Below are 115343 nucleotides of genomic sequence, written 5' to 3' on the forward strand. Positions count from 1 at the left end.
GGGCAAGAGTGGGCCCGGCACTCGGTATGCGGACAGCGGACTGGAACGAACACGGGAGCCTCCACGCGACGCGGGGAGACTCCCTGTAGAAAGAACCGTGCCGGGAGCGAGAAAACTCAGGAAGTCGTCAGCAACGCCTGATCGGACCCCTTGCGGAGCCTCCCGAAGACCGGCGTCCGGTCGGACCTGAACAGGAGTCCATCCTTCCCGTCTCCATCCGGACGGCCATCCGCACGCTTGTCGGGCATTTTCCAAAAGAGTATAGACTGCGCCCCGATGTCCGGGACCCGCCTCGAAGCGTTCAGCGACGGCGTGATCGCGATCCTGATCACGATCATGGTGCTCGAGCTGAAGGTCCCGCACGGGACCGACGGGCAGGCGCTGCGTCCTCTGATCCCGGTGTTCCTGACCTACGTCCTCAGCTTCATCTTCCTGGGGATCTATTGGAACAACCATCACCACATGCTGCAGGCGACCGGGCGCGTCAACGGCGCCATCCTCTGGGCCAACCTTCACCTCTTGTTCTGGCTGTCGCTGATCCCGTTCGGGACGGGCTGGATGGGAGAGAACCACGCGGCGCCCCTCCCCACCGCGCTCTACGGTGTCCTGCTTCTGATGGCCGCCATCGCCTACACCATCCTGCAAACGACCATCATCGCCCAGCAGGGCCCGGACTCGAAGCTGCACGAAGCGGTGGGCGGCGACCTCAAGGGGAAGATCTCGATCGTGTTGTACGTGACGGCGATCCCCTTGGCCTTCGTCAAGTCCTGGATCGCCATCGGGCTCTACGTCGTCGTCGTTCTCATGTGGCTCGTGCCGGACCGGCGGATCGAGTCCAGGATCAATCGCTGATTCAGCGGGCGCGGCGCGCGCCGGCTTCCCGCCTGGCGGGCTTCGGAAGATCCGGGTAGAAGCGGGCCAGCACCTCCTCCTCCACCGCATCTCCCTCGAGCGCCGGGGAAAAGAGGTGGCCCTGGCCCAGCGTGCAGCGGAGCCTGCGGAGCTCCTTGAGCTGCCCGTCGGTCTCGATCCCTTCCGCGATGACCTCGTGCCCGAGTGCCTTCGCCAGACCGACGATCGTGGCCACGATCTGGCGCGCCTTCTCGGTCTCTTCCATCCGGGCGACGAAGACCTGGTCGATCTTCAGCAGATCCACCGGAAGACTCTGGAGCGCGGCCAGCGACGAATAGCCGGTCCCGAAGTCGTCGATGGCCACCTTGAAGCCGCGCCTCTTCAATCGAAGGAGCATCTTGGTCACCTGGTTGGGGTGCTCGATGAGGGTGTTCTCGGTGATCTCGAAATGCAGAAGCGTCGGGTCCAGGCCGGCCTCCTCCACCAGCGTCGCGATCTCCTCCTCGAGATCCGCGCTGTAGATCTGCCGGAGCGACAGGTTCATCGCCAGAGTCAGGGCCCGGAACCGCGGGTCGAGATCGTGCCAGTGCCGCAGACGCCGGCACGCCTCGGTGAAGATCCAGTTCCCGAGCGGCAGGATGAGACCGGTCTCCTCGGCCAGGGGGATGAATTTCGTCGGCGGGATCAGCCCTCTCTCGGGATGCCGCCATCGCAGCAGGGCCTCGAATCCCCGCAGCGTGCCGTTCTCCAGGTCGATGATCGGCTGGTAGACGACGTGGAACTCGTCCCGTTCCAGGGCCTGGTGGAGGTCGGTCTCGAGCCTGAGCTGCTCCTGCGCGCGCGCCAGCATCTTCTCGTCGAAGATCTCGCAGCGCGCGCGGCCGTGGGCCTTGGCCCGGTACATCGCCGTATCGGCGTCCCTGAGCAGGTCCTCGGGCCGCTCGTATTTGCCCGGTCCCAGGACGATTCCCGTGCTCAGCGTCACGTACAGCTCGCGCCCCTCGATCTTCACGGGCTTCCGGAACTCCTCCTCGATCTCCCGCACCGCCTGCGTCGCCTCGCGCAGCGACTGGATCTCCTGGAGGAGCACGGTGAACTCGTCGCCGCCCATCCGGGCGATCGTCCAGTCCCGGCTGCGGTGGCCGTACCGGCCAAGCACCTCCTCTTCGTCGTCTCCCGCGGAGCCGAACACACGCTCGATGCAGGCGCGGAAGCGACCCGCGACCTCCTGCAGGACCCGGTCGCCGATCAGGTGGCCCAGGCTGTCGTTGATGTTCTTGAAGCGGTCGATGTCCACGAAGATGATCGCCAGGCTCTCGTCCCTGCGGCGCTTGCGGGCCCGGCCGAAGGAATGCGCCAGACGATCGAAGAACAGCGTGCGGTTCGGGAGATCCGTCAGAGGATCGTGGAGCGCCAGGTGCATCAGCTGCTCCTCCATCTTCTTCCGTTCGTCCACGTCGGTCTGCGAGCCCGCGAAGCGGTGAGGCTTCCCGCTCGTCTCGTCGCGGACTGCGATGCCCCGCGACAGCATCCAGCGGTAGGAGCCGTCGGCGTGGCGGAGCCGGTACTCGGCCGCGAGATGCGCCGTGCCGCCGGCGAGGTGGCTCTTGATCCGCGCCTCGAGGCCGGGGCGATCCTCGGGATGGACGCGATCGAGCCACGCCTCGGGAGTGTCCATGACCCCGGCGTCATCGTGGCCGAGTGCCGCCTTCCAGCGCGGGGAGTAGTAGATCGTGTTCGCGACCAGATCCCAGTCCCACAGCCCGTCATTCGATCCGCGGGCCGCGAGCTCGTAGCGCTCCTGGCTGCGCCGCAGAGCCTCTGTCCGCGCCGACACAATCTCCTCGAGATGGTTCGAATGGTACCTGAGCCTGTCGTGCAGGCGGCCCGCCAGCGCCCCAACGGCCGCCAGGATCGGGGCGAACCCGTCGGTGAAGAAGTGGACCGGCGTGACGCGGTGGAGCCCCTCGACCATCCTGAGTGTGAGCCCATGAGGCAGGTTCTTGTAGAGGGCGTAGTAATCGACCAGGTAGCCGACCACGGTCAGGCTCAGCCCGAAGGTGAAGCCCAGCCCGCAGTACACGACCATCCTGGAGCGCAGGAAGGGGCCGGTGGACGCCAGCCCGGACCACAAACGCGACTCAGACGGCCTTGGAGTCGACATCCGCCCTGCGGACCTTGGCCGCACGGACCGCGACCGGCCGGCCGCCCGGTCGCGCGAGCGACGCGAGCCGTCGTCCCCGCTCGGCCGCCAGCCACCCCAGAACTCCCGTCGCGACGACGAGCGCGCCCATGAGCACGAGGGACGCCGGGCCGGCGGCCGAGAGGGGGCCCAGGATCTTTTCCTGCGCGGGAAGATCGTCGACCGCCTTCGCAAGGGCCTCGATTCTTGCCTTCTGGTCCTGCGCCAGACCGGCGGCGTGCAGGACCTCGTTGTAGCGGTGGTAGCGTTCGAGGTTCGCGCGCAGCACCTCCCGCTCGGAGGCCGTCGCGTAGCTGCGGCGCCGCAGCGCCTCCATTTCGCCGTCCAGGAACCGAGGGAAGAGATCGGCCACGTTCACGGGTCGCTGGGCGGCCGCGTGGGTCTTGGAAGAGGCGTCATCCGTCACCACGGCGGCGAGGACACCCAGAACCGCCTCGTTGTGCTCGTGCGACTTCTTCACGTCCGCATCGAGCTGGTCCCGCTCCGCCACGATCTGCATGAGGTCGCGCTTCAGCTGACGAAAGCGGACCAGGACCGACTCGAGCTCGGGGTCCCCGGCGAGAAGACCGAGAATATCGTCGCCGGCCGTGTCGGCCATCCGCTTCAGCACGTCGATCTCGAGGAGCCGCTCGGTCCTTTCGTAGCTCTCCGTGTGGGTCAGGAACGCCCGCTCCTCCGAATCGGCAAGCAAGGCTCCGATGAGTTGATCCCGTTCCGCGCGCAGACGCTGGATGACCGACGTGGCCCACTCCGTGTAGTCGCGCACGGTCGAAATGTCCTTCTTGATGTCAGGGGGCTGCAGGTCCTGGAGGGCCTTGACGGTGAAGTCGTCGAGCTTGTGGGTGACCGCCTGCAGCCGGCTCAGCCTGGCCTGGAGCGGCGGCAGGAGCTCCTTGGTGAACACCCCCTCGGGATCCCAGTCCGGCCGCTTCTCGATCAGCGTCCGCAGCCGTGAGACCGCCGAGCCCGCAGCACGCAGCTCGCCGTCCGCCAGGCACCCGCGGGCCCTTTCGTACAGCTCGTGAGGATCCGCCTCGACCTGCGACGCGCCCCGCACGCAGGTGACCCCGAGAACGAGCGCGCCCGCGAGAACAGCCGTCCTACGGACAATCATCCCGGGCTTCCCCTCTGGACGTGATGAAGACCGGGTTCGCACCCGCGCGATCGAGGCGGAGACAGGACGAGCGGGCGGAACCGTACCGGGACAGCCGGACGTCCTTCATCGGTTCCTGACCCGCCTCCCGGACCACGGGGATCGGCCGGTACGAGGCCGTGGTCGTGCCGGGCTGCGGGGTGATCTCCCAGAGGGCGCGAAAGGCATCGGCCACGACGTAGAGCCGGCCATAGTTCATCATCAGCTGGACGGTCGCGGACGTCCTCGCCCCGGGCAGGACCCCTTCCGCCTTCAGGATCGGCGACAGGTCGATCCGGCCGACCAGGGGCGGACGCTCCGCAAGCACAACCGTCCCGTCCGCCTCGAGAGTGAGCGGAATCCGCAGGGAATGCTGCTCGAGCGTGAGGGTCGGCTCGACGGACTGGGTCGCGCAGGAGGAGCCCGCGGCCGCCAGGAGGAGAAGCAGCGCTGTCTGCGGCACAAATCGCCTGCCACGCACGGTTCGAATCCTCACGCCTGCGAACAATCGTCGCCAGGTATCGCCACGAAGCGCCCCCGGCGGCGTCGCCCGCGGGCGGCGCACGGATCCAATCTAGGTAATTGCGGGAGTGTTGCAAGCGCCGGCGGGCGGATTACGGATCGGTAACAGGCGCCGGACCACAGGTATGATCCCCTGGTGCCCATTGCCATCCACGACGCCATCATCATCGGGGCCGGGGTGTCCGGACTGGCGGCCGCCCGCCGGCTGCAGAAGGCCGGACGCCGGGTGCTGGTGCTCGAGGGGCGCGATCGGATCGGCGGCCGCGCCTTCACCGACACGACCACCTTTCGCCGCCCGTTCGACCACGGCTGCCACTGGCTGCACTCACCGGAGGAAAATCCCTTCACGCGGTTCGCCGACGCAAGCGGGTTCGTGTACGCCCGCGAGGCGGCGCACGGAGGCATCTACGTTGACGGCGCAAGACTGTCGCCGGGCGACGAGCAGGCGGCCGTGGAGTTTCGCGAGCGCACCTTCGCCGCCGTCCGGCGCGCCGGCCGCGCCGGGGCCGATCCGCCGGTGTCGGAGCATATCGACCGGACTCACCAGGCCGCCGCCTACGCCGCGCACTGCTTCACCGCCAAGATGGGGATCGAGCCGCGTCTTGCGTCCACCCGCGACTTCGCCAACTACCGCTGGATCGGGGAGGACCGTCCGGTCCGGGATGGGTTCGGGGCGCTGGTTTACGCCCAGTTCGCCGATGTGCCGGTGACCCTGGGGGCCCGCGTGCGGCGAATCGACCTGACCGGGGCACGGCCGCGGATCGAGTCCGATGCCGGCCTCTGCGAGGCGTCCCAGGTTCTCGTCACCGTCTCGACCGGTGTGCTGCGGGCCGAGGCGATCGACTTCACGCCGCGCCTCCCCGACTGGAAGCTGCGGGCGATCGAAGCGCTCCCGATGGCCCGGGCGCTGAAGATCGGGCTCGAGTTCACGGCCGACGTCACCGGTCTCACCGGCCCGGCGTTCCTGACGTCGATGAGGCGGCACGGCCGCGACGCCATGGACGTCGAGATCTGGCCGACCGGCTGGGACGGAGTCACCTGCTACCTGGACGGCGACCTGGCGCTCCGCCTCGAGGAAGCCGGGGGCCGCGCCGCCGAAGACTTCGCCCTCGATACTCTCGCCGGAATTTTCGGCACGTCGATCCGCCGCTCGCTCCGCACCAGCGCCCGCACCGGCTGGAACCAGGACGACCTCACGCACGGGACCTACTCTGCGCCGCTCCCCGGCCACGCCGATGCCCGCGGTGCCCTCGGCCGTCCGATCGACGACCGCCTGTTCTTCGCCGGCGAGGCCATCCCGATCGCCTGGGCCGGAGACGCGCACGGCGCCTGGCAGAGCGGCCTCGACGCCGCCGAGGCTATGCTGGGCCGGTCGCCGGAGGGGAAGGTATAATTCCGTACATGTCGATCCTGAAATTTCTCGGGTACGATCCGGGCCGGACGGCCGCGGCGCATGAATCGGCCGAGACCGAGACCGTAAGAAAAATCGTCGCGGCCCTCGACCGCCTCGAGCCCGACCGGGCCCGCCACATCGCCATCTTCGCCTACATCCTCAGCCGCGTGGCCCGAGCCGATCTGGTGATCAGCGAGGCCGAGACCCGGGCCATGGAATCGATTGTCGAGGAGGCGGGCGAGCTCACCCCCGAGCAGGCCATCCTGGTGGTGCAGATGGCCAAGACGCAGGCGATCCTGTTCGGCGGCACCGAGAACTACATCGTGACGCGGGAGTTCAACAGGCTGGCCACCCGGGAGGAGAAACTGGCCCTCCTGCGCTGCCTGTTCGCCGTCTCGGCGTCCGACGATTCGATCTCGGTCATGGAAGACAACGAGATCCGCCGCATCGCCGACGAGCTCCGCCTGACCCACGAGGACTTCATCGAGGTCCGATCGGAGTTTCGCGACCGCCTCTCGGTGCTCAGGAAGCCGCCGGAGGGCGGCGCCCAGGGTTGAGACCTGCGGTACTCCATTGCGTACGTACGCGCCCGCGTATATCATACGTACATGGCGAAATTGACCCTGAACGTTGACGCAGCCGTCGTGGCCCGCGCCAAGCGCTATGCGGCCCGGCAAGGGACCTCCGTGTCACGCCTGGTCGAAAAGATCCTCTCCCTTGTAGTCATGAGGATCGCAAAGGACGACGAAGAACTTCCCCCGGTTTTGGCTCGTCTTCGGGCCGAATTGAAAGACTCGAAGCCCGACCCCACCGACTATCGAAGGTACCTGGAGCGGAAATACCGTTGAAGCGCACCCTCGTGGACGTCAACGTTCTGCTCGATGCCGTCCTCGAGCGGGCGCCTCATGCGGAAGTCGCGACGAAGATCTGGACGGCCGTCGAAACCCGACAGGTGACGGGTCTCGTGCCCGGCCACGGCGTCACGACTCTCTTCTATCTGTTTTCGCGCGCCCGGGGGGCCGACTCCGCCCGGCGCGCCGTCGCGCATCTGCTCTCGGTCTTCGGCGTGGCGGCCGTCGGGCAGGCGACCCTTCAGCGCGCCCTGACGCTCGGCTGGACGGACTTCGAGGACGCAGTCTGCGCAGCCGCCGCCGAGGCAGCCGGCTGCGACTTCATCGTGACCCGCGATCCCGCCCGCTTCGCGGCCTCGCCGGTTCAGACAGTCGACCCGGCGACGGCCCTCGCCCTGCTCGAGCGGAAGGGCGGGGCGGGCAGACTTTCAGAGCGCCGCGGAGCCCCTTATGTCAAGGGACCCCGGACACCCTCCGGGCGGTCGCGGCGGAAGCGGCCACGCCGCGCAATCGTGAACGCCTGATCCTGGAAGATCCTCAGCCGTTTCGCGTCTATCCCGGTGTGGACGTTCCGCCGGTCTGCGCCACCGGCACCGGGAATCCGCGCTTGCGCATCAGGGCCGCGATTCCAGGATCGCGGCCGCGGAACTTGCGGTAGTCCTCGGCGGGATCGATGGTGTTCCCCGTCGAGAAGACGTTGTCGAGCAGGCGCTTCGCGACCGTCTTGTCGTACGGTCCGCCGGCCTCCACGAACGCCTCCCAGGCGTCGGCCGAGAGGGTGTCGGACCAGAGATAGCTGTAGTAGCCGGCGGAATAGCTGTCGCTCGAGAAGATATGGGCGAACTGCGTCGTCCGATGCCGCATCACGATCTCTTTAGGCATGCCGAGCGCTGCGAGCGTCTCGCGCTCGAAGACCTGCGGATCGATCGTCTTGTCCGCCGTGGCCGCGAGGTGCAGCTTCATGTCGACGAGGGCGCCGGCGAGGTACTCCACCGTGATGAACCCCTGGTTGAACTTCGAGGCCCGATCGATCTTGTCCACCAGCTCCTTCGGCATCGGCTTGCCGGTCTGGTAGTTCAGGGCGAAGCGGTTGAGGATCTCGGGGACCGGCACCCAGTGCTCGAGAAGCTGCGACGGGAACTCGACGTAGTCGCGCGCGACGTTCGTGCCGGCGAGGGACGGGTAGTTCACGGATGACAGGAGCCCGTGCAGCGCGTGCCCGAATTCATGGAACATCGTCAGCGCGTCGTCCCAGCTGATCAGCACCGGCTCCCCCGGCTTCCCTTTGACGAAGTTCGCGTTGTTCGACACGATCGTCGTCACGACACCGTCGTACTTCGACTGGTTGCGGTATGCGTTCATCCAGGCCCCCGAATTCTTGCCGGGGCGCGCGTACGGGTCGAAGTACCACAGCCCGACGTGCTTCCCGGCCGCGTCGGTGACTTCCCACACGCGGATGTCCGGATGCACGACGGGAACGCCCGTGGCCGGTTTGAACTGCAGTCCGAACAGCTGGCCGGCGTTCCAGAAGATCGCCTCGCGCATCTTCTCGAGCTGCAGGTAGGGCGTGACGGCGTTCTGGTCGAGGTCGTACTTGGCCTTGCGGACCTTCTCGGCGTAGTACCGGTAATCCCACGGCTCGATGGTGACCTTGGGGCCGCCCTTGGCCGCCTCCGCGTCCGCCACCCCCTGCATGTCGGCGACCTCCTCGTGCACGCGGGCGACGGCCGGCTTCCAGACCGCCTCCATCAGCTCCATGGCGCGCTCGGGGGTCTTGGCCATCGTATCCTCGAGCCGCCAGTGGGCGTGCGTCTTGTAGCCGAGGAGATTCGCCCGCTCGGCGCGCAGCTTCAGGATCTCGGAGATCGTCGCGTTGTTGTCCTTCGCGTCGCCGTTGTTGCATCGGGCGTAGTAGGTGCGCCACACCTTTTCGCGCAGGTCGCGCCGGTCGGAGTACGTCAGGAACGGCTCCATGCTCGAGCGCGTGTTCAGGATCGCCCACTGTCCCTTGTGCCCGCGCGCCTCGGCGGCTTGCGCGGCCCCCGTGCGCACCCCGTCCGGCAGCCCCGCGAGGTCCGATTCCTTCTCGAGGTAGAGGACGTAGTCCTTCTCGTCGGCGAGGAGATTCTGGGAGAACTTCGTGAACAGGCTGGCGAGTCTCTGGTTGATCTCCGCCACGCGCTGCCGGGCGGCGCCTTCGAGGCGCGCGCCGGCGCGGACGAAGGTCGTGTAGTCGAGCCAGACCAGCCGCTTCTGCTCCGGCGTCAGCCCGCTCGCCTCCCGCGCGTCGTAGACGGCGGCGATGCGCGAGAACAGCTCCTTGTTCTGGACGATCTGATCGTTGAAGGCCGCGATCTTCGGCGCCATCTCCGTCTCGACCTTCTGGAAGTCGTCCGTGCTCATCGTCGAGCTGAAGACGCGGTAGATCGCCGTGGCCCGGTCGTACGGCTTTCCCGCCCGCTCGAAGGCGGCGATGGTGTTGTCGAAATCGGGCTTCGCCGGATTCTTCGCGATCGCGTCGATCTCTTTCAGGTTCTCGGCCATCGCGGTTTCAAGGGCGGGCTTGAAATCCGCGACCTTGGCTTTGTCGAACGGCGGCACGCCGCCGTACGACCCGGTCCATTTCTCGAGCAGCAGGTTCCCGGTTTTCACGGGAGTGGCGGCAAGCACGATGGCGGCGGCGACCAGAAGCAGACCGGTCCTCGACATGGGCGGAGCTCCTTTCAACGAGTGAGGCCAGGGATTTTATTACGGATCGGGCTCCGGGTCGCGAGAACTTGACACTCCGGAGGCCCATCCCACGAGCGGCCTCACCGCAGGATGATCACGGAGACGCATCGGATAAACCCCGCCCTGGCGATCAGGAGTCTCACCACCTCGATCCAGTGGACTGCCTGATTGCTGCCCTGCGCGTACCGGAGCATTTTGGCGCCGAGCATTCGGGAAACGGTTCAATATCAGGAGGAGACTCAGCATGAAACGTCCGGCCCTCGTCGTCATCGCGCTGTGCGCTATCGCGGTCGTCGCCCTCCCCATCACCCTGGCCGACGTGGCCTCCCCGCAGGGATACATCGTCGTGCTGAAGCCCGGCGCGAATGCCGCCGCGGTCGCCGCCGAGCACGCCGTGCGGCTCGGTCTCCAGGTCGGCTTCGTCTACACGCAGGCGCTGCAAGGCTACTCCGCCCTCGTGCCCGCGGCCGCCCTCGACGCCCTGCGCAACGACGCGCGCGTGGCCTACGTCGAGCGAGACCAGCCGGTCCACGCTCTCACCACCCAGACCGGTGCGACCTGGGGTATCGACCGAACCGATCAGCGTGCGCTGCCGCTCTCCGGCACCTACACGTACACGGCCACCGGAGCGGGCGTGTCCGCCTACGTGATCGACACTGGGATCCGGAAGACCCACACCGAGTTCGGCGGGCGCGCCGTGCACGGCTTCGACGCGGTCACCATGGGGCTGAGCTCCGACGACTGCAACGGACACGGCACGCACGTTTCCGGGACGATCGGCGGGGCGACCTACGGAATAGCGAAAGGCGTCCGGCTCGTCGCCGTGCGCGTGCTGAACTGCGCCGGCATCGGGCTCAACTCGGGCGTGATCGCAGGTATCGACTGGGTCACCGGCGACCACGTCGCGGGCGCGCCCGCGGTCGCGAACATGAGCCTCGGCGGCGGCCAGTCGGCGGCGCTCGACCAGGCCGTCCGCAACTCGATCGCCGACGGCGTCGTCTACTCCGTCGCCGCCGGGAACGACAACGCCGACGCCTGCGGGGGCTCCCCGGCCGACGTGGCGGAGGCGATCACCGTGGGCGCGACCGATTCGGCCGACGGCAGGGCGAGCTTCTCGGACTTCGGCTCGTGCGTCGACTGGTTCGCCCCCGGCGTGAACATCACGTCGGCCTGGTGGCTGACCGACACATCGACGAACACGATCAGCGGCACGTCGATGGCAACACCGCATGTCACCGGCGTGGCCGCCCTGTACCTGCAGGGCAACCCGACCGCGACGGCGCAGCAGGTCCGCGACGCGCTCTTCAACCTGACGACGAAGAACATCGTCACGAACGGCCAGAGCGCCAATAATCATCTCCTGTTCACGAACTTCTAGCGAGACCTGACCCCGGTTGTGCGCGGCGCGATGCGAACCGATCTATCCTTGAACCGTGTTCACGGTTCGCCCCCTTCCTCCCCGACGACGCCGGCTGATCGCCGCCGTGGCGGCCGCGCTGGCGCTGGGCCTCGGAGCGCTGGCGGCCCGGCCGCTGCTCGCCCGCGCCGTCCGCGGGCGGATCGAGGCCGAGGCCGCGCGGCGCGGGCTCGTGGCCCGGATCGACAGCGTGCGCGTCGGCCTCTGGCCTCCGCTCCTGCTGACCGGCGTCGCTCTCGAGCAGACGGAGCGCTGGCGCCTGAGCGCCGACACGGTCGAGGGCTGGTGGCCCGGGCGGACGCGCCTCACCGTGGGTCACGCCGTTCTGCACGGGCCTGCGGGGCTGACGGTCGCCGCGGAGTCGACCACCTGGGACGTCGTCGGCCTCGGTCGTGACGGCTTGCGTGTCGCGCTGCGGCGGCCGCAGGCCGGGCTGGTCCTGAGCCGGATCGTCGGCCCCGGCGGCAGCACCTGGGCGCTCGAGGCCCGCGACCTGCCGCTGGGCCGGCTCCTCGACGTGCGACGGTTCGACCAACCCCTGCTCGACGGCGGGACGATCCGCGGTTCGCTGACCTTGAGGACCTCGGCCGGCGTCGAATCCTTCGACCTGGACATGGCCGCACGCTCCGCCCGCCTGCCCGCGCTCAAGGGGGACGGGTCGGAGCAGCAGGAGCTCGGCGAGCCCACGGAGGTGGCCGTGCGGGGGACCGGCTCCTGGACACGGGCGGAGGGTTTTCTCGACGTCCCGAGCTGGCGCGCGACGATCGCCGGGGCGGCCGTCTCGGGCACCCTCGCAGTTCGCGATCTCGACACCGACCCGAGCGTGGACCTGACGCTCGATGTGGAGCGCCTGGACTTCGCGCGCCTGTTGCGCACCTCGGGTCTCGAGGCGCCGCAGAGGCTCGGCCCCGCGGCCGCCGCCGGGCTCGGCGACGACCTCGGCTCGGCCTCGCTCGCCGTCCGCTCGCAGGGCCGCCTCTCGGACCCGATGTCCTTCGTGGTGAAGCAGCGGCTCGACTTCACACCGCCGCGGCGGCTGCCTGCCGCGATTGAGCGGCTCCGGGGAGACTTCGTGCTCGAGGCCGGACTGGGCCCGGGCCCAGTCCATTCGATCGACGTCTCCCCCGCGTCCCCCGACTTCATCCCGCTCGCCGCGGTGCCGCCGCTCTTCCTGCGCACGCTCCTTCTGGGGGAAGATGCGGGCTTCTACACGCATCCCGGCATCGACTTCAGGGAGGTCCCCGCGGCGCTCCTGACCAACTGGGCCCGCGGCGGCGCCGCGCGCGGCGCTTCGACGATCACGCAGCAGCTCGCCAAGAACCTGTTCCTGTCCCCCGAGAAGAGCTTCGGGCGCAAGCTGCAGGAGCTGTCGCTCACGCTGCTTCTCGAGTCGGCCCTCGGCAAGGACCGCATCCTCGAGGTCTACCTCAACGTCATCGAATGGGGCCCGGGACTCTTCGGTCTGCGGCCCGCCGCCCGCACCTACTTCGGCCGTGAGCCCCGGGATTTGACGCCGGCCCAGATGGCGTTCCTGGTTTCGCTGATCCCCGGGCCCGTGAAGTACCAGAGCTCCTTCGCCCACGGCACGCCCGGGCCCGGCCTCCGCCTGCTCGTGGACAACCTGCTCGCGAAGCTCCGCTCCGAGGACGCCCTGGACGAGGAGGAATACCGGCAGGCCCTGGACGAGCCGATCCTCGTCCTGGGCCGCGAGCCGCGCACTCCGGGCGCCGGATAACGCGCTCGGCTTCCGCCAGTCTCAGTTCACCGCTACCGCCTGCCCGGAACACTTGCTGTGAATGCCGTCGGATCCGAGGACCTCGGCAGAGCCGGATCATCGCTCAAGCGGCTGCTCTCGTTCGAGCCGTCCCCGTCGGCATCGAAGGAAACCGTGGCCTGGTTCGACACCGTCTTCCCGGCCGCCAGACCGACCTTCAGCGCCGCCCGGATCGTGACCGTGATCGACGCCCCGGCGTCGAGCGAGCCGTTCCAGGTCACGGTATTCGTCTGCTGCGTCGCGAGGGCAGTCCCCCCCGTCGCGGTCGCCGAGACCAGCTGCAGCTCCGCCGGGAGCACGTCGGTGAGCTCCGCGCCCGGATTGTCGGGCTGCTGTGCCGTGCCGGTATTCATCACGAGGATGGTGTAGGTGACGAGACCTCCGACGCGCGCCGGTGGCGTGACCGACTTCGTCGCCGAGAGCGACGCGGCCGGGACGGCCGCGTTGAGCACGTTCACCGACTCGAAGTTCGCATGCTGGATCGGTCGGGATCCCGCGATCTCGATCGTTCCCGATCCGGTGGTCACGACGGCCCCTTGCGCGTCCACCGTCAAGGTGTCGGCGGTCGCCTGGTTGCCGCCGTCGAGCGACTGCGTCGTCGACGGAAGGCCGACGGTATCGACGTGGTCGTCCCCCCCCAACATCAGGAGATGCAACGTCTCGACCGCATCGACCGGCGTGGAGATCGCCGCAATGTCGCGCGTCAGGAGGAAGCCGGCCGGCGTGCCGGAGATGCCGAATCTTTCGTTCACGTTCGAGCCGTTGAACAGCAGCGTGTCGTCTCCGCCGCCACCGTCGATCGTGTCGCTGCCATCCCCTGGGTTCCAGTCGAAGGTGTCGTCCCCTCCCGATCCGTTCATCACGTCGCTTCCGCGGCCGCCGTGGATGACGTCCGGCCCCGCCCCGCCGGTGAGAACATCGTCGCCGAACTCGCCGTTGATGGTCATGGCGACCCCCGGGTTCAGCTGGGCGGAGGCGTCGACGGTATCGTTCTCGTTCCCGAGGGTGATCGCGAGACCGGTGAGATCCGCCACCCCGGTGAGGTCCTCTACGACGACGTTGTCCGTTCCGGCCAGGGTGTCCAGGGTGACGGTCTCGAGTCCGGCGAGGTCCATGACGATGGCGGCGACGTCGCGCAGCATCCGCACCCGGGGACCGTTCCCCTCGAACGTGATCTTCTCGTTCGCCCCCGATCCGTTGAACACGAGATTGTCGAGTCCGGCGCCCCCTTCGATCGTGTCGTTGCCGTCCCCGGGATTCCACGTGAACGTGTCGTTTCCGCCCGAGCCGGCGAGCACGTCGTCACCGCGCCGGCCGAAGATGATGTCCGGCCCCGCCCCTCCGGTGATCCGGTCGGCGGCGAATCCGCCATGGATCGTCAGACCGATCGCGGGGTTGGCCTGCGTCGAGGCGTCGACCGTGTCGCCGGTGTTACCCAGCTGGATCGTGACTCCCGTGAGATCCGCCACCCCGGTGAGGTCCTCGACCGTGAGGTTGTTCAGGCCGTCGTGCGTGTCGAGCGCGATGGTCTCGATGGTGCCGATATCCATCGTGATGGCGGCGACGTCGCGCTGCAGCACGACGCGCGTGCCGCTCGCACCCAGAGTGAAGTTCTCGTTCGCGTTCGACCCGTTGAACAGCAGGGCGTCCGTGCCCGGCCCCCCTTCGATCGTGTCGCTGCCGTCGCCCGGATTCCAAATCAACGCATCGTCGCCGTCCGAGCCGGCGACCACGTCGTGGCCCGGCCCGCCGGCGAGGGTGTCGTTGCCACCGCCGCCATCGATCGTGTCGTCGCCGCCGAGACCGTTGAGCGTGTCGTCGCCCTCACCGCCGAGGATCGTGTCCCCTTGGGGGCTGCCCTTAAGCACGTCGTTTCCTGCGCCACCGTCGAACGCCAGCACGACGGCGGGATTCAGCTGCGTCGAAGCGTCGGCTGTGTCATCCCCGTCGCCGAGCGACACACCGATCACCGCAAGGTCGGTGACGCCTGTGAGATCCGTGATCGTCACGTCATCGACCCCCCCGAGGCTGCTGATGCCGATCCGCTCGGTGGTGCCGAGATCCATCGTGATGGCGGCGACGTCACGGAAGAGGCGGACGCGCGTGCCGTTCGCATCGACCGTGATGTGCTCCGAAACGTTCGAGCCGTTGAACGTCAGCGTGTCGATGCCCGCCCCGCCTTCGAACACATCGCTGCCGTCCCCGGGATTCCAGGTCAGGACATCGTCGCCGTCGGACCCGAACACGATGTCATTCCCCCGGCCCGCGCTGATCGTATCGTCGCCGTCGCCGCCGACGATCGTGTCCTCGAGCGGAGTCCCGATCAGCACGTCGTTGCCCGCGCCGCCGTCGATCACCTGGGACGCGATCGCCGTGAAATTCAGGCTGCTGACTTCACGCAGATCGATCGTGTTGTCGAACGGTCCCGTGGCGGACACGGAGAGGCTCGTCACCGAATTGCAGGGAGTCGCCGTCGTGGTCGGCACGCTGTCGACCACGACCACGACGTTGCCGGACGAACAACCGACCGATACGGCTTCGCCGGCCGTGATCGACACCTGAAAATCAGGCGCTTCAGTGATCGTGACCGCCGCGTGCGACGACGCGACCGTGGCCGCGAACGCAAGGACCGACACCACCACGGCAATGCTGTATCGGGCAGAGCCCCGCCCTCGACCGGAATACGCCGTCATCGGATCATCCTTCCATAAGCCGCGCGCACGCGGGTCAACGTAACGTCCTGGAATGTAGAGTGGCCTTGGGCTTTCAGGGGGTAACCCCAGGAGTCCCACAGTCGCCGGCCGCGGGGAGACGCGGCAGACCGTCGCTCGATTGACCGTAGTCGAGCGCGCCGGCGGGACGGGTCAGGATCGCGATCGCTTTTCCAGGGGCCGGCTCCGGCGTGTCGATCGTCGTGAACGCGACATCACCGCCGACGATGAGACACTCCACCTCGCCGAGATTGACGCGGTCCGCCTCCAGCCTCACGCCGGCCGGGTCGAAGGCGATCGCGTCGCCCGGGATCACCGGCCACTGCGCGCCGACGGGAGAGCAGACCCCGGGCCACAGGAGCAGCTCCTCGAACCCGCCCCGGGTGTCGAGGCAGGCCGGGAGCCCTCCACCGTAGTGGCGCCAGACCCCGTCGTCGGTGGCGGCGTAGACCACGCCGAGGCGCGCGTCGTCGGCCTCCACCCGGTAGACGGTCCGCGGCGCGAGGAGCGTCCCGGTGATCTCCTGCCAGGTCGCGCCGAAGTCGCGGCTGACGAAGGCGTACGCCGTGCCGCCGTTCGGCGAGCCGGCGGCGTAGGCGCGGGACGGGTTGGCGGCGTCCCAATCCAGGAAGAAGCGGGCCGGGGCGGCGAGCACCTCGCTGAAAGAGTCGCCGTTGTCGGTCGTGCGCAGGACGAACCCCTCGTGCCCGGTGATCGCCAGGCCATGCACGAGCGGGTGGGCCGAGACGTCCGACGTCTGGTTGTCGCCGATCAGCCCCGAGTCCCACACGGTCTTCCAGGTCGCCCCACCGTCGCGGGACTGCAGCGTGAAGCCGCTGAAGAACGCCGTCTCGCCTCCCGACCAGACTGTGCGCAGGTCGGTCGGGGCGATCTCCAGGCAGTCGTCGCCCTCGTCGGCGGGGAGGAGTCTCCACGTCATTCCGAGATCGTCGGACTTCCAGATGCCGCCGCCCGCTGCGAATACGGCGGGGCCCCCCGGGACACCCTGGACGGCATAGACGTACGGCGGGAATCCACCCGGGAACCCGCCGTCGATCGGCGTCCAGGTGGCCCCGCCGTTGAGGTTCTGATACAGCCTGTGGAAGCCGCCGGATCCGTCGCAGGCGGCGAAGCGCACCTGCGGCCGCCGCGGATCGATCCAGATCCAGGTGACCGTGGCGCCGTCGAGCCCCGCCGGCCGCCAGCCGTTGCCGGTCGCGGACAGATCCAGGCAGAAGATCCCGCGCCCCTGGGTCCCCGCGCACAGAACGGATGGCGCGGCCGCCAGCGAGCGCACCAGCACGCCGTGCAGGCCGAACGGCTTCCATTCCCAGGTGAACGTGGCGGGCGCCTGCGCGCGCGCGGCGCCGGCCGCGCAGCCTACCGCGAAGAGGACTGAGGCTACCCGCATTGCTTGCCGCATGTCGCGTCCCTATTTCTTCGGCGGCCTCATCGCCGCGCGCAGCTTGTCGGCGAGCGAGCCGAAACTTCCGGGCTGCGCCTGCTCCTGCTGCTCGGCGTACTCGCGGACCTCGCGCTTCTCTCCCGCCTCGAGGACCGCCTTGCGACTGAGCTGGATCCGCCGCCCGGCCGGGTCCACCTCGAGCACGATCACCTCGACGTCGCTCCCCAGAGGAAAGGCCTTCTTGATGTCGCCCCCCCTGTCAACCCCGGTCTCCGAGACGTGGATGAGACCGGTCCGCCCGGGCGCCAGGAAAACGAACACGCCGTAAGTCTCGAGCCGCTCCACCTTACCCGTGAGGCGGGCCCCGGCCACGATCTCCACCCGGGCCTGGGGCTGCGGGGCCTCGGATCCCGCCGCGGCACTCCCCGTCGCGCCCTCGGCCCTCACGGTACCGGCCTCCAGCACCGCGACGCCGATCCTCTTCTTTTCCAGATCGATGTTCAGGATCTCGATCGCCACGGCGGCGCCGGGCGTAGCGGCGGCCTTCCATCCGTCCCTCTTCCCCGTGGGCGCGAACGCCGACACGTGGGCCAGGGCCTCGATCCCCGGCTCCAGCTCCACGAAGGCGCCGAAGTCGGCGACCCGGGTGACCTTCGCCATCAGCGCCTGGCCCACTCTGTACTTCTCGGCCACCGTCGACCAGGGATCGGCCTGCAGCTGCTTCAGACCGAGCGAGATTTTTCCGTCGCCGTCCCCCACGCGCAGGACTTTGACCGTGATCGTGTCGCCAGGTTGGACCACGTCCAGTGGATTCCCCACCCGCGACCAGCCCATCTCCGACACATGCAGGAGCCCCTGGACCCCGCCGCCGAGGTCGACGAACGCGCCATATGCCATCACCGACGCGACGCGGCCGGACAGGACCGCTCCGGGGACCACAGCCTTGCGGACCTCCTCGGCCTTCTCGGCCTCCTCTTCCTGCAGGAAGGCGCGCCGGGAGACGACCAGCTCCTTGCCATCCTCTTTGCATTCGATGATCCGGAACGTGTAGCCCTGCCCGACGTGGACCGAAGGATCGGCGGTGAACCGGGTGTCGATCTGCGAGATCGGACAGAAGGCGCGCTGCCCGCCGACCCGGACCTCGTATCCCCCCTTGATCGCCTTCTCGACGCGCCCCTCCACCGGGATCCCGGCCCGGAAGGCCTCGCTCAGGCGCTGCCGCGTGACGGCTCCCCGGGCGAGCTTGTGGGAGAGCTTCAGCCCGCCGACCGTCGAGACGACGACGGCCTGGACCTTGTCCCCGACCTTCACCTGGACGTCGCTGTCCGGATCCGCCAGCTCCGCGAGGTCGATGGTCGCCTCCCCCTTCCCGCCGACGTCGACGAACGCGACCTCCCCTCCGATCGCCACGATGGTCCCCTCGACCGTCTCCCCCTCCCGGTGGAACTTCGGCGCGGACGCCTCCTCCAGCATCCGTGCGAAATCCTCCTGTTCCTCGGAATCGGAGCGCGGGCGGTCGGCCATCTGCAATCCTCTTCTGATAGTGTGCATCTTATCAGCCCGACGCCCAGGGGGGCCAGGAAGGGCGTGCCGGTTGAACGCGGCGTTGTGGAGCAATTCAGCGCGACTTCCCTTCGGTCTCCTGGCGTTCCAGCTTGATCCTCGAGCACTGGGTCGCGACCGCGGCCCTGATCAAGGCACCAAGGTCGTCCTTTCGCCCATATTTTGGCGCGTGCATGCTGATGACCCTCGAGGGAATCAAGAATTCGACCAGCGCTCTTTTCGCTTTCCCCTCGTCACCGGGATTGAAACCTCCGAAGGTCGTCCCGCCGAAATACTTGACCAATGAGAAGCAGGGGATATCCGTGAGTCCATCTCCGACGTAGATCAAGTTCTTGAATGGCACTCGCCGCTTGGATTGCGGAACGTCCCGGTTGACGAGGTAAGGATTCCTCCTGGTCCTGCTCGGGGCGAGTCCTTTGTTGATCTCGAACTTGAGGACACCGCTCTCTTCATCGCCGGCCAGCTCACACCCGTAGACTCCGGAGAATTCCCGGCGAATGAAGCGGTGCCCCTGAATGATTTCCCGCAATCCTCCCGAGATCACGAAGAATTCAATCTCGATGTTCTTGACCTTCTTGACGCTCGCGCGCAGATCAGAGAGAAGGTCGGGCAGCCCGGGGTACAGGGTAAGAGTTGCCCCGAACGCCCGGAGGTCGGCATTGGTAAGAGCGCCCAGCGGCCGGCCGGGCCCGATGTTATTGAGCAGCAGCTTCAGGTAGGCCAGGGCGGGGTCGTAGCCTTGGGCGATCAGGGCCTTCGTGTCTTTCTTCCAGAATTTGCGGGTGTTGACGCCATGCCTCTCCAGGAGGGCGGTCGTGGAGTCGGGGGTGAGGGTGTCGTCGAAGTCGAAGACAAGCGCCAACGTCGAGGCAAAGCCGTTCAATGGCGGCCCCAGGAAACAGCCTCGAGTCAGAGCTGCCGGGCATCAGGGCCCGGAGAAGCGAGGCCGAGGGTTCAGCGATCCCTGTCGACGCGGGAGCCAGGCTCCTTCGAGCCGTTCCGCGGCACTTCTCTGCGCACCTCGTCAGATTTCACAACGAGGTCAAGAAGAGACTTGGTGACGGATTCCCACTGGCGCGGAGTCAGGGGCTTCGGATCTCTGGCAAGGTGCTGTGCGGACTTCAAGTCTGACCCTCCTCAAGTTGCCGGTATACTCCTCGACCGTCATCAACGTGTCAAGCCTTGCGGCGGCTCCCGTGCGACTCTTCACGCAGCCTCCGCTTCACACGGTAGGCAGGCATTTCCTCCCGCAGCACGCGACGCAACGTGTCCTCTAGAGGGTTGTATTCGGAGCTCACGTGCGCCCTGAGTGTCCGATTGATGAGAGTCTGGTAATTCCCGCCGCCGGCCTTGTGGACCTGGGATTTGAACCACGCCAGAACGTCATCGTCCAGTCGGATGGTGATCCGGGTCTTGCCCGCCGGGGCCTTGACTACCGGAGCGCGCCGTCCCCGACTGAAGTCGTATGACTTTCGCATCGTCCTCCCCTCATTTTGCCGCCCCGCTCGGGTCGCCCCGCGAGCGCGAGCCCTTCGGATTCTGACGTCCCGTCGTGTTCAGGTAATGATATGCACAAATGTACATATAGTCAACCCGAGCACTTCATCGACTCTGCCGAGCGCATCCTCTGCTCGAAGGCCGTGAGGGGTCCTCTTCAGCAACTCTTAACAAGCCGATCCCTATTAAATCTTCGGTGGTTCGTTTGAATAAGGGTTCTCGCCCATAAGGAGGAGATCCCTACCCCGCCCCGATCCCATGTTATGATTTCTACGTTATTTGCTCCCCGCTCGACACGCCGAAAGGCCTCGCTCGGGGTTATTTTTTTGGGGCAGGTCCTCTGCCCTCTGAACCCGCCCACCCGCGCGCCGTTGTGTTCATCGGCGGAGTTGAAGCCGTCCACGAAGGCAGCGACACGAATAGCGGCCAAGAGGTTCCTAGTGGGGGCGAGAACGTGGGCGGGGTGAAGCCTGGGGCCCGGCCGCGACAGAGGCATGGACACCTCCTCTGCGGCGAAATTCACGGATTGGATGGAAATGTACGACCGGACTTTGCGTCCGGTCAACCGGAAATTTTCAGGGATCCGCGGAGAATGGGGCCCCGGTCTCATCCGGCGCAACCGCACCGCCGACGCCACGCGTCGACAGCGTACGTGGCGTATCTTGACGTATCCTGCACCCCCAGGTTCTCACACGAACAGCCGCCGCGAGCGGCAGGAGGGTCTCATGACGAGCCGCTGGCACCTCTGTTACTTCATATTGATACTGATCCTCCTTTCTCAGGTGCCCTCGCGCGGCGCCACGCCGCCTGTCGTCGGAGGAACCGATCCGATCGCTGCGCGCACCGCGGTCGCGGACGGGGTGAAGCTGCGGTATCTCACGGCCGGGCACGGTCCCGCCGTCCTGCTGCTGCACGGCTACGCCGAAACCTCGCACATGTGGCGGCCGTTGATCCCGCGGCTCGCGGCGGGCTTCACCATCATCGCCCCCGACCTGCCGGGCATCGGCGGCTCCGACATCCCCGCGGACGGTCTCGACATGACGCGCGCGGCGGCCCGCGTGCACGCGCTCGTCAAAGGCCTGGGCGTCGACAAGGCGGTCGTGGTGGGGCACGACATCGGGCTGATGGTCGCCTACGCCTACGCCGCCCAGTTCCCGGCTGAGGTGGAGAGACTCGTGCTGATGGACGCGTTCCTGCCCGGTGTCGAGGGCTGGGAAGCCATTTACAACAATCCGGCCATCTGGCATTTCCGGTTCAACGGGCCGACGCCCGAGGCGCTCGTCAAGGGGCGCGAGCGGATCTACTTCGAGCATTTCTGGAACGACTTCGCGGCCGACAAGTCGCGGTCCATCCCCGAGGCCGATCGCCAGGAATACGCCACCGCCTACGGCCGCCCGGGGCGGATGCGGGCGGGGTGGGCGTATTTCGTCTCCTTTCAGCAGGCCGCACGGGACTTCGCGCAATTCTCGCGGACGAAGCTGACTATGCCGGTCCTTTCGATCGGCGGAGACAAGGCGAACGGCGACGCCCTGGCCCAGCAAGTGAAGCTCGTCGCGACGGATGCGTCGTCCGTGGTCCTGGCCAACACCGGACACTGGGTCATGGAAGAAAATCCGCGAGAGACCACCGACGCGCTGCTGCGCTTCCTTGGCTCGGCGCCGGCATCGACGGCGGCGTCCCAGGCCCTGCCGCAGATGCGGCTGACGCCCGACGAAGTCCGCGCGAACCAGACCGGCCCGGGCCAGATCGGCAGCTCGTTTCTCCCGGGCGTCAGCACCAAGGTCCTCTCCGGCGATCCGTCGCGGCCCGGCTTCTACACGATCGTCCTGTCCGTGCCCGCCCACACGACGATCCCGGCGCATTCGCATCGTGACGATCGGGTGGCGACAGTCGTGTCAGGCACCTGGCAGTTTGGATACGGCGACCGTTTCGCTGAGCAGGCGCTGAAGAGTCTGCCGCCCGGCAGCGTCTACTCGGAGCCGGGCGGCGCGAATCATTTCGCCCGGACCGGGACCGAGCCGGTCCTGGTCGAGATCTCCGGCGTGGGCCCGACCGACACACACTATGTCGATCCCGCGGATGCTCCGAAGCCGCCGGGAGGCCGATGATCCAGTGATCGCGCCTAATCCATCCGCAATCGCCGACCAAGCTACCACAAAGGACTTCCCTCGACCGGTCTTCGGGTATCCTCTACGTACAACTCAACCAAGGGTGCTCGTTTCACATGCTCCTGACCCTGACGACCACGCATCGGCCGGCGACCGATCTCGGTTATCTGCTGGCCAAGAATCCGGCGCGCTGCCAGACGTTCGAGATGGCGTTCGGGGAGGCGCACGTCTTCTATCCGGCGGCCGAGGCCGATCGCTGCACGGCGGCACTGCTGCTCGATCTCGATCCGGTCGGACTGGTCCGCGGGAGAGCGCGCGGCCCGGGCGGCGAGGCTGGAGCGCTCGCGCAGTACGTCAACGATCGCCCCTACGTCGCGTCGTCCTTTCTGAGCGTCGCCATCGCGCGCATCCTCGGGTCGGCACTGCGCGGAGAGAGCAAGGGACGGCAGGATCTCGCCGACACGCCCATCCCGCTCGAGGCCGCGCTGTCGGCTGTCCCCTGCCGCGGCGGCGAGGCGCTCCTGACGCGGCTGTTCGAGCCGCTCGGCTACGCCATCGACGCGCGGCGCCTGGCTCTCGACGTGCGCTTCCCCGAATGGGGTGAGAGCCCGTACTTCGCGCTGCGCATCGCGGCGACGACCCGTCTGCGCGATCTGCTGACGCACCTGTACGTCATGCTCCCCGTGCTCGACGACGAGAAGCACTACTGGGTGGGAGACGACGAGGTCGACAAGCTGCTGAAACGCGGCGAGGAGTGGCTGCCGCGTCATCCCGAGCGCGAGCTGATCGTCCGGCGATATCTCAGGCATCAGCGGCGTCTGGTGCGGGACACGCTCGCACGCCTGGTCTCCGACGAGGACCCCGACCCGCAGCGCACCGAGGAGGAGCGCGGCCGCGATGAGGCCGCGCTCGAGGCGCCGCTCAACCTGAACGATCAGCGCATAGGCGCCGTCGTGGCCGCCCTGCGCCAGGCCGGAGCGCGGCGCGTCATCGACGTTGGCTGCGGCGAGGGGCGTCTCGTCCAGGAGCTGCTGCGCGATCGCGCCTTCGAGAAGATCGCAGGGATGGACGTCTCGTGGCGCGCCCTCGAGATGGCGCGCGATCGGCTCGACCTCGATCGCCTGCCCCCCGCCGTGCACGAGCGGGTCGAGCTCTTCCAGGGTGCCCTCACCTACCGCGATCGGCGCCTCGCCGGCTACGACGCGGCCTGCGTCGTCGAGGTCATCGAGCACCTCGACCCCGCCCGTCTGCCCCCCTTCGAGCGTTCGGTGTTCGAGTTCGCGCGCCCGGGCACTGTCGTCGTCACGACCCCGAACGCGGAATACAACGTACGCTTCGCGAACCTCGCCGCCGGCAAGTTCCGCCACCGCGATCACCGCTTCGAGTGGACGCGCGCCGAGCTCCAGGCGTGGGCGCAGGCGGTCGCCGCCCGCTTCCGCTACACCGTCCGCTTCCTCCCGGTCGGGCCGGACGATGCGGAGGTCGGCTCCCCGACGCAGATGGCCCTTTTCACGGTGGCCTCGTCGGGCGCCGCTCCCCGGAGCGCCCCAGCATGAAGCTCGAGCTCCCTGCGCTGTCCCTCGTCGCTCTCGTCGGCCCCTCGGGCTGCGGTAAGTCGACGTTCGCCGCGCGGCACTTCAAGCCGACCGAGGTCCTGTCGTCCGACTTCTGCCGCGGCCTGGCCTCCGACGACGAGAACGACCAGGCCGCGACCAAGGATGCCTTCGAGATTCTCTACTTCATCGCCCGCAAGCGTCTCGCCGCGGGCCGCCTAGTCGTCGTGGACGCCACGAACGTGAGGGCCGAAGACCGCAAGCGCCTCATCGACCTGGCGCGCGAGTACCACGTCGTGCCGGTCGCCATCGTCTTCGACGTGCCCGAGGCCGTCTGCCACGAGCGCAACGCCACGCGTCCCAACCGTGACTTCGGCCGCCACGTCGTCCGCCAGCAGGCCCAGAGCCTCCGCCGCTCGCTGCGCAACCTCGGGCGCGAGGGGTTCCGCCGCGTGACGATCCTGAAGACGCAGGAGGAGATCGACGCGCTGACCATCGAGCGCGTGCCGTTGTGGGTCGACCGCCGTAGCGACAGCGGTCCGTTCGACATCATCGGGGACGTGCACGGCTGCCACGACGAGCTCGTCGATCTGCTGACGCGGCTCGGCTACGTCATCGAGGAGGGCGGTCAGGTCGCGCGTCATCCCGAAGGGCGCAAGGCGGTCTTCCTCGGCGACCTGGTCGACCGAGGCCCCGGCGTCCCCTCGGTGCTGCGTCTGGCAATGGGAAGCGTGGGTGCGGGGACGGCCCTGTGCGTGCCGGGGAACCACGACATCAAGCTGATGCGCAAGCTGCGCGGCCGCGACGTCCGCATCACGCATGGTCTCGCCGAGTCGCTCGAGCAGCTCGAGCGCGAGCCGCAGGAGTTCCGCGGCCAGGTCGCCGAGTTCCTCGACGGCCTCATCAGCCACTACGTCCTCGACGGCGGCCGTCTGGTCGTCGCCCACGCCGGCCTCAAGGAAGACCTGCAGGGGCGCGCCTCCGGCAAGGTCCGCGACTTCGCGCTGTTCGGCGAGACCAGCGGCGAGACCGACGAGTTCGGCCTCCCCGTGCGCTACAACTGGGCGGCGGACTACCGCGGCGCCGCGACAGTCGTGTACGGCCACACTCCCGTCCCCGAGCCGGTCTGGCTCAACCGCACGATCTGCATCGACACCGGCTGCGTCTACGGCGGCCGCCTCACCGCGCTGCGCTGGCCGGAGAAGGAGCTGGTGCACGTCGAGGCGCGCCGGATGTACTACGAGCCCTCGAAACCGATCGTGCCGATGGGCACCGGGATGGTGCAGGGCGCGCCGGCCGGCGAGGCGGCTTCTGCCGAACGGCGCCCCTACGACGACCTCCTCGACATCGACGACGTGACCGGCAAGCGCGTCGTCACGACGCGCATCCAGCACACCGTCACCATCCGCGAGGAGAACGCCATCGCGGCGCTCGAGGTGATGAGCCGCTTCGCGATCGATCCGCACTGGCTCATCTACCTGCCACCCACCATGGCGCCGCCCGACACCTGCAAGACCGGCGACCTCCTCGAGCACCCGCGCGAGGTCTTCTCGTGGTTCCGCCACCAGGGCGTGCCGCGCGTCATCTGCGAGGAGAAGCACATGGGCTCGCGCGCGGTCCTCGTCGTCTGCCGCGACGCCGCGACCGCCCGGCGTCGCTTCGGCGTGGCCTCCGGCGACGGCGCCATCTACACGCGCACCGGCCGCCCCTTCTTCCCCGACCCCGCGCAGGAGGGCGAGGTCCTCGACCGAGTGCGCGCCGCGATGCAGAAAGCCGATCTCTGGACCCGTCTCGCGACCGACTGGATCTGCCTCGACGCCGAGATCATGCCGTGGTCCGCCAAGGCGCAGGAGCTCCTGCGCCGCCAGTACGCCCCCGCCGGCGCCTCCGCCCGCGCCTCGCTGCGCGACGCCTTCGAGGCGCTGCGGACGACCGCCGCTCGCCCAGTCGACGCCGACGCCGCCCCCGTCCGAGACCTGCTCGCCCGCTACGAGACCCGCCGCGAGGCCGTAGAGCGCTACATCGAAGCCTACGGCCGCTATTGCTGGCCCGTCACGCGCGTCGCCGATCTCAAGATAGCCCCCTTCCACGTCCTGGCGGGCGAGCGCCGCGTCTACACCGACCAGGACCACCCCTGGCACCTGGAGACCCTCTCCGACCTGTGCCGCGCCGACGAGGGCGGTCTGCTCCAGCCCACCGCGCAGCTCGTCGTCGACCTGACCGACACCGCGAGCGAGCAGGCAGGCACGACCTGGTGGGAAGAGATGACTGCGCGCGGCGGCGAAGGGATGGTCGTCAAGCCGCTCACGTGGCTCACGCGCGGCCGCCGCGGCCTCGTCCAGCCCGCCATCAAATGCCGCGGCCCCGAGTACCTGCGCATCATCTATGGACCCGAGTACACGCTCCCCGAGCACCTCGAGCGCCTCCGCGCCCGCGGCCTGTCGCACAAGCGCTCACTCGCGCTGCGCGAGTTCGCGCTCGGGCTCGAGGCGCTGAATCGGTTCGCCGAGGGTGAGCCGCTGTACCGCGTTCATGAGTGCGTGTTCGGCGTGCTGGCGCTGGAGAGCGAGCCGGTGGATCCGAGGCTGTAGAAGGAGGATCAGAGCGGCTCGGTCATTCCGCGACCCCCCGATCCGGCCTATACTTACCACTCAATCCCATGTCCGCGAATCTTCTGTGGCTGTGCATCCTCGTCGTCATGGCGGGCGCTTTGCTGTTGCGCCGGCGCTACCTGTCTGCCCGCACAGCCCCCGGCCCCGCCGCCAAGGACGCCGCGCCCCCCGACCGGCCGTCCGCCGCCGGCCCGCGGCCGCCGCTGTCGGTGTCGCTGCACAGGCTGGCCTCTGAGCTGACGAGTTTCTACGACGATTCCGCCCAGCCGACCGATCTGCTCACCAACCCCGACTTCGCCCGCGGGGTCGCGCTGTTCACCCGGGAAGAGGCGCCGGTGGACCTGGTGCTGTCCTACGTGACCGGCGACAACTCGGTGATCTCCTGCATGGCGTCGGCGGCACTGAGCGAGAGACACGAAGCGGGGGATGTCGCGGATCGAATCGTCGACGCTGTCGGCGGCATCGGAGGATGGCCGCTCTACTTCGCGCTCCGGTATCTCGAAGGGGCCGTCCCCGCGGGCGAGCCGCTGGTGGGGCGCGTCCTCTCCAAGGCGGGCGAGAGCTGGAACCACCGCGTCGCGCAGCAGATCCTGAAGGACTTCGTGGCACGCCGGACGGCCGCGGGGGAAAGAGCCGCGTTCGGCGCCCACCTGCAAGGGCTGTCGCGCGGGTCCCTCAAGGCGCTGGAGGAGATCCTGAAAAGGCTAGGGCCGGAGGCCGCCCCGCTGCGCGTCGAGTACGAAGACTTCCGGAAGGAGTGGATCGACGTCGACTACCTGGCGGCCGTCGGGACGCTGTGGAGCGCCGACGCCGCCGAGCGCGCTTCGATCATCGAGCACGACGCGCTGCAGGCGGCGGTCGCCCTCCTCGAAGCGTCCTATCTCGCCGAGCGCCCGCGCTCGACCCTCCTGGTCGGCGAGCCGGGTGTCGGCAAGACCGCCATCGCGCGCGCCCTCGCGGCCCGTCTGGGGCGCACCGGCTGGATCGTCTTCCAGGCCGGCGCGGCCGAGCTGCTCGCGGGGCAGATCTACATCGGCGAGTTCGAGAAGCGCATGCAGGAGGTCCTGCGCCACCTGTCCCGGCCGCGGCGCGTGCTGTGGGTCATCCCCGACTTCCCCGCCCTGGCGCTCGCCGGCCGCCACAGTTACAGCCAGGTGGGGGCGCTCGATCTCGTCCTGCCGCTGATCGAGCGCGGGGAGATCACAGTCCTCGGCGAGTGCGAGCCGGCCGCGTACGATCGGCTGGTGCGCGAGAAGCCGCGCTGCACGACCGCCCTGACCGCCCTGCGCATCCAGCCGACATCGCAAGCCGAAACGCTCAGGCTGGCGCGCCGGTGGATGCACAAGCACGCGGGCGCCGGCGACGCGGACGAGGCGGCCGCCCGCGACACCGAAGCGGTCATCCAGGAGGCGGCGCAGCTCGCGCTGCAGTTCCTCGGACACAAGGGGATGCCCGGCAGCCTCCTCGAACTGCTGCGGGTCACGCACGAGCGGCTGACGGCGGGCGCTCCCGCCGGAACCGGTGCTGCGGCCGGCCCCCACGCCCCGATCGCCGTCGACGATCTGATCGTCACGCTGTCCCAGATGACCGGCCTCCCGGTACACATGCTGGACGACCGCGAGGCGCTCGATCTGACCGCGCTGCGGGCGCTATTCGCGGAGCGGGTCAAGGGACAGCCGGAGGCGGTCGACTGCCTGGTGGATCGGGTCGCGATGATCAAGGCGGGGGTGACTGATCCGACGCGCCCCTCGGGTGTGTTCCTGTTCGCCGGCCCGACCGGCACCGGCAAGACCGAGATCGCCAAGACGCTCGCCGAGTTCCTGTTCGGATCCCCCGAGCGGATGATCCGCCTGGACATGAGCGAATTCCAGGCGATCGACAGCCTCGATCGTATCCTCGGCACCATGGAGGAGGGGCGGGGGGATTCGCTCGCCGACCAGGTGCGCCGCCAGCCGTTCTCCGTCGTGCTGCTGGACGAGTTCGAGAAGGCGCACGAGCGCGTCTGGGACATCTTCCTGCAGGTGTTCGACGACGGCCGCCTCACCGACCGGCGCGGCCGGACCGCGGACGTGCGGCACGCCATCATCATCCTGACCTCGAACCTCGGCGGCGCCATCCCGAGCGGCCTCAGCCTCGGATTCTCGGAAGAGCACGGAGGGTTCCGCGCCGGAGTCGTCACCCGCACAATCGCGAAATCCTTCCGCAAGGAGTTCCTCAACCGCATCGACCGCGTGGTCGTCTTTCGGCCGCTCAGCCGCGAGGTGATGCGGCAGATCCTGCAGCGCGAGATGTCGGCCGCCCTGCAGCGCCGCGGCCTGCGCTCGCGCGCCTGGGCGGTGGAGTGGGACGAGAGCACCATCGAATTCCTGCTGACGAAGGGATTCACGGAGGACCTGGGCGCCCGCCCGCTGAAGCGGGCGATCGAGCGCTATCTGCTGGCGCCCCTGGCGACCTCCATCGTGAACCGCGAGGTCCCCGCCGGCGACCAGTTCCTGCTCCTCACCGGCCGCGACGATCGTCTCGACCTCGAATTCATCGACCCCGACGCGCCGCAGGCGGCCGGCGACGTGGTCGTCCCCCTGCCGGCGATCGCGTCCGATGCGCCCGCGCCGCCCGGCTCCGCCCGGACCGGCGCCGATCTCGGAGGGATCGCCCTGCAGCCCGGCGGCCGCCCCGAGGAGGCGGATTTCCTCCGGACGCGGCTCGCCCTCCTCTGCGCCCGCGTCGAGAGCGACGGCTGGAAGCAGGACAAGGCGAAGGCACTCGAAGAGACCGGCCGGCCCGACTTCTGGTCCTCGCCCGGACGATTCGAGATCCTCGGACGCTACGAATACCGCGACCGCATCGAGTCCGGCGTGCAGCGGGCCGGCTCCCTCCTCGGCCGGCTCGCCGGACGCCCCGGCGATCCGCGCAGCCGCTATCCGCGCCACCTGGTCGGCGCCCTGGCCCACAGCCTCTATCTTCTTGAGACCGCCTGCGCCGACGTCGAAGGACAGCGCCCGCGCGAGGCGTTCCTCCTCGTCGAGGCGAAGACCAGCCGCGGCGCTCCCCACCCCGAGACGGACCGCTTCGCCTCGGAGCTCGCGGCGATGTACCGCTCCTGGGCCGCCAAGCGCCGGATGCGCGTGCAGGTGCTCGAGGAGAGGGCCCCCGACGGCCAGCCCTATCGATTCCTCATGGCGGTCAGCGGCTTCGGCGCCTTCTCGATCCTCGCCCCGGAGGACGGCCTGCACGTCCTCGAGCAGCCCGAGGACCGCCCGCATCAGTTCGAGCGCTGCCGCGTCCAGGTCAGCGTCGTCCCCCAGCCGCTCGAACCCGCAGGCGACGCCCCCCGCGCGCTCCGCTCCCAGGCCGAGCGGTCCCTCGAGCAGCACGCCACCCGCAACCTGCGCGTCGTCCGCAGCTACCGCCGTGACCCATCTCCGCTGGTGCGCGACGGCATCCGCCACTACCGCACTGGGCGGATCGATCTCGTGCTGGGCGGGGACTTCGACCTGCTGGGTGGTCGGGCGGGGGCGGAGGAGATGAGCGAGACTACCCTGCCTTCCTGAACACCCCGTAGCGCACCGCGTGCTGATGACCACGCTGCAGATTCTGGCGGCGGAGACTGCTGGGGTGGAGCGTCTCGTTTTCCACACCGGCGGACCAGGAGGCGAGGAAGATTTGAAAGCCGCCATAGACCTGGTCAACGGCAGGCTGGCGACCTCGCGCGCCATCGAAACGCGCAGGCTGATCGGCCAGATCGCCGGGCTGGGCCTGACATGGGGGGTCAGCGACGGAAACTGACCGTCCTCCGAATCGGCGAAAGCCCAGCGCTCTGGAACTCCCTAATCAACGTCACCTGCCGGGCGATTCCTATGGATCTGAACGTTTTGCATCTTCCATTGAATCGCGGGATGGGCGGCAATCCTCGCGGCCTGCTCCGGATTGGCGGGAAAGAGAATCTCGGGTCGCAGCTCTCCCCGCTGGATGGCCTCGACATAATCCCTTTCGCTCGCTTCGAGACTCAGAAGAGGCCCGACGACGGCCCAAACCCTCTCGACGAGTTCGTGGGCGGACGGGACCGCGACAGCGACCAATGGGCGGAGCGACCGTGCGATCTGTGATACGCCCCTCGATCCTCTCGCGGCCGTAGAGCGTCAGCGAACGTTCGAGAACCGCCGAAAGGGCGATGAACAACGCCCGGAACTCCGGCGTCCGCGTGGTCTCAGCCACTCCGCCCGGCAAGTACGCCACGTCCCATAGATCCCGGGGCGCGAAGCGGTCCAGAAGAGCGAGCACCTTGCCGACGACGAGCTCCGTCTGCCCGACGACACGAGCATGCGGTCGATCCAATTCCCCGGGCTGCCAGACAGAGCGGGTCTCCGTGACGGCCAGCGGAAGCCTGAACAGATAATTCATATCCAGCTCGATCCTGTCGTCCTGGCCGAGAACGGATCGGTACGTCAGAAAAAACTTCCTGCCGGCGAAGGAGTCCGCCGACTGCTGTACGCGGTACCCGAGACGCCGCGCGAGATCGGCTGCAGCGCGCTCCACCCGCGGTCGATCCGCGAGCATTCGCTCCCGCTCCAAGTGCGCGATGTAGTTGAAGTCGAGATCGACGGACAGCCTCTGCGGCGGACCAAAGCAGAGGTTCAGGGCGGTACCCCCCTTGAGGGCAAGCGCCTCTCCCAGGAGGGGGTGGCGAGATACGTCGGCGGCCACTTCCCCGAGCCGGACGACCTTCTCGAGCGGGATGATCTGGAATCCGGTCTCGGCGGCGCAGCGCTCCAGATACTCGAGGCTAGGGTTCATCGGCCTCGCCCGGCCGATCAAGAATCGCCGGCAGGATGAGGTTCCACCGCGGCGCCAGCCTGCCCCCTCGACGGCCCCGCTCCAGGTATTGCGGGGAACGTGGACGGTGCCGCTCGATGCGCTCGAGCACGCGATCGGGCACGTGGAAGGATTTTCGGAAGCGCTCCAGGAACCAACCACTCGCTGACCAAAGATTCGCCAGTTTGTAGCGGCGCAGGACCTCCTCGAGCAGATCGAGATCGAGCGTCGGGAAGGCGCTTGCGGAACGCACCAGCTCCTCGAGTCCCCCGGCCAGGGCCGGCCGCCGGAACCCTTCGACCAGCGTCCGCTCCGGACCGGTGGTCACGAGCAGGCGACCCCGCCGCTCGACCCTGCGCGTCGCCAGGTGACGGCCATCCCCGGCCCTCAAGAGCTCGGGGTCATCGAGGAAGCGGATCGTGCTTCCGCCCAGTACCAGCGAACGGCGACGTTTGCGCGTGTAGAGCGTGCACTCCCTCCATGCCGAGTGCGCGACGCCCACGAGCTCGAGGGCGCTATGGTGCGAGAAGACAGCGTCCGACCGGGCGGCCGCCGCCACCATGAAGGGGTCGGGCATAAACCGCCCGGCACGCGTCCCTGAGGGCACGACCGCGTACAGACCGCGGGCCACGAGTTTGACGTGCCCGGATTCGAGGTGGTGCTTCAGCCGCTGCACGGCTCCCGACCGTCCGCGCGGAGGCGCGAGGGCGCTGGCGGCCTCGTCGAGGGAGAAGACCGGGTGGGTGGCAAAGAAGTCGTGGGTTTTCACTTTGCGCTCCGTGTGTCGCCGGGGGACAATCTTCCCCATATCGACTCGGAACGTCAAGTCGTCTTCGACTCGAGACCAATGGATGTCGGCCACACGAATAGAGGCCAAAGGATTCCTTGCGGGGGCGGCAAAGGGGGCAGGATGAACAGAGAAGGATCTACGTCAGGATACGCGCGCGAAGCAAGGGGTTCTTGGGGCTGTCGACAGATAGCGCACAACTCCGCAAGCCGAACGGCAGTATGATTTCGCCCAACCACACCAAGAGGACCCGTGCGCGAAGACGCCCCTCCGCCCGATAAGTCAGCCGAAGCCGGCTACGGCTGGCAGTCAGACCTGCCCACGTTCTACGGCGAGCAGTCACGGGTCGTCCGTGGGCGGCTGAAGGACTTCATCCCCGACGCCGGCACCGAGCAGATCCGCGCCTGGGACGCGTCGATCCCCTGGCTGCAGCGCGAGTGCCGCGAGCTCGTCGACGCCTACGCCCCGGCCAACACCTACACCGCGATCCTCGAATACGAGCTGCCGCGCGAGTCGCGCCGGCCGGACGTCATCATCCTGGAGAACGGCGTCGTGGTCGTCCTCGAGCTGAAGGGGAAGGACACCCCGTCGCAGGCGGACATCGACCAGGTCTTCTGCTATGCCCGCGACCTGCGCAGCTATCACGCCGAATGCGCCGACCGCCCCGTGCACGCCGTCCTCGTGCCGACCCGCGCCGACCGCACTCCCCGCACGCTCGACGGTGTACACGTCGTCGGCCCGGAGGGAGTCGACCGCCTCCCTCCTCGAATGCACCAAGGTTCCGGCCTCGAGTCCCCTCACGCCCGAAGCGTTCCTCCGCCGGGATGCCTACGCTCCCCTCCCCAGCCTGGTGCGCGCGGCGCGCGACCTGTTCGCCCGGGAGCCCCTGCCGAGAATCAAGCGGGCGCGCGCGGCGACCGAGCCTGCCGTCGACCGGGTCACCGAGATTGCGCACCGGGCGGCGGCCACGTCAACGCGGCACCTGGTGCTGCTGACCGGCGTCCCCGGAGCTGGCAAGACCCTCGTCAGTCTCTAGCACATAATCGAGGGCGATTCCCGCTTGTTTTCCTTTGCCTGGGGAGCGCAGACTTGGGGTCACGCTCGCATGAGGATGCGGCACAGTTGCCCCAGCACAGAAAGGCAGCGATGAAGCAACGCGCGCTCGGAATGGCCCTGATCATTACTTGGTGCATGACCTTGCCGCTCCGTGCCGACAGCGTCACGGAGAGGAGCCTGACGCTGCAATTTGTACCTCAGGAAAGCACCGGCTCCAGCGCGCCGACGCTTGCGGGCGGCATGGCAAACCGCGCCGTCGCCGTGACGTTCGAGGACGTACGCCCACCGTCCGAGGCCGCGGCGGTCGGAGAGGGAACCGATGATCACGACCATCTGTTCCCGTGGCATTCCACGAACTCGGTGATGGAATTCGCGACCGAAGTGTTCCATCGCACCTCTGTCGCCTGGGGTATTCAGGAAAGCGCAGGAGCAGACCTGACCCTCGCGTTACGGATCACGCGTTTCTTCGTGACGGAGAAAGACCAGGCGGTTGGCTCGACCTACGCGGCGGAGGTTCGGATTGGGTTCGCGCTGAAAGACCGCGCTGGGGCTGTGCTGGCCGATGGTGCCAGCGCAGGCAGCGCCCGGCGGTATGGGCGAAAGCGCAGCGGCGAGAATTGCAACGAAGTGCTAAGTGATGCCATCAAAGAAGCGTACGCCAACCTGTTCGACAATCCGAATCTCCAGGCCGCGTGGTCTGGCAAGCGCCCGACGTCGACGAGTCGATCGAACGACGCGGCGCCACCGGCCGCCGGCACGGCATGGTTCGTCGGTCATCGCTGGCTCGTGACGGCCAATCACGTGGTCGAGGGGCACAGCTCGTTGTCGATTGTCCTCGAGGGTGGGACGCAGTTGCCGGTGCGCGCGATCACACGGGATGCCGCGAACGACGTCGCGATCCTCGAGCTTGACGCCGATCCACCGACGACCACCGGGTGCCTCGTGCTTTCTTCCGGGGGACTGATGATGGGGCAGTCAGTCTTCACGGTCGGCTTTCCCCATCCGGACATCATGGGCACGGGGCCAAAGCTCACCACCGGGGAGATCAGCGCGGAACAGGGGCTCATGGACGATCCGCGCCTTTACCAGATCTCTGTTCCGGTGCAGATGGGGAATAGCGGCGGCCCCCTTCTGGGCACGCGTGGCGATGTGGCTGGATTGATTGTCGGCAAGCTGAGTCCACTCGTCATGTTGCGTACGACCGGCGACCTGCCCGAGAATGTCAACTATGCCCTGAAAGCCGACTATATCCGGCCGCTGCTTCGAGGTCTGTCGTTGTGCCAGTCCCCTCGACCCCAACCAGCGCAAGGCGAGACCGATCTGAGCGCAGTCGCCGGCCGCGTCCGTCACGCCGTGGTGATCGTCATTGCGAACTAGAAGACTCCGGGGCCTCCTCTCCGAATTTTCGCGACCGTATCACACCGGCGGGCGTTAGCCGGCCCTCCTGAACATCCCGTGCCTCTCTTCGACGAACTCGAGGTTCGGTCACATCGCGGGGTCGCGTGGCCGCAGAAGGCGCGCGTCGTGAAACCCTTACAGGCCGTACTTGAGCATAGGCCCATCCGGCTCCGGGAGAACGTCTAGACGCAGCCCCACGGTCGGGTCCGGCCGCACGCCGAGGATGTGGCGGTCGAACGCCGCGTGGTGCAGCTTGGACAGCGCCAGTCCGTTCGGCACAACCGGCCGTCTTCGGGGGTATCATAGGCGGCAATCCACGCCCTATCCGGATTTTCGTAGCCGGACCGTGACCAGGGCGGTTGAGCCCGTGAGCCACATCTTCAGCAGGCCTTTCGGACTTAGCAATTGGGTGTTTATCATGCTCGCCGCAGAAGCAGCAAGGTGACCGCCGCCACCAGGATCAGCCCAGGGCAGGTCCTCACCGGCCCGCTCTTCAATGAGCCGATGCGGGTGGAGACCGTCCAGGGCAATGGTCCAGAAAGCTGGGTGGTCGGGCTGGTTGGTGCGCAGTCGGAGCGCTACCGGAAGGTGACGCTGACCACCGCTGAACTCGCGCGCCTCACGATTCTCGACCCTCGTCACTCCTTCAACGGCGATGGGCGCCTTCTCCGTCTCGGTCTCCAGGCCTACGCCCTCGGCATTGCCTACGAGTTCGATCCGTACTTTGGGCTCTCGATTTCCCGCGTGGATCCCCTCCCCCACCAGCTCGAGGCGGTTTACGACTACCTACTCAAACTCGCGCGGGTGCGGTTTCTCCTGGCCGACGACGCCGGAGCGGGCAAGACGATCATGGCGGGCCTGCTCATCCGCGAGCTCGAGCTGCGGGGCCTCGCCGAACGCGTTCTGATCGTCTGCCCGGCCAACCTCGCATTCCAGTGGCAGCGCGAGCTGAAAGAGAAATTTGATACCAAGTTTCTCGTGACCAAAGGACAAGATATCCGCGAGCAGTTCGGGGTCAATCAATGGCTGGAGCGGAACCGGGTCATCACTTCGCTCGATCTGGCGAAGCGCCAGGACATCCTGCCCGGGCTGCGCCAAGTGCACTGGGATCTCGTCATCGTGGATGAGGCGCACCGGATGTCAGCGGCGGACGAAACGCACAAGAGCCTTCGATACAAGCTGGGGGAGCTCTTGCGGGACACCTCGGACCATATGCTTTTGCTCACGGCAACCCCACACAAGGGTGACCCGCTGAACTTCAGCCTGTTTCTGCAGCTCCTCGATGCCGACGCATACGCCGACGTGAAGTCGATCCGCGCGGCTATGGACCGGCGTCGGGCGCCCTTCTACCTGCGACGCACCAAGGAGGCGATGGTCTACTTCCCGGAGCGCCGACCAGACGGCACCTGGGCCGCCGAGAAGATCTTCACCAAGCGCATCCCGCACACGGTGGACTTCCACATCGACGGGGCGGAGTTCGAGCTCTACCGCGAAGTGACGCGGTTTGTGAAGCGCGAGAGCGCGCGCGCCGCGGCCGAGGGTGAAGACCCGCGCGCCCGCGCGATCGGCTTCCTGATGTCCCTCTACCAGCGACGCCTCGCATCTAGCACGTACGCCATGCGGCGTTCGCTGGAGAAACGGGCCCTGCGCCTCCAGGAGGGGCTCAAGCGCGCCCAGGACCTGGCCCGGCTGGCGCCGCCTGACATTCCCGGTCCGGAAGAGATCGAAGAAATGGAGGAGAGCGAGCGCGAGCGGCTCGAGACTTTGCTCGAAGCCATCACGCTGGCGGGAAGCGCCGAACTGGTGCGAGACGAGGTGGAGGAACTGCGGCGCCTGGCGACCCAGGCCCAGGCCGTCGAGAACGCAGGAGCCGAGGCCAAGCTCTCGGAGCTCAAGGGTCTCCTTCGGAAGGAAGGGTTCTTCGACCATCCGGACCAGCGCCTGCTCCTCTTCACCGAGTTCAAGGACACGCTGGACTACCTCGTGACGCGGCTCAAGTCATGGGGCTTCCGCGTCGGCTTCATCCACGGCGGCATGAAGTCGGGCTCCCGCGATGATCCGGGCACGCGCCTCCATGCCGAGCAGCAGTTCCGGGAAGGCGAGATCCAGGTCCTGGTCGCCACCGAGGCCGCGGGCGAAGGGATCAACCTCCAGGTTTGCAACATCCTCTTCAACTACGACATCCCCTGGAACCCGAACCGCCTCGAACAGCGGATGGGCCGCATCCACCGCTACGGCCAGCGCAAGGACTGCCTGATCTTCAACTTCGTGGCCACCAACACGATCGAGGGGCGCGTCTTGCAGCGGCTGCTGGAGAAGCTCCAGGAGATCCGAGACGCCTTGGAAGACGATGCCGTCTTCAACGTCGTGGGGGAGGTCCTGCCGGCGGCTCATGTCGAGCGCGTGCTGCGCGACTACTACGCCGGGCTGCTCGGAGACGCCGACCTCGAGGAGCGCCTTCTCCATAACGTCGACGAGGGACAGTTCCGCGCCATCTGCCAGAACGCCCTGGAAGGGCTGGCGAGCAAGAAGCTCAACCTCGAGATGCTGATCGAGCGGCGCGCGCGGGCGCAGGAGCGCCGCGTCGTTCCGGAGACCATCGCGCGCTTCCTCCGCGAGGCAGCCGAGTTCGTGCCGCTCACCCTCAAGACCATCCCAAGCCTGTCGCACACCTTTGAGCCGGCGCGCACGCCTTCGGTCCTTCGTCGCTACGAGAAGGACCCGGACTGGAAGCTCCCGGCTCTCGCGGACCGCTATCCGCGCTGCTCCACCGACAGGGAGACGGCGGAAACGGAGAAACTGGAATGGGTCACACCCGGCCATCCGTTGTTCGAATCGATCCGGCGGCATACCCACGCCCAGGCGCTCGATGTCCTCGGCAAGGGCGCGACCTTCCACTCCCTCCAGCACGAGCACCCGGCGCGCATCGACTTCTACCGGGCGCGAGTGGTGGATGGACTCGGGCAGGTCATCCACGAGCGACTCTTCGCCGTGGAGATCTCCGAGGATGGCGAGCCTCGACTTCAGGAGCCTGGCCTGCTCGGCAACTTCGCGCCTGCGGATCCGCCGGCCGAGATGCCCGCGGTCGCAGCTCTTCCGGAGCCAACGGCGTGGCTCCACGAGAACGCGCTCGCCCCGTTCCTCGAAGAGACTCGCAAGGATCGCCTGGCCGAGGTCGAGCGGGTCAGCTCGCACGTGGAGCTCTCGCTCACCGAGCTGCTTCAGCGAGCGGACGAGGAGATCGGGCGCGCGGCGGCCGACGTGGAGCAGAAACTCGCCGGCGCAGAGGGACGGCTCGCGCAGGCGGAGACGCGCCACGCGGAGCTGCTCGCCCGCCGCGAGCGCCGCAGGACCGACCTCGACCGCCAGCGGGCGCTCACGCTCCAGGCGGTGGAGCGGCTCGCGAGCGTCCTCGCGCTGCCGCACCCCGAGCGCGAGGCGCCAGAGGTGCGGCGTCTCAAACCGAACTTCGAGACCGAAGCCGTCGCTATGCGCGTGGTGATGGAGCACGAGCGGGCGCAGGGTAGGCAGGTCTACGACGTCTCAGAGAAGAACCTGGGCTATGACGTCACGAGCCTCGACCTTGCCTCTGGCGAGCTGCGGCTGATCGAAGTGAAGGGGCTCGGCGCTGCGAGCGGCACGATCCTGCTCACCCCCAACGAGCGCCGCGTCGCAGAGGATCGGCCCGACTGCTACTGGCTTTACGTCGTCACCAACTGCGACGATGCACCGCGGCTCCAGGAGCCGATCCGCGACCCCGCGAGACTCGACTGGCACGAGGTGACGAAGGTCGCGCACTACTACCTGAGCGTGGACGCAATGAAGAGGCCGATGCTGGTGCGCGAAAGCACACCACCCTATGGTGGCACCTCGTGACCCGCGAGCACTCTTCCGACCTCATCGTTGGCGGCTAGAACCTCGACGTCTACCTCGCGGGACGCAGAGTTAGGAGCGCCGCAGATGCGCATATCTCAGATTGAGATACGAAACTTCAGGGGCATCCGGCACGGGCGTATTACGTTGCCCGCTCATGCCGTCCTCCTGGGCGCGAACAACTCGGGCAAGACCACAATCGTCGAATCGCTCGCCCTCCTCTTCGGCCGGGAACGCATGGTCCGGCCGGTGTCCGACTGGGACTTCTATGGCGGGGCACCTAAACCGGACTCGCGGTTTCATATCATCGCAACCATAACCGGCTTCCCATCTGACGATGCCAAGATGTTACCGGGGTGGTTCGTTGGGGAACACGCTGCCCGGCCAGTATGGTGGCACGATGATATGGAAGCTGTTTCCTTTGAGTCAGACCCTCCCGACGGCGCGCGACTCGCCGCTCAGGTGGCTCTGACCGGGCGGTATGACGACGAGACGTGCGAGTTCGAGCTGGCCAGGTATTTCTATGACGGGGAGTGCGATCCGTTCACCGATGGCTACAATCCAGTATCCGCCCAGGTCGTGCGAGACGTCGGCTTGTTTCTTCTCTCCAGCAACCGGGAATGGGACAGGCTCCTGTCCTTCGGTTCCTCCACGTTGCTGAAGGTTCTCCGAGAATACGACGCGCTCCCTGGTAAGGCCCTGGAGGAATTGAAGGCGCAACTCCGAACAGGTGTCGTGAAGATCGAGGAGGCGTCACCGCTTTGTGACATTCTTGATGCCTCCGCACGGGAACTTCAGTCGTTCCTTCTCATCCAGCCAACCGGCAAGCTGGTCTACAGGCCGACGTCTTTGGATGCCGTTTCGGTCCTACAAAGCCTCGTGGCCCACGTGTCGGAATCGGACGACCTGCTCGTGCCTGTTTCGCGGCAAGGCGCAGGCATGATCTCACTCCAGGCGTTTCTCTTGCTTCTGGCTTTTGCGGAACAGCGAAGGACGAAAGACAGGAACTTCATCCTCGCAGCGGAGGAGCCGGAGCTTCACCTGCATCCGTCTTTACACCAACGGTTGGTGCATCGAATTCGGGCCTCCAGCGTTCAGTCCATCGTTACCACGCAGTCCCCGCATGTTGCGGCAGGCTATCAGCCCTCCGAGGTCATCTTCGTTAAGAACCTGCGCGGTGAATTGACGGCCGCGCCGGTCAGGAAGGAAGCGATACGGGATATTGGCAGCAAAAGCGTAAGGAAGCTCTACCTGGCCCACCGCGGCGCCTTCTATGAAGCACTAATGGGCGGGGTGATCCTCGTACCCGAGGGGATGTACGACTTTGAATGGCTCAGCCTTTGGCAGCGGCTTGCCCAGTCCTCGCCGGATTCTGCGATGTTCTTCCGCCTCAGGCCTATCACGATCCTGCCGACTAGCGACGCTGCACTTGTGGAGAGCTTCAAGGAGCTCAGCAAGTTCAGGCTAGATGCGATCCCGGTTGTTGACGGGGATACAGCCGGTACCGGATATCTGAACCAGTTGATCTCCGCGACCCCTTCGCCGTTAAAGCTCGTTCGTTACGGCGACGGCGCAGCCACGGAGTGTCTCGCGGCTTGGATTCTTGAACCAGCGCTCGCTGCACCAGGAAGCGCCCTGGGCACACTCCTGCCCAGTCCCGCCAACCGGACCTTGCGCGGTTTGCAGGACGCCCTTGTCGACGCCACTACCAAAAAGGACCGCGAGCTTCGGGAGAATCTGGTGTGGGAATCGCTTCCCACTCTGGGATGCTGCAACAGGGCGGGCGAGTTCTTCCATGATCTTGCCGCGATAGCCTTCGGAGAACAGCCGAAGAACTCCGGGTGGACCATTGATACAAAGCCGAGCGGGACCAAGGTCTTCGCCGCCAGCCATATCAGGAGGGCCTGACATGGGGCAAGTGGCGGTCGTTATCGGCCAGGCGGGGACGGGGAAGACCACATGGCTCATGGGCAGGGCCAAGGAGTTGGCGCCAGGGCTTGTCGCTGCTGAGCACCAGCGAATGCTCGTCATTACTTACATGCACGGTGCCAGGCGCAGGCTGGAGCACAAGCTCAAGGACGCCGGCCGGACGATCCCCTACTCAATTGCAACCATTGACGGGTTCGCGTTGTCCATCGTCAACCGCTGGCGAACTGCCCTGGGACACACGACACCAGTCGCAGCGGTGCCGGGGGATGTGGACTTCGCCGACGGTGTGCTCGGCATCGAGGCCGATTTCGGAAGAGTTGTCGGCAGCGCGGCTCGGCTGCTTCAGAGCCAGACCGTCGGCGGGATCATCGGCGCAACCTACCCCCTTATCCTCATAGACGAGTTCCAGGACTGCCACGGACCACGACTGGAGTTCGTCGCCGCCTTGTCAAAGCAAGGCTCTGTTCTGCTCGCTGCGGACGAGTTCCAACTCCTTGACTCCACGGTTCCGGGCTGCCCGGCGGTCGAATGGGCAAGGACGCAGACAGCCACCGGGGTGGGGACCATCGAGGAACTCACGACCTGCCATCGGACCTCGGTTACGGGCATCTTGGCCGCCGCGCGATGCCTTCGGGACAACACCCCCGCAACCGGACGGACTATTCCCGTCGTGTGTTGTCTCAATCATGGACCTGCGGCGTGGAAGATCATCGAGCGGTTGGTGTGTTGCGCACCCTCTGACCGGTGGACGGGAACGTGCGCATTGATCTGTCCGAGCCACGATCCCGTGTTGGAAAAGGTCCTGGAATCCTGCACAACCCAGCTTCGGAAGAAGAACCTCGCCCCGATCCGGTGGCAAGTAGAGCGCTCCGCTGAGGAAGAGCAAGGTCGTACTGCCACCAGTCTCGGACTGGCGACGGCCACGCCTGACTCGGATGGCAGTTGGCAAACGCCTTCTGGGCCGCTTGATGGGGTTGCCACGAACGTCCTGAATCGCGTTCAGCGTTTTGCGCGGCTCCGAGGCATCGACGTCATCCCGCACAGGCTCGTGGCTCGGCACGTGGATATGACCGTTCACCAGCAACGGGCCTACTGGTCGCCCTCATCGAGCAGAACGGTGACCACGGTACATGGCGCAAAGAACCGGGAGTTCGACAACGTCTTCGTCTTGTGGCCCTACAAGGTTCCCTCGGACGTCGCTCAGCGAAGACGTCTGCTCTACAATGCGGTCACTCGCAGTAGACGAAATTGCATGGTGTTGGTCCATGGCGACGAGAATAGGGCCCGCACTGACCCCGTGCTGGCTCTGCTCGGGCTACCTGAACCTGCCTTCAAGCCAAATCGCACGTTGAGGGAACGAACGACGATGAGGACTGGAAGATAGATGATCGCCAAGGACTGCAAGCGCCTGGCGGAGGTGGACTTCCCGATCGCCGAGGTGTCGCGGCACGCAGCGCGGGAGAAGTCGATCCGGCACGGGCATCCGAGCACGCTGCACCTGTGGTGGGCGCGGCGGCCGCTCGCATCGAGCCGGGCTGTGCTGCTCGCGCTACTGTGGCCGGACCCGTGTGATCCGCTGTGCCCGACGGAGTTCAAGGCGAAGGCGCGGAAGCTCTTGCCACAGGTGGGCGGCTGCAATCCGGGCACCACGGACCAGGATCTGCGCAAGGCGCTGCTCAAGTTCATCGCAGACTTCGCGAACTGGGATAACGCGGCGCAACGCACCTATCTCGAGGTGAGCCGGGCGCTGGTGAAGGCGGCGCACGGCGAGGAGCCGCCGCTGGTCGTGGACCCATTCGCGGGGGGCGGCTCGATCCCGCTCGAGGCGCTGCGGCTCGGGTGCGAGGCGTTCGCGAGCGACCTGAACCCCGTCGCCTGCCTGATCCTCAAGGTGATGCTCGAGGACATCCCGCGCCACGGCCCGAAGCTCGCGGAGGATCTGCGCCGCTCCGGGGCGGAGATCAAGCGGCAGGCGGAGAAGGATCTGGCCGACCTCTATCCGAAGGACCCGGACAGCGCGACGCCGATCGCCTACCTTTGGGCGCGGACCGTGCGCTGCGAGTCGCCGCACTGCGGTGCGGAGATCCCACTCGCGCGTTCGCTCTGGCTCTGCAAGAAGGCGAATCGCAGGCGGGCGCTCAAGCATCGCGTCGTTCGGCCCGCGGGCGAGCCGCCGCGCGTCGAGTTCGAGGTCTTCGAGCCGAAGGCGGAGAAAGACGTGCTCGGCGGCACGGTGACGCGGGCGAAGGCCACTTGCCTTGCCTGCGGTGCGGTGCTCCCGCCCGAGCGCGTGAGGGCGCAGCTCGCGGCGGAGCGTGGCGGCGCCGATGTAATCTTCGACGCGAAGAGCCGGCGTACGGGCGGGGCGCGGATGCTGACTGTCGTCACGCTCAAGGCCGACGAGCAGGGCCGGCACTACCGTCTGCCCGCCGAGCGCGACTACGGGGCCGTCCGGAAGGCGCAAGAGCGCCTCGCGGCGATCCTTGGTGAGTGGGAGCGTGGTGGGAAGGAGGGCCTCTGTCCGGTGCCGAATGAGCCGCTGCCGCCGATCGGGACGTTGGGCTTTCGCGTGCAGCGGTACGGCATGCTCCAGTGGGGGGATCTTTTCACGGCGCGGCAGAAGGTGGCGCTCGTGACGCTGGCGCTGCGGATGGCCCGAGAGGACGGAGACGTTGTTGAGGCAATGGCGTCTTCTCTTTCGAGACTTGCGGACAAGAACGCATCGCTCGCCGTGTGGAATCGGATCGGCGAGAAGATTGAGCACGTCTTCGGGCGTCAGGCGCTCCCAATCGTCTGGGACTTCGCAGAGGTGCCGATATTCTCGAGCTCCACCGGTAATTTCGGCAGCGGTGTCGATCTAGTCCGAAAGGTGTTAGAGGTTTGGCCTGGCTCTCTTGCGGGGCAAGTTCAACTCGCTGACGCTACCGATCACCCACTCCCCGACCAGACCGCAACCGTCTGGTTCACCGACCCGCCCTATTACGATGCGGTCCCGTACGCCGACCTCTCGGACTTCTTCCTCGTCTGGCTGAAGCGCGCGCTACCGGGACGAGCAGTCTTGCGGGATCCGTTCGATCCGGCGAACCCACTTTCGCCCAAACGGCGCGAGGCCGTGCAGGACGAGACGAAACGAGACAACGGTCGGCCGAAGGACCGCGCGTGGTTCGAGGAGACGATGGCCCGTGCCTTCGCCGAGGGCCGACGGGTACTGCGAGAGGACGGCGTGGGCTCCGTGGTTTTTGCCCACAAGACGACAGAAGGCTGGGAAGCTCTCCTCTCCGGGATGATTCGGGGCGGCTGGACGATTACCGGCTCGTGGCCCATCGCCACGGAGCGCCCCGGGCGACTGCGCGCACAGGAGTCTGCCGCCCTCGCCACCAGCGTCCACCTCATCTGCCGCCCCCGCCCCGTGGATGCCGGCGTCGGTGACTGGGCCGACGTGCTGCGCAAACTGCCGACCCGCGTCGCCGACTGGATGGAACGCCTTCAGGGCGAAGGGGTCCGCGGCGCCGACCTCGTCTTCGCCTGCATCGGGCCGGCGCTCGAGATCTTCAGCCGCTATACGAGGGTCGAGACCGCCGACGGTCGCGAGGTGGCACTCGCCGAGTACCTGGAGAAGGTCTGGGAGGTCGTTGGCCGTAGCGCCCTCGCACAAGTGCTCGGCACCGCCGAGGCCAAGACCCGCAACGGCGCCGCCGGAGCCGTCGAGGAGGACGCGCGGCTCACGGCGCTCTTCCTGTGGACGCTCCAGAGCACGGATGGCGAGACGGCGGACGACGCAAACGACGAGGGCGAGGACGAGGAACCGTCCGACGAACACGACGAAGAAGAGGGCTCCTCCGGCGGCAAGGCCAAGGGCTTCACGCTTGTCTTCGACGTCGTGCGCCGCTTCGCGCAGCCACTCGGCATCGAGCTCCCCAAGTGGGAAGGCCGGGTTATCGAGACGAAGAAGGGCGTCGTGCGCCTGCTGCCGATCGCCGAGCGGGCGAAGCAGCTCTTCGGCGAGGACGGCGCGCAGGCCGTTGCTGCGCGGCTCGAGCAAGAGTCGACGACGCCCAACCCGCTCCAGGGGATGCTGTTCCCTGACATCCAGGCCGGTGCGGCTCCCACGATCCGCGGGCGTGGCCGAGGCCGCGGGAAGGGAGCTGGCGTCGACGTGTCGGACGAGAGCCTGGCCGCCGCCCGCGAGGCCACGACCCTCGACCGTGTCCATGCAGCGATGCTCCTCCAGGCCGGCGGCCGCACCAACGCACTGCGCGCCTTGCTCAAGGCCGAGCAGGAGCGCGGTCCCGATTTCCTACGCCTGGCGAACGCGCTCTCGGCTCTCTACCCGAAGGGCAGCGAAGAGAAGCGTTTGCTCGATGCTATGCTGCTGGTGGTGCCGAGGTGAATGATGAACACGACCATCAAGACTCTGATCGTTAAACGATTCCGCAGCCTCCCCTCGGCCCGGATCGATCTCGACAACCCGACCTTTCTGGTCGGGAGGAACGGCTCGGGCAAGAGCAATCTTGTGGATGTGTTCGCCTTTCTCTCCGAGGCTATGTCCCTCCCTTTGCGGGCGGTCTTCGATCGGCGCGGCGGCATCGCCGCCGTCCGGAACAAGACCTCTGGCAAGAGCTTTCCGCCAAATCTCGGGCTGGCGGTGGTTTTCGGGGCGCTCGATGGAACTGCCACAACGGGACGGTACGCGTTCGAAGTCAAGGCTCTTCCGGATTATGGGTTCGAGGTAGACCGCGAGCAGTGCCTGATCCACTCTCGAGATGGGGGGCGGGAGTGGTTCGAGCGTCAGGGCAAGAAGTTCTCGTCGAGCGCGGAGGGACTTCGCCCTCGCATAGACCCGTCAGCCCTTGCTCTACCGGTCGTCGGGGGTCACGCTGGTTTTGCCCCCGTCCTGCGAGCCTTGAGCGCGCTCCGCGTCTATTCCATCGAGCCGCAGAAGCTGCGGGAGATGCAGGACCCTGACAGCGGGGTGACTTTGAAGCCCGATGGAAGCAATGCCGGCAGCGTGCTGAAGGAGATCGAGCGACAGTCGCCGGAGGACGCGGCCCGGATCTGCGAGATTCTGGCATTAATCGTTCCGAACACGAAAAGCGTGCACGCCAAGAAGCACGGCAACAAGCTGTCTCTCGAGTTCACGCAGGAGTGGGAACAAGGCTCGCACTCGAGAAGAAACATTAGTGTTGGAGAGCCCAAGACGGGAAGCCAGACGAAGATGCTCCGCTTCGAGGCTTTCAATATGTCCGATGGAACTCTGCGAGCCCTGGGGCTTCTTGCCGCAGTCTTTCAGAGGCCCTCCCCCGCGCTTCTAGCGATCGAGGAACCCGAAGCGACAATTCATCCCGGCGCGCTCGGAGCCGTGCTCGATCTCTTGAAGGGGGCAACGAGGCGAATGCAAGTTGTTATCACGACGCACAGCCCCGATGTTCTGGACCAAAAGTGGATCCGCGACAGCCAGATCCGGGTGGTCGACTGGAGCGAGGGAGCCACTCGTGTTGCCGCCCTCTCCGATGCTTCCCGCCGGGCCATCCAGGAACATCTGATGGGCGCCGGAGAGCTTCTTCGCTCGAACGCACTGGATCCCCAGCCCTTGTTCGACGAAGCGATCTCGCAGCAAGAGTTGTTCGAGAGAGTTGAATGACCATTCAACCGATCGTGGAGGGCGATGGTGAGATGGAGGCGGTGCCGGCACTTCTCCGGCGCTTGCTTGCTGAAGGAGCAGTGACAGGAGTACAAGTTGGCAAACCGATCAAGCGGCCGAGAAACCAGCTCGTCAGAGAGGAAGTGCTGACGAGGATGGTCCGGTTCGCTCTGCTCAGGCCCGAATGCGGTGCTGTTCTGATCATCCTCGACGGGAACTCTGACTGTCCCAAGACACTTGGTCCCGTTTTGCAGGGCTGGGCAGAGGCCGCCGCAGGGAGAGTCCCCTGTGCAGTGGTCCTGGCGCACCGGGAGTACGAGGCTTGGTTTCTTGCTTCTCTGGAGTCATTGCGCGGCATCCGGGGTATTCGGCGCGAGGCAGAGGCACATCCCGATCCAGAAGAGCCCAGGGACGCTAAGGGAGAACTCGAAATATGCATGGAACCCAGTAGAGCCTACCATCCGACCGTTGACCAACCAGCGTTGACCGCGTTGTTTGACATGGCGCAAGCGTACAGTCGGTCGAGGAGCTTTCGTCGAATGGTTCGGGCCGTCGAGCTCCTCCTGAGAGCGGCAAGTATCCCAATACCCATATGGCCACCGCCGGGCTGGCTGCCTCATGTAGAGGGCATCTAATGGAACCCTGGTACAAGGTTGCCACCCCTCGCAAGGAAGTCCGCGAAGGCCGCTCGTTCAACCCGGACGAGTTCGCCATCGCCCTCGAGCAGATCGTGGCCGGGACGGCGCCGGTGGACTATCGCGATCCCGAGCAATTCTTTGCCCGCACCTGCTTCACGCGGGCGCTGCGCGAGCATGCCGGCATGGTGTTGCGCCGGCTCTCGGGCAAGACCGAGAACACCGCACCGGTCCTCACGCTCATCACCCAGTTCGGCGGCGGCAAGACGCACACGCTCACCGCTCTCTACCATCTCGCCAAGAATGGGAAGAAGGCAGGCGGGTTCACTGGCGTCGCTGCCCTGTTGCGGGAGGCCGCGCTCTCCTCGGTCCCGGAGGCACGGGTCGCCGTCTTCGTGGGCAATGCCTGGGACCCGCAGCCTGGCCGCGAGACGCCGTGGATCGACATCGCCCGCCAGCTCTCGGGTGACAAGGGCGTCGAGGCGCTCGGCCCGGCGGCACGGACCACACCACCCGGAACCGAGGCGATCGCACGAGTCTTCCAAGCGGCCGGCGCGCCGGTGCTCCTGCTCTTCGACGAGGTGCTCAACTTCCTGAACCGCCACCGGGCAAGCGCCGATTCGTTCCACGCCTTCATCCAGAACCTGACTGTCGCCACGACCGGCACCACGCACGGCGCGACGGTGATCAGCCTCCCCCGCAGCCAGGTCGAGATGACCGACTGGGACATGGAGTGGCAGGACCGGATCTCCAAAGTCGTGCGGCGCGTCGCCAAGGATCTGATCGCAAACGACGAGACCGAGATCAGCGAGGTCGTCCGGCGCCGTCTTTTCGAGGACCTGGGGAGAGAGAAGATCCGCAAAAGCGTCGCGTGGGCCTTCGGCGACTGGTGTTTCGAGCGGCGCGCCCAGCTCCCACCGGAGTGGACCGCGGTGGACTCCGCCGCGACCGAGGCCAAGGCGCGCGAGTATCTGCGCGGCCGTTTCGAGGCCTGCTACCCGTTTCATCCGGCGACGCTATCGGTCTTCCAGCGCAAGTGGCAGGCGCTGCCGCAGTACCAGCAAACGCGCGGCACGCTGGCGATGCTGGCCCAGTGGATCTCGATCGCCGCTCAGGACGCCTTCCGCAAGGCGCGCACCGAACCGCTCCTCACGCTCGGGTCGGCGCCGCTCTCCGAACCCGGGTTCCGAAGTGTGGTGCTGGGCCAGCTCGGTGAGTCGCGGCTTGTCGCGGCGATCGACACCGACATCGCCGGTGAGCAGGCGCACAGCAAGGCGCTCGACGCTGACACCAAAGGACCGCTGCGAGAGATCCACCGGCGCGTCGGCACCGCGATCCTCTTCGAGTCGTCGGGCGGGCAGACCGACAAGGTCGCGCACCTTCCCGAGCTGCGCTTTGCCCTCGGCGAGCCCGAGCTCGACACAACATCCATCGATAATGCCGCCCTCGCACTGGAGGGCCGGTCTTATTTCATCCGCAAGGCAGGCTCGGACGGCTTCCGCATGGGCTACCAGCCCACGATGAAGAAGGTGGTGAGCGACCGGCGCGCGTCGCTCGACGAGGAGACCGAAGTCAAGCCCACCCTACGCAAGCTCGTCGAGGACGAGTTCCGGCGCGGGGCGAGCATCCCCGTCGTGCCCTTCCCGCACGATGGGGCCGAGATCCCGGACACGCCGAGACTCACGCTGGTGGTGGCCGATCCCGAGGTGGAGTGGTCCGGCGGCGGCTCGCAGCGCGCGCAGATCGCCGAGTGGACCCGCCAGCGTGGCAAGTCCCCGCGGCTCTACCCGGGCGCGCTCGTCTGGTGCCTAAAGAAGCCGGGCCGCGACCTGCGCGAGAAAGTCGAGATCTGTCTTGCATGGAGGCGGGTGGCGCGGGAGGTCGCCGAGGGGACGCTCGGCGGTGAGTTCGACAAGAGCGATCGGGCAGAGCTCCAGTCCAGGGTGAAGGAGTCCGAGGAGGCCGCCAAAGATGGAGTCTGGGGCGATTATCGCTACGCAGTCCTCGCGGACGGTCACGAGGATGAGGGACTAAAAGTGATCGACCTTGGCGCAGGCCACTCTTCAAGCGGTGAAACCCTATGTGGTCGTGTCATTCTCGCCCTTAAGTCTGGAGCGCTCCTCAATGAGTCCGTCGGCGCCAGCTACATCGAGCGCAACTGGCCGCCTGCCTTGAAGGATTCCGGGGCGTGGCCACTCGCGAGCCTGCGGCAGAGCTTCCTCAATGGCTCGCTCACGAGGCTGGTCGATCCGGATGCGGTCCTAAAAACCAAGGTCGTCGAGTTCGTCATCCGGGGTGACTTCGGACTCGCGTCGGGTCCGAAACCCACCGGGACTTACGAGAGGATGTGGTTCCAGGAGATGGTATCGCCCGACGAGGTTGCCTTCGAGTCCGACGTATACTTGCTGAGAAAGGCCTCGGCGGAGGCGCTCGTATCGGGTGCTCCACCCCAGCCCGTGTCAGGACCGAGTCCCCAGCCTGGTCCCGAACCGATTCCCGTGCCCCTGCGCGGCCCGACGACGGGACCAGACACAGGGCCCGTCGTGCAGACCAGGACACTTCGACTTGTGGGCACCGTTCCTTCAGAGATATGGAACCGCCTCGGAACGAAGATCCTCCCGAAACTGCGCTCCGGGTCAGATCTCAAGATCGGTTTGGACTTTTCAGTGACAGTGAAGGCAGACGGAGCAGGGAGCCTCGCAGCAGAGCTCCGGCAGATACTTCAGGAACTCGGGCTTTCTGAAGTCGTACGGGTAGAATGAAGCCCAACTATAAGCCGGATAGCCAGGAGGTGCGTTTTCTATGAGTCTTGTACCAACATTCGGCGAGCACACCATTAACGAGCTTACCCTAATGTTTCGGAGCCGCCAGATCAACCTGGAGCCAGGTTTCCAGCGTCGATCCGTCTGGACGCTGACCGATAGAAGACGACTGATCGAATCGATCGTCGGCGGTTACCCAGTGCCGAGCGTTTTCCTTTATCGTCGCGACCGCAACGGAGGTCCCGTTTACGACGTGATTGACGGGAAGCAACGGCTCGAGACCATATTCATGTTTACCAAAGTCGGACGGTTCAAACGCGACTGGTTCGAGGTGAAACTCGATCTCGGGAACGGACGTGACTGGTACGACTGGTCCACACTCAAGCGATCGTTCAGCGAACAACAAGCTGCCTTGGTGTCCTACAAGCTCCAGACGGTCGAAGTCACGGGCGAGCTAAACCAAATCATCGACCTTTTCGTTAAGATCAACTCCACGGGGAAGCGATTGACGTCCGGAGAGAGGCGACACGCCAAGTATTACACGAGTCCCTTTCTTCGGGAGGCTGATCGATTGGTAATACGCTTCCGCCGTTACTTAGAGGACACCCGAATTCTTTCAGCAGCCCAGATCGACCGAATGAAGGGAACCGAGCTCTTTGCCGAGCTCCTCATGTCGATCAACAACGGCGGCCCAATCAACAAGAAGACGTCGCTTGACCGCGCAATTGGTAACGACACCGTTAATGCCCATACGCTAGGGAAGCTGTCCAGAGAATTCACGCGCAGCATGAACCTCGTTCGGCGGATGTTCCCAAACCTCAAGCAAGTCCGCTTCAGGAACAGCGCTGAATTCTACTCGCTTATCCTTCTTATTTGGGAGATGGAGCAAGCCGGTTTTATCTTGACAGAACGTCGGCGCAATCGTATTGCCTTCGAGTTGCTCAAGCGACTCTCAACAGGAGTGGACGAGCTGCGCGATCAACTTCGAAGGGCCAAGCCGGCCCGCACCGGCCAGCGGATTTTTTCCGACTATCTCCTTACCGTCCAAGGCGACACGGACAGCAGTGCCAATCGCGAACGGCGAAGGGAAATTCTTAAGGGCCTTCTTTGGACTCTCTTCGAGCGCAAAGACGCCAACAGGACTTTCTCTCCCGAGCAACGGCGCATTATCTGGCACAACGACGAGAAGAAGAAGTGTGTTCGATGCGGCAAGTACCTGACATGGCGTGAGTTCACCGTAGACCACGTCAAGGCGTGGGCCAGGGGTGGGCAGACCAGTCTAAGGAACGCAAATCCCATGCACCGCGGGTGCAATAGCAGCAAGGGTGCCAGAGCAGCGTAGTCGGTTCGCGCCGATCCGGGCGGAGCGCCATGGGGACGAGGCGGTGGCCATCGGCGCTTCGCAGGACTTCGACCCGGTCGGTGGGATCTCGCGCGGCGTCTACTGGGTGATCCGCTCGCACGACGGCGGCCGGACGTGGGGCACGCCGATCTACACGGGGCTGCGCATCCAGTCCCCCTACGTGGTAAGGCGTCTGTCGAACGCTCCCCTCCTGGCCGACGACCATCTTCAAGTCGAGGTGAAGGTCGAGGAGCTGGACGCGTCCTCCATCACCTTCCCGCCCATCGGCCTGCGTGCGAAGCGCGTGCAGGACGGGCTGCTGCTGCAGATTCCCTTCGCGGAGCTCGAGCGCGACAGCGACGCCGACGGCCTGACCGACCTCGCCGAAGAGAGGCTCGTCACCGACCCGCTGAATCCCGACACCGACGCGGACGGCCTGCTCGACGGGAACGATTCGCTCCCTCAAGTGATCTGGACCGCGGTGATGGACGACCGCGCCAGGGCGCTCGGCGCCGTCCTCAACCGGATCTCCGGCATGAAGTCGATGGCCATCATCCACGAGATCCCGGCGCCCGGAGACACGCTGGACGACCTCATGGCCCGCGCGCGGCGGGCCACGCTGACCGACGAGCGGACGACCTTCCTGGTCGCCGACCGGCGGGACTTCCGCTCGCTCGTCACCTCGATGCGCGCGGTCGTCCTGATCGCCGACGAGCTCGCCCTGGCCGAGAAGAAGTTCGGCCCGATCTTCGCCTGCCGCCTTCCCCTGTTCGTCCTCGACCACGAGCAGCGCCGCGGCTTCGTCGTCTGGGACGCCTCCTGGGTCGGCGGCTCGCTGCGGCTGCGCCGCACGGGCTCGGAGTGGGAGCTCGAGACGGTGGGCGACTGGATCACCTAGAGACAGCCGCCCTCATTCGCGGCGCTGCGCCAGGTGAGTCGATTCCGCTCCTTGAGCGACCGTCGTGTGGAGTAAGCCATCGCTTCGAGGTGCCCGGCCGCACGGGCGTCGCGAAGCGGCCAAGTCTAGTTCCTTTCACTCCCTCTGTTCCTTTCACTCCCTCTTGACCTCGTGACCAGATGTGACTATCTTGTGGTCATGAAGAAGGTCAAGATTGCCGCCCTCAAGGCGCGCCTGAGCGAGCACTTGCGCCAAGTCCGGCGCGGCGAGACCTACACGGTAATGGATCGCGAGACTCCCGTCGCGCGACTGCTGCCCTACGGCGCCGAGTCCGAGCCGCTGAGGGTCCGCAAGCCCTTGCGGCATGTTCCCACGCTTCAGGACGTCCGGCTGCCTCCCCCGCTGAAGCTCGACGTCGACGCCGTTGCTCTCCTCCTCGAGGAAAGACAGGTCGATCGTTGATCGCCTACCTCGACTCGTCCGTGCTCCTGCGGGTCGTGCTGGGGCAGAAGGGCAAGTTCAAGGAATGGCGTGGCATCCGCGAAGGTGTCGCCAGCGCCCTCGTGGAGGTCGAGTGTCTGCGGACTCTCGATCGTCTCCGTCTGCGCGGTGCGATCTCCGACCACGAGCTGTCGAGGCGTCGCGAGGCGGTGTACCGGCTGCTCGAGGAGATCGAGGTCGTCGAGGCCACGCGCCCCATCCTGGCGCGGGCTTCATTACCCCTCCCCACGCCGATCGGGACGCTCGACGCCATCCACCTCGCCACGGCGATGCTGTGGCGTGAATCCTCCACCTCCGACCTGACGTTCGCAACGCATGACTCCGCGCTCGGCATCGCGGCGCGCGCCAGCGTCTTCAGAGTCGTGGGCACCTGAACGGAGCCCGCGCGACCGTGAGAGCAGGAATCCCTCTACTCAAGGGCGTCGCGACGTTCGTTCTGATGCTGTTCCTGGCGTACGGGACGGCCGAGCCGACGTGGATCGAGCAGGCGCAGGACGAGATGACGTGCACGATCGTTGCCACGGATGCGGAGCGTGCCGAGTTGGGGGCCGCGCTCATCCCGCGCCGGGCCGCGAGTGCTGTGGTGGCCTCCTACTTCCGCAACCCTCCAAAGGACGCGCACCAGGCGAAACTCCGGTACCTGACTTCGCTTGCGGCTCTGGCCTGGTCCGCCGACCGGACGAACGACCAGGCCCTTCGCACCCAGCTCTACCTGACGATCGGCATCTCGGCGCAGTCCGACCCGGATGCGCAGGGGCGTCTCCTCAGGCAGATCAGTCTGTGCGCGCGCACGTGGCTCATCAGCTCGGCGATCGAGAGCGGTGACCCGGCGGATGCCGTTCGTCTTGCCGATGACCTCGCTGCTCGTTATCGCGCCTCGCCAGCCGAAGCGTCGGTGGAAGACTGGCCTGTTATTCTTGCGATGCGCGAGCTGTCTCACGGTCCAGACACGGCTGCGGGGATCGACCATCTCATCGCCGTCGTCGCCGAGCGGGCGAAGGCGCTGGAGCCGGTCGACGGCGATCGGGCCAGCCGGCTCTACAGCGCGGCGGCCCGGGGGCTCCTCGTGCTCGGTAAGCCGGACCAGGCGAACGGTGCCGGAGCGCTTTCCATAAAGATCGCCGGCCCCGACGCAAAGCGTGAGGCGGCGTGGCGGGTCTATCCGGCCCTGTACGACGGTCTGGAGAAGCTGAGCGGTCGATCCGAGGCGGCCTCTCTGACCAAGGCCTTCCTCGAGCTCTACCCCCTGCCCTCGACGTTCATCGATACCGAAAACGAGTTTGCGGTGCGGCTGAGGCTCGCCTTTCGCGCGACGGGCGAGGGCCATCACGACGAGGCGACGCGACAATCGATCGCCGCGCGGGCTGCGGCGCTCGACGAGAAGCCGGTCCGGCACTCTATCCCGTTTCTGCGCCAGGCACTGGTGGAGTTCGACCGGCAGGATGACGATATCCCGGATCCGGTGAGTGGAAAGACGGGGACGCAGAGCTTCGATATCGTCGTTGCGAAGAGCCCCGCTATCGCGAAACGCTGGTACACGGGCACCTACCGCGGGCTCTACGACGAGGTGCTCGCGCAGGCGCAGAACATGTTCGTGTCCGACGCGCGTGAGCAGATCGTCGCGGCCGACAAGATCGACGGGCTGCTGGCCAATTACGCGCGTCTCTACCAGGCACTGCCCGAGTTCCGAGGCGAGATCCAGGATCGCAGCTTCCGGTTGACGCAGCTGCGGTCATACGGTCGCCTGACCCTGGCGACCGTCTCGGCCGCGCTGCAGACGGCGGCGATCGATCCCAAGCAACGCTTCGACGTGGAGAGGTTCTTCACGATGTCGACGCAGAACTCGGTCTGGCTCCGAAACATCTGGAACCAGCATCTGGCGGTGGCGCCCGGATCTCTGCCCAAGAACGAGGATATCTGGCACGCCTTCTTTGCCATGGATGTGTTCTTCAACGAGACGACTCAGGCCTTCGGTCAGTACGTGGCCTTCGTGCGTCGCGAAGCGCCCGCGCTCGACCTGTTGATCACCCCGCGGCCCATGGCGCTTCGAGAGTTTCAACAGCTGCTGCGTCCAGGAGAGGCGCTGATCGCGACATTGGTGGCGAAGGATGGTCTCTACGTCTGGGGACTGACTCGGAACACGTCGGCGATGAAGCGACAGCCGATCCGACCCGCCGAGGTGCGGCACCTCGTTCACGATCTGCGCCAGAGTCTCGTCGGGCAAGGCTCAGGCGGTCAGATCAAGGTCCCTCCGTTCGACGCCGCGGCCGCTTACGAGCTGTACAGGCTCACCTTCGGGTCGATGCCGGAGGTCCTCAAAGGCGCCACCCACGTCCTGTGGTACGGTCATGACTCGCTCGCCTCCGTCCCGCCGGCCATACTCGTGACGGAGAAGCCGAGTCTCGCGCGCATGACGACCGCCCGCCAATTCACCCAGACGCGATTTGTCGCGGATCTCTTCCCTGTCTCAGTTCTCGCGGACTTGTCCCTCTTGCGTCTGCATCGGCAAGCGCGGCCGCAGGGAATTCAATCGAAGGCATTCCTCGGGCTGGGGGCCCCGATGTTGTCGAAGGACGAGGAGCGGGAGGCCGCCGGCGGGCGCGTGTTCGATTTCTCCGGAGGGAATAACGGTAAGTCGCTGGCCGATCTGTCGACTCTCCCGGATGCGGCCGATGAGCTGCGCTCTCTGGCCACGACGCTGGGGGAAAGCCGCTCCACGATCTGGCTCGGGGCGGAGGCCAGCTTTCAGCATCTGAGGGACGCACGACCCTCGGACTACCAGATCATCGCGTTCGCGACGCACGGGTTCACCTCGACCGAGGTCCAGGGTGTCGACGAACCGACCCTGTTGCTCGCCCCACCGCCCGGGGCGAAGGACCCGCGCGAGGGACTCTTGACATCGCGACAGATCGCGGCCATGAAGCTCGACGCGGACCTCGTCATCCTGTCGGCGTGCAATTCGGCGACCAGCGACGGCCGCCCGAGCGCCGAGGCGTTCACGGGTCTCTCGCAGGCCTTCTTCACCGCCGGAGCGCGTGCGCTGATGGTGAGTCACTGGCCAGTGGCAACCGGCGCGGCCGCGGACCTGAGCGTAGGCCTGGCCCAGGGCCTCAAGCAGGATCGTCTTCCGCTCGCCCTGAGTCTGCAACGGGCCATCGCGAAGGTGAGGCAGCAGGGGCAGGACGACGATCTGCAGGCGCACCCGTTCTACTGGGGCCCCTTCGTCATCGTTGGCGACGGCGCTGTCGGTGTGTCGCTGCTCGACAACAAATAATCGGCGAGCCGGGCGGCGATTTTGTCCTTCCTGGCGAAGAGCGGGCGCAGGGTTTTTACGCTCTCGAGCCGCCACGCGCCCCCCTCTAGTTCCGACAGCCACACCGACCGGGCGATCACGTCCGCCGAGGTCCGGTCGGCCGCCAGCTCGCCCGGCACGGTCGGGCCGGCGGCGACGACCTCGAGGGCGTATGTCGCGCTGGTCCCGAAGCCATCCTGGATGCGCAGCGTGTAGGCGCCCGGCTCGAGGTTCAGCTCCCTGAACGTCTGCTGCCGTTTCGTCAAGCCTTCGGCGTGGCCGGCGACCGCCGCCCCGGACGAAAGCGAAACGGAGTAGGGGGGACACCCACCGAACCAACCGATCGCCAGAGTCTGGGTCCCTGCGCTGACTCGCGAATGCTCCCGCAGGATCGGAACCCGGATCGGTGCGCTCGCCTGCTTTGAATCGCAGTCTTCCGGCCCCCGCGAGACGGCGCTCGCCGCGATGTCGGCCTGTTTTCCGAGCAGTCCCGCGAGGCTGTGCAGGTAGAGCACTATGGCCCCCGGTCGTTGGCCCTCCGGCACGCGCCACTCCCCCGGCCCTTCGATTTCCTTTTGCGTCCCGTCCCACAGCTGAATCGTCACATGGCCGGCGACGCGCAGCTTCAGGAGGTCGTTCGCCTGCACGACCGTGCCCAGCCGGATCGGCGTCTCCGTGGTCGAACCCCGGTGGATGATCACGTGCGACGCGCGCGATGGCGCGTAGTCGACCACCAGACCGGCATCGGATCCTGCCGGGGCGGCGGCGGTCGAGGTCGGGACGCTGCAGACGATCGCCGCGGTGACGATGGACGAGAAGATGCTCTGGATGACGTTCATCGGCCCCGTTCCATTGCCTTCTTGCAGCACGCGCGCAGATGATCCGACAGAAATATCACGCATGACCAGTGTTTCCCCTCATCGTCACCGGCGGCGCACAGGACGCGCGTGATGACGATCACCGGCTCGTACATGACGAACAGCCAGATCGCGGACTCGATCGATCCGAACACCTCGTATCGGCCATATCCGCCGACCATGATCAGGATCCATCCAACGATCGTGAGCAAGGCCAGCAGGAAGGCCCAGAAAGAACGGAAGGTGTGGAATAGGAGCACGAATCCCCAGAACACCAGGAACACAAAAAGGCGGTGCACCCATTCGCCCGTCTCCGCCTGGGTCAACAGTATCGGCGCGAACCGCGCAGTATGCGCGAGGAGCTCCATGCCAGGCAGGTATCCCAGGGCTGTCCGCCAATAGTCGCCCGATCCGGAATGTGAGGCGCCGATTATGACGACTTGACCCTCGAGCGCGAAATATCCCCCTCCCTCCACGGCGTAGGAGGAGTTGAGAATTTGTCGAGCCGGGATGACCCGCGGCGTGCCGGTATCGGATATCACGCGCGCCTGGCCGATGATTCTTGGGCCGAGCACGACGAGGTGTTCAGGGGAGGATTGCGTCTCCAGCCCGCAGTCGCCACGGTGCGCAAGCAACCGAGGCCGTTGGGCTGCGCCGGGAGTTTGTGGCAGCATCGCGAGAATCCGCAAGGGTACGGCGGGGATCGTCACCGTGCCGGAGCCTGTGCACGCCTCCCACGATTCCCGCCAGCGGCGCACGGTACCGTCCTCGTCCGTCAGGTAGAGCGCGTGCCCCCACGAAATGCGCGGGTTGGCCGCGACGGCATCGTCGTACGGCGTGGGATCCATCTTGACCCGCAAGCGGACGGCATCGCCGGGGTCGGGTTCGACGTGCATCCCACGGACCAGGATGAGCGGCGCCGTCCCGCGATAGCTCTTGAGATACGCCTCGAGGCCCCGGTCGCTGCCCATACAGCTCAGGTCGATGTCGACGACGATGGCGGCGGGATGGCGTGCGGCGACGGACTGCACCAGGTCTCGGAGACGATCGCGCGGTGTGATGCAGGGCCGCCCCCAGGACGCGTAAAGAGCCTCGTCGATGTCAACGAGGGTCAGCGGCACGTCGCCGCCGTGACGCGGTATGATCCGGAGCGCGCTGCTGCCGCTCGCAAGTACCGCGTCCAGCGACACCGGCACCTCCGCCCGCAGTAATTCAAGGACACGCCGCAGGACGAGGAAGGAGTCCCCAAAGATAATGTAAAGGATCGAAAACACCGCGGCGATCAGGAGGGGCCTGTTGAGCGTCTTCGCGAGCGCCGACAATCGCCCCTTCCAAGTCCGGTGGAATGCTTGGCCCGCCCCGCTCATCGGTCTGGCAGCCTACTCTCCAACCGGAACATCCCGGAACACGAAGTTGAGCTGCCGCCCCCGGTAGCCTTGATCGGCAACAAGGTTCACCGTGCCGTGGTTGACCACCTTCGGCACTTTAGTAAACACGATCTGCCATTCCAGAGGAGAGCCCGGGCGGATATCCATGTTGCTCGCCGAACTCAGGGCTTTCGCCCCATGAGTCACGGCCGTGTACTGAGCGCCGGCAGAATCCGAAAACGACGACACCCGTCCGCCCCGGGAATACAGCGGATTCATCAAGATCGGTTCCACCGCACCGGTGCGGTTTTCCACGCGAAGCGCGCACTCGATCGGGCCTTCACCCGAGCGAAGACACTTTTTCAGCACGATGTGGAACGGCCCATCCTCAGCCACGAGGCGCAACGCGGTTTCCGACCCATCCAATTCACGCGTCTCGACCTGGTTGACCGCAGGCTCGGTTTGGCCCTCGAGAAAATGTGCGGCGATGGGCTCGTTGGCTGCAATCGGTGGCGGCGACGGCGCACGGCCGCTCTGAGGTCGGACGTCATGACCTCGGGCGGCTCGAGACAAGAGCTCTTTCACCAATTCTCGATCAACCGGCCGTAGAGCCTCCTCCATCTGTGGGTGAAATCCCGGTCTGTCGAAGAAGTCGATGTCGCCGTTCGGCCATCGGTAGTACCACACCCGGGGCAGGCTGTTGCGCGGATCGAAGAATGTGTAATGCAGCGGATCCTTGATCCGGATCAGGTGCGGCACCGCGATCCTCGACCTGGACGACTGAATCCAGAGAACTTGTTCACGGCTGCACTTCGTGGCCTTCGTTCCGTAGGTCGGATCGACCATGGGTTCGTCGAAGACTTTGATCCCTTCCGGCGTGTTCACACAGTACTTGTCCGTCAAGTTATAGCGAGACGCCCACTCCATCACACCAAAGTACGCAGCGACAGAAAGGACGATCGTTATCCCGGGCCAGCGCTTGTACAGGCCCAATGTCGGATAGAGGCCGCCGCGTAGCCAGAATTCCCATCCGAGACGGCCGACCGCCCAGAAAAATGGGATGGACCCGACGATGATGAGGGATGTTACGAGGTTTCGGCTCCACCCTGAGGCGTGAACGATATTGTCGACCACCTGCGTGATCGTGCTCACCACAAATCTCTCGCTCATGTGAGCTCGCCACGCCACGAACAAGACGATGGCCACAACGCACGCCGCAACGAGATAGGCTATCGATCTTTTCATTGTTCCCTCCCCCCCCACGCGGGAACGGCCGAGCTTGGAAACCTGCTGTGCTCACAGCGCTCTTCTTCGCCACCACGCATGCCGCGAGAATGCGCGCTGGGAGACGTCCGCCACTGTGTTTCCTGACAGGTGAAGAAGTGGCTGCATTCTACCAGGGACCGCGGACTCGCACAAGACTCGAGGAACGCCGAGGCGGCGTGGTTCACCTGCACCGCGCGGCCACCAGCGTAATGTCGTCCTCCTGCTCGCCGGCGCTGAATTTCCGGACCGCCTCGAGGATCGCCGTCACGAGCGCCGGTGCCTCCGCCTGGCGATGGCTGCGCAGCGTCTCCAGGATGCGCGCCTCGCCGAACTCGACGTCCTGGTCGCTCCGCGCCTCGGTGATGCCGTCGCTGTACAGCAGCAACGCGTCCCCGGGCGCCAGTATTGTCTCCGCCACCGCGCAGTCCCACGCGTCGAACGCTCCCAGGATGGTGGCCGTGGCCGCCAGGCGCTCCACGCCGCCGTCGGCGCGCATCAGAATGGGCGGATTGTGCCCGCAGTTCGTGTAGCGCAGTCGGCGCGTTGCGTCGTCGTAGCAGCCGAAGAAGAGCGTGGCGTAGCGGCTGTCGGCGATCGAGTCGCACATCGCCTGGTTCAGCCTGCACATCATCCCCCGCAGGTCCTCGCGCGCCAGCCCGGACTGGCTGCGCAGGTTCGCCTGCAGGTTGGCCATCATCAGCGCCCCGGCGATCCCCTTCCCCGCGATGTCGGCCAGCACCAGACCGACCTGTCCGCCGCCCAGCTCGAGGAAGTCGTAGTAGTCGCCCCCGACGGCGCGTGCCTGCAGGCAGTGGCCGGCGCAGTCGAGTGTCTGCAGCCGCGGGACGCGGCGTGGCAGGAGTTTCAACTGCACCTCCTTCGCCAGCTCCAGCTCGACCGTGGCGCGTCGCTCGGCTTCCAGGCGCACGGCGATCTGCCCGGCGAGTCGGATGTTCTCCAGCGCCAGCGCCGCCTGGCTCGCCACCGACGACAGCAGGCGCCAGTCCTCCTTCGAGTACGGCTCCTCGGAGAGACGCTCTCCCAGGAGGATGACGCCGGCCTGGCGCCCGTCCCGTCCGAACAGCGGTACGCGGCGTCCGCCCTCCGTCACACGGTCCTGCGACGAACCTGTGGGCACGATCCGCTCCGGGCTCCCCGCCGGCGCGCCCTGCACCGCCACGAGCGAGCCGCTGCCGTCTTCCAGGTAGATCGCCAGCGAGCTGGGATGAAGCGCCTGCCGGATGTGGCCGGCCAGGAACGCCCCCAGCTCCTCGCGGGTGGTGGCGGCGGAGGTCTTCTCGGCCAGCGCCTGCATGATCTGCCGGGCGTCGTAGGCGCTGCGGAAGAAGGCGCGATCGATCCTCTGCGTCACGCTCGTCCGCAACAGCGTCCCCGTCCACACCAGAGCGATGCCGAATCCGGCGCCGAGGGTGGTGCCGGCGGCCGCGCCGAGATCCAGGCGGGCCTGCAGGACTCCCGCGGACCAGCGGGCGAAGAGAACCGTCACGGCGGAGCCCGCGACGATGAGCAGCAGCGTGAATCCGCGCTGCACCAGCAGGTAGCGCGCCCCCCGCTTCAGAAGCAGCGGGATCTCCAGGACCCGGTGCTTGATGATGGCGTAGGCGAACGACAGCGGGAGCAGCAGGACCGCCAGCACGGTCGGTGCCCACACCCAGAACGGGTAGCCGTAAGGGGACCGCTTGGCGGCGACCGCCACCATGTTCAGCACCATGAACGGCAGGACCCCCACCACCGTCCCCCAGACGATCACCCGGGTCCGCCGTCGCGCCTCTGAAGTCGGCGCGCGCAGTCCGTTCCACACCAGCGACGCGAGGGAGAGCGCCGTGGCTCCGAAGTAGTAAATCGAAAGAGTCGCGCCGGTGACCGTCGGGCCGACACGATCGGCCACGCGCATGACGGGGGCGAAGCCGCCGGCCACGTACGCCGCGATCCCCAGCGGCACGACCAGGGCCGCGGCCGCCGCCATGAGCGACGTCTTCAACCAGGGCAGTCGCCTGTCGATCGGAGAAGGGACAGGGAAAACGGCGCAGAAGTAATAGGAGAAGGCCCCGAACAGCCCCTGGAAGATGACTTTGTAGCCGGCGGCGAAGCCGCGCAGAGGCGGGAGGATGAGCCCCTCCAGCGCCTGGATCGGCGCGACGGCGATGAAGCTCGTGAACAGAAGCGCCAGCAGCCAGGCGTTGCGATCCTGGAGGCGCATGAACAGGACGAAGAACCCGACGACGAGGAACATCACCGGGAAGGAGCCGACGGCCTGGGTGGCGATGGCCCGCGCCGGCGTCCGCTCGCCGCCCTCGCCGGCAGGCGGGCCGAGCACCACCGGCACGACCAGGGGAATCGGCTCGCCGGTCCGCTCGATCGTCAGGCGCACCACGTCCCCCGGCTGGCCGCGGGTCACCGTATCCGGAAGGGGGACGTAGGCCTCGAGGGGCCGGCCGTCGACCGCGCTGATGAGGTCTCCCGGCCGCAGTCCGGCCGCCTCGGCGCCGCTGCCTGCGATGACGCGGGTCACTCTCAGGGAGTCCTGGCCGCGCGGATTGTCGTACTCGATGCCGATCACCACCCGCGGCTGCACGCGGATGTAGTACATCCACAGGCCGCTGTAGAGGACGGTCGCCGCGGCGAGCAGGATCGCCGCAAGCCTCAGAACAGGCCGGGGCAGAGACGTGAGTCCGCTCATGTGTGGGCGGATTATATCCTCAGCGAGGTGTCTCCCCTCGCGGCTCCCTCTTTCGGACGCGCCCCCCCGGCGGGCTGACAAACCGTTTGACATACACATCATAGGTGTGTACCATCAGTTCCGTGCATCGACGCATCAACATCACCTTGCCGGAAGAGACGATTCGGCTGATTGACCGGGTCGCGAAGAAGGGAGACCGGAGCTTCCTCATCTCCGAGGCCGTGCATCGCTACGTGGCGTCGGTCGGGAAGGCAAGACTCCGCCGCCTTCTCAAGGAGGGGGCGCTCCGCCATGCCGAGCGCGACCTGAAGCTCGCGGAAGAATGGTGCAGCCTGGACGAGTCCGCGTGGCACGACGAGCAGGAGTAGCCCCTCCCAGGAGAGGCGAGGTCTACCTGGTCTCATTCGATCCCACCGTGGGCGCCGAGATCAAGAAGACCCGACCCGCGCTGATCATCCAGAATGACCTGGGCAATCGCTGGAGCCCGGTCACCATCGTGGCGGCGATCACTTCGCGATCCGACACGCCTGCCTATCCCGTTGATGTGCGCGTCGATCCGCCGGAGGGCAACCTGAACGTTCCCTCCGTGGTCCTCCTGAACCAGGTCCGGACCATCGATAGACGGCGCCTGGTGAAGCGACTCGGCAGGCTGCGTCCCGACACCATGAAGCTCGTGGATCGGGCGCTCCAGATCAGCCTGGGCCTCGTGGGACTATGAGGCGACAACAGGATCTCAAGACCCTCGTCGTCCTGGCCCTCGCGATCCTGGCCAACGGGGCGGGAAATCTCAGTCTGAGCTACGGAATGAAGTCGGTGGGCCCCCCTGGAGCCTGGACGCTGCCCGGTCTCTGGGCCGTTGTCGGCACCGCGCTGTCAAGCCTGCCGGTCATCGCGGGAGGGCTTCTGCTCCTGATTTTCTTCGCGCTGTTCCTGGCGCTCCTCTCGTGGGCCGATCTCAGCTACGTCCTGCCGATGATCTCGTCCTGCTTCGTCGTGAGCGCACTCCTGGGGCACTTCGTGCTCGGCGAACAGATCTCTCTCGTCCGCTGGGCGGGCATAGCACTCGTGTCGATCGGTGTGCTGCTCGTCGGCCGGACCGGCCCTTCGAGCCACGCTTCGAGGGCGCCGGCCTCGTGATCACGGTTCTGCTGGTCGGCGTCATCGTCCTCTGCTTCTCGTTCGGGGACATCGCGCTCACGCGCGGGATGAAGCAGGCGGGCGAGGTGTCCTCCCTCCGCCTGGCCGTCCTCAACGAGGTCGGCGGCCGCGCCATCCGATCCCCCCTCGTCCTGCTCGGCGGAGCGCTGCAGATCGTGGCCTTCGTCACGTATCTCGTGGCCCTGTCGCAGCGCGACTTGAGCTACGTGTTCCCCCTGACCGCCACGAGCGACATCGTCACGACGCTCGCCGCCCGTTACCTGCTGCACGAGCGGGTGTCGCCCACGCGCTGGGCCGGGGTCGTTATCGTCTCCGTCGGCATCGCCCTGATCTCCGCCTCCTGACACATCCTTGACAGCCGGAAGCGCCCGAGGGTATACACGGCTCACTGACATCCTCGATCCGCTGACCCGGCCGCCGACAGGAGGCGACCATCGTCAAAGGTGGCCCGCGCACCGTGCCCGCATTCGTCCCGTTCGCCCTGGCCGCCATGGCCATCCTGGGCGTCGCGGGAGACTTCGCCGAAGCCGCGTCGACCCTCGCCGACTGCTCCCTTCCCGACGATACGTGCAACGGGATCGACGACGACTGCAACGGTGTGGTCGACGACGACGGAGTCGGCTACGACCTGGACGACGACGGTGTTCCGAACGCCTGCGACAATTGCCGCTACACCGTGAATCCTCTCCAGCAGGACCTGGACGGGGACGGCGAGGGGGACGACTGCGACCTCGACGACGACCTGATCCTCGTCACCCTCCCCGACCAGAACCTCGTCTTCTGGCAGCAGGAGCGGCCGTTCACCCGGTTCAACCTCTACCGCGGCAACCTTTCGGCGCTCGCCGACGCCGACGGGAACGGTGCGGCCGACGACTACGGCCCCTGTCTCGACCCGGACGATGCGAGCGGCGGATTCTTCGATTCCAACAATCCTCCGCCCGGTGAAGGATTCCTCTATCTGGTCACCGGCATCGATTCCACCGGGGAGAGCTCGATGGGCCAGGCGAGCAGCGGGGCCGTGCGCCCCAACCTGCACCCGTGCGAGCCGCGCATCTTCGGCCACCCGCCGGTGATCCAGAGCGTCACGTTCCTGGTGAATCAGCAGGAGTTCGTCCAGTGCGATTTCACGACCGTCCTGGAGGACTGGTTCTGCGTGAACGGGATACCCGGGACTCACGCCGACCCCGGGATCTTCCTCGAGGGGATCTACAACCGGCTGCAGTTCCAGGTGCGCGCGACCGACCCCGACTCGACGCCCGAGCAGGAGAACATCCTGCTGGTGAGCGCCAGTTTCCCCGATCCGAACGGCCTCGGGGAGATCTCGCTCGTGCTGTTCGACGATGCCTCCCAGAATCTCTTTCGGGTCAATCAGGTTGCCAACTTTCCCGAGGAGTGCTCGGAGGACCCCGTCTCCGGATCCTGCGAGTGTCACGGGGCGACCTACGCTCTGAGCTCCGGAGATCTCGTCACACACGACACCGTCTACACGCGGAATCTCGGCGTCACGAGCGCGTACGCAGATCCCCTGCTCATCGATTGCATCCGTCGCGCGACGGGCCAGACGACCTTCCAGGCGCCGGCCGGCACGAACTTCGTCTTCAAGATCGAAGTGGTGGATCGCCAGGGCAACCTGACCGCCTGGCCGCTGTCCCCTTCTGCGACGACGGGCCAGGAGTCGTTGCAGTGCTCCGGCGACCCCTGCGGCTGCTGCATGCTCTTGCCCCAGCCGCCCGCCGGCTGCGGCGGCCTGCCGGGGATGACCTCGCCAGCCTATCCCGACGGCTACTGCCTCTCCCTTCCCTGACCGACCCGGCCGATGGTCGCCGTGGGTTACCATAGGGTCGCGATCGGAGTCCCCTTGAGAATCCTGGCTCTCATCATGCTGTCGGCGTCTCTTTCCGGAGGACAGGCGTTCCTCTTCGACGCCGCTGCCGCCGGCGCTCCATCGTCCCGGGATCCCGACGCGGCGGTCGCCGCCGCGATCAACCGGCTGCGCGGCGTCCACCTCGAGGGGATGTCCGCGGCCGACAAGGACGCCCTGGGAGCGCGCCTCGACCGGGCCTGGGACGTCCTCTACGACCATCCCGAAGAGGCGGAGAAGGCGATCGTCGAGGTGCTCGCGACCGAGAAGGACGACAATTTCCTTCTCGTCGACCTGGCCCACATGCTGACAGTCCTCGACCCGGACCACCCGGAGCCGGCCGCCGCCGCCCTGCTCAAGGCGAAGGTGACGGCCGACCCGCCGGGGACCTTCCACGCCGCGGCGAACATGGCGGCGGCGCACTGCGCCGCCTGCCTCCCCGCGGTCCTGAGGATTCTGGAGATCAAGAACGCAGACACGCTGATCGTCGAGCACGCCCTGCCGATCGACCCGGAGCTGATGCTCGTCTTCACGCTCGGCCAGTACGGCGACGACGCGATCGCACCGGTCAGCTCGAAACTCTCGTCCGACAACTGTGTCGTGAGGGGGAACGCGGCGCTGGCGCTGGGTGTCCTGCAGCCGCCGACTATCCCGGAGCCTGTGCGCACGATCGCCGCCGGCGACGCCTGCGAAGACGCGCGCGGCAGGGCCTGGGCCGCGCTCGGGCTCCTCGACGACCCGCAGCTGGTCGGCGCCGTGACGAAGCGGCTCGCCGGCGCGCCTCCGGCGCCGAAGATCGAGCGTCTCGGCATCGTGCACGGGCTGGCCGCGGCGTTCTCGCCGGCGGCGAAGGCTCCGCTCAAGAAGCTGACGAAGGACTCCGACTCCGAGGTCGCGTCCGCGGCGCGGCGCGCCCTGCTCGGACTCGACGAGCTTCAGAAGCGCATGGATCAGATCAAGAAGGACCGCGCCGGGGTCTCTCCGAGAAAGCGGGCGAAGATGATCCGGAAGCTCGAGAAGGCGGTCCGTGCCGGGCGCATCGATCTCGGAATCGAGCCGGACGATCTGCTGACGACCCTGACCCCTTCCGACATCCCGCTCCTCAACCGCGCGCGCGCGGCCGTGCTCTCCCGGCTCTCCGACGAGTGTCTCGACGAGTACTACCCGATGACGCACGCCGTCCGAGCGCTGCGCGGCTCCCTCGCCTCCCCGGGCGTGGCGCCGCGCGACTGAGATCGTCCGCGACTCTGCTCCCTGCCGGCCGCAGGAACCGGCCGGCGCGGCTGCTCAGGGCAGATTCGGTGGTCTTCGGATCGGTGCCGAGGTCGTGCCTCCCTGGTTCATTTCCATCATGGCGTCGTTCAGCTCTCTCTGATCGCGGTCCAGGCTCTGCTGACCCAGTCGGCCCCAGTTGATGGCCCGCACCAGGTCGTTGAGCGCGCGGATCCGCGACGGCGTAGCGGGCGCCTGCCGCCCCAGCACCGCTCGGGCCGCCTGTTCGCGCACGGAGGCCTCGCTCAGCTCCTCCAGGACATGCTGCGTCATGCTCCTGGCTCCTGCAAGGTTGCGAATCACGAACTGGTCGAGCGTGACGCCGATGATGACGTTGATTGTTTTCTGCGCCTCGACGCTGACACCGTTCTCGCTGTACGTGGCGTGGATCGTGACCGGCTGTACGGGTGTGAACAGCTCGGTGGTTGTGAGGACCCCGTTCGTGTCAAGACTGGCGGACGGGGCAGAGTCGATCGACCACTGGGCGACCAGTGTCCGGTTGCGCACCCGGCCGTCGTCGTAGTAGGCCATCGCCGAGAACTGGGCGGTCGAGTTCTCCTGGACCTGCGAGGGTCCGGCAATCTCGAGCTTCACCAGCGTGGCCGGCGAGAACCCGGGCATCGAAATGGCGGTCAGGACTCCGTTCGCCGACGCGATGTAGAGCATGTCGTCTCCAAGCGCGAGGTTTCCTCCGACTGGATAGCTCCAGACGAGATCGCGTTCGAGCAGGTCGACCGCGAAAGTGCTGGTGCCCGTGGTCGCGATCACGTGCGACTCGGTCACGATCAGCGTGTTCGTGAGCGCGCCGCCGAGGGACTGCCAGGACCAGACCTCCGCTCCGGTGTCCTCATCGAGCACGGCCAGCCCGCCGTATCTGATCGCGTAAATCGCTCCGTGGGCGACCGACGGCTGTCCCGTGAACCCGCCCGCGATCTCGAAGCGGATCGACCGGGACTGGGTGTCGAAGCTGATCAGGCGACCGTTGTGGATGGCCAGGACGTCGTGAGAGGCGCCGAGGACCGGCGCCAGATTCATGCTCCAGCCATTCCACTCGAAGTTCCGGTCCTGGATCATGAAGACCGGCACGCCGGTGAGTCGGTTGAAGACGTAGAGGCCTGGACTGTAGGAGCCCACGTACGCGTAGGCGTAGGAGTCGTCCACCGCCGGCGTCCACTGGTCGTACTGCTGCAGTCCGACGAACCAGCGCTGCTGGCCTGAGAATGCGTCGAAGGCGTACATCCCGCCGTAGTAGCCGCCGTCGACGTACACCGTGCCGTTGAAGATGGTCGGTGCGTAGTAGCGCTCCCACTGGGCCGCGTGAGGCACCTTGAAGACTCGATCGCCCGTCTCGGCGTCGAACGCGTACAGCCAGGTGTCGCTGGCATGGTCGCCGGTCTGGATGTAGACATTGCCATATGCGTAGGCCGGCGGATTGACCGAGAAGACCCTGCCGAAATCCTTCGACCAGAGCGTCTCGCCGTCCCGGGAGTCGAGGGCGAAGAACGCGGGGCCGCTGCCGAAGTAGGTCAGGAGGGACACGAAGACCCGCCCTCCCGCCTCGGTCACCGGGTTGAGCGGCTTACCGGCCGCCACCGTCCGCTGCCAGCGAACGGCGAACGACTGCGGCTCCAGGATGACGGGCAGCCAGCCGCTGTGGCTGCTGTCGGCCTGGTACATCTCCCACGACTCGGCCAGCGCCGCCGATCCACCCGCGACCAGGAGGACGACCTTGTCGGCCTGCACCTCGATCCCGCCCTCCGTGTAGGTGGCGTGGAGGGTGAGCGGGGCCGGCGAGGGGTCCGGCGTGCCGGTGGAGAGGAGCCCGTGGTCGACGCTGGCGAGGGCGGCCGGCTCGACCGCCCAGGTGGCCGCGTCGGTGACGTTCTTCTGCACGCCGTTCTCGTACAGCACGGTCGCGAAGAATTGGGCCGTGGACTGCGCCGGCACCTGCGTCGAGCCGGCGATCGCGAGGCCTGTGACCTTCGGGACCGAGATCGGGTGCGCGAAGTCCACCACCCCGGAATAGGAGTAGTAAAAGGATGTCGAGAACGTGTCCTGGGTCCAGGTCGCGTTGTACAGCGTGTAGGTCACCTCGAACGGCACGATCGCCCCGACGGGAGCGCTGAAGTAATTGAACCGGTCGCCATAATACGTCGGGTCGTTCGACAGGATTTCGGCCCGGCCGCGCAGCACCGCGGTGGTCGCGCCCGCCACCGTCTCGATCACGAGCGCCCCCGACGCGCCCAGCGATCCCTGCGACGAGTGGTCACCGGAGTCGAAGTCCGTCTGGTCGTACAGCAGGCCGTTTGGCGGCGGGCCGAGGACGTAGCGGATCGTCTGACCCGAGACCTCCACGTGATCAACCATTGGCTCGAAGAGCCGGTACGTGCCTGCGCCGCTCTGCCAGCTCGACCCGTTATTGAGGTAATAGGTCACAGCACTTCCCAGCACGCCGACGGCCGCGCCCGGCTGGAAGGTCTGGTAGTAGCCTCCGGACGTCGTCATCCGATCGATCGTCGGGGGGCTTGTCAACTGCGGGGCCGGCTGCCCGGTGGCCTGATCCAGAGCGGCCTCTCCGGACGCGGGGTCAAGCAGCTCGACGTGGCCGTCCGGCCCGATCCGGATGCCCCGGTCCGGGTCGTCATGCGTCACCCGGCGGATCGCCGGATCGATCGGGGCGCCCGTATACGCTCCCGTTCCCGTCCAGTCCGCGCCGGCAACGCTCGCGAGCAGCGACTGGACGTACGGAACGAGCCGCAGCGGCTTGCCGTCCGGACGCTGGACGGCGTAGGCGTTTCCGCTCTCGTCCATGACGCCAATCAGCTCGCCCGCAGTGTTTCTGACGCCCAGCGAGGGCGTTTGCGAGCCCGTCAGCGCACCGCTTCCCACAATACCAAGCACCATGATCGACAGCAGGCACAGCAGAGCTCCGCGCTTCATGGTCGAGCTCCTTTTTGTGGGGATCCGCCCATCAGGCGGATCTCTCTGTTCAGCTTCCCGGGTCGTTTCACGAGTGAGCAAAAGATGGCCGGAGCATAGGCCCCACCCGAGGGAATTGTCAATTGGCCGCTGGCGTGTGCTATCGTCCTTCTCGCTCACATCTCCGGAGGGGGACGATGTCCAGGACGGAGGAGGTCCACGAGGGTTCGTGCTGCTGCGGGCGCGTGACGTACCGGATGCAGGGGCCGTACGGCACGTTCAGCCACTGCCATTGCACCGATTGCCGCAAGACACACGGCGCCGCGTTCGCCACCTACATCGGCGTCGCCGGCGCGCGCTTCAGTTTCCTCAAGGGGGAGAGCGAGGTCGGCAGTCACACGACCGAATCAGGCACGCGCCGCACGTTCTGCCGTCACTGCGGCTCGACCCTCACCGGCACCGTGGCGGCCGAGCCGGACAATATCTACGTCGCGACCGGGACTCTCGACACGCCTCTTGATCGGAAGCCCGAATACCACATCTTCCTTCGCAGCAAGGTCCCCTGGATCGAGATCCACGACGGCCTGCCGCAGCACCAGAAGTTCGCGGATTAGGCGGCCTCGCGGGAGCCGGCGGCCGCGGCGAGGCGACCGGCCTCAGTCGTGATCGTGGTCGTGACCGTGATCGCCCTGATCGTTGTCGTGGTCGTGGCCATGGCCGTGCCCGTGATCCTTCGACCCTTTCCTGCCGCCGCGATCGTCGTAGCCGCCGCGACGTCCGTCATCGCGACCGCGACCGCCACGGTACGGACGGCCCCTCTTCTCGGCGACGAAGACCTCGACCGGCGTGCCGCGGCCGCGGGCGCGGCAGACTTCGTAGGGAGCCATTCGCGCCGTGCGCGCCCCGACCTGCACATTGACGAGACCGACGATGTCGTTGTCGCTCAGGCGCACGCCGCGCGGATTCCTTCTCCAGTACCCATAGGCGTGACCGTACGGGGGACCGGGATCGCGATCGATCCCGTAGAACAGGACGTCCGGACGCACGCCCACTCTGTCGAAGATGATCGACCAGGACATCCCGCGGGCGCGCAGATCGACGATGTAGCCCGGCGGCCGGCCGCACTCGTGGGCCAGGAACAGGACGACCGGCAGGTCGACGTCGACGTACTGCAGTCTGGGCAGGACCGGCTCGAGGGCGACGCGGTCATACCCGTAATTGCTGACCGCCACGTTCAGGAACATCTGCCGGTCGTTGCTGACGCGATCCATGCTGAACAGGAAGTCGAACGACGCCCCGGCGTGCGCCGGGATCGGGGCTGCGCAGAGGGCCAGCCCCAGGATCAGTCCGGAAATCAATAATGATCGATGCTTCATTTGGACCTCCCTTCACGACTGCACGGGCTTCGTGAACAGCAAACGTGATGCCACGCCGCGAGCATTGCAAGCGCGGCTGGGAAAATCCATGGGCATCAACCGGTTAGCCTTGCCTGCGCGAGGCCCGGGCAGGCTCCGGGCGCGCAGGATCGACTGGAAATGTCACCTCGCGTGGACGGACGAGCGCTCAGGCCAGGCGCCGGGCGCCCCGTCCTCTCCAGATCTGGCTGGTCCGGCGGGCCGGCGGCGCTGCCTCGGCGACCGGCTGGCTGGGCGCGGTGCGGTGCGCCTGACTGTCTGGGCGCCACGGCCGCGGCTGCCCGGGACGCGGCATCTGCGGCCGCTGCGGAATCCGTGCCGGCGACTGCGGCGCCAACCGGGGCCCCGGCCGCTGCGCCGTTCCCCCGTCGGCGAATCCCGGCACGACCCTGCGCTCCAGGGTCTGGCCGATGAGCGCCTCGATCCCGCGCACGTGCGGGTGATCTTCCGGAGAGACCAGCGACAGAGCGTCGCCGGTCGCCCCGGCGCGTGCCGTGCGCCCGATGCGGTGGACGTAGTCCTCGGGAACGTTCGGCAGATCGTAGTTGACCACGTGGTCGATGCCGTCGACGTCGATGCCGCGGCCGGCGATGTCGGTGGCGACCATCACACGGGCCCGTTTGCCGCGGAACGCGTCGAGCGCCCGCGTCCGCTGGGACTGGCTGCGGTTGCCGTGCAGGAGCGCGACGGCGTGACCGCGTCCTTCGAGATGACGGGCCAGCTTATCGGCGCCGTGCTTGGTGCGCGTGAACACCAGCGTCAGGCCGCGCGCCTCGGTCTCGAGCAGGTGCGCCATCAGGTCGCGCTTGCGGCCGCTCGTGACCGGCAGCAGCGTCTGCCGCACGCCATGGGCCGGAGCCGAGCGGCGCGGCGCCACCTCGACGTGCACCGGGTCGCGCTGGATCTCCTGCGCAAGGCGGCGGATCGCGTCGGGCATGGTCGCCGAGAACAGCAGCGTCTGGCGGACCCTGGGAAGAACGCCGATGATGCGGCGCACGTCCTTGATGAACCCCATGTCGAGCATGCGGTCCGCCTCGTCCAGGACCAGCACCTCGAGACTTCGGAAATCGACGTTGCGGCGCTGGATGTGATCGAGAAGCCGCCCCGGTGTCGCCACCAGGATGTCGACGCCGCGGCGCAGCTTCGATTCCTGCGGCTGCAGGCCGACGCCGCCGTGCACGACCGCGGAATCGAGCCGCACGTGGCGGCCATAGACCCGCAGCGCCTCGGTGACTTGCAGCGCCAGCTCGCGCGTCGGGGTCAGGATCAGCGCCCGCAGGCGGCCGCGTGCTCCGGCGCGCAGGCGATTGAGGATCGGCAGGGTGAATGCGGCGGTCTTGCCGGTGCCGGTCTGGGCGCAGCCGATGAGGTCGCGGCCGGCCAGGATGGCGGGGATGGCGCCCGCCTGAATCGGCGTGGGCGTCTCATACCCCTCTTCGCGCACCGAGCGCGCAATCTCCTCTGCCAGTCCAAGTTCAGTGAATGACACGATAGTGACTCTCCTTTCGCCGGCGCCCGTGGCGCACGGCGGTTGATGACCACGGCCACCTGGCCGCGGCAATACTTTGCATGTGAACCTTGAGGGAACTGTTTCGGCTCTAGCGTTCTAGGCTGGAACCCGCTCCTGAGCGGGTCGACTTCGGTGTGCGAAGACTGCCTGCTCGTGGTTCAGTTGCAGGGTGATCATAGGGGCAATGGGGGGGAATGTCCAGCATTACTTTTCGGGCGCCTCGCAGAGGCCCGTCGCTCAACGCGTCCGGACCAGGACGCGATTGAACACTCCGTCCAGGGCCAGGCGGTACCCCGGCACGCCGTCCGCGCCCCCGGCGGCGCCACCTGCGGCGCCCCCCCGGTCGACGACGTTGAAGACTCCGTCGGTCGTCACCCGGACCGGCGTTCCGGCAGGGACCTCGATCTCGACCTGGTTGAACGCCCCATCGAGATCGAGACGGACGTCCGAGGCGGGCGCTCCGAGGCGCAGCCCCAGGTCGTTGAACGCACCGTCGATCGCGAGGCGCGACACCGGGGTCGCGGGGAGATTCAACCGCGTCGCCGTGAACGCCAGGTCGAGGTCGAGCGCGACCGGCAGGCCGGCCGCGACACCGAGCTCGCAGCGCGCGCGCCGGCGCCCGGGCAGGACGATGAACGCGTTCTTCCACACGGAGTTTGTCACCCGCACGCGGCCGCCCGCCGCGGTCTCGACCCGCACGGAATGCCGGCCGGCCTCGGTCGCGCGCCCCTCCGCGAGCAGGTTGCGCGGCAGACGCTTCGACTCGACATCGAAGCCGGCGAGCGCCAGCCGCCCCTCGAGCGTCCAGGCGGACGCGTCGGCCGGTCGCTCGAGCCGGAGCACCGTCCAGTCCCCCTCCGTTTCGGCGTCGCCGGAGTGAAGCGCCACGTACATCAGCGTCCCGAGGACCAGGACCGGCCCCAGGAGGACCAGCCAGGGGAAGGGGCTGCGCTCGAACACCAGCCGGATGCCGATGGCGACCAGGAGCATCGGCCAGTACGCCGCGGCGTCGGCCCAGAACATCGCCGGCAGCAGGCTCTGCGTCGTGAGCAGGAGGAAGGTGCCGATGCCGAGCAGGTAGAAGCCGCGCGACAGGCGGACCCAGCGGTTGCCGTCGTCGTTCACGGTCTCTTTCCGGCACGGCCGCGCGCCGCCTCGAGGATCAGGAAGGCGCCGACGGCGATCAGGATGACCGGCCACAGGTTCGCCAGCCGCGCCCATTGCGGCCAGTGCAGCCACGACAGCCGATCCAGGAGGAACAGCGCGCCGAGCACGATCAGGATCCCCCCGGCGACGGCGCGGCTCCGCCCCCCTCTCCGGGGCAGACGCTGGAACTCGTCGGCGAGCCGGTCCCCCGCCTGGCGCACCGAGTCGACCATCCTGTCGACCGCAGGCGTTCCGGTCGATGCGCCCGGATGCGCCGCCGCACCCTCGCCCCGATCGTCGCGCGGCATGACGATCCAGCCGACGACATAGGCCACGAGACCGGCCCCGCTCAGCGCCGTGAGCGCGATGAACACGATGCGCGCCAGGACCGGGTCCACGTCGAAATACTTCGCGAATCCGGCGGCGACTCCGCCCAGGACGGCGTTCCGCGTGTCCCTCGTCAGTCGTCGTTCCATGCTCCCCTCCGTCACATCGTGCGGCCGGGCTCGCGATCGCGCAGGCAGAGACGCACGAAGTTGTCGAGCATCAGGCGCGCCGGGCCCGGCTCGAAACGCTCCAGGCGATCGAGGAGGCGCTCGACGTGCCCCTCCGCCGGCAGGCCGTGCGCCCGCGCGTCCTCTTCGAGGATCCGCCGGCGCAGCAGGATCAAGTCGCGCAGGATCCCCGGCGTGGCCTCGGGATTGAACTGCACCCCCCACACGCTTTCACCGACGCGGAACGCCTGGATCGGCGCGCTGTCGTTGCCGGCCAGCAGGACGCCGCCCGGCGGGAGAGACTCCACGCGGTCCTCGTGCGTCGCCAGGACCGGGAGAGGAGACGGCAGTCCCTCGAACAGCGGGTCGAGCCGCGCCTCCGTGGTCGGCGTCACCTCGACCCTCCCGATCTCCCACCCGGCCGGGCTCCTCACCACGCTCCCGCCGCGCGCCCGGGCCAGCGCCTGACAGCCGAAGCAGACCGCCAGGACCGGCACGCCGATCTGGTCCGCCCCGCGCAGGAAGGCGGCGAGCCCGTCCATCCACGGCTCGGGCCTGAGGACCGACTTCACAGACCCGGTGACGACGACACCGACGTGCGACGTCAGGTCCGGGATCGGCCCCCGCGTCGCGTCGCACAGATCGAACGCCAGATCGTGCTTCGCCAGGGCATCCCTGAACCAGCGATCGTAGTCGCCGTGGGTGCGCTGCACCTCGACGGCCGTCGAGCCGGTCCTGACGATCAGGATGCGGGGCAGAGTCTGCAGGAACATCGGAGGGACACTGCGCCCGGTCAGCGGCCGCGGCCCCGCCGCTCCGGGCGGCGGCGCGCCGCGCGCCCGTCCGGCGATCGCGGCGTCCTCGTCGCGCTTGGTCATGACGCCTCCCAAGGCACAGGAGCCCGGAGTGTCCCGGGCCCGCCCATGTTGTGCTCGCCGTCGCGTCTATCCTATGCTCAAATGCTCCCGGCGCGGCGCCTCACGTCGCCGGATGTCGCTCGACAAAACGAGGGGTCGCCCCGGGTGAAAAAAACCGTCGCGCTCACGCTCCTGCTGGCGGCGCTGCCGCTCGCGCTGCTCCTGCCCGGCTCGCCGGGACGCCTGGGCGGACCTCTGATGTACCGTCTCCTCGTGACGTGGGGCGTGCCGATCGCCGCCGCCCTCCTCGCCGCTCTCCTCTCGCTGCGGGGGGCGCGCGGTCTTCTCTTCCCGGGCGCCCCGCGGACGATGCGGCGCCTACTTCCCTGGTGCTTCGCCGCCCTCGTCGCCGATTTCTCGTTCCTCGGCGCAGGCCACCTGCTCGGGTGGGTCACGTTCACGTACGGCGACCAGGGGTACAGCGGTCACCCGGCGCGCACCGTGCTGTGGGGGCTGCCGCTCTGCCTTGTCGTCGGTGTCTTCGGGTGGGAGTGGGCGCTCAGGCGGACGCTGTTCGTCTCCTGGGCGCGCTACACCGGGCGGCCGATCGCCCTTCTGATCTCGTGCGCCCTGGGTATAGCACTCGCGGCCCCCGCGATCCTCCCCGGTCTGATGGTCCCGGACCCGGCCTACGTCGCCGCGGCCTTCGTGGTGGTCGCCTGCCGCGAGATCTCCTGCGGGCTCATCTTCGCCTCCGGGGCGGGGCTCCCTGCGGCGGGGATCTACCGCGGACTGTTCGCCTATCTCGACACGTTCGTCCTCAACGACTGGTACAGCGTCCAGTTCCCCGCCGCGAACTACACCACGAGCGAGCCGATGTTCTATGTCGTGCGCGCGGCCGCCGCGGTCCTCTCGGCCGCGCTGGTCGCCGCCGGGACCCACCGGGCGTCGCGCGCCGGAGAGGCCGCGGCGGCATCCGCCGTCCCGGCCCGGCCGGCCGCGGGGACGCGCTCGTGACCGGGGACGGCGTCCCGGCCGCCGCGCCCCGCCCCCCCTGCTGGGTCACCTGCGCCGTCTTCGGCCTGGTCGTGATGGTCACCTGGACCCTGGTCATCAAGTACCTGGCGCCGGTCCTCTATTTCGTCTCGGAGCGCGCCGCCGGCCGCGAGCCTCCCGGCGTGCCGATCATGTGGGACTTCTGGTGGGTGGCGCACCTCGTCCTGGCGTGGATGCTGTGGCGCCGGTATCGCCGGGCCTGGGCCTTCGGGGTCGCGGTCTCGGCGCTCGAGATCCTCATCGTGACCGTCAAGTTCGTCGCCTACCTTCGCGCCCCCGACCTTTCTTTCTGGCGCCTCCTGTGGTTCACTAACAAGGTCTACGTCCTGGCGTTCTTCGTGATCCTCCTCGTCGTGCTTCTCAAGAGGAGAAGATGGCCCGATCCCGAAGCACCGTGAAGCGCCGCGCCCGCCGCGATCTCAGCCGGCGCGCCTTCCTGAAGCAGGCGACCCTGGCCACGGGCGCCGTCGCCGCGACCGCCCTCGGCACGGCGGCGGTCCCGGTCTCCGGCGCCGCGACCGGATCGGCCGGCGCGATGCGTCATCGCACCCTCGGACGGACCGGCCTCAGCGTCTCCGAGATCGGATTCGGCGGCTACCCGATCGACGATCCCGCGATCGTCCCGTACGCCCTGGACCACGGCATCAACTACATCGACACGGCGCACTGCTACCGCGGCGGCCGCAGCGAAGAGATCATCGGGACCGCGCTCAAGGGACGGCGCAAGGACGTCGTCCTCACGACCAAGTGGTGCCCGCACCACGTCGGCAAGCCGGCCACGAAGCGGGTCTTCCTGGACATTCTCGACGACAGCCTGCGGCGTCTGCAGACCGACCACGTCGACGTCGTGCTGAACCACGAGGTCGGCAGGAACTCCGACGGCACAGGCGTGGAGCGGCTGAAGAACCCCGAGATGTTCGAGGCGTTCGAAGAGGCCAGGAAGGCCGGCAAGGTCCGCTACCTCGGGGCCAGCGGCCACGACCCCGACCTGATGGACGTGATGCACTACGCCGTCGACTCGGGGAAGTTCGACGTCCTCCTGTGCCGCTATTCGTTCCTCGATTACCCGGAGCAGAACGCGCTGATCGAGAAGGCGCGCGCGAAGGGGGTCGGCGTCATCGCGATGAAGACGCTCGCCGGCGCCAAGGGGGCCGACCTCGACAAGTTCCGCGATCGCTACACGACCTTCAAGCAGGCGGCCCTCAAGTGGGTCCTGTCGAACCCGAACGTCTCGAACCTGATCATCTCGATCAACAGCACGCGCCAGGTGGACGAGTACACGCCCGCTTCCGGCCGGCCGCTGGAGAAGGCCGACCTCGATATCCTGCAAGAGTACGCCGAGACCTTTTCGACCCAGGTCTGCCGCTTCTCGGGCGCCTGCCTGCCCGCCTGCCCCGAGAACGTCCGCATCGCCGACATCCTGCGCTTCTCGATGTATTACAACGACTACAAGCAGGAGAACCGCGCCGTCGAGTCGTACGCCCGGCTCGTCGCCTCCGAGCGCGCCGCCCACTGCGCCCACTGCGCCGGCTTCTGCGAGCAGGCCTGCGCCTACGACCTGCCGATCAAGACACTCCTGATCCGGGCGCACAAGACGCTGTTGTCTTGACAGGACCGGCGAATCTTCTTATCGTCCCGACGCGTCGGTCGTCCTCGAAAGGAGCTGCGCATGCGAACCCTCACGCTCACAGCGCTCGTCCTGTCGCTCATGCTCGGGCTCGCCGGCTGCGCGGACAAGAAGCCGGCGAAGATCAACATCGACGCCTCGCAGCCCGTCACGAACACGAGCTACTTCACGCTTCCCGCCGCCGCCGTCAACGCCAAGGGGGAGGCGATCGCGGGTGTCGCGCTGGCCTGGACCGGCGGTCCGGCCGACGTCCTGGAGGTCTCGGACGCCGGCAACCTGCGCTGTGCGAAGACGGGGGACGCGACGCTCACCGTCTCGGCCGGGGCCGTGAACCAGCGCGTCGATGTGAAGTGCCGGATTCCCGTGGAGATCGGCATGCCGCCGGACGTGCAGGTCGTCCTGGGAGCGGCGCCCGTGGCCCTGCACGCGCGCGCGCTCGGCGAGGGGAGCGCGCCGCTCGAGGAGGTCGCCGTCCAGGTGACGTCCTCGGACCCCTCGATCGTCACGGTGGACGGGGACATGGTCAAGGGGGTCGCCGTCGGCAAGGCGCACCTGCAGGCCACCGCCGGCGGGGTCACGACCGTCACGCCGGTCGAGGTCGTCGAGAAGATCGTCTCCGAAGCGCTGACGCTGCGTGACGGCGCGAGCAAGGCGTTCGCGCTGCAGCCGGCGTACTACCTGATCACGATCGAGTTGAAGGTCGACGAGAGGCTGAAGCAGGGGGTGACGGTCGGCTGGAGCGGGACCGCCTGCGAGAACCAGCCGGAGAAATCGTCCCAGCGGTTCAACTGCCGCGTGCTGGAGCCCGCCACCATGACCGTGACGAACCCGAAGCTGATGGGGGTCGGCGCGACGGTCTCGGGGACCGTCAACGTCTACCGCGTTCCGGGCTAGAGGGTGGCGAAGGGAGAGGCGTCGCGCACGATCGGCGGCGGCACGACCGTCTCGGAGCGCATTTCGGACCGCGTCGCCGTCCAGTCCCCCACCCTCAGGACCAGGAGCGTCGCGTCGTCGGCGGCGTCCTTCTTGCCCCGGTGATCCTGGTAGGCGCGCTCGACCCGCGCCAGGAGATCGGCAGGCCCCCTGGAGCCGGCCTCCGACAGCAGCGTCTCGAGACGCGCCGGGCCGAACACGCCGCCGGCATCATCCTCCGCATCGACCAGACCGTCGGTGTAAAGGAACAGCCGGTCGCCCGGCTCGAGGGAGATGGTCTTCTCGGCGTAGGCGCCCCCCGACATCAGGCCGATCGGGCGTCCGGTCGGGTCGAGCCGCTCGAGCCGGCCGTCCCGCCGCAGCACGAACGGGCTCTCGTGGCCGGCGTTGACGTACCTGAGCGCGCGCCGCGCCGGATCGAGGACCCCCAGGAACAGGGTGAGATAGACCTCGGGCGGAGTTGACGTCTCCACGTCGCGGTCGAGCTGCCGGGCGAACGTCGCGAGATCGGTCTCGAGCGGGATGCGCGCCTTGATCGTCGCCTGCAGGTTCGCCATCAGGAGCGCCGCCGGCACCCCCTTGCCGGACACGTCCCCCATGAGCAGCGCCACTTCCCCGCCCGGAAGATCGAAGTAGTTGAAGAAGTCCCCCCCCAGCTCGTGGGCCGGGATCGACAGACCCTGCAGCTCCGCGAACGGGTAGAGCATCGGCTTCTTCGGGAGCAGCTCGTTCTGGATCCTGCGGCAGAGCTCCAGCTCCTTGCGCAGCCGCTCCTGCTCCACCAGGCGCTCCTGGTTCGCTTGCAGGTCGCGCGCCATCCTGTTGAACGCCTGGGCGAGCTGCCCCAGCTCGTCGCGCGAGCGGACCGGCACCTGCGTGTCGAGACGTCCCGCCGCCAGCTCGCCGGCGGCGCGCGTCAGGTCGGAGAGGTTGTGCGTCATGCGGCGCGAGATCGGCACGATGCCGAAGAGCGCCAGCGCCGCCAGGCCCAGGCCGGCCCCCAGGTTGCGGGCCGAGGCGCTGCGTATCTCGCCGAGCGCCGCGCCGACCGGGCGGGCGATACCGAACACCAGGCCGGTCACCGGGTCCTCGCGCGTCACCACCACCCAGTTCTCATCCGGCGAGACGCCGATGCGGAACTTCCCGTCACTCCGGCTCGCGGCCGGCTCCTCGCGCACCCCTCCCTTCCCGACGGCGTTCGCCTGCCCCGAGGCCGCCGCCTCCTCGAGGCCGCGCAGCGTCGGCAAATCCGCCTGGTTCGGGGTGAACAGGTTTCCGGAGCCGTCGAGGGCGAACGGGATCTCCCCCTGCTCGCGCTTGGTCTGCGACAGAATCTCGCGCAGGAGGCGGTCGGCGCTCACCTTTGCCTTCAGGTGCCCGACCGTCTGGCCGTTGCGTATCAGCGGACAGCCGAACTCCTGCTTGAGAGCCAGGGCCGCCCGGGGTTCCGGCGGCCTCTCCTTCTCCGCCGCGGCCCGCCGCGCCTCGACCTCGGTCCTTATCCTGTCCTTCACGATCTTCAAGATATCCTGGCCACCCTGGCCCAGGTTGTCGTCCAGCTCCTTCTTGATCTTCCCGGCCTCCTCGGCCGTCAGAAACGACGCGGCCATCTTGATCACCGGCTGCAGCTTCGGGTCCTTCGCGAGCTCGCCGACGATGCGCGGCAGGGGGACGACGATCGACTGCCGGTCCGCGGGCGTCCCCGGTCGTGAGGGGAGGGGCGCATGAGAGCCGGTCGCGTGCCCGCCGTCCGGCGGCTCCGGGGGGCCTGGGCTCGGGGTGAACTCGAAGGAGTCGATGAAGTTCGCCGTCTCGCCGAGCGCCGCCACCAGCCGGCCGACGAGCATCGCGTCGGGCTCCTCGACCTCCGCCTTCGACCCGCCGCGCGTCTCGGGGAAGGGGAGCGATTCGAGCATGTCGATCCGCCGGCTCAGGTTGGCCGTGACGACGCCCATGCGGTTGTTGATCTCGCCCGCCATGCGGGACGATTCCGCTTCGACCGTCCGCCGCAACGCGCGCGCGGAGGTTTGGTAGGAGTACAGCGTGATGGCCCCCAGCGGCACCACGGCCAGGAGCAGGAACGCCAGGATCAGCTGGGTGCGGAGTTTCATGCGGAGAGAATACCACCCTCCCGGGGCCGCCGGCGACCGCCGGAAAAACTTCGGGCGCGGGACCGGTCACCCGGCACGCCGCGCCCGCTATTCCGGTCAGGCTTCGACCAAAAAGGGGGTTAGCCCTTCTTGATGTCCGTCACACCTTCGTGCTCGCCCTTCTCGTTGTCATGGCAGGTCAGCGTGACCTTGTCGCCGGCCTTGAAGTTCTTGAGCTCATCGACGGCCTTGTCCATCACCGGGGCGGTCTTCTGTTCCCCCTTCTCGTCCTTGATGGTGATGGTCTTCCCTTCCATGTCGATGGACACGACGGTCGCCTTCACCTGGTGTGTCTTGCCGGCGGCGAGGGCCGGCGAAACCACCCCAAGGACGAGGGCGGCGACGAATACTGCGCAAACCACAGCGGCCAGTTTCTTCATAGTGCCTCCACAGGACACGAGCGGTTATGACCCCGAGCGCGGATCATACTTCAGAATGTGGTCCAGGGATCCCTTTGATTGCGGTCCCGTGAGACCCGCTCCCGGGCCCGCCCCCCTCCTGTATGATCGCGCCCCATGCGCGACCCCAGGAAGCCAAGGTGGCCCCTCGAGCCGGTGTCGGGCGATCTGCGCCGTCTCATCGACGCCTGCGCCGCCTACGTGGTCGCGCACATCGACTCGCTGCCGGAGCAGCCGTCGTTCGACGTCGATGGCGCGGCCGAGCTCGCCTCGACCTTCGACGAGCCGGCCCCCGACCAGGGTCGCCCCATCGAGGCGATCCTCGCGAGGCTCGGGCCGGCCGTCCTGAAGTCGTTCACGACCGCCGGCCCTGGATACCTGGCGTTCATCCCGGGGGGCGGCATCCCGTCGGCGGCGATCGCGGACTTCGTCGCCACGTCCGTGAACCGCTTCGTGGGGGTCGCGGCGGCGGCCCCCGCCCTGGCGCGCATCGAGGCGCAGACGATCTCCTGGCTCGCAGGGCTCATGGGATACCCGCCGGCGTCCGGAGGGATCCTGACGTCCGGCGGCTCCCTGTCCAACCTCGTGGCCCTGGTGACGGCGCGCGCGGCGAGGCTGCCGGAGGACTTCCTCGGCGGGACGATCTACCTGTCGGACGAGACGCACCTGTCGGTCCTCAAGGCGGCCCGCATCGCCGGCTTTCCCGATCGGAACGTCCGGCGCATCCCGGTGGACGGGCGTTTCCGGCTGCGGCCGGACCGTCTGGAGGCCGCCATCGAGGAGGACCGCGCCGCGGGACGCCGGCCGTTCTTCGTCGTCGCCAACGTCGGGACGACCAACACCGGCGCCATCGATCCGCTGCCGGAGATTCTCGACATCGCGCGCCATCACGGCTTGTGGACGCACGCCGACGCGGCGTACGGCGGCTTCTTCCGCCTAGTCCCCGAGGGGGCGGCGCGCATGAGAGGGATCGAGCGCTGCGACTCGATCACCCTCGACCCTCACAAGGGGCTGTTCCTGCCGTACGGGACCGGCTGCCTCCTGGTGCGCGACCCGGAGACGCTGCGGCGGGCGCACCGGATGGAGGCCGGCTACCTGCAGGACGTGAGCGCGGACCCGGGGGCGCCCAACTTCACCGACCTCTCCCCCGAGCTGTCGCGCGACTTCCGCGGACTGCGCCTGTGGCTGCCGATCATGCTGCACGGCGTGCAGGCGTTCCGCGATCAGATCCAGGAGAAGCTGGACCTGGCGATCCTGGCCCACGACGCGCTGAAGGACGATCCGCTGTTCGAGATGCTGGACGAGCCCCAGCTCTCGATCGTCGCCTTCAGGGCCCGCCCGCCCGCCGGCGACCCGGACCTCTTCGGCGCCGAGGTCCTGCGCCGGGTCAACTCCCGGCGCCGCGTGTTCCTGTCGAGCAGCACCATCGGCGGGCGCTACGTCCTGCGCATCTGCGTCCTGAGCTTCCGCACCCACGCCGATCGCGTGCGCGACGCGGTCACCGCCCTGCGGGAGGAGGCCCGGCGGCTCGCGGGCGCCTGAGTCGCTGTGACAGGAGCGTGCCGCGGCAGCGCGCGGCGCCGCAGCGGCAGGCGTAGCGTTCGGGGTGATCCTCGTCCGAGCCCCCTTCGCGCGCGTACGCGTAGTCGTAGGTCAGCTCCACACCGGCCGGGATGTCCCGGAGCGCCGTGATGAACACGCGGCCGGCCTCGATGACCGGGGCGCAGTTCGGCTCGCACGCGTGGTTGAGGTAGCGGGCGGGGCCGCCGCCGGCCGCCGCGTCGATGACGGTGTCCCGGTCGACGGTGAACAGGAAGGTGTGATGACGCCGCATACCGGCGTCGTCGTAGCGCGCGTCGGCCTCGGCGTGCGTGATCCTCTCCCCCGTGTACTCGACGACGCGCGTGCCGCGCGGTATGAGGCGTGCCGCGAATCCCCCCAGCCCCTGGATCGGCGAGGGGCGGACCTCGAAGAGACGGTTGCCGCGCTTCGGCCGGGACATCAGTGGACGGTCTCCTCCGGCGGCGCCGGCTCCTCCTCGGCCTGCCACGCCTCGAGGATGCGGCGCGTGCGTGCCCGGCGCCGGGCGCCGGCGAGGAGGGCGAGAAGCGTGATCCCGGTCCACAGCGCCGTCGTCCCGGTCAGGGCGGGGACCCAGCGGTAGAGCAGGAGGCTGCCGCGCCGCCAGTCGGTCTCCGATCGGTCGAGCGGCACGCCGGTCGCCGCCTGCCAGGCCTCGGGGAACGGGCGGACCCTGGCCTCGCGCACGATGTCGCGCACGACCGACTGGCCGTAGGTTTTCACTGTCCACAGGAGAAAATCGAACGAGGCGGCGTAGGCCGCGCGGGCCCTGTCGTCCGAGGCGTCGAAGGCGGCGTCGAGCTCGGCCAGGGGGGGCAGGCGACCGGTCAGGACCGACGACGAGTACACCAGCACGTCGCGCATCCCCCAGGAGCGCTCGATGCCGGTCGCGACCCCCTCGCCGAACCAGCGCGGCAGACCTGGTCCCGCGGCATCGTACAGAAGCATGTGCGTCGCCTCGTGGGCCAGGACCGACGAGAGATCGGCGTACGGATAGCGGTCCGCCTCCGCCACCCGGATCGCGCCGGCGCGCGCCGCCGGAACGATGAAGCCGGCCGCCCACGGCGGCGCCTGCGCATCGACGGCGCGCACGGCCGGGTCCATCGCGGGGCCGACGGGGATCAGCGTGATCCGATAGGGCGCCGCCGCGCGCACTCCCAGCTCCTGCTCGACCCGCGGCAGGAGCGTGCGGGCGTCGCGCGCCAGCCCCTCGAGCCTGCCCCGCTCCGAGGCAGGCGCCTCCAGGACACAGTCGCCGACCTCGATGCGGAGCAGGGGTGCAGTCGCTCCGGCACTCGGCCTCCCCTCGGGAGCGCCGGGCGCCGGAGCCGCCGCAGCCGCCACGATCACGAGGCTCGCGAGAAGGCTCCCCGTTCTGGAGTATCCTCTTCGGCTCAAGCGGAGATCTCCACCGTGCCGCGGATGCCCGTCATCCCGCTCATCCTCCTCCTCGCGCCGGCCCCGCCCCCTTCCGCCGCGACCGGCTCGGATGCGTCGAAGGAGCTCGTCGTCTGCGCCCCCGGCTACCCCGGCGATACCGCCTCGGCGCAGCCCACGATGGACCTGTTCGCGAAAGCCGCCTCCGACGCCGCCGAGTGGCCTGCCGGCAGCCTGCATGCCGTCTACTTCGAGACGGCCGAGGGGGGGCTGCGGCGCCTGGCCAGAAACGACGCGGCGCTCGCTCTCGTGTCGCTCCCCTTCTTTCTTCAGCACGAGAAAGAGATGGGGCTCCAGGCGAGGCTCCAGGTCGCGGAGGACTCGGGCGCTCTCGCCGTCTGGAGCCTGGCGGCCCGCCGGGGCAGGGTACCATCTTCGGCCGCGCTCGACGGCTTCGAGATCACCGGGGTGGCCGGCTACTCGCCGGAGTTCATCCGCGGCCCGGTCCTGGGAGAGTTTGGACCGCTCCCCCCGACCGCCCGCGTCACCTCCACCGCCAACGTCCTGTCGGCGCTGCGGCGCGCGGCGTCGGGTGCTTTGATCGCCGTGGTCCTCGACGACGCGCAGACCCGGGCGCTCGCGACCCTGCCGTTCGCGGAGGACCTCGAGATCGTGGCGCGCTCCGCTCTGATGCCGCGGACTCTCCTGTGCACCGTCGGCGGCCGGCTTCAGCCGCGGCGGTCCGAGAGGATGGTCCGTGGACTGGAGAAGCTGCACACCGATCCCGCGCGCGCCGAGATCCTGAAGACGATGCGGATGACCCGCTTCGAGCCGGTCGACACGATGTCGCTCGACGCCGCCCGGCGCCTGTTCGCTGCGGCGGGGAGGCCCGCCGCCCCGGCGGGCACTCCGGCGGGCAAGACCGGCCGGTGATCGAGGAACGCCGGACTCCCGCGGCGGCGATCCTGCTGGGACTCCTCGCCACGGGATGTGCCGCCGCACTGCGGGAGCCGCGGCCGATCGTCGAGCTGGCCGGCGGCGCTCCTGCCGCCGACCTCGCGGAAGCGGCGGAGCTCCTGTCACGGGCCGAGGCGCTGTTCGCCGAGCGCGACGTCGAGAAGGCGGGCACCGCGGCGGGGCTTTACCTGCGCGCCGCCGCGGCCGATGACGCGCCGATCGCGGCGCTTCTAGGGGCGGTGCGCGCCGATGTCTGGCTGACCGATCACGAGAGCGACCCCGGCCCCCGCGGGCGGGCGGCCGCCGCCGCGGTCGAGGCGGCGCAGTGGTGCACCCGGAGGAGGCCGGCGGATCCGGCCTGCGACTACTGGCTTGCCGCCGCCCTCGGCGTGCAGGCGCGCGAGAGACCGTCGACCGGCCTGTCCGCCCTGCCGGAGATCGAACGGGCGTTCGAGAAGGCCCTGCGGAACGCCCCCGAAATCGACGAGGCCGGGCCGGACCGGGCGCTGGCTCTTCTGTATCTTCGCGCCCCGGGATGGCCGGCCGGGCCGGGCGATCCGGAAGTCGGCCTGGAACATGCGCGCGCGGCCGTCGCGCGGCGCCCCGGCCATCCGCCGAACCAGCTGGCCCTCGCCGAGGCGCTCCGGGCCACGGGCGACGCGCAGGGGAGCCGCGCGGCGTATGGGCGCGCGCTGGCTCTCGCCCGGGAGATGACGGATCGGGGGGACAGGGACGCCCCGGACTGGGTGGCCGAGGCCGAGAGGGGGCTCGGCGACCGTTGAGTCCCTTGCGTGACACGGCCGGTCTGAGGTAAAGAGGTACGCATGCGGACAACCAAATCGTTGCTCTGGGCCTTCGCGGCCGTGAACCTGGCCGGTGCGGCCTTCGCCGCCGATGCGGCCACACCCCCCCCGACGCGCCAGGTCAGGCTGGGGGTGGTCGATCTCTCCGCGCGCCTTCCCGGAGACCTCATGTCGCCCGAGGGGAGGAGCCGTTGGGACCTGAAAACGGTCCCGCTCGCGAGGACGTTCGTCCGGTCGTTCTCCGAGACGGCCGACGGGATCATCCTTCAGGATGCGTCGGCGGGCTCGGAGCTCTCCAGGGTCGCCTATAAAGATGACCGTGAGGCCGTCGAGGGGGCCGCGGCCGCGCGCCGCTGGCTCTTCCCCGATCATTTCCCCGAGCTGCTCCGCCCCGGTTCGCGGAGCGTGCTCGAGTTCAGCGAGGAGCGGGACGGGCGCCAGGAGAGCGTGCGCGCCGAAGTGGCCATCGTCGGGATCGGCTGGCTCGATCTCCCCTCAGGTCCGCGCGAGGTCGTCCTGCAGCGGGCGCTCCTGTCGCGCTACGCCGGCGGTGGCCGTGGTCCGGTCCCCGAGAGGGTGATGCACCGCTTCATCGATCCGCGCGCCGGTGTCATGGCGGAGATCGTCCGTTCGACGGCCGCCTCCGGCGGGGGCGCGATCACCGAGGCGGTGGTCGTCGAGCGGGTCCTGGCCGGCGCCGCGACGCTGAAGATCTACGTGGAGCAGCTCGACACGCCGGCGTTCAGCGGCATCTCCTACGGCTGGGACAAGGGGGCGGGCACGACGATCGCCTCGATGACGCCGCAGGGGTACGCGACCATGGGGGACCTGATCGCGGCCAACGCGTGGGATTTCTCGGCCAACACCTCGGGCGCGGGGGAGGACGTCTCGACCGGCGTGCCGGTGACGGCGGCCGAGACCTGCAACTCCACCCAGTGCGGCTACAACCCCGGCGGCCTCTTTCCGAACCGGATCCTGAGCCGCGAGGACCTCACCCCGAACGGCGGCACTCTCAGCAAGACCAACGCGGTGACCGAGCGCGAGACGCGGGCCTCCGACGTGACGGTCTGGCTGCGCGGCGGCTCGCAGTTCGAGGGGTCGAACGCCGCCGCGCCGAACGGCGAGAGTCGATTCTGCTACGTCAACGACGACGGTGTCGCCCGCACGCCGGTGCCGATCTGGCGTTTTCCCGACCAGGATCCCCTCGGCTGGTTCATGCAGCCGGGAGACGCGGCCTGGGTCGGCGGCCCGTTCAACTGCGAGCAGAACATCTTCAACGCGGTGTGCGGCGTCGGCGGCATCGTCCCGAAGCTCTGGACAAAAGGATGCACCGGCACGGTCGGCACGCACACCGGCACGCAGTCCGGGCAGGTGCTCAAGGGGGGCGTGGTCACGCTCCCCTCGGGTCACACGTTCAACGCGCTCCTCGTGAAGACGGTCGCCGACTTCTGCGTCTACATCGGCTCGAGCTGCGCGTCGTTCCTCAAGGCGGACGAAGTGCGCACGTTCGTCTACCTGTGGCAAGTGCCGGTGATCGGCACGGTGGCCCGCCTCACCTCGGTGCAGAACGCCGCCGACGGCACCTCCTTCACCAGCGTGGCGGGGACCGACTTCATCTTCGGTCTCTTTCCCCCGCTGAGCATGACCGTGAACGGCACGACCGACACGACCGCTTCGATCACATGGGACCCGGGGCGCGACACCCACCGGATCAGCGGCTACAAGGTGTACTGGGGGACCACCTCCGGCTCGGGAGGCCCGTACGCCTTCGACTCGACGCGGAACCCCGGGCAGATCGCCCTGGCCGGCACCACCGCGACCATCTCGGGGCTCTCCGCCGGCACCACGTACTACGTCACGGTGACGTCGCTGTCCGCCTACCGGGACCCCTCGACCGGCGTGACGACGACGTACGAGAGTCTGCTCTACCCGACGCAGGTGTCCGGCGACCCGGCGTTCGTCTACCCGATCGAGGTGCAGGCGACCACGTCCGGCGGGACCTGCATCCCGACGACCGAGGTCACGAACCTCACGCTCCAGACGGCGACGGGCGGCGCGATCACGTTCTGCTGGAATCCGGTGTCCGACCCCTGCCTCCAGGGGTATGAAATCCTCTCCGCTCCATCCCCCACGGCCGCCGGCAATTTCTCCGTCCTGGCCGACACCGGCACCGGGACCTGTTTCACGGGGAGCGCGCCGTTCGGCTACTTCCTGGTCGTGGCGCGCGGCACCGGCGGCACCGGCCCGTGGGGCGCCTACGGACGGTGAGACCCGCCCGGCGACCGTCCGGCCTCCCGCCGATAGCGCTCGCCGTCCTGCTGCTGGTCGCAACCTCCTCGGCACGCGCGCAATCGACGAGCGCCTCGATCACCGGGGCCGTGCGCACGCGCGACGGCCTGCCGGCGCCGGGGGCCGTGGTCGTGGCGCGCTCCGTCGCGACCGGGATCGAGCGGGCGGTCCCCTGCGGCCCCGACGGGCGCTACCGCATCGAGCTCCTCGCCCCCGGCGACTGGACGGTCGTGGCGCACCTCGGCGATGCTCTCGCCAGCGAGCCGAGGAATATCGCGCTGCACCTGCAGCAGGTGCTGACGCTCGATTTCGAGGTCGGCTCATCGCTCACCGAAAGCGTCACGGTCCGCGCCGACACACCGCTCGTCGACCCGGCCAGGACCGATGAAGAGCTGCGCCTTCAGTCGAAGCAGATCGACGACCTCCCCCTGAACGGCCGGAGCTTCACCGACCTGGCGCTCATCGATCCCGCGGTCCTGCCGTCGCCCCCGGGCGGGTTCTTCGGCGAGCGTTCCGCGGTCATGGTGCTGAACGGCCAGTCGGCGCGGGCCAACTCCTTCCTGGTCGACGGGTTCGACAACAACGACTTGACCTCCGGCACCTCCCTGAACGCTTTCTTTTCGCAGCAGGTGATCAAGGAGGCGGTGGTCCTGAAGCACCAGTTCATGCCGGAGTTCGGGCGCGCCTCGGGCGGCATCATCAACATCATCACCCAGCAGGGGACGAACGACCCGCAGGGGACCGCCTTCGTGCAGGGGGTGAGCCGCCACGTGAACGCCGCGGGGGAATTCGTCTCGTCGCTGCCGGGCGCGGGCGCCATCGACGACACGCCGTCGCGCCTGCAGACCGGGTTCAGTCTCGGCGGCCCGCTGCGACGCGACAAGGCGTTCTATTTCGTGGCCTACGAGCACCTGGGAGAGGACACCATCGTGCCGTTCACCGGTGTGGACCGCAACGGTGTCGCGGGCGGATTCGTCACGGCCCCCAACCGTGACGACAATTTCTTCCTGCGGACCGATTTCAACCTTCCCGGCGCGCAGACCCTGATGATGCGCCTCTCCGGGGACAGGCGGTCCACCAGCGACATGAACGTTGGAGGGACCAGCACTCCGGAGACCGGCTTCCAGCTGGACGAGCGGGACGTGCAGCTCGCCGCCTCCCTGAACACCGTCCTGACGCCGGCGCTGCTCAACGAGGCCCGCCTGATCGTCGGCACCTCCGGGTTCGATCAGTTCGCGAACTCCAGCCGTCCGGGCGTCGACCGGCCGTCGGGAAGCTTCGGGGGCAACAATCTCAATCGACAGCTGCGGGACGAGGACCGCGTCCAGCTCGTCGACGACGTCACCTGGACCCGGGGTCCGCACTCCCTGAAGCTCGGCGTCGATGTCATCCGCTCGCGCACGCGCATCCGGACGCGCTTCAATCCGAACGGCAACTTCCTCTACGAGACCGACGCGCCGTTCGAGCCGGGGGATTGCGGCGACCTGAACGCATCCGACGTCGCGACGTACGGCGACAACCCCATCCCCTGCGATGGCAACCCGGGCGTGGACGACGACGGGGACGGTGTGATCGACGAGCCCGGGCTGATCCGCACGTACCCGGAGTTCTTCCAGCTCATCGAAGGGGAGCCGTCCGCCGTCCTGAACGACACCCGTTACGGGCTGTTCGCGCAGGACTCGTGGCGGGCCGGGAACCACCTGGTCCTCGACTACGGTCTGCGCTACGACCTGAGCACCTTCCGCCTGCCCGCGGACACCTCGGTGCCGTCGATCTTCGAGAACGGCGGCGCCCACCCCGACGCCGACAACATCGCGCCGCGCCTGGGTTTCGCGATCACGCCGAAGACCGACGGTCCGATGGTGATCCGCGGCGGCGCCGGGATCTTCTACGACAAGCTGGTCCTGGGCTTCCCTTCGGTGGCGGCGATCACCTCCGGCACCCAGATCGGCCTGCTCTTCCCCCAGGGGACGGCGCTCGAGATCACCGAGAACCTGGTCGAGCAGGTCGGCATCGACGCCATCAAGGCGGGGCTCGTCTTCCCTCCCGAGCTCATCCTGCGCTTCTCCACCGGCACGAGGCTCGACACGCCGTACACCGCGCAATACAACCTGGGGGCCGAGTGGCGCGCCGGTGAGCGCGGGGCCGTCGAGGTGGACGCCACGCGCGTGCTCGGCTACCACCTGGCGCTGCTGCGCGACCTCAACCCGCCGATTCCTCAGCCCCCGGGGCTCGCTCCCGTGCATCCCGACGGCACGGTCGGATCGATCGCCGCCATCGTCACGGAGGGGCGATCGTGGTACAGCGGCCTGAGCCTCTCCTACCAGCACCGCGGTGAGAACGTCTGGTACTCCGCCGGCTACACTCTGTCGCGCGCCGAGGACCTCGGGCCGGATCCGCTGAAGGGGGGCATCTCCCTGCCCCCCGATTCGAGCAACATCACGGCCGAGCGGGGGCTGAGCGACTCGGACCGGCGCCACCGCTTCGTGTTCGTGGGGGAGGCTCCCCTGCCGTGGCTCGGCCTGCGCGCCTCGGGGACGATCCAGATCGCCTCCCCCACTCCCTTCAACGTCACGACCGGCCGGGACGAGAACCAGGACGGCGTTACGAGCGACAGACCTCCGGGCGTCCGCCGCAACACCGGCAGCTCGACACCGCTCGATCCGATCAACACGGTGCGCCAGAAGGCCAACATCCTGCGGCAGGAGGTCGGTCTCGCACCTCTGCCGCTCCTGACCTCGATCCCGGACGCCCCCTGGCTCGCCCAGGTCGATCTGCGCCTGACCCGGCCGTTCGCGTGGGGCGACCGCAACGCCGCCGGCGCGCTCTACATCCAGGTCTTCAATCTTCTGGGGAGGTTCAACGGCGGGCCGATCGAGGGGCGGGTGATCTCGCCCGACTTCGGCCGGGCGATCGGTCAGGCCGGCCCGCCACGCACCATCGAAGCCGGTCTTAAGATTGGGTTTTGACGCGGGACTTCAGTCGCCGGGGGCCGACGGCGTGCGCTGCAGCGCGAACTGGATGACCGCCTGCTGCTCCAGCATGTGCGCGCGCGCCGAGCCGGTGGCGGGGCTGGCGCTCTCGGCGCGGCTGACCGAGGCGAGGTGGCGGTCGCCGAGAAGACCCTGCAGGTGCTTGCGCACGAAATCGAGCGCCCCCATGTTGCGCGGCTCCTCCTGCACCCAGACGATCTCGGTCGCGGCCGGGCAGGCCTCGAGCAGCGCGGCGATCGCCGCCCTCGGAAACGGGTAGAGCTGCTCGAGGCGCACGATGCCGGTGCGCGTGTCGTGGCGCCTGTCGCGCTCCGCTTTGAGCTCGTGCGCGATCTTGCCGGAGCACAGGAGGACGCGGGCTGCCTCCACGATCGTCTCGTCGGGGATCACCGCGCGGAACCGCCCTGTCGTGAAGTCCGCGATCGGCGACGACGACGCCGGGGCGCGCAGCATCCCCTTGGGGGTGAGCACCACGAGCGGCTTGCGCCAGCGTCGTCGGGCCTGCCGGCGCAGCAGATGGAAATACTGCGCCGCGCTCGTCGGCTGGCAGACCTGGATGTTGTCCTCGGCGGCGAGATGGAGGAAGCGTTCCAGCCGGGCGCTCGAGTGCTCCGCCCCCTGTCCCTCGTAGCCGTGCGGCAGGAGGAGGACGAGGCCGGACAGGAGCCCCCACTTGTCCTCTCCCGCCGCCAGGAACTGGTCGATGATGACCTGGGCGTTGTTGGCGAAGTCCCCGAACTGCGCCTCCCACAGGACGAGGGTCTCGGGCGAGTCGCGGCTGAACCCGTACTCGAACCCGAGAGGGGCGGCCTCCGACAGCGGTGTGTCGTAGATCGCGAAGCGGGCCTGTCCCTCCCCGACGTGCGCCAGCGGGTAGTGCTCGGCCCCGGTCTCGGTGTCGACCAGGACCGCGTGTCTCTGGTTGAAGGTGCCGCGCCGGCTGTCCTGGCCGCTCAGGCGGACCGGCGTCCCCTCGACGAGGAGCGAGCCGAAGGCGAGCGCCTCGGCCATGCCGAAGTCCACCGGCCGGCGGCCGCGCCCCATCTCCAGACGCTGCTCGAGACCGCGGGCGACCTTCGCGTGCGCGTGGAAGCCCGCGGGGAGCGTGGTGATGAGGCGTGCGATCTCCTCGAGCCTGCCGGCCGGCACGGCGGTGTCCACCTCGAGCGTCTCGTCGTAGCGCCCGCCCGTGTAGCCGTCCCAGTACTTCGGCAGCGTCCGCATCGGCGGGACCTTGGTCATGGTCCGGCCCCGGTCCAGCTCGGCCTGCAGCCGCGTGTTGATCTCGCGCTCCAGGCCCTCCGTCTCGTCCCGTGAGGCGCCGATCCGCTCCGCGTACGTCTGCCAGAGCATCGGAAGATCCTGGATCGTCCTGTAGAGGAGCGGCTGGCTCGTGGTCGGGTCGTCCACCTCGCTGTGACCGTAGCGGCGGAAGCCGATCAGGTCGACCACCACGTCGGTGTGGAACCTCGCGCGGTACTCGAGCGCCAGGCGGCCGGCCCGCGCCGCCGCCTCCGGGTCGAAGCCGTTGACGTGCAGGATCGGAGCGTCCAGCCGGCGCGCCACGTCGGCCGCGAAGCGCGTCGACTGCAGGAAGCGCGGCTCGGTCGTGAAGCCGATCAGGTTGTTGATCACGACGTGCACCGTCCCTCCGACCGTGAACCCCGGAATCTCGGACAGATTCAGGGTCTCGGCCGCGATCCCCTGCCCCGCGAATGCGGCGTCGCCGTGCAGCACGATCGGCACGATACCGGCGCGCGGCTCCACGGTGCTCCGGGGGCCGGTCGCGGCCAGCCTCTCCTGCCGCGCCCGCGCGCGCCCCATCACGACCGGATCGACCGCCTCCAGGTGGCTGGCGTTCGACACCAGGTGGACGTCCAGGTCCCGGCCCGCGGTCCCGCGGTAGCTCCCGGTCGCCCCCAGGTGATAGCGCACGTCGCCGCTTCCCTGGACGCTCTCGGGAGCGATGTCCTCGAACTGCGCGAACAGGCACGAGGGGGGGACGCCGACGAGGTTCGCCATCACGTTCAGCCGGCCGCGATGGCTCATACCGATGAGCGCGATCACGGCGCCCGCTTCGGCCGCGGCGTCCAGGACGGCGTCCAGGAGGGGGAGGAGCGACGCCGCTCCTTCCAGGGAGTATCGCTTGGTCCCGACGTAGCGGGCGTGCAGGAAGCGCTCGAAGAGATCCGCCTCCGCCAGGCGCCGCAGCAGACGCTTCCGGTCCGCCGCGGTGGGCGGCGCCTCCATCCGCTCGGCGATGAAGCGGCAGCGATCGGGATACGGCAGACGCATGAAATCGGCGCCGATCGGTCCGCAGTAGATCGATCGCAGGTGCCTTGCCTCGCCGCCCCTCTCCGCCAGCCGCAGCGCCTCGTCCAGCTCGGGATGATGGAAAGGCGCCAGCCGGCCGAGCGGGTCCAGGTCGGCGGCGAGGTACCCCCAGCGCCGCAGGATGTCGGCGACGCGCGGGTCGGCGTCCGATACGGGAGAACCGGTCCTGGTCCGGGTCACGGTGACGAGTCTACCACCCGGGCTATAATGCGCCCCCCCTGGAGGGAGACGCGATGCAACCCGAGATCGAGATCTTCGGCGCCCTGGTCACCGGCGACACCGGGACGTTCAGGCGCCTGCTGGGCGAGCACCCGGACCTCGCCAACGCCCGCAACGAGAACGGCGACTCGCTCCTGATGACGGCGGCCTACATGGGGCGGCGGGACCTCTTCAACCTGTTGATCGAGAAAGGGGCCGGCGTGAGCCTGTTCGAGGCCTCGGCCCTGGGGCTCGTCGAGCGCGTCGTGGAACGTCTCTCGGACGAGCCCGCCCTCGTGAACGCGTACAGCCATGACGGCTGGACCGCGCTCCACCTCGCCTCCTTCTTCGGCCACGGGGACGTGGCGAACCTCCTGCTGGCGCGCGGCGCCGACGTCAACGCGCGCTCGAAGAGCACGCGGTTCGCCAAGGAGAACACGCCGCTGCACGCGGCGGCCGCCAACATGCAGGTCGGAGTCGCGGAGATCCTCATCGCACACGGCGCCGACGTGAACGCCAAGGACGGCAGCGGCTTCACGCCGCTGGCGCTGGCGGCCAACAGCAAGAACGACCTGATGGTCGTGATTCTCCTGGAGAAGGGGGCGCAGATCGCCTGATGGGGCGCGGACCCGCGCGGGTCCGCCGCCGTGTCATCCGGTCGCTCCCCGGCCCGCGGCGCAGCAGTCGCCGCGCGGGATCGGCTTGCCGTGCGGGCAGGCCGGCGGGTGGTTGAGGAAGCCGCAGATCGAGTCGGTCATCACGGGCGACAGGATGTGCTCGAAGAAGCACGCCTCCTCCTCGACCACCGACTCGTGCATCTGGAAGGTCTCCGAGAACAGCGTCTCGGCGAGGCGGTGCCTGCGGATCAGGTTCTCGGCGCGGCGGCGGCCTTCTTCCGTGAACGCCAGACCGGCGGCGCCGAGGATCCCGCGCGCGCGCATGCGCTCCAGGAGCTGCGGCGTCGCCAGGCGGGCGCCGATGGCGCAGATCTCGTGGGCGGCCGCGTCCCCCTCCCCCTTCAGCCAGAGATATTCCAGAACTTCGTCGATCGCCTCCTCGTCCTGCTGCAGCGTCAGGAATTCGCCGGCGACGCGGCCGTGCTCGAGCTGGATCTGCCGCGACGCCCGCCGGCCCACGACCAGGTCGTGCGTCACCATCACGATCGTCTGGCCGGCGTCGTGCATCTGCTCGAACAGATCCAGGACGGCCCGCTCGTTCTCCGCGTCGAGCGAGCCGGTCGGCTCGTCGGCCAGGACGAGCTTCGGCCGGTTGATGAGCGCCCGCGCGATGCAGATCCGCTGCTTCTCCCCGCCCGAGAGCTGCGACGGCAGGTGCCGCAGGCGCTGGCCGAGACCGACTCTCTCGAGCGCCGCGACCGCCTCCCTCTCGTCCGCCATGCTGTGGAGATACTGCGCCAGCATGACGTTCTCGAGCGCCGACAGGTACGGGATGAGGTGGAACTGCTGGAACACCAGGCCGACGGACTCACGGCGGTAGCGGATCAGGTCCGGGCGCGAAATGCGCTGGAGGTCGAGGCCGTCGACGACGACACGCCCTTCGTCCGCCCTGTCGAGCCCGCCCAGCAGGTTCAGGAGGGTCGTCTTCCCCGACCCGGACGGTCCCATGACGGCGAGCCACTCCCCCTGCTGGATCGCCAGGCTGACGCGGTCGAGGGCGCACACCCCCCGGTCGTAGCGGCGCGTGACCTCTTCGATCTCGACGAAGGGCATGACGCGTCAGTCTCCCCGGAGGGCCGCGGCCGGCTGGATCGACAGCGCGTGGCGCAGCGGCAGGAGAACGGCGGCGAAACAGATCAGGAGCGAGGCGAGCAGGACTGCCGGCACGACCGACAGCCGCGGCTCGATGGCGGCCCCGAACAGGCCGCTGCCGATGACCCTCACGAGGATCGCACCGAGGGCGGTCCCGGCGAGCGCCCCGATGAGGCCGAGGAGCCCCACCTCCCCCAGGAACATCTTGAAGATCTCACCGTCGCCGGCGCCGATCGCCCGCGCCAGCCCGATCTCCGACTCGCGCTCCACCACCATCGACATCAGCATGGTCACGAGACAAAGGCCCGACAGGACCAGGACGACGAGGGTGAGGAGGAGCATCATGCGGTCGAGCCGGCCGAGGAGCGCCCCCTCGGTCCGGGCGATGGCGCGCACCGGACGCGCCTCCACTCCCGGCAGCGCCGCCGCGATCCGCGCCGCGGCCCTCTCCACCGCCCGCGGTCCGCCTTCGACGGACACCGCCGCGAACGACATGCGCCCCTCCTGGCCGGTGAGCTCCTGCAGGACCGGGAGCGGCACGAAGATCTGCTCGTCCTCCGCCTCGCCGGTCGAGACGACCCCCGCGACCCGGAGCGCCGCCTCGGCCGGAGCACCGAGACGGGCGACGTCCCCCGGCTTCAGATCGGCGCGCGCCGCCAGCGACACCCCCAGGACGCAGGAGCGTGTCTCCCCGGACGCGACCGCGCCCGTCTCCTCGGTCCGCCAGGCGGGATAGAGGCGGCGCAGCCGGGCGAAATCGGCGCCGACGAGTGTTGCCGCCTGGTCCGCGACGCTCCCGGCGGCGAGGAGGACCGGCGCCACCACGACATCGTCTCCCAGGAGACCGATCACCCGGCCCGCCACCGCCTCGTCCAGACCGGCCCCGCGCCCCGGGCCGCCCGCCGCGAGGGAGGCGGATCCCGCCGCCGGAAGAATCAGGAGGTTCGGGCCGTACGAGCGCAGCTCGCGCGACATCTTCTCGCGGAGCCCGGCCTTCAGGTTGAGGACCGTGGCGATCACGGTGGCGCCGACGGTGATGGAGAGCAGGGCCAGGAGGAACGCCGGGCCGCGCAGGTTCAGGGAGCGCAGGAGGAAGCGGGCCGATGTCACCCAGCGGGCGGGCTCCGCATGCAGTCCGGCGCGCGGACGTCCGGGACTCCCCCTAGAGGCCACGCAGCACCTCGGCCGGGCGGAAGGTCAGGATGCGGCGCGCCGGGACGATGAACCCGCCGATGGTGATCACGAGAGCCACGGCGACCGCCAGCGGAAGGGCGAACGGACGGATGGTCACGGGCGCGCCGAAGACCGAGGCCGAGATGAAGCGCGCCATCAGCCCGCCGGCCACCGCCCCCAGAAGACCGCCCGCCGTCCCCAGGACCACCGCCTCCGCCAGGAACAGACCGACGACGCGCGCGTTTCCGGCCCCCATCGCCTTCAGAAGACCGATCTCCGCGCGTCTCTCCAGGACACTCGTCGACAGGGCGCTCGTCACCGCCAGGGCCGATGCCGTGGCCGCCAGAAGCGCGATGATCGCCATCAGCCCCGAGATGCGGTCGAGGATGATCCCGTCCGAATCGGCTACGCGTCGGATGACGCGCGCCTCGGCGCGCGGCACGGCGCGCGACAGCTCGAAGGCGATCGAGGACGGAAACGGCGTGCAGGTCCAGCGTTCGAAGTCCTCCGGCCGCATCTCGCCCGGCCTGGTCCCGAGTCTCTCGTACACGGCCGACTCCGGAGTCGTCAGGGCGCGGACGAACACCCGCGACACCCGCCCGTCGAGCCCCGACAGCGTCCAGGCCGTCTCGATCGGGACGAGGATCGCGTCATCCTCCTCGCCTCCCGCCGTCAGGATCCCGGTGATCAGGAGGTGCTCCGGGCGCCCCGCGACCTCGATCGTCAGCCCTCCTCCTGGACGAAGACCGAGGGCGCGGGCCAGGCCGCTTCCCGCGACAGCCTCAGGAGCGCTCCCGGTCCGCCCGGCGGCGGGCGACTCGCGGGGCCAGGTCCCCGCGACGCTCCAGTACGGGTTCAGCGCGCGCACGCCGGTCCGCAGCGGCGGCCCGTTCTCCGCGACTTCCCTGTCGAACCAGGTGCCGCGCAGGAGGACGGCGCGCCCGCCGGCCCCCGCGAGGTCCAGCCGCGCGGGAACGTCCAGGATCGGCGCGAACGCCAGGATGTTGTTCTTCCAGAAGTTGTCGCGGACGCTTCCGAGGGCGGATGCATCGAGATAGGAGGGGGCGCGCAGCGCCGACACGTCCTCGCCTCCGACGACGACCTGGGCGGCGCCCCCCTTCGGCAGGACGACGAGGTTGGCGCCGAACGAGTTCAGCTCGCCGCTGATCTTGTCGTCGATGTCGAGGGCGATGTCCCCCAGCGCCGCGGCCGCGCAGGTGCCCAGCGCCACGGCCGCCAGGATGACGGCCCGGCGCCGCTTCCGGCGCAGGAACGAGAGCCCCACCAGACGCAGGAACATGCGTTCGTCTCCTAGGATCCCGGCGGCTTCGCCTGCTCGCGGAGCACCTTCCTGAACGCCGGCGCCTCCTGACGCAGGTCCTGGACCGACACGACCAGCGATCCGTCCTCGTCCCGGTGCGGCAGAGGGATGGGGTTGCAGCCGCCGCCCGTCCCGAGCGTCGCCGGGTTGATGTCCGCGGCGCACGCCAGACAGACCAGCCTCCCCTTCACGTCGGCGTAGCCGTGCGCCCCGCAGACCTGGCAGGCGTCGAACACCGGGACCATCCGGCCGCCCGACTTCTTCACGATGAAGCGCACCACGACACCGTCCACCTCGACTCCGAAGCGGTGCAGGCGCCCGTCCGCGAGTTCGGACTCGCTCACGCGCACAAGCCCCTCGCCGTCCGGCTGCAGCATCAGGGGGGGATCGATCCCCTTCGGCAGGCGCGTGAAGGCGAACGACACCGTCAGCGAGGCGATCGCCAGGATGCCGGCCACGGCGAAGGTCCGTTTCCAGAGCCTGTCCCGGCGGAGACCGGCCAGCGCCAGGCGCTTCTCCGGGCCTTCGAGCGACTGCGCCTGCTGCGCGCGGGCCCGGTCGGCGCGGCCTGGAACGAGCAGCACGATGAGCGGCAGGGCGAGGAGCGAGACCAGGAGCATGACGTTGTTGCGCACGATCGGTCCGATGAGACGCATCTCGCCGCTGCCCAGCGGAATCGTGCCGCGCTCGCCGAACTCGTGCAGGCCGCCGACCAGGAGCTGCGCCGCCAGGACGAACAGCACGACGGCGGTGACGTTGAAGAATCGCTGCAGATCGACGCGCGCCGTGCCGCGCACGAACGACACTCCGAACAGGACGGCCAGGGCGATGCCGACAAGCCCGGCGAAGAACGCCAGGAGGGCGTCGGTCGTCAGATCGACCGCGGCCAGGAACAGCACGGTCTCGACCCCCTCGCGCAGGACCAGGGCGAAGGTCAGGCCGAACAGACCCGCGCCGACCGCCCCGGCGTCCCCCGCGGCCGGGGCGCGCGCGGCGATCCTCTCGACACGCGCCTCGATCGTCTGCTTCAGGCGCCTGCCGGTCCGGAGCATCCAGATCACCAGGCTCGTGACCAGGATCGCCCCGGCGATCATCAGCCAGCCTTCGTACGCCTCCTCCTGGATGTCCAGGGCGGCGAAGACGGCCGCACAGCCCAGGCTCCCCGCGACCCCCGCGGCCAGGCCCCGGTAGACGAAGCGGGAGAGCGACTCGCGCCCGGTCTTGCGCAGGTAGATGAGGATGATGCCGACGACGAGGGCCGCCTCGATCCCCTCGCGCAATGTCACCACCAGGGCCTCGAACATCAGCCTTGCTTCCTCGCGGCCCGGCGGGCCCCGCCGTCGCCCGCGCAGGCGCTGCAGTATCCCCGGATCTGGTGCGTGTGCCCGGTCATGACGAATCTCTTCCGGCGGCAGACCTCCACCTGGATGCGCTCCACCTCCGGACTCTCGAACTCGAGGATGGTGCCGCAGCCCAGGCAGATCATGTGATCGTGGTGGTGCCGCCCGACCATCAGCTCGTAGCGCGCCTGACCGTGGGCCATCTCGACCTTGTGGATGAGCCCCGAGTCGACGAGACGCGGCAGGTTGCGGTAGAGAGTCGCGCGCGAGACTCCGTGCCCGGCCTTGCGCAGGCGCATTAGCAGGTCGTCGACGTCGAAGTGCCCGCGCACCGACACCACGTGGTCGAGGATGACACGCCTCTCGCGCGTCATCTTCAGATTGTGCCTGCTCAGGTACTGCGCGAACCGCTCGATGACCTGCACGTGGGCCGCCCCCGCCCCCCGGCGCGCATCCGGACGCGCGCCGCTAGTTGCAACACAGTCTCAATTATCCTTCCGGGATAGCGCCCTGTCAAACCGGCGGCGCCGTTCCGGCTTCCTCGGGGGGGCGGGTGCGGCGGAAGGCCGCGAACAGCAGCACGTCGTAGGCGATCTTCATGACCGAGCCGATGAGCAGGGGGGTCATCAGCGACCAGCCGGTCATGAACCAGCCGGCGAACGACGGGGCGATCGCCCAGGCTCCGACGCGCACCAGGTGGGTGACCCCCGAGGCCAGGGTGCGCTCCTCTGGGCGCACGACCGCCATGACGTAGGACTGTCGCGTCGGGACATCCATCTCGACCAGCCCCTCGCGCAGGAGGAACAGGATCGCCGCGACGGGGAAAGTGGGGGCGAATGCCACGGTGACGAGAAGGAGGCTCGAGGGGACGTGCGTGAAGACCATCGTGTTCACCAGGCCGATGCGGCGCGACAGCCAGGCGGCGCCGAGGTGGGACACGGCGTTGAAGATCCGCGCCCCGAAGAACAGCAGCCCGAGGATCCCCTCGCCGACCGAGAACCGCTCGTAGAAGAACAGGGTCAGGAGCGCGGTGGTCAGGAACCCGCCCGCCAGGCTGTCGAATGCGAACAACGACGCGATCCGCCACAGCACGCGGCGCGTCCCGGGGCTCACTTTCGTCTTCGGCAGGCCCGGGGCGCGCTCGACCCTGGGCGACAGTCCGAGGTAGAGACCGGCCGTGACGAGCATCAGGACGGCATAGACGCCGACACCGGCCCGGAACGACGCGATGTCCGCGACGCCGAGACTCCGCAGCAGGGCCGGCAGGCCGGCCAGGAGGGCGCCGAGGGCGTGGCCGATATCCTGCAGGACGTTGTACCAGGCGAACGCCTGCGTGCGCCCGGCGTCGTCCACGGTGGCCGGCAGGATGACCTGGTCGAGGATGAGCGAGGCGCCGCGGTCGCGCCCCATCCCGTTCACCATCCCCAGAAATGCCGCGGCCCCGGCGGCGAACGGGTGGGCGGTCAGGGCGAACCCGAGCCCGCCGCAGGCGGCCAGGAGGGACAGGACGAGAAGCGAGCGCTTGCGCCCCATGTCGTCGCCGATCAGGGTGACGACGAGCGCCGCGGCCGCGCAGCCGAAGAGCCCCGCCCCGACCACGTAGCCGATGCGGGCGGGGTCGAAGTCCAGGCGCGCCATGAAGACGCCCATGAGGACTCCGATCATCCCGGTCGCCAGGGCCCGCACGAACGCCGCGGAGTACAGGATGGTGCGATCGGTCATCGGGGAATCCTAGCATCCGCCACCGGACGGATCGATCCCCGGCGCGATCTTTGACAGACGGCGGGCCGAAACATAAATTGAGACCGCCATGACCGTCACGGCTCGAAAGGAGCTCTCGATGAGACGTCCGAACCTCAATCGTGCAGTGTTGCCGGCCCTGGCCGGCCTTCTGGCGGCCCTGGCGCCCGGGACGAATCCGGCCCGCGCGGGGGACCTGCAGCGAACCATGGAATCGCGCTGGCGCGGGGCCTGGGTCCTGACATCCTTGGACACCTACTCCGACTGCGGCGGCTTCCACACCGACAACCAGGTGAGCGGCACCCTGGTCAGCAGCAAGGGGCGGTTCCGCTTTCGCGCCGGCGAGCTGGGGCAGGTCGGCAAGGTCGACGTCAAGCGCTCGCGGATCGAGATCCTCCTCAGCCTGCCCGAGCCGGTCCTGACCTCCTTCCGGGACGGACCGTTCACGCTGTACAACGAGAACCGCTGCCTGATCGAGCTGGACGTGGACCTGCCGCGATCCATCGTGTCGAACGACGACGCGAACGCGGTCGAGACTGCCCTCAAGCCGATCATCGGCCGGTTCGCCAGCCAGGAGGAGGCGACGCGGGCGAAGACGTGGAACCATCGCCAGCGCGACGCCTACCCCGCCGATTACGACCGCACCCTCGCCGAGCACGCCGCCTGGAAGGCGAAGCAGGCGAACGCCGGCATCCAGGCCAGGCTCGACAAGGCCATGGAGGAGACCACGCGGCTCAGCGACAGGATCACCGGTGATCCCAGCTACCTGAAGGGGTTCGCCGCCGGCGTCGAGGCGATGAAGTCGATCGACCTGACGAGGTGCAACGATCTGCTCAGCCGCGACTACGGAAATTTCGCGGCCGGACCGTCGAGCGTGATGGCGGCCCTGGGCGGAGAGGCCGCCAACCAGTACTCGCGCGGCTTCCAGGACGGGCAGCGTCTGGTCTTCGGCCTCGAGTCGCTGCGGCGGCTGCCGTCGTGCATGGTGCCGGTGCCGGAGGTCTCCTCGGACGCGCCCCGGCCGCGGGGGAACTAGAAGATCGTCACCGGCGCCGGGTGGTGGTGCCCGATCCGGAAGGTGAGCCCCGCCCCGAGCGAAAGATGGAAGTAGGAGTGCTCGAACGCGTCGCCGCCGGGGATCGAAAGCTCGACCCGCAGGGCCACGGCGCTCCTTTTGCCGAAGAAGAACCGGCTCCCGCCCCCGATCTGATAGCCGGTCTCGGTGTCGCTGGACGACAGGCCGACCGCCTCGATCCTGGTCTTCGCGATGCCGACGCCGAGAAGGACGTACGGCACCACGTCCTCGCGCGGATGGAAATTGACGACCAGATTGACGAGGGCGAGGCTCAGCGTCATGCTCCGCTCCGCCCCGGGGAGTGGTGTGGTCTCGACGCGGCCGCGCGTGATCTGTCCCTCCCACTGCAGCAGGTCCGTCATGTGCATCCCGCCTCGCAGCGACCAGCGTCCGCCGGTCTCCCCCAGAAGCTCCGGGTCGAAGCGCTGCCGCGCGTAGTCGACTCCGACTTCGCCGTCGCGCTCCCTGATCCCCGCCCGGGCCGGAGCGACCGGAGCGACGATCAGGAGGATCCCGGCGATGACGATCGACCGGACGGGGCGCCCGGTCATCGGAGGACCGTCCAGGCCCCCGACGTCCCCAGACCGCACGTGCACGCGGGGCACGAGTCGCTCGTGAGCCGATAGTTCCCGTCAATTTCGCGGCCGCCGTTCATCGCGCCGTCGAACAGGAAAACGCCCTCGCTTCCGGCAGCCTCCCCGATGCTGACCGCGAAGTGCACGTCGTCCTGGTTGAAGGCCACGGTCCGGTCACCCGTGCCGCGGTCCTGGCCGCCGGGGCAGGAGGGCCCGGTGAGGACCAGCGTCACGTCGTAGAGCGTCAGATCGCCGAACGCCCTCTTCCCCGCGAACGTGACCTGGAGGCTCCCCGCGATCCCCCCGGCGGTCCACTGCCCGTGCCAGGTCCCTTGGAGATCGATCTCCGGGTTCCCGGTGCATGCCCAGCAGGCCGGCAGGAGAGCGACGACCAGAATCCGCGTCAGAATCTTCATGGATGTGAGAACTCCCCGAACCCTAATCCATGCGGCCCTGGGCGTCAAGCGGGGACGGCGCAGTTGACGCGTCCGGCCCGCTCGCCCTATTCTTCGCCGCTCCAACAACTCTCCGGAGGCCCTCATGTCCTGGTCAAAGCACCGCTCCGCCCGAACTGCTCCCGTCCCCTTCATCCTGCTCTTCGCCTGCTTCGCCTCTCTGCCGCCGCTCCTCGGGTCCAGCGGCGCGGCGACGAAGAAGAAACCCGCTTCAGCGGAGAGCCCGGGCAAGGGGGCGGCTTCCGGAGAGACCGGTCCGGTCGGGGCGGAGCTGTTTCGATCCTTGTCGTGGCGCTCCGTCGGTCCCGCCAACATGGGAGGCCGGATCAGCGAGATCGCCCTGGTTCCCGGGAAGCCGGCGCAGTTCTTCGTCGCCACCGGGACCGGCGGGCTGTTCAAGACGGGCAACGCGGGGACGACGTTCGCGCCGATCTTCGACGAGCAGACGGTCCTGTCGATCGGCAGCGTCGCGGTCGCTCCGTCGAACCCGGACATTCTCTATATCGGCACGGGGGAAGGGAACGGCCGCAACTCCTCCAGCTGGGGCAACGGGATCTACAAGTCGACCGACGGCGGCGAGTCGTTTGCCCGCGTCGGCCTCCTCGACTCGCGGGACATCCCACGTCTGGCGATCCATCCCAGGAACCCCGACATCGTGTTCGCGGCCGTCATGGGCCACCTGTGGGACGCCAGCAAGGAGCGCGGGCTCTACCGGACCATCGACGGCGGCAAGACCTGGACGCCGGCCCTGCAGATCGACGAGGACCACGGGTGCATCGACGTCGTCCTCGACCCGTCGAACCCGGACGTCGTCTACGCCGCCCTGTACGCGCGCAGGCGCACACCGTGGTCGTTCACGAGCGGCGGCTTCGGCGACAAGGGGGGCATCTACAAGTCGACCGACGGCGGGAAGTCGTTCCGGCGGCTCGTGGAAGGGTTGCCGAAGAAGACCGGCCGGATCGGCCTCGCCCTGTCCGCCGCCGCCCCGGCGCACGTCTACGCCGTGATCGAGGCGGACGACGCCGGCACGACCCCCATCGACGAGAACCTCAGCAAGGCGGGGGGCGTCTTCAGCAGCACCGACGCCGGCGGGCACTGGACGCGTCTCAGCCAGTTCGCGCCCCGGCCGTTCTACTTCAGCAAGATCGTCGTCGACCCGAAGGACGAGAATCGCATCTACGTCCTCGGGTTCAACCTGTCGGTGTCGGACGACGGCGGCCGGACGTTCCGCGCCAACGGCGCCGTCCTGCCGCACGTGGACTGGCACACTCTGGTCGTGGACCCCAACGACACCGACCGGCTCCTGGCCGGTTCGGACGGCGGCGTCTACGAGAGCCGCGACCGCGCCAAGACCTGGCGCTACCTCGACAACGTCCCCCTGGGAGAATTCTACGAGATCGGGCTCGGGATGGATTTCCCCTACACGATCTGCGGCGGCCTCCAGGACAACGGCACGTGGTGCGGGCCGTCGCGGGGCACCGACCTGTTCGGCGAGAGCGACGAGAAACGGATGAACATGTCCAACCGCGACTGGTTCACCGTCTGGGACGGTGACGGCTACTACGCGCAGATCGATCCGCGCAATCCGGCCTTGATCTACGCGGAATCGCAGCAGGGTTTCGCCGGGCGGATCGATCTCGCCACGAGCCGGATCAAGCTCCTCCGCCCCCAGCCCAAGGAGGGGATGCCCGGCTTCCGTTTCAACTGGAACAGCCCGCTGCTGCTCTCGAAGCACGACCCGGAAGTCCTGTACCTGGGCGGGAACCGCCTGTTCAGGCTGACCAGGAGGGGGGATGCCTGGGAGGCGATCTCCCCCGACCTGTCGAACCGCGACGTCGAGAAGATCGTGACGACCGGGTCGGGCGCCGAGACGCACGGGACGATCGTGGCGCTCGCCGAATCGCCCCTCAAGGCCGGTCTCCTGTGGACGGGAACGGACGACGGCAACGTCCAGGTCACGCACGACGACGGCAAGACCTGGCAGAACGTCGCCGGAAAATTGCCGTCGGTCCCGAAGGGCACGTACGTGTCGCGTCTCGAGGCCTCCCACTTCGAGCCGGGCGCCGCGCTGTCCGCCTTCGACGGGCACCGCACGGGCGACAACCGGCCGTACATCTTCGAGACGCGCGATTTCGGTTCCACCTGGAAATCCCTGGCGGGCAACCTCCCCGGCGACGGGCCGGTGCGTGTCGTGCGCGAGGACCCCGCGAACGAAAATCTGCTGTTCGCCGGGACCGAGTTCGGCCTGTTCGTCAGCTTCGATCGCGGCGGGCACTGGGTGTCCCTGCGCGGCGATTCGCTCCCCCCGGTCCAGGTCCACGATCTTCAAGTCCATCCGCGCGATCGGGACCTCGTGGCGGGGACGCACGGCCGCTCCATCTTCATCCTGGACGACATCACCGGGCTGGAGCAGATGACCGCCGAGGCGATGACGAAGCCGCTGGCGCTGTTCAACCCGCGCCCGGCCCGCGGCTTCTACCTCCTGGGGAAGACCGCCGTGTGGGGCAACGATCGCTTCGGTGCGAAGAACCCCCCCTTCGCCACTATCAACTACTGGGTCAAGGAGCGTTCCGCCGAGGGGGCGAAGCTGACGATTTCCGACGCGCGCGGCCAGACCGTGCGCGAGCTGACCGGTCCCGCCGAGCAGGGGCTGAACCGGATCGCCTGGGACCTGACGCGGGACAAGCAGCAGCGGATCGACCCGCCCGAGGCGCAGGCGTCGGGCCAGACCCCGTTCGTCCCGGCCGGCGAGTACGACCTGACGCTCAGCGTCGCCAAGGAAAAAGCGAAGGCGAAGCTGAGCGTCGTCCATCCGGCGGGCGTCGGGCCTGAAGCGCCGGCGTCCCTCTCGGATCGACCCGGCGACAGCGACTGATCGATAATGCCGGCTGATGGGCCCGAGCCGGTACGTCAACATTTTCATCGAGCCGAACCCGAACTGCCCGGAAGGGTGCAGCCAGCGCTTTCAGGCGGTCGGCGAGCCGCGGACGGTCCGGCGCATCCGCTACTCGCCCGGCGCCGGGACCCTGGTCGAGTGCCTGGTCGAAGGAGTGTCGAGCGCCGACGGCGGCGCCTGTCCCGCCCGGGCCGTGAGCGTCGAGGATTCGGGGGCGGGCACGGTCACCCTCGTGTACGGCGGCGACTGGGGCCTGCGACTCAGTCCGAGCGGAGGCGGCCCCTCGTTGGGGGAGCCCTACCTGCTCGTGGATGATGATGACATCCTGGAGTGAATCGTGGTATGACATGCACCCGCAAGGCCAGCACCGGCCGGACCGACCGGCCATTCGCACAAGGAGGCTCCCCCGCATGACACGCAGAACCCTGTTCCTGTCCTTCGCCGTAATCGCCCTGGCCGGCGCCGCCCTGGTCGCCCGGGCGGCCGACGCCTCCAAGACCGAGGCTCCGAAGACCCCCTGGAAGATAGTCGGCCAGCTCGAGGAGGCGTGTTCGTGCAGCGCCGCCTGTCCCTGCTGGTTCGGCTCGAAGCCGACGCGCATGACCTGCGGCGGCGGTCAGTTCATCTTCATCGACAAGGGGACCTACGGCAGCGTGGCCCTGGACGGCCTGTCGGTCGGCAGCATGCTCGAGAGCCCCGAGGGGAAGAGCATGATGGAATCGTTCGGCAACTTCAAGTTCAGCAACGTCTATGTCGACGAGAAGGCCACCCCGCAGCAGCGCGAGGCGTTGCTGGTGATCGCGAAGGTGCTGGGGTCCGAATCCTCGCCCAAGAGGGAGATCCGGTACGTGCCCATCAACCGCACGATCTCCGGCAAGGAGCACGCCATCTCGCTCGGTCAGTACGGCAAGTTCTCCGGCCACCTGATCGAAGGAGGCCTGGGCGGCTCCGCCCGGATCGTCAACCCGCCGGGGGCGGACCCTCTGCACAAGGAGTACGAGCAGGGGACGACCACGCAGATCGTCTACAACGACGCGGGCAAGAACTGGAGCTTCGAGAACTCCAACTACATGTTCGGCACGTTCCAGATCGACAGCGAGATGTACGAGAAGTACACCGCCGGTCTGGCGCAGAAGATGGCGCAGAAGAAGAACTGAGGCGCCGGGCCACTCTCCGACATCCGGGCCGGGCGGCGCCCTCGCGGCGCCGCCCGGCCCTTCTTTTCAGTCCCCGGCTCTCAGGCGCCGTCCACGGGAGCGCGCGGCTCGAGGGCGCGCCACAGGTACCAGGAGGCCACCGTCCGGTGAGGCCGCCAGCGCTCGCCACGGCGCAGCACCTGCCGCGGCGTCGGCAGCGCGCGGGTGCCGAAGGCGAGGCGGAACCCCTTGCGGATGCCGTAGTCGGCGGCGGGGAGGACGTCCGGACGTCCGAGCCTGAAGATGAGGAGCATCTCGACGGTCCAGCGTCCGACGCCGCGCACCCGGGTGAGGCGGTCGACGATCTCGTCTTCGTGCATGCGCCGCAATTCGCGCAGCGGCGGGACAGTGCCGTCCTTGGTCCTCGCGGCCAGATCCTTGAGGGCCGCGACCTTGGCGCGCGACAGTCCGGCTCCGCGCAGCGCTTCGTCCGTCTGCCCCAGCACGTCGTCGGGCGACGGGAAGCGGCGCGGCCGGAACAGCGCAACAAACCGGCCGTGAATCGTCGCGGCGGCGCGGCCGGTGAGCTGCTGGTACACGATCGCCTCCGCGAGGCTGGCGAAGGGGCTCTGGATCGCGTCCAGCTCCAGACGGCAGGGGCCCACTCTCCTGATGAGACGGGCGAGCGGCGGGTCGGCGCGCGCGAGCACACGCACCGCCGCACGGGTGTCGAGGCCGGGGGGTCGTTTCCTGGTCATCAGAGCGATGATACCGCGACGGTGATAAAGTGTCGCGTCCCGCGTAGACCGAAGGGACGGAGGACGTCCTGCGAACCCTGATCCTGGCTGCGGTGCTTGCCCTGACGCCCGGTCCCATCCTGGCGCACACCGGCTCGGTGCCCGCCACGACCACGCCACCGCAGGAAAAGAAAGGACCGGAGTTCAAGCTCGAGAAGCTGTCGGACCGGGCCTACTGCCTGTACGGGCGGGGGGGAAACGTCGGCTTTCTGGTGACGGACGCCGGGATCGTGGTCGTGGACGATCAGTATGAGGAGGTGGCGCAGGGTGTCGTCGATCAGATCCGCTCGGTGAGCGAGCGGCCGATCCGGTACCTGGTCAACACCCACTACCACGGCGATCACACCGGGGGCAACCCGGTGTTCGTCAAGTTCGCGGAGATCATCGCGCACGACACCGTCCGTCCTCGGCTTCTGGAGTACCCGGAGACGGTCAAGAAGACATTCCCTGACAAAGTGCGACGGATCCAGGAGGAGATCGATCGCATCAAGGACGCGACCGACCCGTACCGCATCGCCCTCGACAAGGACCTGGGGCTGCTCAATTTCCTCCTGAAGGACGCCCTCGACTACGACCCGGCCAAGGCCGCGCCACCGGGCCTCACCTACGACGGCTCGGTGCGTCTCTGGCTGGGTGGCCAGGAGGTGGACGTCCTGCACGTCGCCCCCGGTCACACGGACGGCGACTCGATGGTCTATTTCGCGGGCCAGAAGGTGCTGCACATGGGTGACCTGTTCTTCAACGGCATGTACCCGTTCATCGACGTCTGGGCCGGCGGCTCGGCGCTCGGCTACGTCAAGAACATCGATCGGATCCTGTCGATCGTCCCGGCCGACACGCGGGTGATCCCGGGCCACGGTCCCGCCACGGACGTGGCCACGCTGAAGAGGTTCCGGGACTTCATGTCGGACCTGATCGCCGCGGTCGAAAAGGCCGCCAAGGGCGGCAAGTCGAAGCCCGAGGCGGTGCGGACCATCACCATGGACCAGTACCCGGAGATCAAGCCGCAGTCCCGTACGCTCGGAAACGAAATTTCGGTCATCTACGACGAGATCGCCCCGGCGCGCTAGTCGCGCCCTCAGGGCAAGACCCTACGACTGAATTGGGGCATCGACCCCATTCCCCGGGACCCCGTCGCGCCCGCATAATCTCGACACGATTGACGCGCGATGTTCGTGCGCCAGGAAGGGGGACTCATGATCAGCATCGTCCTGGCCGACGATCACAAGGTGGTGAGGGAGGGGCTGCGCCTCCTGCTGCAGGGGAATCCCGACTTCTCGGTCGTAGGGGAGGAGTCCGACGGCCTGCGCGTTGTGGATCTGGTCGACCGGCTGAGACCCGACGTCCTGGTGGCGGACCTCATGATGCCGGGGCTGGGAGGCCTGGAAGTGACGCGGAGGGTGACGAAGCGGACTCCGGGGACACGGGTCGTGATCCTGTCGATGCACGATGATTCGGCGTACGTCTGGGAGGGACTGAACAACGGCGCCAGCGCCTACGTCCTCAAGGACGCCGGCGCCGACTGCCTGACGCAGGCCGTGCGCGAGGCGGCCGCGGGGAGGCGGTACATCAGCCCACCCCTCCGCGAGGCGGACCTGCAGGATTACGAGCGCATCAGGGGCGACGCCCCGCGCGATCCCTACGATCGGCTGACCGACCGCGAGCGGGAGGTGCTGCACCTGACCGCCGAGGGGCTCACCGGGCCCCAGATCGCCGCTTCGCTCGGGATCAGCCCGCGCACCGCCGAGACCCACCGCGCCAACATCCTGAAGAAGCTTCAGCTGCGCGGCAAGACGGATCTCGTGCACTTCGCTCTCGGACGCGGTCTCGTCCGCCCGAACGCCCGCCACGCCGGCCGGCCGCAGGCCGGCGTCCCCCCGGCGAAGATGTCGTAGGAGTGTTCAGGACGAGCGCAGGCAGCGATCCAGGGTCTCGAGAACGTCCGGGTCCCACCAGCCCCTGCGCACCTCTTCGCGCATGATCTCCATGCACTTGGAGTGAGGCAACGCGTCGCGATAGGGTCTTCGGGTTGCGAGGGCGTCGTACACATCGACCACGCTGAGAATGCGCACCACCAGGGGAATCTCCTTCCCCTGCAATCCATCCGGGTACCCGGACCCGTCGAGCCGCTCGTGGTGGTGGCGGATGAGCGGGACGACCTTCTCCATGGTGCGCATCGAACGGCAGAGGTCGGATCCGACGACCGGGTGGCTGCGCATCGTGACGAGCTCCTCCGGCGTGAGGGGCCCAGGCTTGTTGAGGACCGCGTCGGAGACCGCGATCTTGCCGAGGTCGTGGAAGATCCCCGCGAGGTAGAGAGACTTGAGATCCCCGTCCGGAACGTTCATCGCCCGGCCCACCAGTGTGCCGTAACGGCCGAGCCGCCGGCAATGGTCGCCCGTGTAGCGGTCCCGGCTCTCGACCACCAGCGCGATGCTCTCCAGGACCCGCGACGCGTGCTCGAACTCATCCGTGAAGTGCTTGAGCGACAGGAGAGAGCGCACGCGGGTCGTGAGCTCGACGACGTTGAAGGGCTTGGTCAGATAATCGTCCGCGCCCAGCTCGACCGCCTTGACCTTGTCGGGAAGCTGGTCGAGCGAGGTGAGCATGACGATCGGGACGAGACGTGTCTTCGGATCCTCTTTCAGCGCCTGACAGACGGCGTATCCGTCGCGCCGCGGCATCACGACGTCGCACAGGATGAGGTCGGGCGCCTCGCGTGCCACCGCCTCGAGAGCCTCCTCGCCGTCGGCCGCCTCCGTGATCCGATACCCGAGGGGCTCGAGGACGTCGCGGACGATTTGCCGGTTCGCTTCCTGATCGTCCACCACGAGGATACGCGCACCCTGCACTGTTCCACCTCCCCCCGCCCCCGTGCCGCCGGAGAATCGCACAGCGGGGCGGCACGACGTGAATGTTCGGGCGCTACAATCGAAAATAGGTGCCGGCCGGGGGGTGTCAAGCAGCCCCGCGACTTCCCGGCGAAAAAGGGGATCACGAAAGTGTGCTCACCGGGCGTGGCAGACACATGAGCGATCGTGGACGGGTCGTCGTCCTGTTCCGCGCCGGCCTCGGCCTGGTCTTCCTGGCCGCCTTCCTGTCGCTCGCGGTGCAGCTGCGCGACCTGGTCGGAACGCGCGGGCTCCTGCCCTGGGTCGAGTTCCTGGCGCGTCTCGGGTCGACCCACGCGGGCCTGCTGGACCGCCTGCTCGCCTTCCCCACCCTCTTCCTCTTCATCCACGGCGACGCGGCGTTCCTGATCGTTCCGCTTCTCGGCGCCCTGATCTCGATTCTCCTGGTTCTCGGGATCGGAGGGCGCGCCGTTCCGTTCGTCCTGTGGTTCCTGTACCTGTCGTGCATCACCGCGGGGCGCGACTTCTTCTATTACCAGTGGGACAACCTTCTCATGGAGACTTCCCTTCTGGCGATCCTCCTCCCGGGACAAGGCACGCTCCTCGACCTCGCCCGCGGACGGCCGCTGCCGGAGCCGCAGCCGATCGCGATCTTCCTCGTGAAGTGGCTCCTGTTCCGGCTGCTGTTCGAGTCGGGGCTGGCGAAGATCGAGGCGGGGAAGGACACCTGGCTGAACCTGACCGCGATGACCTACTACTACGAGACCGCCCCCCTCCCCTCCTGGGGCGGCTGGCTCGTCCAGCAGTTCCCCCTCTGGTTCCATCAACTCTCGGTCTTCTTCACGTTCTTCGTCGAGATGCCGCTGGCGGTCCTGATCTTCCTGCCGCGGCGCTTCCGCCTGCTGTTCTTCGCGATCCACCTTCCCTTCCAGCTGTCCATCGGCCTGACGTCGAACTACGGGTTCTTCAATCTCCTGTCGATCGTGCTGAGCCTCTCCTGTCTCGAGGACCGTGACCTCGATGCGGCGTTCGGGCTCGCGGACAGGTTGCTGCGACCCCGCCGACCCGGCGCAGCGGAGGCGCAGACGGCGGTCGCGGAGAGCGCCGCCCCCCCCGCGGGGGTGCGGCGCGGCATTCTCCTCGCGCGTGTCCCCGGCTGGGCGCTGGCGCTCCTGCTGGTGCCCGCCTCCACCGTCGAGGCGCTCGGCTATTTCGCGCCGTCGATGGTGCAGGGTCAGGGCCTGGCGCGCCTCCGGGGCCTGTATCTCCCGTTCCGGAGCATCAACGTCTATCACCTGTTCCCGGGTATCCTGCGCGAGCGGATCGTCGCCGAGATCGAGGGAACCTCCGACGGCGCGGAGTGGAGGCCGTATCATCTGCGCTACGCGCCGGGCGATCCGCGCGATCCCCCGCCGACGACCTTTCTGCACAACCCGCGCTTCCCGTTCCACTACTCCTTCTGGACGCTCGGACGCGGGCGCCGCGACGAGGAATACATCGGCAACCTGGCGCGGCGGCTGTGCTGCGATCCCGGCGCTCTGGCGCCCCTGTTCAAGGACGATCCGTTTCCCGCCACGGGTCCCCGCGCCCTGCGCATCGTCTACTACCGTTACCGCTTCGGGCGCCGCGCCGACCTGGCTCTCGGGAATTACTGGCTGAGGGAGCAGGTGGGGGGACCGACGCGCCCCTATACCTGCTCGTGCGCGCCGCCTTAGAAGGCGTAGGCGATGCCGATCCCGTAGTACCTGACATCGACCTGGAAGAACTGTCCGTGCGGAGCGTGACCGTTGTAATACTCGAGCAGAAGCTGGGTCGATCGGGCGTCCCCGTAGGGACTCCTGAACAGCAGCCCCGCCTTCGCGCTCCAGTCCCGGTCCCAGCCGGTCTCGCTCCAGGCCTCGACGTCGAGGCCGGCGACGAGGCGCGAGGTATGCCAGTGGACCGGGTTCCCCCGGTACTCGGCCCCCGCCTGCAGCCGGCTCCGCCCGACGTCCGAGGGATCGATCGTCACGATGCGCGTGCCGCCGAAATAGGCCCGCGCCCCCGCCCTCTCGTACGAGCCGAGCACCTCGACCGCCTCGTAGCTCAGATTGATCCGCGGCGCGGGCGGCACAGGCTGCGTGTCCTGGGTCTGCAGCAGGAACTCGTCCCCCAGGTGGGACGACTGGTGGAACAGCCTGAGGCGCGCCGACCAGGGGCCGCTGCGGTAGCTCAGCGGAAAGCCGACGTAGTAATCCGCGTTCAGGAGGTCCATGGACGGTGTGTCGAGGTTGAAGATCGCGAACACCGCGCCGCTGATTCCGAGCTGCCAGCCGTCCCCGGGATGCCCGCGCGGCCAGCGCAAAAGCCCGAAGTTCTCGCCGAATCCGACCGAGGCGATGTCGAACCTTCCGCTCCCGGTGCGCCAGCGCTGCCAGGTCATGTGGAAACGCGGCTGCTTCTGGTCGGCCAGGGGGGGCGTGAACAGATCTCCCGCCGGGAAGCGCACCGTGGCCCGTCCGGGAGGGGGACGGAGCCATTCGATCCAGCTCTTGAAGCGACGCCGATCACGCGTGTCCTCGACCTCCAGGCGGTTGACCACGCGGCGGACCCCCTGGAAGGCGATCACCGCGTCGACAATCCGATCGATCTCCTCCGGTGTCGTGACCGTACCGCTCAGTGTGACGACACCGTTTTCGACCGCGACCAGGAGTCTGTCCCGCCGCAGGTGCAGGACCTGCTCCAGGTAGGAGACGATGTAGCCGCGCAGGAAGACGTCGTCGGCCGGCTCCTCCTGGACCGCGGCCCGGACGGGAAGGAACATGACCAGGAGGGATATCGTCAGCCCCGGAAGAAACGATCGGAGGCGCATGGGCGTGGATCCTACGGCATCTTCTTGACGAACAGGCGATCGCGTCGTAGTTTCCAGCCGTGAAGCCGACCCCGGCAAGGACCAGGCTCCGCCGCGCCTTCCCGGCGATCCTTCTTGCGGTCTCGGCCCTCGCCACGGGGGTGGCCGGTCATGCCGGGGGGCCGGCTCCGGCTGCGTCGCGCGCGGAAAGCGGCGCCGCGCGCCTGCTGCGCCTGCGGGCCCGCATGCGCGCGAAGATCGTCCGCAAGGGCGGGCGCTCCCGTCCGGACCGTGCGGACGGTATGGCGGGCCCCGTCGCGCCGCTCCCCTTTTCGCCCGAGGTGCAGGCGAGCCACGGCGTGGCCGGCACGCAGAGCGAGACCACGGTCGCCGCGTTCGGCAGCCACGTCGTCGTCGGCTTCAACCAGGTCAACGGGAACCGCGGCTCGGGCGTCGCGTATTCCACCGACGGCGGCCAGACGTTCACCGACAGCGGCGGGCTGCCGGTCGGCGGTGCATTGCCGAAGGAGCTCCTGGGCGATCCGTCCGTGACCGTCTGCGGCGACGGCACGTTCTATTACTCCAGCATCTACTTTCCCAACGCGACCGATTCTGCGCTGGCGGTGAACGTCGGGACGTTTTCGGGGGCGACCCTCGCCTGGACCAATCCCAGAGTCGCGATCACGTCCACGAACGACTTCCTGGACAAGCCGTGGCTCACCTGCGATCGCGCCACCAACACCCTGTACCTCGTCTACACGCGCTTCGTGAACGGGAACATCAACCTGTCCGGTCCGCTGCAGATCGAGATCCTCAAGTCGGTCGACGGTGCGTCCACCTGGACCGCCCCGCTCATCCTGGAGGCCAGCCCGACCGAGTCGGTGCAGATCGCCTACCTCGCGATCGGACCCGGAAGCGAGGTCTACGTCCTGTGGGAGCGCGGCCTGGACGACATCACCGCCGCCGTGACGCAGCTGGAGCTCCGCCGGTCGTTCAATTTCGCCGTCAGCTTCGATCCGACGGTCATCGTGCGGGTCATGACCCCCTCGTTCTTCCCCGCCAATGTCGGCTACAACCGCGAGGACGTCATCGAGGAGGGGACCGTGGCGGCCGACACCTCGACCGCGGCGACCCGCGGGAACCTCTACGTCATCTGGGTGGAGCGCGAATCGCCGTCCATGCCGTCCCGGGACGTTTTCCTGTCCCGCTCCACCGACCGCGGGACGATCTGGTCCGCCCCCGTGCGCCTGAACGACGACACCCCGGGCAACGACCAGGTGATGCCGTGGGTGTCGGTCAGCTCCGCGGGTGCCGTCGAGGCCTTCTGGTACGACCACCGCAACTGGGCCGGCATGCACACGGTGGACGTCTACGCCGCCCGCTCCCTCGACGGCGGGCATACATTTGGTCCGAACTTCCGCGTCACGACCTCACCGTCCTCGTGGTTCGCGCCGGCGACCTTCACGCCGAACTTCGGCGACTACATCCAGTGCGCGAGCGAGGGGAACGCCTTCTATCCCTCCTGGGCCGACGCCCGCAACAACGACATCGACGTCTTCGTCGACCACGTCGCGACCGACACGTGCGGCAACGGCGTCCCCGATCCGTTCGAGCAGTGCGACGACGGCAACCTGCTGGACGGCGACTCCTGCTCCGGCGCCTGCGCCGCCACCCCGTGCGGCAACGGCACCCTGGAGGGGAGCGAGCAGTGCGACGACGGTAACCTCAAGAGCGGGGACGGCTGCTCGGAGACCTGCCGGCGGGAAGTGTGCGGCGACGGGATCGTCCAGCCGGGCAACAAGGAGGAGTGCGACGACGGCAACCTGACGTCCCTGGACGGCTGCTCCTCCACCTGCCTGATCGAGATCGACCGGATGGCCTTCATCGCCGACGAGCGCTCCCGCCTGGCGCTCATCAGCACCACCAGCGGCCGCACGATCCAGATCGGCGACCCGGGGTTCCACGAGATCGGGGACCTGGCGTTCTCCTCCGCCGGCCGGCTCTTCGGCGCGACGCAGCACAACGTCAACCTGTCGATCGGGTACAACGGCGTGCTCTTCGACATGGCCCCGCTCGGGCTGCCGGGGCGTGGCTCGCTCATCGGCGCGACGGGCCAGGCCGCGATCACGGCAATCGACTTCCATCCGGCCACCGGCGCGCTGTACGGCATCGGCGTCGATGACGCGGGCGCGAGCCGCCTCCTGACCCTCGATCCGACGACCGGTGCCGTGGTGTCGATCATCGGAGACCTCGGACTGGTCGCCGCCCGCGCCCTGGCGTTCGACGACGCGGGGACGTTGTTCGTGTCCGGCCAGACGACGACGGTGGCACCGCAATCCCTGTTCACGGTTGATCCCGCGACCGCAGCCAAGACGCTCGTCGGCGGGCCGATCTTCTCGAACGTCGCTCTGTCCGGCATGGACTTCAGCCCCGGCGGGACGCTGTACGGCATCGCCCTGCGCGGCACCGGAGCGGACGGGGGCCTCCTGTCGATCAACAGGAACACCGGGACCGGCACGCTGCTGTTCACGACGGGCCGCATCAACCAGCAGGGGATTCGCTTCGCCCCGCTGACGGCGCTCGACCACGACCTGGACGGGATCCACGACATCGCCG

The 115343-nt window shown here is 68.1% G+C and carries 88 protein-coding genes (1 of these 88 running past the window's edge); 49 read left to right on the forward strand and 39 right to left on the reverse strand.

Annotated elements, in window-relative coordinates; genetic code table 11:
• Positions 1 to 276 precede the first annotated feature (276 nt).
• Positions 277 to 852 (forward strand): TMEM175 family protein, encoded by a 576-nt coding sequence (locus VEW47_04345; GenBank protein HYS04402.1) that lies wholly within the window; start codon positions 277 to 279, stop codon positions 850 to 852.
• Between the two features lies 1 nt (position 853).
• Here VEW47_04345 and VEW47_04350 read toward each other — a convergent pair whose 3' ends face one another.
• From VEW47_04350 to VEW47_04360, 3 genes are read right to left on the reverse strand one after another with little or no spacing between them, the layout of a single operon-like run.
• A complete protein-coding gene (locus tag VEW47_04350; protein HYS04403.1) occupies positions 854 to 2986 on the reverse strand; it encodes an EAL domain-containing protein in 2133 nt (710 codons plus the stop codon).
• A 7-nt stretch (positions 2987 to 2993) separates the two neighbouring features.
• Complete coding sequence (locus VEW47_04355; protein ID HYS04404.1) at positions 2994 to 4169, reverse strand: hypothetical protein; 1176 nt, start codon at positions 4167 to 4169, stop codon at positions 2994 to 2996.
• Positions 4156 to 4668 (reverse strand): hypothetical protein, encoded by a 513-nt coding sequence (locus VEW47_04360; protein ID HYS04405.1) that lies wholly within the window; start codon positions 4666 to 4668, stop codon positions 4156 to 4158. Before VEW47_04360 ends, VEW47_04355 begins: the two co-directional genes overlap by 14 nt.
• Positions 4669 to 4845: 177 nt before the next feature.
• Here VEW47_04360 and VEW47_04365 point away from each other — a divergent pair, with 177 nt between their 5' ends.
• From VEW47_04365 to VEW47_04375, 3 genes are all read left to right on the forward strand, one after another.
• Entirely contained in the window at positions 4846 to 6102 is a 1257-nt protein-coding gene (locus VEW47_04365) for an NAD(P)/FAD-dependent oxidoreductase (GenBank protein ID HYS04406.1), read from the forward strand.
• Positions 6103 to 6110: 8 nt separating this feature from the next.
• A complete protein-coding gene (locus VEW47_04370) occupies positions 6111 to 6659 on the forward strand; it encodes a TerB family tellurite resistance protein (protein ID HYS04407.1) in 549 nt (182 codons plus the stop codon).
• Positions 6660 to 6946: 287 nt separating this feature from the next.
• A complete protein-coding gene (locus tag VEW47_04375) occupies positions 6947 to 7477 on the forward strand; it encodes a PIN domain-containing protein (GenBank protein ID HYS04408.1) in 531 nt (176 codons plus the stop codon).
• Positions 7478 to 7505: 28 nt separating this feature from the next.
• On the opposite strand, the gene VEW47_04380 is transcribed toward VEW47_04375, so the two are convergent.
• Positions 7506 to 9662, reverse strand: coding sequence for a M3 family metallopeptidase (locus tag VEW47_04380; GenBank protein HYS04409.1), 2157 nt, complete (start codon positions 9660 to 9662; stop codon positions 7506 to 7508).
• Positions 9663 to 9927: 265 nt separating this feature from the next.
• On the opposite strand from VEW47_04380, the gene VEW47_04385 reads away from it, so the two are divergent.
• Together VEW47_04385 and VEW47_04390 are read left to right on the forward strand one after the other, a co-directional pair.
• On the forward strand, positions 9928 to 11061 hold the full coding sequence (locus VEW47_04385) for a S8 family serine peptidase (GenBank protein HYS04410.1): 1134 nt from the start codon (positions 9928 to 9930) through the stop codon (positions 11059 to 11061).
• A 106-nt stretch (positions 11062 to 11167) separates the two neighbouring features.
• Positions 11168 to 12835, forward strand: coding sequence for a biosynthetic peptidoglycan transglycosylase (locus VEW47_04390; protein HYS04411.1), 1668 nt, complete (start codon positions 11168 to 11170; stop codon positions 12833 to 12835).
• A gap of 32 nt (positions 12836 to 12867) precedes the next feature.
• Here VEW47_04390 and VEW47_04395 read toward each other — a convergent pair whose 3' ends face one another.
• From VEW47_04395 to VEW47_04415, 5 genes are all read right to left on the reverse strand, one after another.
• Positions 12868 to 15567, reverse strand: a complete 2700-nt coding sequence (locus tag VEW47_04395) for a hypothetical protein (GenBank protein HYS04412.1) — start codon at positions 15565 to 15567, stop codon at positions 12868 to 12870.
• A gap of 73 nt (positions 15568 to 15640) precedes the next feature.
• On the reverse strand, positions 15641 to 16996 hold the full coding sequence (locus VEW47_04400; GenBank protein HYS04413.1) for a hypothetical protein: 1356 nt from the start codon (positions 16994 to 16996) through the stop codon (positions 15641 to 15643).
• 21 nt (positions 16997 to 17017) lie between these two features.
• Positions 17018 to 18514, reverse strand: a complete 1497-nt coding sequence (locus VEW47_04405; GenBank protein ID HYS04414.1) for a S1 RNA-binding domain-containing protein — start codon at positions 18512 to 18514, stop codon at positions 17018 to 17020.
• Positions 18515 to 18608: 94 nt separating this feature from the next.
• Complete coding sequence (locus tag VEW47_04410) at positions 18609 to 19415, reverse strand: haloacid dehalogenase-like hydrolase (protein ID HYS04415.1); 807 nt, start codon at positions 19413 to 19415, stop codon at positions 18609 to 18611.
• 313 nt (positions 19416 to 19728) lie between these two features.
• Positions 19729 to 20031 (reverse strand): BrnA antitoxin family protein, encoded by a 303-nt coding sequence (locus VEW47_04415; protein HYS04416.1) that lies wholly within the window; start codon positions 20029 to 20031, stop codon positions 19729 to 19731.
• Positions 20032 to 20775: 744 nt separating this feature from the next.
• Here VEW47_04415 and VEW47_04420 point away from each other — a divergent pair.
• The 5 genes from VEW47_04420 to VEW47_04440 all read left to right on the forward strand — a co-directional run bounded on the left by VEW47_04420 (position 20776) and on the right by VEW47_04440 (position 30109).
• Positions 20776 to 22158, forward strand: a complete 1383-nt coding sequence (locus tag VEW47_04420) for an alpha/beta fold hydrolase (GenBank protein HYS04417.1) — start codon at positions 20776 to 20778, stop codon at positions 22156 to 22158.
• A gap of 116 nt (positions 22159 to 22274) precedes the next feature.
• Positions 22275 to 23714 carry a 3' terminal RNA ribose 2'-O-methyltransferase Hen1 gene (locus VEW47_04425; GenBank protein ID HYS04418.1) on the forward strand — a complete coding sequence of 480 codons (1440 nt, stop codon included), beginning with the start codon at positions 22275 to 22277 and terminating at the stop codon, positions 23712 to 23714.
• Positions 23711 to 26302: a polynucleotide kinase-phosphatase gene (locus tag VEW47_04430; protein HYS04419.1), complete on the forward strand. Its 2592-nt coding sequence runs from the start codon at positions 23711 to 23713 to the stop codon at positions 26300 to 26302. Before VEW47_04425 ends, VEW47_04430 begins: the two co-directional genes overlap by 4 nt.
• 68 nt (positions 26303 to 26370) lie before the next feature.
• Complete coding sequence (locus VEW47_04435) at positions 26371 to 29874, forward strand: AAA family ATPase (protein HYS04420.1); 3504 nt, start codon at positions 26371 to 26373, stop codon at positions 29872 to 29874.
• 19 nt (positions 29875 to 29893) lie between these two features.
• Positions 29894 to 30109 (forward strand): hypothetical protein, encoded by a 216-nt coding sequence (locus tag VEW47_04440; protein ID HYS04421.1) that lies wholly within the window; start codon positions 29894 to 29896, stop codon positions 30107 to 30109.
• Between the two features lie 69 nt (positions 30110 to 30178).
• Here VEW47_04440 and VEW47_04445 read toward each other — a convergent pair whose 3' ends face one another.
• The 3 genes from VEW47_04445 to VEW47_04455 form a co-directional block, all read right to left on the reverse strand.
• Positions 30179 to 31117 carry a nucleotidyl transferase AbiEii/AbiGii toxin family protein gene (locus VEW47_04445; protein ID HYS04422.1) on the reverse strand — a complete coding sequence of 313 codons (939 nt, stop codon included), beginning with the start codon at positions 31115 to 31117 and terminating at the stop codon, positions 30179 to 30181.
• Positions 31107 to 31904: a hypothetical protein gene (locus VEW47_04450; GenBank protein HYS04423.1), complete on the reverse strand. Its 798-nt coding sequence runs from the start codon at positions 31902 to 31904 to the stop codon at positions 31107 to 31109. The genes VEW47_04445 and VEW47_04450 overlap by 11 nt, the downstream gene beginning before the upstream one ends.
• Before the next feature lie 357 nt (positions 31905 to 32261).
• Positions 32262 to 32723 (reverse strand): hypothetical protein, encoded by a 462-nt coding sequence (locus VEW47_04455; GenBank protein ID HYS04424.1) that lies wholly within the window; start codon positions 32721 to 32723, stop codon positions 32262 to 32264.
• Between the two features lie 345 nt (positions 32724 to 33068).
• On the opposite strand from VEW47_04455, the gene VEW47_04460 reads away from it, so the two are divergent.
• Positions 33069 to 34355, forward strand: coding sequence for a serine protease (locus VEW47_04460; protein ID HYS04425.1), 1287 nt, complete (start codon positions 33069 to 33071; stop codon positions 34353 to 34355).
• A gap of 156 nt (positions 34356 to 34511) precedes the next feature.
• On the opposite strand, the gene VEW47_04465 is transcribed toward VEW47_04460, so the two are convergent.
• Positions 34512 to 34655, reverse strand: coding sequence for an HNH endonuclease (locus tag VEW47_04465; GenBank protein HYS04426.1), 144 nt, complete (start codon positions 34653 to 34655; stop codon positions 34512 to 34514).
• Between the two features lie 162 nt (positions 34656 to 34817).
• On the opposite strand from VEW47_04465, the gene VEW47_04470 reads away from it, so the two are divergent.
• The 12 genes from VEW47_04470 to VEW47_04525 all read left to right on the forward strand — a co-directional run bounded on the left by VEW47_04470 (position 34818) and on the right by VEW47_04525 (position 55231).
• Positions 34818 to 38252, forward strand: a complete 3435-nt coding sequence (locus tag VEW47_04470) for a helicase-related protein (GenBank protein ID HYS04427.1) — start codon at positions 34818 to 34820, stop codon at positions 38250 to 38252.
• Positions 38253 to 38336: 84 nt separating this feature from the next.
• Positions 38337 to 40157: an AAA family ATPase gene (locus VEW47_04475; protein HYS04428.1), complete on the forward strand. Its 1821-nt coding sequence runs from the start codon at positions 38337 to 38339 to the stop codon at positions 40155 to 40157.
• 1 nt (position 40158) lies between these two features.
• Positions 40159 to 41562: an ATP-dependent helicase gene (locus tag VEW47_04480; protein ID HYS04429.1), complete on the forward strand. Its 1404-nt coding sequence runs from the start codon at positions 40159 to 40161 to the stop codon at positions 41560 to 41562.
• Entirely contained in the window at positions 41563 to 44568 is a 3006-nt protein-coding gene (locus tag VEW47_04485; protein HYS04430.1) for a DUF1156 domain-containing protein, read from the forward strand. It abuts the gene before it with no gap.
• Positions 44569 to 44571: 3 nt separating this feature from the next.
• Complete coding sequence (locus VEW47_04490) at positions 44572 to 45819, forward strand: AAA family ATPase (GenBank protein HYS04431.1); 1248 nt, start codon at positions 44572 to 44574, stop codon at positions 45817 to 45819.
• Positions 45816 to 46454 carry a DUF4276 family protein gene (locus VEW47_04495; protein HYS04432.1) on the forward strand — a complete coding sequence of 213 codons (639 nt, stop codon included), beginning with the start codon at positions 45816 to 45818 and terminating at the stop codon, positions 46452 to 46454. Before VEW47_04490 ends, VEW47_04495 begins: the two co-directional genes overlap by 4 nt.
• Complete coding sequence (locus VEW47_04500) at positions 46454 to 49216, forward strand: DUF499 domain-containing protein (GenBank protein ID HYS04433.1); 2763 nt, start codon at positions 46454 to 46456, stop codon at positions 49214 to 49216. The genes VEW47_04495 and VEW47_04500 overlap by 1 nt, the downstream gene beginning before the upstream one ends.
• A gap of 40 nt (positions 49217 to 49256) precedes the next feature.
• Positions 49257 to 50558, forward strand: a complete 1302-nt coding sequence (locus VEW47_04505) for a DUF262 domain-containing protein (protein HYS04434.1) — start codon at positions 49257 to 49259, stop codon at positions 50556 to 50558.
• A gap of 43 nt (positions 50559 to 50601) precedes the next feature.
• Entirely contained in the window at positions 50602 to 51456 is an 855-nt protein-coding gene (locus VEW47_04510) for a hypothetical protein (protein ID HYS04435.1), read from the forward strand.
• Between the two features lie 198 nt (positions 51457 to 51654).
• A complete protein-coding gene (locus VEW47_04515) occupies positions 51655 to 51918 on the forward strand; it encodes a type II toxin-antitoxin system prevent-host-death family antitoxin (protein ID HYS04436.1) in 264 nt (87 codons plus the stop codon).
• A complete protein-coding gene (locus tag VEW47_04520) occupies positions 51915 to 52331 on the forward strand; it encodes a PIN domain-containing protein (GenBank protein HYS04437.1) in 417 nt (138 codons plus the stop codon). Before VEW47_04515 ends, VEW47_04520 begins: the two co-directional genes overlap by 4 nt.
• Before the next feature lie 17 nt (positions 52332 to 52348).
• A complete protein-coding gene (locus VEW47_04525) occupies positions 52349 to 55231 on the forward strand; it encodes a CHAT domain-containing protein (GenBank protein ID HYS04438.1) in 2883 nt (960 codons plus the stop codon).
• On the opposite strand, the gene VEW47_04530 is transcribed toward VEW47_04525, so the two are convergent.
• From VEW47_04530 to VEW47_04545, 4 genes are all read right to left on the reverse strand, one after another.
• The gene (locus tag VEW47_04530; GenBank protein ID HYS04439.1) at positions 55165 to 56088 is read right to left on the reverse strand and encodes a hypothetical protein; all 924 of its coding nucleotides are present in this window, start codon (positions 56086 to 56088) and stop codon (positions 55165 to 55167) included. The two genes, VEW47_04525 and VEW47_04530, sit on opposite strands and share 67 nt — an antisense overlap.
• Positions 56085 to 57428: a CHASE2 domain-containing protein gene (locus tag VEW47_04535; protein HYS04440.1), complete on the reverse strand. Its 1344-nt coding sequence runs from the start codon at positions 57426 to 57428 to the stop codon at positions 56085 to 56087. Before VEW47_04535 ends, VEW47_04530 begins: the two co-directional genes overlap by 4 nt.
• Positions 57429 to 57485: 57 nt before the next feature.
• Positions 57486 to 58718 carry a hypothetical protein gene (locus tag VEW47_04540; GenBank protein HYS04441.1) on the reverse strand — a complete coding sequence of 411 codons (1233 nt, stop codon included), beginning with the start codon at positions 58716 to 58718 and terminating at the stop codon, positions 57486 to 57488.
• A 202-nt stretch (positions 58719 to 58920) separates the two neighbouring features.
• Entirely contained in the window at positions 58921 to 61440 is a 2520-nt protein-coding gene (locus VEW47_04545) for a SpoIIE family protein phosphatase (GenBank protein ID HYS04442.1), read from the reverse strand.
• Positions 61441 to 61562: 122 nt separating this feature from the next.
• Between VEW47_04545 and VEW47_04550 the strand changes: the two genes are divergently transcribed.
• The 6 genes from VEW47_04550 (at position 61563) to VEW47_04575 (ending at position 65692) form a co-directional block, all read left to right on the forward strand.
• A complete protein-coding gene (locus VEW47_04550) occupies positions 61563 to 61808 on the forward strand; it encodes a hypothetical protein (GenBank protein HYS04443.1) in 246 nt (81 codons plus the stop codon).
• Positions 61787 to 62158, forward strand: coding sequence for a type II toxin-antitoxin system PemK/MazF family toxin (locus tag VEW47_04555; GenBank protein HYS04444.1), 372 nt, complete (start codon positions 61787 to 61789; stop codon positions 62156 to 62158). The genes VEW47_04550 and VEW47_04555 overlap by 22 nt, the downstream gene beginning before the upstream one ends.
• The gene (locus VEW47_04560; protein HYS04445.1) at positions 62155 to 62577 is read left to right on the forward strand and encodes a hypothetical protein; all 423 of its coding nucleotides are present in this window, start codon (positions 62155 to 62157) and stop codon (positions 62575 to 62577) included. Before VEW47_04555 ends, VEW47_04560 begins: the two co-directional genes overlap by 4 nt.
• Positions 62574 to 62942, forward strand: a complete 369-nt coding sequence (locus VEW47_04565; GenBank protein HYS04446.1) for an EamA family transporter — start codon at positions 62574 to 62576, stop codon at positions 62940 to 62942. The genes VEW47_04560 and VEW47_04565 overlap by 4 nt, the downstream gene beginning before the upstream one ends.
• Before the next feature lie 113 nt (positions 62943 to 63055).
• Positions 63056 to 64402 (forward strand): hypothetical protein, encoded by a 1347-nt coding sequence (locus tag VEW47_04570; protein HYS04447.1) that lies wholly within the window; start codon positions 63056 to 63058, stop codon positions 64400 to 64402.
• A gap of 54 nt (positions 64403 to 64456) precedes the next feature.
• Positions 64457 to 65692, forward strand: coding sequence for a hypothetical protein (locus VEW47_04575; protein HYS04448.1), 1236 nt, complete (start codon positions 64457 to 64459; stop codon positions 65690 to 65692).
• Positions 65693 to 65746: 54 nt separating this feature from the next.
• Here VEW47_04575 and VEW47_04580 read toward each other — a convergent pair whose 3' ends face one another.
• Entirely contained in the window at positions 65747 to 68671 is a 2925-nt protein-coding gene (locus VEW47_04580) for a PQQ-binding-like beta-propeller repeat protein (GenBank protein ID HYS04449.1), read from the reverse strand.
• Between the two features lie 176 nt (positions 68672 to 68847).
• Here VEW47_04580 and VEW47_04585 point away from each other — a divergent pair, with 176 nt between their 5' ends.
• Positions 68848 to 69264 (forward strand): GFA family protein, encoded by a 417-nt coding sequence (locus VEW47_04585; protein HYS04450.1) that lies wholly within the window; start codon positions 68848 to 68850, stop codon positions 69262 to 69264.
• 42 nt (positions 69265 to 69306) lie between these two features.
• On the opposite strand, the gene VEW47_04590 is transcribed toward VEW47_04585, so the two are convergent.
• The 5 genes from VEW47_04590 to VEW47_04610 form a co-directional block, all read right to left on the reverse strand.
• Complete coding sequence (locus VEW47_04590) at positions 69307 to 70026, reverse strand: hypothetical protein (protein ID HYS04451.1); 720 nt, start codon at positions 70024 to 70026, stop codon at positions 69307 to 69309.
• Positions 70027 to 70213: 187 nt separating this feature from the next.
• Complete coding sequence (locus VEW47_04595; GenBank protein HYS04452.1) at positions 70214 to 71554, reverse strand: DEAD/DEAH box helicase; 1341 nt, start codon at positions 71552 to 71554, stop codon at positions 70214 to 70216.
• A gap of 258 nt (positions 71555 to 71812) precedes the next feature.
• Entirely contained in the window at positions 71813 to 72700 is an 888-nt protein-coding gene (locus VEW47_04600) for a hypothetical protein (GenBank protein ID HYS04453.1), read from the reverse strand.
• A complete protein-coding gene (locus VEW47_04605; protein HYS04454.1) occupies positions 72697 to 73197 on the reverse strand; it encodes a PspC domain-containing protein in 501 nt (166 codons plus the stop codon). Before VEW47_04605 ends, VEW47_04600 begins: the two co-directional genes overlap by 4 nt.
• Before the next feature lie 11 nt (positions 73198 to 73208).
• Positions 73209 to 74093 (reverse strand): GMP synthase, encoded by an 885-nt coding sequence (locus VEW47_04610; protein ID HYS04455.1) that lies wholly within the window; start codon positions 74091 to 74093, stop codon positions 73209 to 73211.
• Between the two features lie 144 nt (positions 74094 to 74237).
• Between VEW47_04610 and VEW47_04615 the strand changes: the two genes are divergently transcribed.
• Genes VEW47_04615 through VEW47_04630 form a run of 4 tightly spaced genes read left to right on the forward strand, consistent with a single transcriptional unit; the run spans position 74238 to position 77649 of the window.
• Positions 74238 to 75089, forward strand: a complete 852-nt coding sequence (locus tag VEW47_04615; GenBank protein HYS04456.1) for a hypothetical protein — start codon at positions 74238 to 74240, stop codon at positions 75087 to 75089.
• The gene (locus VEW47_04620) at positions 75086 to 75526 is read left to right on the forward strand and encodes a hypothetical protein (protein ID HYS04457.1); all 441 of its coding nucleotides are present in this window, start codon (positions 75086 to 75088) and stop codon (positions 75524 to 75526) included. Before VEW47_04615 ends, VEW47_04620 begins: the two co-directional genes overlap by 4 nt.
• A complete protein-coding gene (locus VEW47_04625) occupies positions 75502 to 76737 on the forward strand; it encodes an aldo/keto reductase (GenBank protein ID HYS04458.1) in 1236 nt (411 codons plus the stop codon). The genes VEW47_04620 and VEW47_04625 overlap by 25 nt, the downstream gene beginning before the upstream one ends.
• A 60-nt stretch (positions 76738 to 76797) precedes the next feature.
• Positions 76798 to 77649 carry a hypothetical protein gene (locus tag VEW47_04630; GenBank protein HYS04459.1) on the forward strand — a complete coding sequence of 284 codons (852 nt, stop codon included), beginning with the start codon at positions 76798 to 76800 and terminating at the stop codon, positions 77647 to 77649.
• Here VEW47_04630 and VEW47_04635 read toward each other — a convergent pair.
• Positions 77646 to 79799: a SpoIIE family protein phosphatase gene (locus tag VEW47_04635; protein ID HYS04460.1), complete on the reverse strand. Its 2154-nt coding sequence runs from the start codon at positions 79797 to 79799 to the stop codon at positions 77646 to 77648. The two genes, VEW47_04630 and VEW47_04635, sit on opposite strands and share 4 nt — an antisense overlap.
• 119 nt (positions 79800 to 79918) lie before the next feature.
• Positions 79919 to 80218, reverse strand: coding sequence for a hypothetical protein (locus VEW47_04640; protein HYS04461.1), 300 nt, complete (start codon positions 80216 to 80218; stop codon positions 79919 to 79921).
• Positions 80219 to 80353: 135 nt separating this feature from the next.
• Here VEW47_04640 and VEW47_04645 point away from each other — a divergent pair, with 135 nt between their 5' ends.
• Positions 80354 to 81778, forward strand: coding sequence for an aminotransferase class V-fold PLP-dependent enzyme (locus tag VEW47_04645; protein ID HYS04462.1), 1425 nt, complete (start codon positions 80354 to 80356; stop codon positions 81776 to 81778).
• On the opposite strand, the gene VEW47_04650 is transcribed toward VEW47_04645, so the two are convergent.
• Positions 81735 to 82238, reverse strand: coding sequence for an SET domain-containing protein-lysine N-methyltransferase (locus VEW47_04650; protein ID HYS04463.1), 504 nt, complete (start codon positions 82236 to 82238; stop codon positions 81735 to 81737). The two genes, VEW47_04645 and VEW47_04650, sit on opposite strands and share 44 nt — an antisense overlap.
• Positions 82238 to 83215, reverse strand: coding sequence for a hypothetical protein (locus VEW47_04655; protein ID HYS04464.1), 978 nt, complete (start codon positions 83213 to 83215; stop codon positions 82238 to 82240). The genes VEW47_04650 and VEW47_04655 overlap by 1 nt, the downstream gene beginning before the upstream one ends.
• Before the next feature lie 15 nt (positions 83216 to 83230).
• Here VEW47_04655 and VEW47_04660 point away from each other — a divergent pair, with 15 nt between their 5' ends.
• Genes VEW47_04660 through VEW47_04675 form a run of 4 tightly spaced genes read left to right on the forward strand, consistent with a single transcriptional unit; the run spans position 83231 to position 90212 of the window.
• On the forward strand, positions 83231 to 84127 hold the full coding sequence (locus tag VEW47_04660) for a hypothetical protein (GenBank protein HYS04465.1): 897 nt from the start codon (positions 83231 to 83233) through the stop codon (positions 84125 to 84127).
• Positions 84124 to 84933 (forward strand): hypothetical protein, encoded by an 810-nt coding sequence (locus VEW47_04665; GenBank protein ID HYS04466.1) that lies wholly within the window; start codon positions 84124 to 84126, stop codon positions 84931 to 84933. Before VEW47_04660 ends, VEW47_04665 begins: the two co-directional genes overlap by 4 nt.
• Before the next feature lie 42 nt (positions 84934 to 84975).
• The gene (locus VEW47_04670) at positions 84976 to 87222 is read left to right on the forward strand and encodes a fibronectin type III domain-containing protein (protein ID HYS04467.1); all 2247 of its coding nucleotides are present in this window, start codon (positions 84976 to 84978) and stop codon (positions 87220 to 87222) included.
• Positions 87219 to 90212: a carboxypeptidase regulatory-like domain-containing protein gene (locus VEW47_04675; protein ID HYS04468.1), complete on the forward strand. Its 2994-nt coding sequence runs from the start codon at positions 87219 to 87221 to the stop codon at positions 90210 to 90212. Before VEW47_04670 ends, VEW47_04675 begins: the two co-directional genes overlap by 4 nt.
• A gap of 9 nt (positions 90213 to 90221) precedes the next feature.
• Here the strand turns inward: VEW47_04675 and VEW47_04680 are convergent, their stop codons facing one another.
• The gene (locus tag VEW47_04680; GenBank protein ID HYS04469.1) at positions 90222 to 92750 is read right to left on the reverse strand and encodes a 2-oxoglutarate dehydrogenase E1 component; all 2529 of its coding nucleotides are present in this window, start codon (positions 92748 to 92750) and stop codon (positions 90222 to 90224) included.
• Positions 92751 to 92803: 53 nt separating this feature from the next.
• Here VEW47_04680 and VEW47_04685 point away from each other — a divergent pair, with 53 nt between their 5' ends.
• A complete protein-coding gene (locus VEW47_04685; protein HYS04470.1) occupies positions 92804 to 93385 on the forward strand; it encodes an ankyrin repeat domain-containing protein in 582 nt (193 codons plus the stop codon).
• A 33-nt stretch (positions 93386 to 93418) separates the two neighbouring features.
• On the opposite strand, the gene VEW47_04690 is transcribed toward VEW47_04685, so the two are convergent.
• The 6 genes from VEW47_04690 to VEW47_04715 form a co-directional block, all read right to left on the reverse strand.
• Positions 93419 to 94498 carry an ATP-binding cassette domain-containing protein gene (locus tag VEW47_04690; GenBank protein HYS04471.1) on the reverse strand — a complete coding sequence of 360 codons (1080 nt, stop codon included), beginning with the start codon at positions 94496 to 94498 and terminating at the stop codon, positions 93419 to 93421.
• A 6-nt stretch (positions 94499 to 94504) separates the two neighbouring features.
• Positions 94505 to 95647 carry an FtsX-like permease family protein gene (locus tag VEW47_04695; GenBank protein ID HYS04472.1) on the reverse strand — a complete coding sequence of 381 codons (1143 nt, stop codon included), beginning with the start codon at positions 95645 to 95647 and terminating at the stop codon, positions 94505 to 94507.
• Between the two features lie 52 nt (positions 95648 to 95699).
• Positions 95700 to 97010, reverse strand: a complete 1311-nt coding sequence (locus VEW47_04700) for an ABC transporter permease (GenBank protein HYS04473.1) — start codon at positions 97008 to 97010, stop codon at positions 95700 to 95702.
• A gap of 11 nt (positions 97011 to 97021) precedes the next feature.
• A complete protein-coding gene (locus VEW47_04705; GenBank protein HYS04474.1) occupies positions 97022 to 98335 on the reverse strand; it encodes a Fe-S-containing protein in 1314 nt (437 codons plus the stop codon).
• A complete protein-coding gene (locus tag VEW47_04710; GenBank protein ID HYS04475.1) occupies positions 98335 to 98796 on the reverse strand; it encodes a transcriptional repressor in 462 nt (153 codons plus the stop codon). The genes VEW47_04705 and VEW47_04710 overlap by 1 nt, the downstream gene beginning before the upstream one ends.
• A gap of 88 nt (positions 98797 to 98884) precedes the next feature.
• Complete coding sequence (locus VEW47_04715) at positions 98885 to 100093, reverse strand: MFS transporter (GenBank protein ID HYS04476.1); 1209 nt, start codon at positions 100091 to 100093, stop codon at positions 98885 to 98887.
• A gap of 118 nt (positions 100094 to 100211) precedes the next feature.
• Between VEW47_04715 and VEW47_04720 the strand changes: the two genes are divergently transcribed.
• Positions 100212 to 101147: a hypothetical protein gene (locus tag VEW47_04720; protein ID HYS04477.1), complete on the forward strand. Its 936-nt coding sequence runs from the start codon at positions 100212 to 100214 to the stop codon at positions 101145 to 101147.
• On the opposite strand, the gene VEW47_04725 is transcribed toward VEW47_04720, so the two are convergent.
• Both VEW47_04725 and VEW47_04730 read right to left on the reverse strand, forming a co-directional pair.
• Entirely contained in the window at positions 101144 to 101737 is a 594-nt protein-coding gene (locus VEW47_04725) for an outer membrane beta-barrel protein (protein ID HYS04478.1), read from the reverse strand. The two genes, VEW47_04720 and VEW47_04725, sit on opposite strands and share 4 nt — an antisense overlap.
• Positions 101734 to 102177, reverse strand: a complete 444-nt coding sequence (locus VEW47_04730) for a hypothetical protein (GenBank protein ID HYS04479.1) — start codon at positions 102175 to 102177, stop codon at positions 101734 to 101736. The genes VEW47_04725 and VEW47_04730 overlap by 4 nt, the downstream gene beginning before the upstream one ends.
• Positions 102178 to 102301: 124 nt before the next feature.
• Here VEW47_04730 and VEW47_04735 point away from each other — a divergent pair, with 124 nt between their 5' ends.
• The 3 genes from VEW47_04735 to VEW47_04745 all read left to right on the forward strand — a co-directional run bounded on the left by VEW47_04735 (position 102302) and on the right by VEW47_04745 (position 106269).
• The gene (locus tag VEW47_04735; protein ID HYS04480.1) at positions 102302 to 105091 is read left to right on the forward strand and encodes a hypothetical protein; all 2790 of its coding nucleotides are present in this window, start codon (positions 102302 to 102304) and stop codon (positions 105089 to 105091) included.
• 16 nt (positions 105092 to 105107) lie between these two features.
• The gene (locus VEW47_04740) at positions 105108 to 105446 is read left to right on the forward strand and encodes a hypothetical protein (GenBank protein HYS04481.1); all 339 of its coding nucleotides are present in this window, start codon (positions 105108 to 105110) and stop codon (positions 105444 to 105446) included.
• A 76-nt stretch (positions 105447 to 105522) separates the two neighbouring features.
• Positions 105523 to 106269: a DUF1326 domain-containing protein gene (locus VEW47_04745; GenBank protein ID HYS04482.1), complete on the forward strand. Its 747-nt coding sequence runs from the start codon at positions 105523 to 105525 to the stop codon at positions 106267 to 106269.
• 80 nt (positions 106270 to 106349) lie between these two features.
• Here the strand turns inward: VEW47_04745 and VEW47_04750 are convergent, their stop codons facing one another.
• On the reverse strand, positions 106350 to 107006 hold the full coding sequence (locus tag VEW47_04750; protein ID HYS04483.1) for a DNA-3-methyladenine glycosylase 2 family protein: 657 nt from the start codon (positions 107004 to 107006) through the stop codon (positions 106350 to 106352).
• A gap of 92 nt (positions 107007 to 107098) precedes the next feature.
• Between VEW47_04750 and VEW47_04755 the strand changes: the two genes are divergently transcribed.
• Complete coding sequence (locus VEW47_04755) at positions 107099 to 108115, forward strand: MBL fold metallo-hydrolase (GenBank protein HYS04484.1); 1017 nt, start codon at positions 107099 to 107101, stop codon at positions 108113 to 108115.
• A gap of 126 nt (positions 108116 to 108241) precedes the next feature.
• A complete protein-coding gene (locus VEW47_04760; protein HYS04485.1) occupies positions 108242 to 108940 on the forward strand; it encodes a response regulator transcription factor in 699 nt (232 codons plus the stop codon).
• A gap of 6 nt (positions 108941 to 108946) precedes the next feature.
• On the opposite strand, the gene VEW47_04765 is transcribed toward VEW47_04760, so the two are convergent.
• The gene (locus VEW47_04765; GenBank protein HYS04486.1) at positions 108947 to 109897 is read right to left on the reverse strand and encodes an HD domain-containing phosphohydrolase; all 951 of its coding nucleotides are present in this window, start codon (positions 109895 to 109897) and stop codon (positions 108947 to 108949) included.
• Between the two features lie 176 nt (positions 109898 to 110073).
• Here VEW47_04765 and VEW47_04770 point away from each other — a divergent pair, with 176 nt between their 5' ends.
• Positions 110074 to 111612: a lipase maturation factor family protein gene (locus VEW47_04770; protein ID HYS04487.1), complete on the forward strand. Its 1539-nt coding sequence runs from the start codon at positions 110074 to 110076 to the stop codon at positions 111610 to 111612.
• Here VEW47_04770 and VEW47_04775 read toward each other — a convergent pair.
• Entirely contained in the window at positions 111609 to 112748 is a 1140-nt protein-coding gene (locus VEW47_04775) for a DUF1207 domain-containing protein (protein HYS04488.1), read from the reverse strand. The two genes, VEW47_04770 and VEW47_04775, sit on opposite strands and share 4 nt — an antisense overlap.
• A 59-nt stretch (positions 112749 to 112807) precedes the next feature.
• Between VEW47_04775 and VEW47_04780 the strand changes: the two genes are divergently transcribed.
• Positions 112808 to 115343: the 5' portion of a DUF4215 domain-containing protein gene (locus tag VEW47_04780; GenBank protein HYS04489.1), read on the forward strand. 359 nt of this gene lie beyond the right edge of the window; 2536 of the gene's 2895 nt are visible here — the first part of the coding sequence; its start codon is at positions 112808 to 112810; its stop codon lies off the right edge, out of view.

The organism is Candidatus Dormiibacterota bacterium, from assembly GCA_035635555.1.
Taxonomy (GTDB): domain Bacteria; phylum Acidobacteriota; class Polarisedimenticolia; order Gp22-AA2; family Gp22-AA2; genus Gp22-AA3.

Coding starts and splice junctions, on each gene's coding strand:
- VEW47_04345 (HYS04402.1), top strand. CDS start 277: ATGTCCGGGACCCGCCTCGAAGCGTTCAGCGACGGCGTGATCGCGATC.
- VEW47_04355 (HYS04404.1), bottom strand. CDS start 4,169: ATGATTGTCCGTAGGACGGCTGTTCTCGCGGGCGCGCTCGTTCTCGGG.
- VEW47_04370 (HYS04407.1), top strand. CDS start 6,111: ATGTCGATCCTGAAATTTCTCGGGTACGATCCGGGCCGGACGGCCGCG.
- VEW47_04380 (HYS04409.1), bottom strand. CDS start 9,662: ATGTCGAGGACCGGTCTGCTTCTGGTCGCCGCCGCCATCGTGCTTGCC.
- VEW47_04385 (HYS04410.1), top strand. CDS start 9,928: ATGAAACGTCCGGCCCTCGTCGTCATCGCGCTGTGCGCTATCGCGGTC.
- VEW47_04395 (HYS04412.1), bottom strand. CDS start 15,567: ATGACGGCGTATTCCGGTCGAGGGCGGGGCTCTGCCCGATACAGCATT.
- VEW47_04400 (HYS04413.1), bottom strand. CDS start 16,996: ATGCGGGTAGCCTCAGTCCTCTTCGCGGTAGGCTGCGCGGCCGGCGCC.
- VEW47_04405 (HYS04414.1), bottom strand. CDS start 18,514: ATGGCCGACCGCCCGCGCTCCGATTCCGAGGAACAGGAGGATTTCGCA.
- VEW47_04415 (HYS04416.1), bottom strand. CDS start 20,031: ATGCGAAAGTCATACGACTTCAGTCGGGGACGGCGCGCTCCGGTAGTC.
- VEW47_04420 (HYS04417.1), top strand. CDS start 20,776: ATGACGAGCCGCTGGCACCTCTGTTACTTCATATTGATACTGATCCTC.
- VEW47_04425 (HYS04418.1), top strand. CDS start 22,275: ATGCTCCTGACCCTGACGACCACGCATCGGCCGGCGACCGATCTCGGT.
- VEW47_04430 (HYS04419.1), top strand. CDS start 23,711: ATGAAGCTCGAGCTCCCTGCGCTGTCCCTCGTCGCTCTCGTCGGCCCC.
- VEW47_04435 (HYS04420.1), top strand. CDS start 26,371: ATGTCCGCGAATCTTCTGTGGCTGTGCATCCTCGTCGTCATGGCGGGC.
- VEW47_04445 (HYS04422.1), bottom strand. CDS start 31,117: ATGAACCCTAGCCTCGAGTATCTGGAGCGCTGCGCCGCCGAGACCGGA.
- VEW47_04460 (HYS04425.1), top strand. CDS start 33,069: ATGAAGCAACGCGCGCTCGGAATGGCCCTGATCATTACTTGGTGCATG.
- VEW47_04475 (HYS04428.1), top strand. CDS start 38,337: ATGCGCATATCTCAGATTGAGATACGAAACTTCAGGGGCATCCGGCAC.
- VEW47_04480 (HYS04429.1), top strand. CDS start 40,159: ATGGGGCAAGTGGCGGTCGTTATCGGCCAGGCGGGGACGGGGAAGACC.
- VEW47_04485 (HYS04430.1), top strand. CDS start 41,563: ATGATCGCCAAGGACTGCAAGCGCCTGGCGGAGGTGGACTTCCCGATC.
- VEW47_04490 (HYS04431.1), top strand. CDS start 44,572: ATGAACACGACCATCAAGACTCTGATCGTTAAACGATTCCGCAGCCTC.
- VEW47_04495 (HYS04432.1), top strand. CDS start 45,816: ATGACCATTCAACCGATCGTGGAGGGCGATGGTGAGATGGAGGCGGTG.
- VEW47_04500 (HYS04433.1), top strand. CDS start 46,454: ATGGAACCCTGGTACAAGGTTGCCACCCCTCGCAAGGAAGTCCGCGAA.
- VEW47_04505 (HYS04434.1), top strand. CDS start 49,257: ATGAGTCTTGTACCAACATTCGGCGAGCACACCATTAACGAGCTTACC.
- VEW47_04515 (HYS04436.1), top strand. CDS start 51,655: ATGAAGAAGGTCAAGATTGCCGCCCTCAAGGCGCGCCTGAGCGAGCAC.
- VEW47_04530 (HYS04439.1), bottom strand. CDS start 56,088: ATGAACGTCATCCAGAGCATCTTCTCGTCCATCGTCACCGCGGCGATC.
- VEW47_04540 (HYS04441.1), bottom strand. CDS start 58,718: ATGAAAAGATCGATAGCCTATCTCGTTGCGGCGTGCGTTGTGGCCATC.
- VEW47_04545 (HYS04442.1), bottom strand. CDS start 61,440: ATGAGCGGACTCACGTCTCTGCCCCGGCCTGTTCTGAGGCTTGCGGCG.
- VEW47_04560 (HYS04445.1), top strand. CDS start 62,155: ATGAGGCGACAACAGGATCTCAAGACCCTCGTCGTCCTGGCCCTCGCG.
- VEW47_04580 (HYS04449.1), bottom strand. CDS start 68,671: ATGAAGCGCGGAGCTCTGCTGTGCCTGCTGTCGATCATGGTGCTTGGT.
- VEW47_04585 (HYS04450.1), top strand. CDS start 68,848: ATGTCCAGGACGGAGGAGGTCCACGAGGGTTCGTGCTGCTGCGGGCGC.
- VEW47_04590 (HYS04451.1), bottom strand. CDS start 70,026: ATGAAGCATCGATCATTATTGATTTCCGGACTGATCCTGGGGCTGGCC.
- VEW47_04605 (HYS04454.1), bottom strand. CDS start 73,197: ATGGAACGACGACTGACGAGGGACACGCGGAACGCCGTCCTGGGCGGA.
- VEW47_04610 (HYS04455.1), bottom strand. CDS start 74,093: ATGACCAAGCGCGACGAGGACGCCGCGATCGCCGGACGGGCGCGCGGC.
- VEW47_04625 (HYS04458.1), top strand. CDS start 75,502: ATGGCCCGATCCCGAAGCACCGTGAAGCGCCGCGCCCGCCGCGATCTC.
- VEW47_04630 (HYS04459.1), top strand. CDS start 76,798: ATGCGAACCCTCACGCTCACAGCGCTCGTCCTGTCGCTCATGCTCGGG.
- VEW47_04635 (HYS04460.1), bottom strand. CDS start 79,799: ATGAAACTCCGCACCCAGCTGATCCTGGCGTTCCTGCTCCTGGCCGTG.
- VEW47_04640 (HYS04461.1), bottom strand. CDS start 80,218: ATGAAGAAACTGGCCGCTGTGGTTTGCGCAGTATTCGTCGCCGCCCTC.
- VEW47_04645 (HYS04462.1), top strand. CDS start 80,354: ATGCGCGACCCCAGGAAGCCAAGGTGGCCCCTCGAGCCGGTGTCGGGC.
- VEW47_04650 (HYS04463.1), bottom strand. CDS start 82,238: ATGTCCCGGCCGAAGCGCGGCAACCGTCTCTTCGAGGTCCGCCCCTCG.
- VEW47_04670 (HYS04467.1), top strand. CDS start 84,976: ATGCGGACAACCAAATCGTTGCTCTGGGCCTTCGCGGCCGTGAACCTG.
- VEW47_04685 (HYS04470.1), top strand. CDS start 92,804: ATGCAACCCGAGATCGAGATCTTCGGCGCCCTGGTCACCGGCGACACC.
- VEW47_04690 (HYS04471.1), bottom strand. CDS start 94,498: ATGCCCTTCGTCGAGATCGAAGAGGTCACGCGCCGCTACGACCGGGGG.
- VEW47_04700 (HYS04473.1), bottom strand. CDS start 97,010: ATGTTCCTGCGTCTGGTGGGGCTCTCGTTCCTGCGCCGGAAGCGGCGC.
- VEW47_04705 (HYS04474.1), bottom strand. CDS start 98,335: ATGTTCGAGGCCCTGGTGGTGACATTGCGCGAGGGGATCGAGGCGGCC.
- VEW47_04715 (HYS04476.1), bottom strand. CDS start 100,093: ATGACCGATCGCACCATCCTGTACTCCGCGGCGTTCGTGCGGGCCCTG.
- VEW47_04720 (HYS04477.1), top strand. CDS start 100,212: ATGAGACGTCCGAACCTCAATCGTGCAGTGTTGCCGGCCCTGGCCGGC.
- VEW47_04725 (HYS04478.1), bottom strand. CDS start 101,737: ATGACCGGGCGCCCCGTCCGGTCGATCGTCATCGCCGGGATCCTCCTG.
- VEW47_04730 (HYS04479.1), bottom strand. CDS start 102,177: ATGAAGATTCTGACGCGGATTCTGGTCGTCGCTCTCCTGCCGGCCTGC.
- VEW47_04735 (HYS04480.1), top strand. CDS start 102,302: ATGTCCTGGTCAAAGCACCGCTCCGCCCGAACTGCTCCCGTCCCCTTC.
- VEW47_04740 (HYS04481.1), top strand. CDS start 105,108: ATGGGCCCGAGCCGGTACGTCAACATTTTCATCGAGCCGAACCCGAAC.
- VEW47_04745 (HYS04482.1), top strand. CDS start 105,523: ATGACACGCAGAACCCTGTTCCTGTCCTTCGCCGTAATCGCCCTGGCC.
- VEW47_04750 (HYS04483.1), bottom strand. CDS start 107,006: ATGACCAGGAAACGACCCCCCGGCCTCGACACCCGTGCGGCGGTGCGT.
- VEW47_04760 (HYS04485.1), top strand. CDS start 108,242: ATGATCAGCATCGTCCTGGCCGACGATCACAAGGTGGTGAGGGAGGGG.
- VEW47_04770 (HYS04487.1), top strand. CDS start 110,074: ATGAGCGATCGTGGACGGGTCGTCGTCCTGTTCCGCGCCGGCCTCGGC.
- VEW47_04775 (HYS04488.1), bottom strand. CDS start 112,748: ATGCGCCTCCGATCGTTTCTTCCGGGGCTGACGATATCCCTCCTGGTC.